The organism is Lactobacillus colini, from assembly GCF_017874575.1.
Classification (GTDB): domain Bacteria; phylum Bacillota; class Bacilli; order Lactobacillales; family Lactobacillaceae; genus Lactobacillus; species Lactobacillus colini.
Map to the genome: position 1 here is coordinate 288,357 of NZ_JAGGLU010000001.1, position 105,063 is coordinate 393,419.

The window sequence follows — 105,063 nt, forward strand, 5'->3', positions numbered from 1 at the left end:
ATAGGTGAAGACCCATTAAACAACGAGAAAATATGGGACAAAATATATGTGCCTAAATTTATCGGTCGTAAGGGTGATAGTTTAAAGAACGTTTCTGCAATTGATATTGCTCTCTGGGATATTAAATCTAAGGTTACCGAATTGCCACTTTACAAATTATTAGGTGGCTATCGTGAGAAAATTCCATTTTATACTGCAGGCGGCTATTATGCAGAAGGAAAAGGATTAAAAGAACTCCAAGAAGAAATGGAAGAATATGTAGAATGGGGAGCTAAGGCGGTAAAAATGAAGGTTGGTGCCCTATCATTACAAGACGATGCACAGAGGGTCAAAGCAGTTAGGGAAGCTATTGGAGATGATGTTAAGCTTATGATTGATGCCAACTCAAGTTATCGTTTCTATGAGGCTATTGAATTTAGTAAGCTAGTTGAAGAATATCATCCATATTGGTTTGAGGAGCCTGTTTCTGCAGATGATTATGATGGTTATAGAAAAGTTGCTGAAAAAAGTTTAATTCCACTTGCAAGTGGTGAAAACGAAATGACTAGATTCGGCTTTAGAGATTTAATTAATAGTCAATCAGTAAGTATTTTGAATCCAGATGCAACCTGTTTAGGTGGTATTACAGAATTCGTTAAAGTTGCTGCTATAGCTGATGCAAATGGCTTGGATATGAGCCCTCATGGTCAACAACAAGTTCATGTACATTTGGATTGCGCTTTACCAAATGTAACTTTAGCAGAATTTTATCCGCCTCAATATGATTCTAAAATTTATGAAGCTTTTAAGAACCCTATAAAAATGAATTCTGATGGAACTATTTCACCAAGTGATGAACCTGGTGTAGGCCTAGATATTAACCGTAATGTTTTAGATAAATTTAGGATCAAGTAGCTAGAAAGTAGTACAAGAATATGTCAACTCTAACCATATCTTTAGTTATTTTGTTTCTTATCATTGGTGGAGTAATTTGGAACAAGGTTCCAGTACAATTTATTTTAATTTTCACTCCTGTTATCGGTGCATACATACTGATACCCAATATTGAAAAAATAAGTTCACTAAGTTTAAATTTTATGAATAAAACTATGTCGTCAGTTGGTTTTATGATGATCTTTGGCTTAGTTTATTTCACAATGTTATCAGCAACAGGAATGTTTGAAACAATTGTTAATCAGGTAATGAAACTTTTTAAAGGCAGGATTAATAATTTAATTATTATGATTTTAACAGTAATAATTGCAATAATAGCAATGTTAACTGCTACACCAACTGCCGCATATTTGATTATTTTTCCAATCATGGTATCTCTTTATGATCAAACTGGATTCGATAAACGAGTAGCAATGATAGTTGCTCAAACAGCAATTGCACCAATGTGCTTTTTGCCATGGGGGCAGGGGTTAGTTACTTCCTCAATTTTTGCTGGTGTTAGTCCACTTGCTTTGAGTAAAGCAGTCATTCCAATTTCATTTTGCTTTATTCCGGTTATAATTGGACAAATACTCTTTTTCTCTCATTATCTTAAGAAAAACAAGTCTAGTGATGATAGTAGTAAAGAAACAAGGAAAATCCAAAATAAGGATACTAGTTTACAAAGGCCTAAATTATTTTGGATTAACTTAATTATCTTTATTTTAGTGATTATTGCTTTAGCAGTATTAAAATTACCATCATACTTAGTATTTGCAGCTGGCGCATTTTTAACAACAATGATTGATTACCCAAGTCAAAGAGATTATCGTAAGCTATGGCTCCAAGCTAGCAAACCAATTTTTAACTTGATTTTTATGTTAATTAGTATTTCTGTTTTTGTAGGTATTTTTAATGGGACAGGGATGACTAAAGCAATTTCTGTAGAATTATTAAATATTTTCCCACATTCATTATTGAGATATAGTTATTTAATAATTTTATCTTTAGCAGTCATTATAGTTAGATTTTTGCCATATCAACTATTTAATTCATTGTATCCAATTTTTGTTTCGGTCGGTAAAAGTTTTGGATTATCTAGCTTAGACGTAATTGCACCATTTGTAGATAATTTAGCTTTAGCAACTGGATCTTCACCATTAACTCCAGCAACTATTGTAGGAACTAGTTTACTAGGTATTGATTTAGATAATTATGTAAAATTAGCAGTTCCTGTGCAGACAGTTTCTAATATTGCAGTAATTATAATCGGGTTAATTTTAGGAGTTATTAAATAAGTTTTAGCATTTATTGCAATTTGAAAGGAAAAATACTATGAAAAAGTTAACTCCAATTAAAATTCCTCAAAGCCGTAAGGATTATTTAAACAAAGTAGGTTGCTTTAAAGAGAAAATAGAGGACGTAGATGTTTATAAAATTGTTCCCCAAGATATAAATAATAAACATAATTTGATATTTACTATTCATGGTGGAGGATTTTGTAAAGGACATACTGAAAAAGATTTATATTTTGCGTCAATGATTGCCACAGAAACTAAAAGCCAAGTATGGGATGTTGATTATAAATTAGCACCTAAATATCCATTTCCTACTGCATTTAATCAAGTTTATGACTTAATCAAATATGCTTATCAAAACTTCGACAAATTAAACATTGATCCTAATCGAATAATATTATGTGGTAATAGTGCAGGTGGAAATCTTGCAGCAGCTGTAGTACTTAAGGCAAATAAGACCAAGGATTTCAAAATTAAATTATTGAATACAAATTATCCGCCACTTGATTTAGCAACTGATCCTGCTGATAAAGTGGAAGCCAATAAAACATACATTCCATTTTCCAAATCAAGAGAATATAATAATTGGTATGCCAATGCAGATGAAAGTAAATCGCCATATGTATCATTGGTAAGAGCTACAGAGGATATGCTTTATGGCTTCCCACAATTATTAATGATTACTGGTGGACAAGACGCTTTACATAATGAGGGTGAAGAATTCGCAATTAAATGTATGCAAGCAGGTGTACTTGTCACAATCAAAAAGTTTGAAGAAAGTGAACATAGTTTTATGGTTAATTGCCTTGGAAATGAGTGGAAAGCTGCATGTAAATTAGTAATTAATACCATAAACAATTTGGATTAATGGATTTAAAGCACTTAGATTATCTTTTAACAATTGTAAAGTATAAGAATATTACTCAAGCTGCAGATGAGCTGTATATTACGCCATCAGCTTTAAGTAAATATTTGACTAATTTGGAAAATGAAATAAAACTCCCAATTTTTTATAGAAATGGTCATACTCTTGAGCTTACCAAGTATGGCAAAGTATTAGTTCGAAATTTAAACGAGATAGAACAAATTAATAGCAAAATAGATGCAGAATTAGCAGATATGTCTTCTCAATTTAGTTCTAGATTTAGAATTGGGTTTCAAACCAGTATTGATAATTTTATAATTAGACCTATCTTCAATAAGATGTTAAATAAGTTTCCAGCAATTAAATATTCCTTAGTTCGTGAACATCAAGAAAATCTAGTAGATAAAATTAAAAATTATGAGCTAGATGCCGCAATTGTTACTTTAGATGAAGATTTGCCTAATTTAGCTGTTGATGAGTTAGTTGAAAGTGAATTTGTTTTAGTAACTAATAAGGCGATTAAATTACCATTTTGGCAAGAAAATAGAAAATATCCATTAGTCAAATTTAGTGATATTAAAAATTATCCTTTAGTTAGTGTAGTACCTGGACGTAGATTTGGAGATTATGTGTTGAAATATTTTTCTGATAATTCTGCTAAATTGGATCCTAAAATACAAGTTTCAACAACTGATATTGCTTTAGACTTAGTTTCAAAAGATAACTATTGCACTTTTGCTTCTGAACTTTTTGTAAAGAAGTCACATTATGATAATTTAGAATGCTTTTCTTTTGGTAAATATCCAGTAATTAACAAATTTTGTCTAATTACTAGAAAACACAAATATTCAATGATTTCAAAAGAAGAAGATTATTTTAGAAAGCTATGCCATGATGAATTTATTTTATTGTAGCTATGATTTATTTATTCTCATGCTTTATTAATTAGCAATCTATTTAAGAAGAATTCTTTTTCGTATTTGTATTAAAAAGTTTATAATAACCCAACGTAAAAAAGCCTATAAATGTTGAAATAATCAGCATTTATAGGCTTTTTACTATAATATCAATAGCGCAGATCAGAAATTTCACAACCTAATTCAAAACAAAGAAGTAACCAAATAGGAAACTTTTTGTTTAAGCGCTGGCTGGTTATACATAGCCCTGCATCAGGATAGTAGCGCTGAACTAATTTACCAACCTGACTATCGAAATAATTAATTCCTTTGATGCCCATCACTATAGAAAGCATCGTTTAGTAGTCTTTGAAAGTCTTTACTACACTGATTATTTGTTAACTGACCACAGAGATATTAACGATGTTGACCAATCACTTGATGTGACCGATGTTCAATTACACACTACCTTAAGTGATAATAGTCAAAAGGTGGTATCACCTAAGAAACTAAACACTGTGGAAGACGTAGTGCGCTATGTAGACTTAATCCCAGGTCAAACTTACTCAGTCATAGGTAAGTTAATGGATCAAGTAACCGGTCAACCAATAATGAAGAATGGCGTGCCAGTAATGTCAACAGCGACCTTTAAACCTAATAAGCCAAATGGTACAATAACCTTAACATTTGTTTTTGACGGGACTAAAACTATACAGGTCATAACATTACTGCCTTTGAAAGTTTGTATGCGAATGGTAGAATCTTAGTAGAACATACCGACCTAAATGATGCATCACAAACAGTATCAATCGACAATAAGCATGATAACTTTATTCCATTACCACCAAACCATGAATTTATCCCAACACCAGGTGGAGGAAGCAGTGTTATCGTGAATAATAACAACTCCTCAAATAACGGGAATAGTAGTAACTCATCCAATAATAGCTCTAATAATTCTGGGAATAATAGTTCATCCAATAATGGGGTAAACAACTCTGGTAATAACGGGTCAAATAACTCAGGGAATAATGGAGCTAATAATTCATCCAATAACGGTATGAATAACTCAAGTAATCATGGTTCAAGCAATGGTTCCAATAATTCTGGAAGCAATGCAGGTAACAATGGTTCAAGTGCCAAGAATAACTCTGTTAACAATGTTGTAAAGTCTGGCAATAATAAGCAAGTAGCTCAAAGAGTAGGGCAAAATCTTGTTAAGCCAGCAAAACCAGGTGCTAGTGAAAGGCATTCAATCTTGCCAACAGCCACTATGGTAGCAGTACCAGCACAGGCTACAAGTCAAGGAAATAGCCAAGTCTTACCAGCAGAAAGTAAGGCAAGTGAAGAAGCAAAATTACCGCAAACAGGCTCTAAGGCAGATACACCGCTTCAAATGTTAGGAGCAGGTGTATTAGTAGTAACAGTAGGCAGTTTTGTTTACACCACCAGAAGAAAACAAACTACTGGACTAGATTAAGAAACTTAAAGGTATATAAAGAAAAGTATTAGCTTGACACTGATACGACCCTAGTCAAGTAGATAATAAAAATATGAAAAGACTATGTGTCTTGGAAAAAATAAATACACATAAATGCAAAAAAAGCCGTTGGAACCATAGGGTTTCAACGGCTTTTTCTAGGTGTGTGTCAGGCATGACACTTTATCTAGTCTGGTGAAAGAAGTGGTTAGCAAGTTCTCCGATCCTACGTACAGAAACCTAGTTAGATCAAATGATAGGTAAGATTGCTAGGCAAAGAAGAGTGTAAGTGTACTCTTACTTTCAGTGGAACTTTAATTAAATGTATACACACTTATCCATGTCATGGATAAGTGGATAAGGACTTAAGCTATTTTTTAGTAAAATTTTTAAGCTAATATTTTTAGTTTCCAACTCCAACAATGGCAACACCATTCTTATAATATCCATTGTTATGAGTCATTGCTAAACTTACAGTTAAAGTCTTTAAATCAGTAGATTTTAAAGTATCTCTATGTCCCCAGTTAGCTGATGCATCATTATAGACAAAGGTGTTGAAAGCATCTTTTGCCATTTTATCTGGAGTAGACAAATCAACAAGATATGAAATTTCGTAATATTTTATACTAGCACCTTGGTGATAATCAGGCTGCTGAGTTGCGTCCCAGGCTGTAGCATCATGTTTGGCTCTCTGTAAAGCATAGCTATCTAAAGAGCTATCAATAGTTACAGGTGCAAGACCTTGTGATGCTCTCCAATTATTAACAAGTTTTACGAATTCTTCTTCAGTTTGTTTAATAATAGCAGGAGTTAATTGAACATTAGTAGAGGACTTTGATGTATTACTTTGTGTGTTATTAGTTACTTGAACTGCTGTAGTGGAACTATTATTAAAACCTGTATCTGCTTTTTCGGTGTTACTTTCTGAAGTAGAAGATATGCTTCCTTTAGGTGTGTCGGTATCTGTTGAAATAATCCATTTATTATTACCAATTCGATACCACATAACATTATTAGAATCGTATTTTTCTTCAAATACTTTTCGCTTACCGAAAAGAGCTTCATGAGTTCCTTCTCCATTAGGTGATGTATGTACCATTCCTGCGCCAGTAACATTTACTGTGAATAAAGACTTTGTGCTTGATGAATTAGATGAGGAGTTATTAGAAGAGTAAGTAAAGTTAGCTAATTTCACATATTGATTACGTCCAATTCTGTACATCTTGCTGTTTTTGATAGTAGCTACTTTCCCGTAGGTTGCGTGAGAGGTGCCAGCATAGAGCTTGGTGCCTTTTTTAAGTGTGTTGGGCATGATATTTATCTAGTCTGATGAAAATCCAGATTACGGGTATTTGTCGCCAAGTGTAGTGAGCCACAAGCTGGTAGCGGTGACGCTATGAGTGAAGGAAGTGGCTAGCAAGTTTTCCAAACTTACGTACAGAAATCTGGTCAGGCCAAATGGTGGATAAGACTGCCTCACAAGTCGAAGTCCAAACGACAAACGTAAAACCAAGACGGTAAACTAGGAAGTTGTGGAGAATTAGAGATAAATGTCTTACCCCGAGAGATCTCATGGACAGGCGAAGCCGAGCAAGCTTTAAAAACAGCGATCGTAAGCCTGGTCGAAAAAGGTTAATCATGAGAAGTCAGCTAAGGTCATAGTAGCGATGAAGGCTCTGTAATGGAGCTGGATGCGAAGGACCTAATGTTTGTAGAAGCATATCCCACTATAAGCAATGTTCAGACAGTCCGAAAGAGAGGATAACCGAAAAGCTAAGAGATCGTAACTCTTAACTGGCTAAAGTATCGGGGACAGTTTTGAATAAATTTACAAGTAGAAATGGAGATATCACGAGTATGGAATTAATAGAAGAGATTTTGAGTCAAAATAATCTCAAAGAAGCTATTAGAAGAGTAAAGATAAACAAAGGTGCCCCCGGAGTCGATCACAGAAGTATTGAGGAACTTGATAGCTATTTTAAAGAGCATCAAGCAGAAATCAAACAGGCAATTATGCAAATGAAGTATCGACCACAAGCGGTTCGCCGAGTTTATATCCCTAAAGCCAACGGCAAGAAAAGACCGTTGGGAATTCCAACGGTAGTTGATCGAGTAATCCAACAAGCAGTAGCACAAGTACTGATAAAGATCTATGATCCTACATTTAGTAATCACAGCTATGGCTTTAGACCTGGTCGCAGCGCACATGATGGAATTAAGCAGGTCTTAGAATATTTGAACTCAAGCTATCAATGGGTAATAGATCTAGATATTGAGAAATATTTTGACACAGTAAATCACGATAAATTGATTTCAATAGTAAGAGAGCAGGTAAATGATAAAACCACCCTCCACTTAATTCGATCTTTCTTAAAGGCAGGAATTATGGAAGATGGTTTAATCAAACCTAGTCAGATTGGAGTACCCCAAGGCGGACCACTCTCTCCAATTCTATCAAATATCTATCTAGATAAATTTGATAAGGAATTGGAAGCGAGAGAATTACACTTTGTTCGTTATGCCGATGACTGTAACATCTTCGTCAGAAGTGAAATGGCGGCTAACCGAGTAATGAAATCAGTGTCATCATGGCTAGAAAGAAAGTTATTCCTAAAAGTCAACGCCACCAAAACTAAAGTAGTCAGACCAAGTAAGAGTAACTTCTTGGGCTTTACCTTCTGGAAGACTGGGGAAAAGTGGCAGTGCAAGCCAAGCGATGATCGCAAGATAAAATTGCAGGCTAAAATAAAACTGCTTCTGGAAAGAAGAAAAGCAGCAGCACAACCACTATCCTTGGTATTCACTAAGGTAAATCAAGTGGTCAGTGGATGGATCAATTACTTCAGAATTGGCAGTATGAACACCTTTCTAAAAGAACTTGGACAATGGCTTCGCCATAAAATTAGGGTAGTCATTATCAAGCAGTGGAAGATTCCTAAACGAATCTACATTAACTTGATGCGAATTAATAAAGCTTTTAAGTGTAATTTTAGTGAAGAAGATATTCATAAAACCGCTAATACACGGCTAGGCTGGTATAGAAGAGCAACTGGCAATGTAATTAATTACCTGTTAAGTCCCAAAGTATTGGAGATAAAGAAAGCGGATCGCCCAGGCTTGGTCGATCCGCTAGAATACTATAAAACTCGTAAAATAATACAAATGTAGCGCCGTATACGGAACCGTACGTACGGTGCAATGAGAGGGGCAAGAATTAATCTTCCTCTACTCTATTGTGTTTGCCTTTATTATTGTAAATGTAAGCATTGTGGTAAATAGTACGAGAAGTACCGTCAATATTAACAGCTCTAACATACTTGTTATTGCCAATTTGATAGTAAGTCTTACCTTTGATAGTTACCTTGTTACCGTAAACGTTAACTGACTTGTAAGTAGAGATCTTCTTACCAGTAGAACTACCGTTTTGATTATAAACAATAGATTTAGACATAATAGTTCTTCTAGTAGCAGCATCCACTTTAGTAGAATTGTTAATAGCTAAACTGCCAATAGAACCAAGACCTAATACTAATGCGGTACCTAGAGTAAAGACATTTTTCTTTCTTAACATAATTGTTTTCCTCCGTAAGATATTTAATTATCATTGATTATACTTTAAATATATCAAGTCTAAAAATGATATTACAATATATAAATTCTGCTCCGTTACCCTATTTTAAATATAATAAAACGAAGAATATTATTTCTAATAATTTATACTTTTTAAATGTTTAATAACAAAATTTTTCTATATTGCATTCAATTTTTAGTATATAAGTTATTTAATATATCAAGATAAGTTACTATGAAAACGAATTCTTTTTTTGTGTTAAATAACATTTTTTGTTTCAATATTTTAATATTTTGGTAAAATAAATGTGAAACTATTATCAGGAGGAACAGGTAATAATGAAGATAAAATCTAAATTTACCGCAGCACTTGTTGCCACCTTGTTAGGTGCAAGCTTTTTAACTGCGAATGTTAAAGCTGCAGATGTTAATGAAAGTAGTCAAGATCAGGCTACTCAAACTCAAGTAGTCGATACTTCAAAAGCAGTTAATTATTTTAAAACTAATCCAAAGATTATTAAATTAAAGAAGGCAACTACGCTTTATAAAGATACTGCCTTAACTAACCCTGACCATAAGGCAAAAGCAGGTTACCACTATTTAATTTCATCATTAATTACCAACGATGATGGTAGTAAGGTATTAAAGACTTCATCAGGTCTTTACATATCTGCAGATACTGCATTATCTAGTAAAGTTAAAGGATATCAGAATCCTTCCAAGTATCACCAAGTTCATTACACCCAAATTAAGCCTTATGGCAAGGTAGGTTATAACCTATATCGTGGTTATGAAGGGATTAAAACTTGGAAAGTTATGCATAAGATGGGTACTTGGGCAGGTACTAATTACTACAACCAAGCAACTTACAATGCAGTTAAGAACTTCCAACGTCGTCACGGTTTAAAAGCAACTGGTAATGTCAATTTAAAAACTTGGCAAAAGATGGGCTTTTCTAAGAAAGAGTGGTATGGCATTGATAGCTATGTAGCCCCACTTGCTGCTAAAGCATGGCAAGGTAGATCTGCTCATATTGAAGCTATGATTAAGCAAGCATACAAATATATGGGTAAGCCATGGCTTGCGGGTTGTTCTTCCAGCCCTGCCTATGGTGTCGATTGTTCAGGATTAGTAATGCAAGCATTATATGCTGGTGGTATTAGTCCAGAACCAGTTAGCTCAATTGGGCATGCTCATCCAGGTAACGAATGGAACTCACGTAACTTATGGGCAGATAAAAAGTTGAAGCGGGTTGCTTACTCACAACGTAAACGTGGTGACTTAGTATTTTACTATCAACCAGGTACTCACACTATTTGGCATGTTGCAATTTACTTAGGTAATAATCGCGTAATTGAAAGTTGGCCACCTTATGTAAGTGTTCAACCAATTGTTAATAGTCAACGCAATGTAATTGCAGGGATTAAGCGTCCATTTATCTAAAAGTAAAAGTGTATTGAAAGTATTTGGCTTTTGATACACTTTTTTTATGGGGAATTAAGAATGAAATTAAAATATAAATTTTTAGTGGCTACAGTTTTATGTTTAGGATTAGGCATTAACAATGCTAATTCCACTTTGGCAGCAGTTGAGGACGGTAATCAACAAGATTCTACTCAAACACATGAACAAACACAAACTACAAGCCCAAATGAAGAAAATGTCCAATCGAATCAGTCATCTCAACCACAATGGCAGACTATTAATGGTAAAACTTATTACATAAAAAATGATAAAAAGTTAAAAGGCTACCGTCAAATTCAAGGCAATTGGTATGTCTTCAACAAAAATGGTGAAATGTTAACTGGTATAAGAAAAATTCCACATACCAAGAGCCTAGGATATTTCGATCAGCAAGGGCACCGTATTTTCAATAATATCAATGTAGGTAAGGCTAAATATTGGATTGATTCTAAAGGGAATATTATTGGTGTAAAACATAATGCTAAAGTAGTATCACAGCGCCCTGAAATGCCAACTGGTTGTGAAATTACTGCGGTAACAATGATGCTTAATTACGCTGGTGTTAATGTTTCAAAGTTTAAGGCTGCTAAGGTGATGCATTATAGCTTAAATCCTAATAAGGGATTCGTTGGTTCTCCCTACAAGAAGTGGCCTTTAGGATATTGGGTAGCTCCAGATGGCATTAAGTCAGTTGTTAAGCACTATCTTGGTATAGCTAAGGTGATGACTAATGCAAGTATGTCTGCAATTAAGCAAAAACTAATTCGTTCACATTTAGTAGTTGCTTGGGTAGGAGACTTTGATGGCTTTTCTAATCATGCAATTACTCTAACAGGTTATCACGGCAATACCTTGTACTATAATGATCCATGGACTGGCACTAAGCGCTCAATTAGTGAAAAGAAATTCATGTATCATTGGAGAAAAGATGCTAAGAGAGCTTTGAGCTATTGATAAATTCAACATTAACCCTTGCATAAATTAATAATAAGTGTAAAATAATTCCTAATGAAAAATAATTGAATGACAGAGAGCATTCGTTTTTTGGAGGAATTTAATATGGATAACACATTTATGCACAGCCATAGTCTAAGCAAAAATCAGAAGTGGGTCATTGCGTCTACTTCTTCAGGGTTTGCTCTAGAGAATATGGATGTGCTTTTTTTGTCATTTGCTATGAGTTCGATGATTTCAGACTTGCATCTAAGTGGTGGTGCAGCTGGCTTGATTGGCTCAGTGACTAACTTAGGAATGTTATTTGGAGGGGTCATCTTCGGCTTTTTGGGTGATAAAATTGGTCGAGTGAAAACTTTCAGTCACACAATCATCATTTTTGCTTTAGCAACAGCAATGATGTCTTGGGCAAATAATATCAGCTTAATTTACGTCTTAAGATTCTTAGCTGGAATTGGTGCAGGTGGTGAATACGGCGTAGGCATTGCACTAATTGCAGAAAATTTCAATCGTCATCAAATCGGAAAGATGACATCAATTGCAGCCATCGGTGGGCAAATTGGCGCAATTATAGCGGCTTTAGTTGCAGCATGGATCATCCCTATGGCTGGATGGCATACGTTATTTTTAGTTGGAATTATCCCAGTTATCTTAATTATTTTCATTAGACGACACGTTCAAGAGAGTGAGCAATTTTTACAAGTTAAGTCTCATGAACACGAATCTTTGCTAAAAGAAGTATTCATCCAAATGGTGGCTACCCCGCGTTTAGCTTGGCAGACTTTCGGCCTAATGGCAATGATGACAGTTCAAATTGCCGGCTACTTTGGCTTAATGAATTGGCTCCCAACAATTGTTCAAAAGCAATTAAACTTAAATGTTTCGGGTTCTAGTCTTTGGATGATTGCAACTATTTTAGGTATGAGTGTTGGGATGATGACTTTCGGTAGTATCTTTGACAAATTTGGTCCACGTCGAGCTTTCACAATCTTTTTAATTGGTTCTGCTGCGATGGTCTATACTTTAAGTTTAGCTAATAATATAGCTAGCTTGCTTATAATCGGCGCAATTGTAGGCTTCTTTTCAAATGGAATGTTTGGTGGCTACGGTGCTGTAATTAGTCGACTATATCCAACAAAAATTAGATCAACTGCCAACAATATTATTGTAAACGTCGGACGTGCAATTGGTGGCTTTTCATCAGTAGTAATTGGAATTTTAATGGATCACTATAACTTATCGGTGGTAATGGGATTCCTATCCGTCCTTTATATTATTAGCTTCCTAGTTATGATAAGTCTGCCTGGTATTAGTGAGTTATCAAAGAAGTAAGCATAATGGATTTGCCTGGCGATCCATGGACTAGAAGATAATGCAAGAATATCAGCCAGACCTACTCATAGCTTTTCCTGAATTTAAGCGGAGTAATATCTTCAAATCGCTTAAATGTAGTAGAAAAAATCGCCTGACTATGAAAGCCGCAATCAGCTGCGATTTGTGCTAGAGATTTAGAAGTGAAGATTAATTCATGTTTAGATAAGTTGATCTTTTCTTGGTTAATGGCATGAATTATCGTTTGACCAGTTTCTTTTGAAAAAAGATGTTGCAGGTAAGAGAGACTACAATTAACTTCTTGAGCTACTTCGTCAATTTTTTCAATTTGCATAAAATTCTCGTGAATATATTCTTGAGCATGATAAACTATTGATGTTAAATTCTTACGTTTCACGCGTTGGACACGAATAATAAAGATCTCTCCAATTGCTCGTGTATATTCATAATAGTTTGAGATAACGGTGTCTTTTTCAATTTGTTGAATGATTTTATCACTTAGATTATAGGCTTGAGCAATCGCTAGTCCGCCTTTGATAGCAGCGCGTGTATATAGAGTTGTAGCTGCGATTGCCATATCTTTTTCGTTACGTAGTTTTTGGCTAGTAAAGCTGCCGAAGTTTCCTACTTGGGTAAAGTTCCTAAATCGCTTGTTAAACAATTCTAAATTACCTGCTGTGACTGAGTTGAGCATCTCCTTTTCGGCAAGATATCCTTTATAGGTAGGTGTGTGTTCACTAATAGTAGAAATATTTTCTCCGATTTTAATAGTTTTAGACTTGCTATGAATAATTGGCCACTTTTGATAAATCATAAAATATAAGCTTTTTAATAAGCATAGAAACTGCTGAAATCCAAGTAACGGCGCCAGGCGGTCATAATTTCCATTGCCATTAATAGTAAAGTTAGTGTTTAAAGCAATGATTTCAAAGTTTTGATAAGAAAAATAACCGATACTACTCTGGTCGTCTAATAACTTAATAGATAATTCTAAATGATTCTTCGATTTAATTTGAGGGATCATTTTTTTGTTTAGGTGGGGTGCTAGTGGATTAGAAAAGTTTTTTATTAATAAGTCTTTAGAATTCAGTAGATATAGATTAAGACTAGTTCCCTGATGGTAAGTTGTTAAGATATCTTCAATCTTCATAATAAAGCGCTTTCTTTTTACATAAAATGAAAAAATAAACATAAATCATAAAAAAGCAAATCTTGATTAATTTATACTATACACTGTAAGCGATAACATTAAAAGATTGGAGAGAAATTTCCATGCAAATCGAACAAATTGAAATAAATCACATGGAAAATCCATTAGGATTTGATTTAAATAATCATTTACATATTGTGGGTTTTATAAGTGATATTGTTAATAACATTGTAATTGAAAGAAAACTAGAAATAATAGCTAATCAGAAAATAGTCTATGAAACTAAGTGGGAAAATGCCAAAAATCTAATTTTTGACTTTCCATTACAGCTTAAACCTAGAACTCGATATACAGTTTCTTTATCAATAAGAAATGAAAAAGATATCACTACCAAGACTACTTGGTTTGAAACAGGATATCTAAATGAACCCCTTCATGGAAAATGGATAGGAAATCAAGAAGAAAATGTCCATTCAATTATTTTAAGTAAAAACTTTCAAAGTAAAAGTGTAAAGAATGCCCGCTTATACGTAACTGGGCTTGGATTGTTTGAAGCTTATATTGATGGTCAAAAAATTGGCGACGAATTTTTAGCTCCAGGTTTTACTAATTATAACTATCGTATTCAAAGAGAAACTTACGATATTACTAATTATCTAAAAGAATGTAATGAACATACCCTTTCAATTATGCTCGGCGATGGTTGGTACCGTGGAAAATTAGGGCTGAAGACGCATGGTGGTCAGCCTAATAACTATGGTAATAATTTAATGGCAATTGCTGATTTAGTAATTGATGACCAAATTATTTCTACCGATGAAAGTTGGAAAATGACAACTTCTCCAGTTACTCATTCAGGTATTTATTACGGTGAAGACTTAGATGACAATTATCAGCTTTATTCCCTAGGTTCGCCTCAAGTATTCAAGGTTCCAACAGACCATGTGGTTGATCGACAAAGCTTACCAATCACCAAGCATGAAGAATTTAAAGTTAAAGAGATTATACATACACCACACGGTTCTACAGTTTTAGATTTTGGTCAAAATTTGTCGGGTTGGTTAGAATTTAGAAATGTGCTTCCAAGTGGGGACAAGATAAATATTGAATTTGGCGAAATTATGCAAAACGGTGAGTTTTATCGTGAAAACTTACGTTCAGCCAGAGCTCAGCTAACTTATGTGAGTGATGGTAAAGAAAAATGGATAAGACCGCACTTTACTTACTTTGGATTTAGATATGTAAAGTTGAATGACTTTCCTAGTGAAATAAAGACCGAAGATTTTAAGGCAGTAGCTCTTTATTCAGATATGAGAGATACAGGTTATATTGAAACTGATGATAAAGCAATAAATCGTCTATTTAAGAATGTCAAATGGAGCCAAAAGTCTAACTTTATTGATATTCCAACTGATTGCCCGCAACGTGATGAAAGATTAGGTTGGAGCGGGGATGCAGCAATATTTGCTCAAACAGCCAGCTACAACATGGAAACATATGCTTTTTTTAAGAAATTTGCTTATGATATTGCAGTTGAACAAAGCAAGAATGAAGGCAAAGTTCCTCTATATGTTCCAGCAGTTGATACTGAAGATGGCGGTAAAGCTGTTTGGAGCGATGCTGCAACGATTATTCCATGGGTTTCCTATCAAAGAAGTCAAGATCCGGCAATTCTTGAACAAAATATAGGTGCAATGATGTCATGGGTTGATTGGGTTCACGAACGCGCAGTAGCCAATGGGAATGAATATCTTTGGTTAAATGATGATCAGCTAGGAGATTGGCTAGCCCTAGATACCGAAGATATTATGAAATTAAAGGGTAAAACACCAGATGATTTAATTGCTAGCGCATATTACTATTATTCAGCCCAGATTGTATCTAATGCTGCTAAAGTTTTAAATATGAAACACGAGAGTCAATATTATGGCCAGCTAGCTAAGTTGATCAAACAAGCCTTTATCAAGCATTTCTTTACTACGGATGGCTTAGGTATTGCAGATACTCAAACGGGGCTTTCGATTTGCTTGGAATTTAAACTATATCCCGAAAATGCTAAAGATAAACTAATTAATAAGTTAGTAGAAAAGATTGAAAGTAATCAAAACCATTTAGATACTGGTTTTGTGGGGACACCATTATTATTGCCAGCCTTATCTGAAAGCGGTCAATCTTCTTTAGCGCTGAGATTGTTCTTAACACATACTTATCCAAGTTGGCTGTTTGAAGTTGACCATGGGGCAACTACTATTTGGGAACGTTGGAACTCAGTTGATGAAAATGGCATTATTGCTAACAATGGTATGAATTCTCTTAACCATTATTCCAGTGGTGCTGTAATGACTTGGGCTCATCAATATTTAGTAGGGCTAAGGCAATGTGGTAACAATGTAATCTTCAAGCCATTGTTAACATCTAAGTTGAAGCAGGTACGTGGTCAAATTCAACTACCAACAGGATTAGTCAAAGTAAAGTGGCAAATTCTTAATACTAAGAAAGTTAAATTTGATTTAGAAATTCCATTTGGAAATACATTAAAACTTGATCTACCTCAAGGTAAAGTGTTAATAAACGATACTGAAATTAGGGAAAATGTACTAGTTAGCGGTAACTATAAATTGGAGTTCATACCGGCTGACCCAATTGTTGAATGCTTTGATGTACATACCCCAATAGAAGAATTCAGTGAAAAATTAGAATTAACTAATCAATTAAAGAATCTAGTACCATTTTGGGAGTTTCTTGAAATTGGTGAAAATATGAAGAACTTTTCTAAGAATTCATTGTACCAATTAGGTCGTGAAATGAGAGGAATTGGTTTCAAACCACTTAATAATCAGGACATAGAGAAGATAAATAACTTATTTAAAGAGTATTCTCTGCAGGAGGAAGAATAAAATGCATCAATCTAACGCTAATAGTATCTGTATGATAGTTCTGCAATCTTAAATCAACTTTGTCAAAATGCGGGAGTAGATGTGAAATGGAAAGTATGGCAAGGATTATTCCATGTCTTTATATTATTTGACATGCCAGAGGCAGATTTAGCAATTAAAGAAATAGGCGATTTTTTTAAAGGATAGAAAGACCCTTTAGTAATAAAGACAATCTGATTATCGAAATAACTTAATAATGTGTGAAGACTTAATTTCTTATAGAATTAGGTCTTTTTTTAGATTTAGTAAAAACCTAGCTTTCTGCTACATGTGATGAAATAGTATAATTATGATCGTATAAGCTAAGCAAAAATAGCTGCTATTGCAGAAAAATAATAAGAAGCTATTTTATAGTCCTAAATTATTTAAAATATTTAAAATAACTAGATATTTTTTATAATATTTAAAATGAGCTATTAATTAATTACACTAAAGATGATACAATATCACTGTAAGCGTTTTATATATAGAAAGAGGTCATTATTATGGCAGAAGAATATCGTATTGAAGAAGACACATTAGGACCAGTTAAGATTCCTAAGGAAGCACTATGGGGTCCACAAACAGAAAGAAGTCGCAATAACTTCCCAACTGGTCAGTTAATGCCACTTGCAATTGTTCGTGCCTTCTTGCATCTTAAGAGAGCTGCTGCAGAATCTAATGTTGAAGTTGGTGATGAACCTAAGGACAAGGGTGAAGCAATTGAAGACGCAATTGATCAATTGCTTAAGTTAAATGATGAAGAACTAAGAAAAGACTTCCCACTTCATGTTTTGCAGACCGGATCAGGCACTCAAAGTAATATGAATGTTAACGAAGTTGTTGCTAACTTGGCTAATAAGCTCCACCCTGGCTTGAACATCTTACCTAACGATGATGTAAACCGTGGTCAATCTTCTAATGATACTTTTCCAACAGCTATGAATATTACTGCTGTTGAAGCACTTGATAAGCTTGAACCAGCAGTACAACATTTAATTGATGAATTGAAGGTTAAGCAAGATAAGTATTGGAAGACTGTTAAAGTTGGCCGTACTCACTTACAAGATGCTGTACCAGTAACCTTCGGTGAAGAAGTATCAGGCTACATTTCATCTCTTAAACATGATCTTGAATACATTCGTGAATTGAAGCCAACTCTCTATGACTTAGCTATTGGTGGTACTGCTACTGGTACTGGGTTGAATGCTGCTCCTGGTATGAAGGAAAAGATCGGCGAAAAGCTAAGTAAAGTATACGGTCACGAATTCAGAGTTGATAACAATAAATTCTGGGGTATGGCACATCACTCAGGTCTTGATGTTGTTCACGGCGCACTTAAGACTTTAGCAGCTGACTTATTCAAAATCGCTCAAGATATCCGCTATTTAGCTTCAGGTCCTCGTGCAGGTTATGGTGAATTAAATATCCCTGCAAACGAGCCTGGTTCATCAATTATGCCCGGTAAGGTTAACCCAACTCAAGCTGAAGCTTTAACTATGGCAGCAGCTCGTGTATTTGGTAACGACACTACTATCACTTTTGCGGCATCACAAGGTCAATTTGAATTTAACGTTTACAAGACTATTCTTATTGCTACCTTCCTTGATACTTGTGAAATCCTAACTGGTACTATTACTGGATTTGCTGATAGAATGATTCATGGTTTAACTGTCAATGAAAAGAGAATGGATGACTTACTCGAAGACAGCTTAATGACTGTTACTGCTCTTTCTCCACATATTGGTTACCACGATGCAGCTAAGATTGCTCAAGCAGCTGACAAGGCTGGATCAACCTTGAAAGAAGCTGCTCTTAAGAGCGGTAAGGTTACTGAAGCTCAATATGATGAGTGGATGGACTTATTGCAAATGACTAATATTGATAACAACAAACCTGAAGAATAAGGGGAACTTTTAATAAATGGCAAAATTCGTTTTTAAAACTAAAGATGCTTCAGAATTAGCTGACAAGTATGATGCAATCATTATCGGTTCAGGTGGTACTGGAATGAGTGCAGCAATTCAAGCTCATGAGCTAGGATTAAATGTGGCTGTTCTTGAAAAAAACGAAGGCTTAGGTGGTAACACTAATAAGGCTTCATCAGGAATGAATGCATCAGAATCTAATGTCCAATATGCTCACGGCATTATTGATCACAATGATGACTTTTACAAAGAAACAATGAAGGGTGGGGGACTAATGAATGACCCTGCCATGCTTAGGTTCTTTGTAGATCATTCAGCTAGTGCCATTAGCTGGCTTAAAGATCATGATATTGTTGTCAGTGATTTAACAATTACTGGTGGGATGAGCCGCAAGAGATGTCACCGACCTGCAAGCTTAGCCCCAATTGGCGCCTTCCTTGAAACCAGCTTGCTTAAAGTTGCTCAAGAAGAAGAGATCCCTGTCTTTAATAATGTAAAAGTTGTTAAGTTACTTGAAGATCACAAGCAAGTTGTAGGTGTTGAAGCCGAAACCAAACTAGGTGATAAAAAAATCGCAGCCAATGCAGTCTTATTAGCTACCGGTGGTTATGGAGCTGCCCAAGATATTATTGGCAAGTATCGACCTGATCTTAAGGATTATAAGACTACTAACCAAGCTGGTGCTACTGGAGATGGATTGAAGCTAGCTGAAAGTGTCAATGGACAACTTGTACAGATGAACTTGATTCAAGTACACCCAACTGCTCAAACTGATAATCCTCGTGTCTACTTAATCGGTGAAGCAGTTCGTGGTGAAGGTGCAATCTTAGTTAATAGAGCAGGTAAGAGATTCGTAAATGAATTAAATACTAGAAAGATTGTTTCTGATGCTATCACTAACTTGAATGAAGATGGCGCATACTTAATCTTAGATCAAAATATTCGCGATCATGTTAAGGCTGTTGACTTCTATGAATCAGTAGGATTGGTTGAACATGGTGACTCTTTAGAAGAATTGGCTAAGACTATTAATGTTGATCCAGCAGGTCTTAAGGAAACTGTTACTGTTTGGAATAAGGCTGTTGCTAATCAAGATGATAGTGAATTTGCTAGAACTACTGGTATGGAACGTGGTATTGAAAAAGGACCATTCTTTGCTATTCATATCCATCCAGCTATTCACTACACAATGGGCGGTATTCACATTAATTCTAATACTGAAGTTCTTGATACTAACGGTAATGTAATTGCCGGCTTGTATGCTGCAGGTGAAGTATCAGGTGGACTACACGGAAATAATAGAATTGGTGGTAACTCAATTGCTGAAACTGTTATCTTCGGTCGTCAAGCTGGTATCAAGATGACGGAATTTATTAGAAATAAATAATTTAATTAATACTAAGAGCTTTGCTTTCAATGGTTTAGCCATTGAGCAAGGCTTTTTGTTTTAGATAAAAAATAAACATCAAAAAAGCCGAACTTCTTAAATAGAGTTCGACTTCAATTGCTTTTCGCGAAAATCATATAAATATAATATCCTTCATATATAACCTTATACTTAAATCTAGAGCTTATAATCAATTAGCTGCAACATTCAAAAGCAACATATGTTCAACTTGAAATTTGATATTGAACTTGTAAAGGTGAAATTTAGATCTGACGTAATTGATGATTTAGAATGTAAAATTGGTATTTTAACCAGCTTAAAGTATAATCTAAAATTTCAATCCTTCGAAAATGAATAGACAAGCATCCCATCATTGCTAGAACAAGTCAACTAATATAATTAAGTCCTAATATTAGATTTATCAGGTGAGTTTAAATTGTAAATATACTATTGTGTGGGTACTTTCGAAAAATAATGAATTACATCTTAAGTATCCGAGCTCAAATAATATAGATAACTAACTGTTCATGGTTTAGCTGGATGTTCGCTTAAGACATACCGTCATTTGCAAAAGTCACCATACTGAAAGAATCTGGAATATTTCTCTTCATCAAAATTAGAAATACCTCCAAGAAGATAACTTTGTTTTTTACCTTTTGTAAGCTTACAACTATATTATAAAGCGCTTACACTATTTTGGCTAGTATTTTTTTCAAAAAATTATTAATTTTTATCAGTATGAATGGGAATCTTACTTTCGATGCTATAATCTTGACAGCGCTTTCACAATTATTTTAAACTAAAGATGGTTAGTTAATAGTTGAAAAAAGTGAGGTAGTACGATGACATATCATAAGATTAATCAAGATGACATTAAAGAATTAAGTTCATATATTCCTGATTCAGAAAGATTTATTACTGAGCCAACCGAACACTGGGATCATGACCAATTTAAAGTAGTTCGTGCTATGCCGGATTTAGTAATTCAGCCTACTAGCAATGAAGAAATTCAAAAGGTTGTTAAATATGCTAGTGACCACCATATTCCACTAGTTCCCCGTGGTAATTCTACAGGATTGATGGGGGCTAACTTAACGGTTGAAGGTGGCATTTCACTTGATATGGTTAAGATGAATAAGGTCTTAGATTATGATCCAGATAGTTTGACTATGACGGTTCAAGCTGGTATTCGTTTAAAGGATATTGAAGAATATCTTGCAGATAAGCCATTTACTTATATGCCAGCTCCAGCCATGCACTGGGCTACAATCGGAGGAAACGTTGATACTAACGCTGGTGGTTTAAAGGCTATCAAGTATGGTGTAACTAGAGAACACATTAGAGAAATTAAGGTAGTCTTGACCGACGGAAAATTATATAAATTTGGTTCTAAAGCAGTTAAATCAGCTTCAGGTTACTCACTAAAGGACTTAATTATTGGCTCTGAAGGTACTTTAGGTGTAGTTAGTGAAGTTACAGTTAGATTGTATCCAAAACCTAAGAAATCAATTAATGCAATTATTCCATTCCCAACATTGGATGATGCTATTAAGTCTGTACCAAAGATCCTAGCTTCAGGTGTTGTTCCAACTACTGTAGAATTTATGGGACGTCCAGTAATTCAATTATGGGAAAAGTACTACAACGATAAGTTCCCAATTGAAGAAGGAAATGGGTTTATTATTGTTGGTTTAGACGCATTTACTGATGAAGAAGTACATGCACAACTAGACCAAACCTTAAAGGCAGCTGCTGATCTTAAGGCAATGAAGGCACTTGTCTTAGATGCTGACTCACCAGAGGCTAAGAAGATTTGGGAATGTCGTGAGGCATTATTGCTTGCTATTCAAAAGTCTACCCCTAAGATGGATGAAGTAGATATTTGTGTGCCAATTAATCACATTCCAGATGTCCTTCACCGCATTAGTGAACTTGAAGAAGAAGCAGGCATGCGAATTCCAAACTTCGGTCATGCTGGTGACGGTAACTTACATATCTACCTTTGCTCTGATGATATGAGTGATGAAGAATTTGACAAAAAATCTAACTTTGTAATTACAGAATTATATAAGACTGCTAAATCAGTTGATGGTAATATGTCTGGTGAACACGGTATTGGTTACGCAAGAAAAGACTGGTTTGAAGACTTCTATGGTGAAGATTACACTAACTTATTAAGAAAGGTGAAAGCAATCTTTGATCCAAATAGTATTATTAATCCAGGCAAAGTATTTCCTTTAGATAAGTAATTGTACTGTTAGACATAAAATTTAATAGTTTTAGAAAACGAATTAACTATATTTAAGTTAATTCGTTTTCTTTTGGCATTATTTAACGTATCTCACTTGGCATACAATGGAATTTTTCTTTGAATTTCTTATAGAAGAAGGTTTTATTAGAAATGCCAATTTTTTCAATTATTTCTGAAATAGAGTAGTTAGTAGAATTTAACAAATTATATGCTTCTAAAAGTCGTTCCTCAGTAAGAACATCTGAAAAAGACTTTCCAACTACCTTTTTGAATAAACTTCCTAGGTAAGCACGGCTGTAATTATTTTTTTGTGCAAATTCGGATAAGGAGACCTGGGCACTATTAGTCGTAATCTGCTTTAATAATGCAAGCACTACATCAGGAGTATTCTCTTTCAAATTGCGGGTGGAGTGAAAATCTGTATTTCTAGAAAACAAAATTAAAAGCGAGTTTAAATAACTATCAATTAATTTATCTGAAAAATCACTATGTGAGTAATATTCTTCAATAAGAAGATCAGCTACTTTTCTTATTGCGTTTTCAGTATGCTTTTTGCGATAAATCATAAAGTTTTCAGAATTATTTGTCATGATAAAGCCGGATAAAACGTTTTGATTTTGTCCCATAGCTTTTAAATTTTCTAAAGAGAAGAATATATCATTTCTAAAAATAATATTTATTAAAATATCATCTTTTCCTAGAGCAGAGATTGAATGGGTCGTGCCAACGCCTAAGAGTAAGATATCGCCAGTCTTTAATTGGATTGGCTGACCATTGACTATCTCTTGAGCCGATCCTGATAACATATAATTCATTTCTAAAAAAGTATGGGTATGTTTAGGATAAGCAAAAAAGCGGTTGTGCTTACCAACGTAAATGCTATTCCCCTTAAAGAAATCACTTGTAAAGATGGGGACTGACATTTCAGTCTGAATTAATGACTTTTCTTGGTAGTCATTAATAAAAGAGTGCTGTGTGATTTGCTTTTGCTCTATTTCATTTATTTCTTTTAATTGTTGTAATAATTCTTTTTTCATGATAGCTATCTTTTACCTAAAGATCATATTTGGCAGAATTCAATTATCTATCAATATGATACATTACTCATCCTTAAATGTCATTGTAAGCGTTATCAAATAAATGTATAAATAATGTGTAAGGTTTGAAAGCGTGGTGAATATAATTGACAAACACATACGTAGCTGTTGATATTGGGGCTTCTAGCGGGCGTTTAATGTTATCACAATTAAAAGATGGCAAAATGAGCTTGAAAGAAATGCACCGATTTACAAATGGCTTTTCATTTAAGCAAGGGCATGATCGATGGGATATAGACCATATCATTAAAGAAATTTTGCTAGGTCTAGAGAAAATAAAACAAGCAGGATATCCAGACATTTCACTAGGTATTGATACCTGGGCTGTTGATTATGTACTAGTAGGCAAAGACGGTAAAAAGCTTGAAGATCCTATTAGCTATCGTGATGCAAGAACTAATACAGCAATTAAGGACTTAACTGCAAGAGTATCTAAAGAGAAGATCTATCAAAAGACTGGCATTCAATTTTTAGATTTCAATACCCTGTATCAGTTGTTTAAAGAAGATAAAGATTTACTTGCTAAGACTGATAAGATCATGATGATACCTGATTATATTGGTTATGTTTTGACAGGTAAGGCAGTTTCAGAGGTAACAAATGCGTCAACTACGCAAATGTTAAGTTTAAGAGAAGGTTTGTTTGACAAAAATTTACTTAAAGAAGTAAATGTGAAACCTGAGCAATTTCCTAAATTAGTTGATGCAGGCACTCCATTAGGTAAGCTAGATAAAAGTAAATTTTCCAAATATGATTTGCCAGATACTGACCTCATTACAGTTGCCAGTCATGATACGGCATCTGCAGTTGTGGGATCTCCTGGTATGGGACATCATTGGGCATATTTAAGTTCAGGAACTTGGTCATTAATTGGAACAGAACTTAATGTTCCAGAGAATGGATCTAAGGCCTTTGCGGAGAACTATACCAATGAATGGGGTGCTTATGGGACTTATCGCTTCTTAAAGAACATCATGGGACTATGGATGATTCAATGTGTAAGGCGTGAATTTAATAATAAGTATTCATTCAGTGAATTAGCCGAAAAAGCAAGTACAGTAAAGCCATTTCAACAATTTATTGATGTTAATGACAAGCGATTTGAAAACCCTAAGAGTATGATTAGCGAGATTAAGAATTATTGTCGCGAGACAGGGCAGCAAATCCCTGAATCGCCGGGCGAAATTTGTATGGCGATCTATTCTAATTTAGCCTTATTTTATGCTCAACAGATTCAAAAGTTGAATGACATTTTAGGCTATAAAATTGATACCTTAAATATAGTGGGTGGTGGCTCTAATGTAGCACTACTAAATCAGTTAACTGCAACTATTTCAGGTATTGATGTATATGCAGGACCTGATGAAGCAACCGCAATTGGGAATTTAACAGTTCAAATGATTACTAAGGGAGATATTCTAAATGTCTACTTAGCAAGACGGATTATTAGTGATTCCTTTGATATTAAAAAGTATCTTCCACAAGAAGAAAAGTATCATCGAATTTTTGAAGAATACAAAGAATTTATGCAAAAGATACATCAAAAGAGCAATTAGTTAAATTACTACAAGATGTAAATAATGATTTTATAGGAGAAAAAACAATGGTTAATGCAAAAGCAGTAGAAGCAGCATATCAAGTAGCTAAAGAACGTTATGCAGAAGTTGGCGTTGATACTGAAGCAGTATTAGATAAATTACAAACTATCCGTGTATCTTTGCCTTGCTGGCAAGGGGATGATATTCATGGATTCTTAACTCCAGATGCCAAATTAACCGGAGGTATTGGCGTATCTGGTGACTTTCCAGGAGGTGCAAGAAATCCTGAGGAACTAACCAGCGATTTGGATGAAGCGTTTAAACTAATTCCAGGTAAGCAAAGATTACAATTGCATCAAATATATGCCGTAACTAACGGCAAAAAGAAAGACCTTTCTGAAGTAGGTCCTGAAGACTTTAAATATTGGGTAGACTGGGCCAAAGAGAATGGTGTGTTACTTGATTTTAACCCAACTTTCTTTTCTAGTCCTAAAGTAAAAGAAAATATGACTTTATCTAGTCCTGAAAAGAGCGTTCGCGATTACTGGATCCAAGTCGGTAGAAATGGACGCAAAATTTCTAATTACTTTGGTGAAACTCAAGGTGTGCAATCAATTGATAACTTCTGGATTATGGATGGTATGAAAGATGAACCAATTAGTCGTCTGGATCCACGTGAAAGATTGATCGAATCTTTAGATGAAATCAATAAAGAAAAATTTGATGAAAAGAACACTATCGAAAGTTACGAAGGTAAGTTATTTGGTACTGGTGTTGAAAGCTATACCGTTGGTTCTCACCTCTTTTATAATAACTATGCTTTAACCCGTAACAAGTTATGGTGTATGGATATTGGTCACTTCCACGAAGCAGTTGATCCTTCTGACTACTTATCATCTTTTTTGGCATTTGGTAGAGGGATGTTCTTACACGTAACTAGACCAGTTCATTGGGATAGCGATCATGTGCCAGCTATGAATGACATGCTTATTAGAGTTATGAGAGCCTTAATTAGAGATAACTTGCTTAACAAGACAACGATTGGTCTGGACTTCTTTGATGGATCTATTAATCGTGTGGCTGCTTGGGTAATTGGTACTCGCTCAGCTCAAAAAGGCTTACTTCTTGGTATGCTTGCACCTATAGATGAATTGAAAGAAGCTGAAAGAAACTATGACTTCACCCTTAGATTAGCTGAAACAGAGGAACTAAAATCATTCCCATTTGGTGCCGTTTGGGATGAGTTCTGCTTACGTAACAACGTGCCAGTAGGTATGGACTGGTTCAAAGAACTTAAGAATTACGAAGCTAACGTACAACTAAAGAGAAATTAAATTCAGGAGGCTAGAAACTAAAATGACCAAATTTAAGGATTCAATTTTTGTTAGAGATATGAAAAACATCACCCGTCAAAGCTATGACAATGGTTGGGATGAACGTAATGGCGGTAATATGAGCATTCGCATTACTCCTGAAGAAATGAAAGAATATGATGATGCTAAAGAAGTTAAAAGAACATTTGACCTTGGCTTTGATGCAAGTGCCTTGGCAGGGCAATACTTTTTGGTTACAGGCACGGGGAGATATTTTAGAAACGTATTTCAAAGCACTGAAGAAGATTTGGGATTAGTCAGAATCAGTAATGATGGTGAAAAAGGAGAAATCGTTTGGGGTTATGTTGATGGTGCTAAGCCAACTAGTGAATTTCCAACCCACCTTATGGCACACATTGCTAGATTAAAGTTAGACTCAAAGCAGCGTGTAGTAATGCACTGTCACCTTACTAATTTAATTGCAATGTCATTTACTCAGCCACTTGATGAAAAATACTTCTCAAAGACTATCTGGAAGATGCAAGCAGAGAGCATGCCTGTTTGTCCTGAAGGATTAGGTATTATTCCTTATGAAACCCCTGGTACAACAATCATTGGCGAACATACAGCAAAGAAAATTGCTAATAGATATAGGGTAGTTATGTGGCCTCACCACGGTATCTTTGCCGTAGGAGATAGCCCAGACGAATGCTTCGGTTTAATCGAAACCATTGAAAAGGCTGCTACTATCTTCACTGCTATTCAAGCCCAGGGTGGTAATAGATTAGATGAGATTACTGATAAGCAATTAAAAGAAATCGCCGAATACTTCAACGTAACCCCTAGAGAAGGATTCTTAGATGATTAGCTGCTAATAAAAATAAATCCTATGTACTATGTAAAGAAGAGCGGAATGGTAATTTCGTTCTTCTTTTTTGAAAGGATGAAAAGTAAATGTTAACTGTTGGACTTTTTATATTTTTAATAATTGCAGGAATTGTCTCAGGTATAGTATCGGCAGTTGCAAGTATGGCATCATTAGTATCATATCCTGCTTTGCTTATTGCCGGATGTAATCCAATTATGGCTAATATTACTAGTACGGCAACCTTGATTTCTACAGGTCCAGGGGTACTTTTAGCCTCATATAAAAAAATGCAAGGGCACTGGCTAGAATTTGGTAAATATTGTTTGTTTTTATTATCAGGTGTAATTCTAGGTAGTATATTGCTACTGTCATTTCCTGGTAAAGTATTTGAAAAAGTTGTCCCATTCTTTATCCTAGCTTCAGCTATCGCACTAACTGCAAGTAATAAAAATTCTCCTGGCAAAATTAAGAAAAAAAGAACAAAGTTAGGAATCATTGGATCATATATTGGATTAATTATTGGTGGCATGTATACTGGATACTTTGGTGCCGCAGCCGGTGTTATCCACTTAATATTTATTAATTATTTATCTGATGATGAATTTTTTACAATTAATGCGATGAAAGATATTGTAGGTGCATTAGGAAATTTCGTTGCTTTAATTATTTTTATCTTTGGCGCATCTGTTGATTGGATGAAGGCCATTCCAATGGCTATTGGCTTATTTATTGGTGGATATTTAGGGCAATATAGCATTCGCTTCTTGTCATTTAAGATTGTCGCCTGGATAACTATGGTATTTTCTGTAATTTTAGCAGGATGGTTGTTCTATGCTAGTTGGAAAGTATAGGGGATGATTTAAATGAATAAGGAAATCCTAGATCTTTTAAGACAAAATAGTCGTCAACAAAATTGGGAAGAAATAAATAAAAAACTAAATCCTATAACGGTAGGTCATGTTAATGGGGAAATGATATATCAATTTTTCGAAACTTTATATGATCAATCATTTAAAGAAAATAAGCAAATGATTTCAATAACTACTCAATCAATTAATAGCTATATACCATATCATATTCACAATTATGTAGTGATTACAGTAGTTCTTGCGGGACAGTGTATATTCCATACACCTAATGAAACTTTAAAAGTAAATCAAGATGATGTTTTGATTATTGGTAGTCATACTATTTATAAAATTGATGAAATTCCTGAAGATACGATATTAATTAATATTTCTCTAAAGAGGGCTGCTTTTTCTTTGTATGATTTTGATTTTTTAACTCACAATCAAGAACCACAGTCTGTTCCATCATTAATATTTTCTACTCTGTCAAATGAAAACATTCATGGTGCCTTCAATCTATTTAGAACGCATCATGATACTCAAGTAATAACAATTATTAATGACATAATTAAGGAATATTTTGATCATAAATCCTATAGTAATCAGCTTATTCATTTAAAGCTGCTAGAATTACTAGTTCGTCTGATTAGGATTACATCAGAAACTAGAGATTTGCAAATACAGAGAAATAATCAAAAAGTTGGAGAAATAGATACTCTATCTTTAGCTCTTTACATTGAAAAAAATTATAAAGACATTTCACTGGCAAAGATGGCAAAACATTTTGGTTTTAATCCAGATTATTTATCAGCACTTTTAAAGAAGAAAACGGGATATTCTTTTGTTAAGTTAGTTCAATTACAGAGAGTTAATATAGCGGCAGAATATTTATCTTTTACTAATATGTCAATTGAGACTATAGCAAATGAGGTGGGTTACAAAGGTACACCATATTTTTATCGCTTTTTTAAAAAGTATATGGGTATTTCACCACAGCAATATAGAAATTATATCGGAAAAGGGGATAACTAGTCTCTGATTTGCTAATTGTGAATCCGCTCCCAACAAAATAACATTTAAGTATCAAATTAAATATATAAGAGATACTTTAAAGGAGCGTACAAACTATGAATAGAAAAAAGTTACCTTTAGCGATAGGTATTTTGAGTATGAATTTACTGACAATGTCATCGTCAGTTATTGGTTCTGCAATCGCAGCAATTGCCAAGTCATTTTCAGGTGAACCTGTTTCTAAAGTGCAAATGCTCAGTACAATTCCACAATTAGGTCAAATAATAGCGACGCTAATTTTCAGCTATTTAACTTATAAAATGACTAGAAAAAATATTGGTATCTTAGCTATATTGTTTGTCACAATTAGTGGTTTAATTCCAATTTTCTATAATAATAATTTAAATACAATTTTAGCTTGTATGATCGCTATGGGATTTGGCATTGGATTGATAACTAATGTGGGACCTGTCTTAGTTCAAGAACATTTTGAAGGTGAGGAAAGAGCTTCTGTTATGGGATGGCAAGTTGGATTTAATAATATTGGAATGATGACTTTAACTGCCTTAGGTGGAGTGCTTGGTGCAACTAATTGGCGCAATCTATTCTGGATATACGTTATAGGTGTATTAATTTTATTAATTACTTATTTTTTAGTACCTAAAGATAAAAAAATTAAAGCACAAAAAAGCAATGATAAAATTAGTTTGGGAGTAGCGTTTAAGCATGTTAATAATTTAGTTTATGTTTACTTACTTATTACCTTATTTACTTCAATTGTAATGACCATGTTTATGGCAAATCAATCTATTGTTTTAGCAAGCAAGGGTTTAGGTACTAGCTACACTGGTTTGATTACAGCAATTGGTAATGTGGGTGGCATTCTAACAGCTGTATTTTTAAGCAAAATTCGTAAGTTTACTAAGAATTATACTATTGCATACGGTTTTATTGCCTTTGCATTATCATTTATATGTGTTGTATTTTTTAATAATATGGGGATGCATGTTTTAGGCAATGCCTTCTCGGGCATGGGAATTGTAATGATCAATGCTACAATTCCATTTCAATTATCGAATTTGTCTAGTCAGGAAGAGTTTCCAGTTGTCATTTCAATGAATTCTTTAATTAGTTCTATTGCTGGTACCTTAGCTCCAATTTTACTAGCTATCTTACATATTCAAGTTGGCAATGGACAATTTATTTCAGGAATTATTTTATCTCTATGTGTTGCAATATTAATTTTTGTGACTAGATTAGGTAATGTTGTAAGTAAAGCAAAGGAAAAATAAAAATGAGTATTAAAAGAAATTGGCAAGCTAAGTGGATCACGGCTAAGACAGCAAAAGTAAATGATGAACCTGAATTTTCTTTAGCAGAAATGTTTAGCGGGGCTACAATTCAACAAGAAGCTCCAGATAAAAGATTGAAGCCACCTGTTGTTTTTAAAAAGATTATTAAGTTAACTAAGAAAGTAAAGCATGCAGCTTTAAATATTACTGCTCATGGTATCTACATAGGCTATATCAATGGGCAGTTAATCAGTGATGCAATTTTTGCACCTGATTATACTTCATATAAATCATTTCTACAGTATCAAAATTATGATGTAACTAAATTTCTCAAACTTGGAGATAATATACTTTACTTTATTGTTGCGGATGGCTGGTATGCTGGAAGAATAAGTGTTCAGGGAGGAAGTAATCAATTCGGTAATCAGTTGGCACTTCTGGCTGAATTAGACATTAAGTATATTGATGGAACTTCGAAGATTATCGGCACTAACAGCGACTTTAGTGTTGGTAGCGATAAGCACCGCTACGCTGATATTGACATTGGTGAGAGACAAGACTTACGGTATCCAGATTTAATCAATAATGATCAATTATTCAATGATAATGCAATTAAAATTGATGAAAGCTACGATAACTTAGTCTTACAAGAAGGTCCCCAAGTCAAGCACCAAGAAATGCTAAATCCAGTTAAGATTTGGCAAGAAAGCAATAGCTTAATCATTGACTTTGGTCAAGTTATTGCTGGTCGAATTAGATTAAAGGCATCTTTTCCAAAAAATAAATTAATAAAAATAGAACATGCGGAAGTTCTTGATGAAAATGGAAAATTCTTTAAGAACATTGTAGGGAGAAATAAGAACCAGGAAGATTACGTTATTGGTAACGGTGAAGTTGCAACGTTTGAACCAGATTTTACTTTTCATGGTTTTAGATATGCTAAAATTACTGGTTTAAAAGAAGATAATATTAAAAGTATTATAGCTTTTGCGATTTATAGCGATTTTAAGAGAACGGGATGGATTTCTACTTCGAATCCAAAGGTAAATAGTTTACTGCAGAATATCTTATGGAGTCAACGGGGCAATATGTTGTCAATTCCAACTGATTGCCCGCAAAGAGAGCGTGTTGGCTGGACTGGCGATATGCAAGTGTTTGCCGGTGCCTCAACGTTCTATTACGACACTTATGAATTTATCCGTAGGTGGCTTAAGAATGTGCGCGCAGACCAACGAGAGAATGGTGAGATTTTAGACTATTCTCCAGCACCGAAAGATTTCTTTAAGAGCGTTGAATTCACTGGTAGTTTATCTTCAGCAGGCTGGGGTGACGCAATAATACTAATTCCTTATATTCTATATCAAAAATATGGTAAGAAAGAAATTTTGCAGGAAAATTTCACTGCAATGGAGCGTTGGCATAACTTTGCGGTAAAAAGTGCTGCAAGTAACAAAAAAGATAATACTAAATATTTATGGGATACTAAGTTTCATTATGGTGATTGGATGTTTCCAAGTTTAATGATGAAGAATCCAGACCCAATGAAAACAGCTAAATTGACTAAGAATATTGTTGCTACAAGCTTTCTAGCTCATACTTCAGAATTGCTAGGAGAAATTGCTGAAATTTTAGGTGCAGATGGTCAAAAATATTTTGATTATGCAAAAAAGGTTAAGGAAGCATTTAATGAATACTATGTTAAAGATGGACAATTGACTAGTGATTTTCAGGGATGCTATGTTATTGCAATTGCCTTTAAGATGGTTAGTGGCCAAGTAAAAAAGAGGTTATTTAATAGATTAGTTGAATTAATTCATCAAAATGATGATAGACTTGATACCGGATTTTTAGCAACTCCGTATCTATTAGATGTATTAACTGAAAATGGACAAGAAAATTTAGCTAAAAAAATATTTTTAAATGAAGATTGTCCATCATGGCTGTATGAAGTTGTTCATGGTGCAACGACAATTTGGGAATCATGGGCATGCATCCAGCCTGATGGTAAAGTAGGTACCTTTTCATTTAATCATTATGCAATGGGCGTAGTAATCAATTGGATTATCGAAAAAGTTATTGGATTAGGTAACCTTAAACCTGGCTTTAAACAAATTGAAATTAATCCAAAAATTAAGGTTTTACCTGATTTTAAGTTCGAATATCAGACAGTTTCTGGCAATATAATGATTAACTTAAAAGACAATATCTATACCTGCCAAATTCCTCAAGGTATAAAAGCAGAACTTGTTGTTAGCGATACTGAACAATTTGCACGATCCTATCCTAATGTTAAAAAAATAAGTAAAAATAAATTCTTAGTAGGTAGCGGGAAATATAGTTTCATCTAGCTGGTTCATATGTGGTGAATATAGAACTTAATGATTTCTTTTTTGCTTTCTAAATTCGTTGGGGGTCACATTAGCAGTACGTTTGAATAATCTAAATAATGAAGGAACACTACTATAACCTACAATATATGCAATGATTTATGAATTTCTTTCAACAGCTGAGAAGCTACGGCAAACTTACGCATGTCAACTAATTCTTGGAATGTTTTTCCTGTATCAACTTTTAATTTATTCCCTAAATAATTTGAGTTATATTTAAACTTTTTAGCTAACTGAGGTAGTGTAATAGATTTATAATTTTGGTTGATGTAGTTAAGTAACTGCACAGTGTCCTGATTTTTATAAGTATTGAAATTGATTAACTCAGATTGGACACACTTGACTAACTCAGGAACTAATAGTGAATATAGTGCGTGCATTGCATTATTTTTGTCTAAGTCATTGCCTAAGCCTTTATATATCAGACTTTCAATCAAGTATTGAGCATACTCGTTGTTATCTAGGTTAAAAATAATATAATTATCGTGAATACTGTCAATTTTTGATGCATTAAAGAGAAACTGTGTCACTATATTAGGTGAGGAAGATATAGTATCAAGTATTGAATTTATAGAGTTGCCGTCTTTTAAAAGAATATTTACTAAAATATCGTCTTTATTCATATAATCAATTGAATGGGATATATTTTTATCAAGCATGAGGAGCGAGTGCTCATGAAGAAGAACAGTTTCATCATTTATATATTGAGTGCAATTGCCTGAGTAAATATAATTCATTTCAACAAAATTATGTTTATGAGTCGGCATTACAGAAAAGCGATGGTGCTTTGAAACTAAGATATCTTGATTATGATCAAAAAAACTTCGTGGCATATGTATAATGGCGTTGGGGTCTCTCTCCAATTCTTGATTAAATTCTTCAGTATACTTATCATCAAGGTCGTTAATATTTCGACCTACTATAAGCTGTTCTTTTTCAGTGTTATCGACTTGAAATAAAATATTATCTAAAAATTTCATTAGTGTATATGCCTGTAAACTTGCAATAAAAACTACCTCATTTTTATATTTTAAGGCTTAATATAAGCGCTTACAACTAATGATAGCCACTTTATACAAGCTAATAAAAAATTAAATAATATATAGAATAACGTATTTAACTCAATTCATATTTTTATATGGATTGAGTTTTTTATTTTGTGTAAATTTTTCTGTAAAAACGCAATGAATAATGCTAATCATAAGAAATTGTTTATATTTTGATAGCGCTTACAATTAATATTGATAGAAATAATAAAGAGAGGGAATAAAATGGATTTTCAAGAAAATAGAAATATAAAATTTATTCATAATCAATATTTATTGGAAAAAGCAGAAAAGCTAAAGCCTCAATTAATTAAACATAGCATTTCACCAACTAGACTTGTTGATATTGTTCCCGATAACACCAATGTTTATAATTTCAGCGCAAAAGAGAGCCATCAATCACTAGATAGCTTATCTAACTATAGCTTTGGCAAGGGTGAAAGGATAGTTTTTGACTTTGGTGATCATTATGTTGGACATTTTAAAATTAATATTAGTTCACTTGGCTCGCCAATGGACGCCCCATTATTTTTACATTTAAAGTTTGCTGAATTACCAGTTGAGTTGGCTGAAGACAGCGATGGGTACCAAGGAATGATAAGTAAATCGTGGCTGCAAGATGAATATATTCACCTTGATACTTTACCTCAAACACTTGCCTTACCTCGCCGCTACTCATGTCGCTATGTAGCGATAGATGTAATTGATACTTCACCTAAATGGAAGGCTGTGTTCTCTAAGCCGGTGTTTACTGCAGAAAGTTCAGTTGAGCTAAATCAAGTAACACCTGTAAATACAAAGAATAAAAAGCTTAATAAAATTGATAGTATTGGTCTCAAAACCTTACAGGATTGTATGCAGCAGGTTTTTGAAGATGGACCTAAAAGAGATCGTAGATTATGGCTTGGTGATTTGCATTTACAGGCACTTGCCAATTATGCCACGTTTAACAATAAAGAATTAGTAGAAAGATGTTTATATTTATTTGGTGCTTTACCTGCAGAAGATGGCAGAATCACTACTAATATTTTTACTTTTACTAAGCCAATTCCTGATGATACTTTCTTCTTTGATTATGGCTTATTCTTTATTTCAACTTTGTATGATTTCTATAAACAATTTCAAGATAAGCAAGTTTTAGATGACTTATATTTAGTTGCTAAGCAAGAACTTGATTCAGTTTTAACAACGTTGAATAAGGATTATATCATCGAACCTGATAAAAACTGGTTCATATTTGTAGACTGGAACATGAACTTTGATCGTAATACCTGCGGGCAAGCCATCTTAATTTATGCCTTAAGACAATTTATTAAATTGGTAGAAATTGAAAATGATCAAGAAAATATAACAAAATATAAAGCTATTTTAACTAAGATGATTAAATCGTCTAAAGAAAAATTATTTGATAAAAAGATAGGCTTATTCATTAGCGGAAATGATAGAGAGATAAACTTAGCAAGTCAAGTATGGATGGTTCTTGCCCATGTTTTAACTAACAAGGAAAACTATAATTTAATGACCAAAGTTATAAAGCTGTTCTTTCCAATTCATGATATAGCAACCCCTTATATGTATCACTATATTGTTGAATCATTATTTGAAAGCAATCATAGCAATGATGCAATTAAGCTGATCGAAGAATATTGGGGCAAGATGGTCGATTATGGTGCTGACACTTTTTGGGAAGCATTTGATCCTAATAAGCCAGATGATTCCCCTTACGGCAGCTTAGCAATTAATAGCTTTTGTCATGCGTGGAGCTGTACCCCCGTATATCTAATTAGGAAATACATTACTCACACTATTAATTAGAAAGAAGATATTCGTCATGAGCAGTAATAAAAAGTTAAGTACATGGAAAAAAGTATTACTAATAATAGCCTTAATGGCACTAAACATCGTTGAACAAGCAGCCAGTGCAATTTCTGCCACAATACCTGCAATGGCTAAAACTTTTACAGGAGTATCAATGACTAATGTTGAAATGATCACTACTGCAGTAAATATTACAGTAACAATATTCGTTTTAACATCTGGCTTTATTAGTAACAAAATTGGTCAAAAACAAACAGCTGTATTAGGTTTAGCTATCGCGGCTATAACCTCAATAATTCCAGCATTTACTAATAGTTTTGTAGTTGTTTTAATGTCAAGAATTATTCTAGGAATTGGGATTGGCTTAGCTAATCCATTAGCGATTAGTTTAATAGGTGAATTCTTTACTGGTGATATATTGGCTTCATTAATGGGATGGCGCTCAGCAATCGCTGGAATAGGGGTCTCAATCATGACTTTCTTTGCGGGTCAATTGTTAAATATTAGTTGGCACGCTGCATATTATGTATATCTTTTATTTATTCCAGTATTGATCCTGTTTACATTCTTTGTACCGCAACCAGAGAAAGAGGGATTACAAGCACAAAAATCGCAAAATAATGATAAAAATAAAGAAAAATCCGAAATTATACCTCATGCACGTATTAAAGTAGCTGGTTTGGCGCTAGTTTTATTAGCTTACTTTTCACTGGTTATGATCACTATGATTAAGATGGCCTTGCTTTATATTGAACAAGGCATTGGTTCTGCTACGGCTGCAAGTAATGTATTAAGCCTAGTAGGTTTTGCCCAATTACTTGGTGGCGCTCTTTTTGGGCTTGCATATAGATATCTAAAAAGTGCGATTCTTCCAATTGCTGTTATAGTTGGCGGAATAACTATGATAGGAATTGCCTATACTAATAATGCTAATATTGTCATGCTATTAAGTTTAGTTTCTGGTTTTATTGGAGGAATGGGAATACCATATATTTTCACCAGAGTAAGCGCATATTCAACTACGTCAACTGCACCACTTAACAACGGTATCGTCTTGGTTGGTTCTAATTTAGGCTCATTTATTGCACCCTATGTAGCAGCTATATTTGGCAAGACTGCTCAAGCTGCTTTCTTAGGTGGGGGAATTGCTATGACAGGACTAGGAATTGTAATTATTATGGCATTCGTTATTTTGAATAAGTCTAAATATTAAATTAAACAAGCTATCAATTTGTTACTTAAAATATTTCACAATGATATTGCAACCGATTTCATTAGTGATAAACTTAACAATGTAAGCAAAAGCTATTAATGAAATCGAGGCAAAATTATGAAAATCAAAGCTGCTGTAGTTGAAAAAGTGGGAGATCCATTTGTAATTAAAGACGATATTGACTTACATGAAGTTGGTCCTACAGACGTGCAAGTTCATATGGTTGCTAGTGGTATCTGCCACTCAGATGAAGCAATTAGAAAAGGTGACGCTTCTCTAGGTTATCCTGTAATCTTAGGACACGAAGGTGCTGGTATCGTTGAAAAAGTGGGTTCAGAAGTTCAAAATCTTAAACCCGGTGACCATGTTGTAATGGCATTCTATGCAGATGGTCTTTGCGATAAGTGTTTATCAGGCATTCCTACTCAATGCCGCCACTATGCTGATTACAACTTATCAGGTGTAAGATTTGACGGTGAAGATCAATTCCAGGAAAACGGCAAACACATTTCTGATATGTTTAACCAATCTTCATTTACGACAACTACTGTAACTAATCAAAGAAACTGTGTTAAAGTTGATGACGATGTCGACTTACGTAAGGTTGGTCCTCTAGGATGTGGTTATATTACTGGTTCTGGAACCGTCTTTAACACCTTAAAGCCACGCCCAGGTCAAACTATTGCTGTTTTTGGTACTGGTGCAGTTGGTCTTGCAGCAATGATGGCTGGGAAAATCTCTGGCTGTACTAAGGTAATTGCTGTTGATATCGTACCTTCACGTTTGGAACTAGCTAAAGAACTTGGTGCTACCGATGCAATTAATTCTAAGCAAGAAGATCCAGTTGCTAAGATCAAGGAACTAACTGGAGGCTATGGTGTTGATTATGCTGTAGATACTACTGGTGTATCTGCAGTAATGAAGAGTGGAATTGACGCTTTGGCTCAAGGTGGTACCTTAGCAGCAATTGCCGTAACCCCTAATAATTTAGAATTTTCAACTTGGAATGACCTATGTACTAATGACCGCAAGGTAATTGGCGTTAACATGGGTGATGCTATTCCTCAAATTGATATCCCAAGATTGATTGCTTTCAATAAGTTAGGTATGTTTGATTTTGAAAAGACTGAGAAGTTCTATGACTTTGAAGATATCAATCAAGCAGATGCAGATTCAGTATCAGGTAAGACTATTAAGCCAGTTTTGATTATTGATAAGGATTATGAACCTAGTAAATAAAGCTAACTTTACATAAATTAAAATATATAAACAAAAAGAACATCCCTTCTCAGGAAGATTCCTAGAGTAGGGATGTTCTTTTGTGTCCAGCTTTAACTACTTTATTTACTAATTCACCGGCTATTTCAGTTACTGTTACTGGCTTATATTTTTTAGAGAAGATACCAATAATATCTAAAATGGCAGCCATCCTCCCCTTATGGCCCTCGCCGAATACTACAGTGGGCGTGACAACAGCAAGCGGAATGTCGCTAGTATTTAACATTTTTATTATTTTTTGTTTAATTTTAACTAATTGTTTATTCCCAATGCTTGCACTAATAAAACCCATTGCCTTAACATGATGCTTTTCAGCAATTTTCATCATCGTTTGAGCAGGAAGTTCATTCAATTGCTTAAACTTATCAGGATTTTTTTCAGAACCACCAATTAAGTCAACGATATAGGTGATTTGAGAAGGTAATTTTTCATCAGTTTGTTCAAAATTAGCTGCGTCAGCACGAATATTGTGAATGTTTTCTCCAGAGATTTCACTTTTTCCCAGACGAGAGACAATATAAAATTGAGCAGTAGGATCTTTCTGACGCCAGTATTTAACAACATTAGTTCCAATATATCCGCTGCCACCCAATAAAACAATATTTGTCATAAAATCACCCTTAATACTTATAATGTCAACGAAAAAAATTTTAATCTTTATAAGAATAGAAATCAATTAAGTTAGTCATTATTTAATAATGCTTAAAATTTAAATGTTAAATTATTCACTTTTAAATAACATCATTAAGTGCATGATTAATTGAATATAAAACTATATTTTTTAAATAATATATAAGCTCAGAATATTAATATTTTAGCATTTATAATCCATATTAAACTTAATATCATTTTTATGATAGCGGTTGCATAAAATAATATTAAGTTTTATAATAGCTTTACAAATTTAATCATTTTTTTTGATTTATCAGGAGGAAACAATGAAAAAAATTACAATTACCAGCTTAACAGCCGTAGCTTTAACTACTGTCGCTTTAACAAGTGCCAACTCAGCTAATAATACAGTTAAAGCGGACGTAGTAGATAATAATACTAGTGCAGCAGCTAAATCAGTTACACAAACTGCTCAAGAAGCAGTTGATTCAGCTAAACAAGATGTGGCTAATGCTCAAGCAAATGTTGACGCAGCCCAAGTAGCATTAGACAATGCCCAAGCTGACGCTCAAGCACCGCAAGCTGCCTATAATAAACAAGAAGAAAAAGTAGAAAAAGACAAAGATGATGTTGCTTCTAAACAGTCAGCTGTTAAAGCAGCAGAAGATAAGGTTAAAGCTGCTCAACAAGTAGCAAACGAAGCAGAAGATCCTGCTAATATTAACAAGGCTAAACAAGCTGTTGAAGATAAAAAAGCTGACATTACTAATAAGCAGTCAGCTGTATCTCAAGCTCAAAAACAGCTCTCCTCTAAGCAACAAGCTGTTGATCAAGCTATGGCCAATGTTAAGTCAGCTCAAGATAATTTAGCAACTAAACAAGCAGCTAAATCTGCAGCTGATATTAAAGTTAAGAATGCTCAAGATGCCCTAAATGGTACTGGTATTAATGAAGCTAAACAAGCTATCAATACTTATCAGAATAATATTAATAACCTTAACAATGCTATTAAACAAAATGAGGATACTTTAGCACATAATAATGATGTACTAAAAGATAATCAAAATAAGGTAACTGACGTTAAAGAAAAAATTAATGCCGCTAATAAAGACCTGGCTAGTGCTAAAGAGAATGTTTCTTCACAACAAAAACAAGTTAATACTGCTAAAGAAGAATTGACAAAATTAATTCAAGAAATTGAAGCTAATAAGACTACTGGGATTGCTGGTTTATTTAAATCTTTATCTCAAGATACTAGCTTAAGTGAAGCACAAAGAGCAAATGCTAAAGAAGCTTACGATATAGTAATGGGTACATACAATCGACCTGATTGGTATGGACAAGTTGTAAATATTGGTGCTAAAGATGATGCCACTAATATAGATCTCGTTAAAGATACTTTAAAGTTTTATAGTCAAGTAAATGCAGCTCGTACAAGCCATGGTCGCGAGCCGTTGAACGTTTCCTTCATCGATGTTGCTACTGCGGTTTTAAATGCTGATTATCAAAAAATAGGTAATATATCTCACTCGAAATGGAGTATGAGCGACGCTGAAAATATAGCCGGCGATCCAGATTACCCTGTAGACCAATGGATGAGTGAAGAAGCAACATGGAAGCAATATGTAGCTGAACATCCTGATTGGAGTTATGGTTTAGATGACACCTATAGATTTTACAAGGAACACTCGAATGAATACTATTCAGTTGGGCATTTCTTAAATATTCAAGATCCAAAATTAGCTTCATTTGGGTTAGGTAGGTATGATGGAGATACTGTATATGATGCAACAAGCTCATATAGAGTTTCAGAATCAAGTACAGTACCCGTTTCACAATATGTTGAATTAATTAATAACTATATTACAAATCTTGATCAACTAGATAAAGTAAATGCAGCTAAGCAGAGAGTAGCTAATGCTGAAAAAGCTTTGACAAATGCAAAGAATGGCCAGTCTCAAGTTGAAAATAATATTGCTATCTTACAAGCTAACTTAGCAGACCTTCAAAAAGGCGTAGAAGCTAGCCAACAAGCAATTGCAGCGACTCAAGATGCTATTAATAAGCAAAAAGAGGACTTATCTACCCAGCAAAAGAACCTAAATAATGCTCAAGAACGCTTAGCAAATCTCACCGCATCTAACGAGCAAAAAGCCGCTATCTTAAGTGATGCTTTAGCTAGTCAAAAGCAAGCTCAAAGTGAAGTTGAAGGAGCTCAAAAGCAATTAGATCAAGCTCAGGAAACACTTAAATCAGCACAAAGTTCTCAAACTAGTTTGGCTCAAGATATTGCTAATAAACAAGCTGCAGTTAAGCAAGCTCAAGGTGAACTGACAAATATTGTTGCTAAGAGGGATGCTCTTTTAAATGCAGCACAGAACTTGTCCAATGCTAAAAATACCCTAGCTAGCGCTCAAGCTAACTTAGATCAAGCTCAAACAACATTAAAGTCTGACCAAGATATACTTGATAAACTTGCTCCAGCTAAAGAAAAAGCTGATAATAGCGTCGCTCAAGCACAAGCCAATTATGATGCAGCAGTAGCTAGCCTATCATCTGCTCAAGCTGCATTAACTAATGCTGAGAAAGAATTAGCTGCATCCCAGGCAGAACTAGTTATTCCAGATAAGCAATCTACATCTAAGGAATTTAAGCTAACCCATAATGCTTATATTTATGACAAAGACGGTAATGCAATTAAGTCTAATGGTAAGAATATCACTCTAAAGAAGGGTGAAACTATTTCCGCTCAAAATAACGCCCAATTTGTAACTATTAATGGTAAAAAGTTCTACCAAATAGGAGAAAACCAATTCGTTAAAGTCGGAAATGTTAAAAAACAAACTGCTAAGTCTATTAAACTGACTCATAATGCTCTAGTTTATGAGAAGACTGGCAAACTAGTTAGAAATGGCTTATTACCTAAATCAATTAAGCGTGGAAATACAATTAAAGTTTTAAATAAAGGTAAGATATATACTATCAAAGGCAAGACTTATTACAAGATCGGCACTAATGAATATGTCCGTGTTGCAAACACTCACCTTAAGACTAAAGCAGTTAAAGTTACTGCTTTAATTAAAGGAAAAGCTGGTCAAAAATTTGCTACTAATAATAGAAGTGGCAAAAGAAACGGTCACTATGTAGTTGCGGGCAAGAAGTATCATTTTAATGAAAAACTTGTAATTAATGGTAAACTTTACTACAAGATTACTTGGACAAATAATTGGGTTTCTGCAAGTAAGATTAATTTTTAAACAACTAGTAGAAGAGAATGGCATAAGTCATTCTCTTTTATTTTGGGTAAAAATCCACAATACTTTTAATTTCTAAGCTATAATTAATTTATAGTATATTTTTTATTTTTATTTTTAGAAAAGAGAAGTTTTATGGTTAATAATAAAAAATTGAAAAATCTATTGCATCAGCGTAATAAAGATAATTTAAAAAAATCACGAAGTGTTGAGAAAGTGGAGTTTAATGATGATGATATTGCAATTCCGTTTGCGACAGCTGAGGAAGTTAAGTCTAAAGGTATACGTCATGAATTAAATAGAGTAAGAAGATTTACTGCAAAGAATTTTTTGAATAAATATCGTTACAGCGCTACTGACCATCGACTAATTAAGCCATATTATTATTTAAGACAATGGTTTAACTGGACTGGTGTTGTAGCAGATATTTCAATGCCTACTGGTAGTGATTCGACTAGAATAGACGGTAAAGTCTTAATAGATAAGTTTTGTTTTGAAAATGAAGTAACTGGTGAAAAAGAAATGCTGGATCACCATATTTGGTTAAACGTCAATAATATTCGTTACTTGATGAATGGACCTAAGTTAACTTTAGGGATAGGGGATGTTATCCAAGCCACTAGTCGCGTCATGCAATATTCTGGTAAAGGCGGTTCAGTTGAGAAGTTTGGTTTAGGTTCAACAGTTATTCGTGCTGGTGGTATCTTAGTCTCTTATACTAAGAATATTAATTCCCCTAAATCACAAGTGATTACCAGTAACTACGATCATGGTGATGATTGGGTGCTAAAGCTAGACAATAGCGGTATACCCGATATTACCTTACAAAATTACCGAGAAAATAAAGATATCCGTATCTTTGCCAATAGAGAACATGGTCACGTCCTAGCAACTTATCAGCCAAGCCGCTATGTACATTATTTTGAACGTTTGCAAGATAGTAGTTCTAATACTCCAATTAAGGAAATAGATGAGCCAGTCTTGTATACTGCAACTATTAACGACTTTAGGGTCTATGAGCAAGATGGTGAACTTGTTCCTAAGATTGTCTTGGAGTCAGTTACTAATCCGATCGGGCGGATTGTCTGCGCTCGTAAGACACTTGACTTTAATGAAGCATTAATTAGTCTAGGCACTTTGAGAAAGGGCGACAAGATATCATTTAAGCTCAAGGGTGATATTAATAGTTTAAGAACTAATGAACTAACTAAGTTTAAGCTTTTAACCCCTCATCAGACTTACGATCTACCAAAAGAAACCCAATTACTAAATGGTTGGATTATGAATTCATTCTTCTATACTCCAGCTAAAGACTATGATTTAATTGGTAAATATTTACATTGGCAACAAGTCATTTCTCGTGAAGATGTTGATGTAACTGAAGATAACTTCGATGAATACTACGGATTAACTGCTAAGGAAATTTCTAAGAAGCTCGATTTAGATATAGAGGTAGTTAAGAATTATCTACAAGTTAGCCTTCCTAATAATAGTGATATTCTGTATTCGTTTATTGATAACAATGATGAGCAACATCGTTATTATCGTCCAGAGGTGTTAGATCAAGTGGAGAAGCATTTTAAACACACTAGCCAAAAAGCCCAGAGTGCCCTTGAACGTGCTCAAGCTGCTAAGCATGCATATTCTCGTCAAGTTAAGGAAAAAGTGATTGCTATTCCTAGGGCTCAGGATACTAAGCCTGTTAGTGATAGAGAATTTGAACGTAACTTGCTTGCTAAAATGGAAGAACAGTCAGCTAAGTCTGAGGATAAAACTGACAAGGTTGCCCCTGTTCCTACTTCAGAGACTAAAGCGGAACATGAACATCAAGAAACACCAATTAAGAAAGAAATTACAAGTAGTCTCGCTCCAACTGAATCTCCTAAATCAGTCAGTGAGCCGGTTAAGCTAGAAGAAGATCAAGAAGCTACTCTAGATGAAACTAAATCACAAGTTGAAGTTAAGACTGTCGAACCTATTCAAATTAAGACTAATGATAAGTTTATGGTTAAGTTTGTTTGTGAAACTGGGACTTATACTAGTGATCAATTTAGTAACTTCCAAGCTGTAGCTAAGTATCTTCAGCAATTAACAGAAGCTAATAAACTAAATAAATTCTTACTCGTTAAAAATGAATCAGGACAAGATAGTATGATTTCTGTTAAGCAAATTTTGGAAGTAAAAATATAATTTAGAGATGAATATATAGTAGGTTAGTAACAGTGCTAATCTACTTTTTTATTTATAAGCGTTTCTTAAAGTACTAAAAAAGATTATACTTAGTAATTGAAAGCGATTACTGAAAAGAAATGGTGAATATAATAAATGAAAACTAGTTTTATAAAATACGGACAAAAAGATGGTAAAGATTTATGCGAGATTACCTTGAAAAATAATAAAGGGATGGAGGTAAAAGTTCTAAACTATGGTGCTACATTAGAAAAAGTTATTTTTAAGGGTGAAAACATGATTCTGTCATTGCCACACCCTAGTGATTATTCTAAGGAGCGTAATTTCCTAGGTGGGACTGTTGGCAGAATTTGTGGGCGAATTAAATCTGGTCAGTGGAAGCATGGTGATGCTACTGTACAATTACCTAAAAATGACGGCGAAAACCATATTCACGGTGGCATTGGAACTGATATGCGTGTTTGGGACTTTAGATTAGATAAAAGAAAAGATACTGCTAAAGTAGTGCTGACTCTACTTGATCCAGATGGTAATAATGGCTTTCCAGGAAATATGAAATTAACTGCTAGTTATGAATTAGATAATGACAATAGTCTCCTTTATAAATTAGAAGCAGTTAGTGATCAGATGACTATTTTTAATCCTGCAAATCATACCTACTTTACCCTAGGAGAAAAGAGTGCTAGAGATGTTTGGATGAATATTAGTGCAGACTATTTCTTACCAGTAAGTAGAGATGGATTACCAATTGCAGGAATGGAAAGTTTAAAAGGAACTGCTTTTGATTTTACGCAAGGTAAAAGGATATCAGAGGCCTTAGATTCTAATGATGATCAGATAAAGCTTCGCAACGGTCTTGATCATCCTTTTATTCTAGGATGTAATCGTCCAGCAGCTACTTTAACCACTAGAAAATATCAAATGACTATGTCTACTAACGCTCCTGCAATCGTGGTTTATACTGGCAATCACTTTAATAATACAGGGGTAGCAAGTAATATCGGTCAGTACGATGGGGTGACATTAGAAGCACAATGTCCACCAACAAGTGGTAGTGACTTAAGCGAAATTACCTTATTGCCTAATGAAAAATTTAACCGTTGGGCTTGGTGGTATTTTGAATAATCAATAAAAGCATTTGTGTGGCAAGGATGCTTTTTGGATATTTAAAAATAGATTCTAAGGAGATTAATAATGTTACCTAAACAAGAAAACTATGATGTTGTTATTATTGGATCCGGCTTATCAGGACAAGCCGCAGCTGCTGAAGCTATTGACCATAATTTAAAAACTTTAGTAATTGAACAAGGACGCACTACTGGAGGTAGTGGCAATTATGTTGAGGGTGTATTTGCAGTCGAAAGTAAAATGCAAAAAGAACAAGGAATTACTTTGACTAAAAAGCAAATTCTGCATGATGAGCTAGAATTTTCACATTATGAGGCAGATACTAGGATCTGGAAGGATTATATTGATCAATCTGCTGAAAATATTGATTGGTTAAAAGAACATGATGTTAAATTTACAAAAGTTGCCACCTTAGGATCTGGACTTGATACCTGGCACATGTTTGATGGATTAGGCAATAAAGCTATTCATGAAGGGATGCAACCATATTCAGAAAGCAGAGGGGCAGAATTCGTTACTTCTGTTCAAGCTATTAAGCTATCACTTGATGAAGATAAGGAGATTAATGCTTTAGTAGTTAAAGACTATGAATCTGGTGATGAGAAGGCGATTTATACTAAGAATGTTATTTTAGCTAGTGGGGGTTATTTGAATAATAAATCAATGCTAGTTCACAGCTCTAATAACAATGCTGAACGCATTATCCCTATGAATTCAGGCAAGAGTAATGGCAGTGGCCTAAAATTAGCATGGGATATTGGTGCTAAAAAGTTTGGGATGGGGATGGCTATGATGTTTGGTGGTCAGATTAAAGAGGATACTGTCCCGTCATATAAATTTTGGAAGACAGATATTGGGATCGCTACCTGTGAAATGGCACCGCTTTGGGTTAATGAAGTTGGTGATCGTTTTGTTGATGAAAGTGTATTTAGAATTTGGTCTTACGCAGGTAATGCCTTAATTAAACAAGAAAGAACCTACGCTATTTTGGATCAAGCTACAATTGATCATTTTGCAGAAAAAGAATTACCTAGAAGCTTAAAGCCACTATCTGATCGAACCAAATTAACTAATTTGAAAGAAATGATCAAGAACGCTGAAGATAAAAAATTGGGATTCCTAACTGAAGCTGATACAATTCAAGAACTAGCTAAAAAGCTAAACTTGCCTAATTTAGTAGATACTATTAATAACTACAATAAGCTAGTTGATAATAAAGAAGATATTGAATTTGGTAAAGATAGTAAATACCTCTTTTCGTTAAAGCAAGGCCCATATTATGCCTTTGAGTTAGGGATAGGTGCTTATTGTACAATGGGTGGCTTACGAATTAATCGTAAGAACGAGGTTTTAGACAATAATGGCAGAAAGATTGGCGGACTATATGCAGTAGGGAGTGATGCTTCAGCTGTTTTAGTTGGTGACACTTATGGTGTAAATGTTCCTGGTTCTGAAGCTGGGTATTGCATTTATTCAGGTAGAGTTGCCGCTCAAGAGATTGCTAAAAAGTAAACAAGATTTTTGAATTTACCTAACTTTTGTCCTAATCTAAAAATTAAAAGCAATATTAGTTGAAAAGCAAGGTCGATTATTTATGGTAAAGTATTATCGCGCAAACTAGTGATATAAAGAATGTTAAGGAGCTTTATCATAGATAGACCTACTCATAGACCGACTTTAAAAAGTTCGGTCTTTTTTATTGACATAATATACAGCCACCTGTATATTATATATAACAGGTACCTGTTATATATTGATAGAATTTAAAGTAATGAAATAGGAGTACTTAAAATGGTTAGCAACGAAAGAAAAGAAGTATTCGACAATTTCTTAATGCTTGGCGGGCTATTTCATAAATATCATTTACAACTAATCAAAGAAAAAGGTCCTGGGAGCTCAATGCAGGGACAAGGTAGAATTCTGGCACTTTTAAAAATCAAATCAGAATTACCCACTAGTGACATCGCCTACATTTTAGGAATTCGTCAACAATCACTTAATGAACAAATCAAACGCTTAGAAGCCCAAGAATTGGTTGAACGTCATCCATCTGAGAAAGATAAGCGCGTGATGCTCGTCTCACTTACTGAAAAGGGCAAGAATGTGAGAGATGATAAGGGAGCATTCGATGATATCTTGACAGAGTTTTCTGACCAAGAACTTGAGCAATTTAATGGCTATCTTTCCAAGCTCATTGATGCGTTAGTACAAAAGGTTCACGATGAAGGATGTCCATCTGAAGATGCACGTCTTGCTAGAATGCGTGAAAGCTTAAGTGAAGATGAATTTAAACAGTTAATGATGATGCGACGTCGTTTCTATGGCCCTGAACCTATGGGATTAGGTCGTAGACCAATGGGAAATCGCCCACATCGCAGACCTTTTAAGAAAGAAAAGTAAATATTATTTTGGAGAAGAATTTTATGACTAAACAAATTACATTTATCGTTGGCTCTTTGCGTAAAGACTCATTTAACAAGACATTGGCAAATTATATTATTGAGAAATTATCTAAAATAGACTTTAAAATTGAATTCGCTTCAATTGGAGATATTCCCTTGATGAATCAAGATATTGAATTTCCAGCCCCAGTTGCTGTATCAACTTTACGAACACAAGTAGAAAATTCTGATGCTCTTTGGATTGTTTCACCAGAATATAACGGAACTATTCCAGGTGTGCTCAAGAATGCCTTAGATTGGTTATCTCGTCCAGTTCAACAAGGAACATTTGGTGCACCAGAGTTTTTAATTAACAAACCAGTGGCAATTTCTGGGGCAGGTGGTAAAGATGCAGCTGCAGGCTTTATCCATGACTTAGTAAAATTGATGAAATTTATGGGTCTTGCTCCATTTGAAGAAACTGTTGGTTTACAAATTCCAACAGAAGCATTTATGACTAATAAATTTGAATTATCTGATGAACAAAAAGCGAAAATTGATAAGCAAATTCAAGATTTTATTGACTCATTAGATGAAAAGAATTAATCTATACCAATTATAAGAGAGATGCAACACAAAATCTTTCAATTCACTATCATTCAATGATAAAATGAAACAGTTAAGAAAGAAGGAGGAGTTATTATGGCATTTCCACAATTAGATTTAGCAAACGTAACTGGTCCTAAGGCTACTATCAAGACCAATCATGGTAACATTAAGATTCAACTATTTGAAAAGCAAGCACCAATGACAGTTGAAAACTTTGTACGTTTAGCTAAAAAGGACTACTACAACGACACTACTTTCCACCGTGTAATTAGTGACTTCATGATTCAAGGTGGAGACCCTAAGGGTGATGGTACTGGTGGTCAAAGTATCTGGGGGCACCCATTTGAAGATGAATTTTCACCTGAATTGTTCAATATTCGAGGTGCTGTTTCTATGGCTAATTCAGGTCCAAGTACTAACGGTAGTCAATTTTTCATCGTTCAAAACAAGAACATGCCTAAGCGCTTCATCAAGCAATTAGAAGATGCAGGTTACCCTAAAGAAATTATCAAAGCCTACAAGCAAGGTGGTACTCCATGGCTTGATGGTCGTCATACTGTCTTTGGTCAAGTAATTGACGGCATGGATAGCGTTGATGAAATTGCCAAAGTCGAAAAAGATGCCAACGATAAGCCTAAAAATGATGTAATTATTACTGCAATAGATGTTGAAGATTAATTATTCATGATGTGAGCTCCAAAAGTTAGATGCTTTTGGAGCTTTTATTATACCAGCAGGATAAGAAGGGAGACCTAATAGAGTATCTTTGTTTTGCTCAAGCGATGAGTGCAACGGTTGAATTTTTTGATTTCAATATTTATATTGCTTAATTCATCTAATTCTAGATTTAAATTAGCCAGCATATTTAAATTATTGATCATAGCAATAATATTTTTTTGATATGTCGCTAAGTTGCTATTCTGCTTTATTTTTACAAACTGGATATCAAAATTTTGAGTATTTTTTAAAATCTCTTGATGGTTTAGTATATTCTAATTCTAAATTATGTAAATATAATTTACTTAACTTCAAACGGCCTGGAGTCTGTAAGTAAGTAACTTCATCTAACTTTAAATGAATAATTAGATCAACGTCGGGATTAAGAGATATTAAACGAGTAAGAATATCTTGAATTGAAGTCCAATGCAAAGTGTACATCAGGAGAAACTGCATCATATGCTTGGAAATAATGTGCCTTTCGCTCAAAGACTAAATATGGTTCAGCAACTTGAAGTGCAAGGTTATTAGTTTTATCACAGACGTTAAAGCTTTTGATATCTTTTTTAGAGCCATTAGAATAAAGTTTATTACGATAATTTTTGCTGAACTTTTTGATGTCTATAGAGTTTAGTACACAAAACGACGTATTTTTTCTTTTTAGTTTTAAATTTTTCAAAGCGATTGTTGAACAAAAGTATAACTCCTTAATATAAAATATGTGTAGAGTAGGTATTTAAAATCATTTTATATAACTTCTTATAATCTATATTATGTAAAGTAAATAATAAAATTTAAAAAGAGGTTTAATTTATGGAAATTATTAATCTTGATCATATGGTTCTAACTGTAAAAAATTTATCTGTATCTAAAAAATTTTATCATGAAGTTATCGGCTTGCCAATTGTTGATGAGCAAAAAAATAATTTTGTATCATTGCGCTGTGGCAATTCACTAATTCGATTAAGACAATTATCTAATGCTGTTGGTGCTATTGTTGCTGATAAGCTTCAGATCGGTGTATTTGATTTTTGTTTAGAAACATCTGCGTCAGTTAATGAGATTTTGGATAATTTTAAGAGATTTAATATATCAATTGCTCAAGGTCCAGTTACTAAGAATGGCGCTAAAGGCTCAATGACATCAATATATGTGCGGGATCCGGATGGTAATTTAGTTGAAATAAGTACTTATTAATCTGCTTTATATATAAGATATTGCATTTAAAAATCAAAAAATGCTAAGCATCAAAGGTTTAGAAGTTATTTATTAATGTTTTTCATTAAAACTAATATTTTAAGAAGCGATATTATATAAATGTTGATATATAGCCTCTCTTGGTGCTGCTCTGGGTTTGAAGCTTTATTACTAATTACAACTAAATCTACCATTTTTTAGAATTTTTGTTTCTTGTTTAACATTTATTTGCAATAATTTTTGTTTAGTTTAAATAACATAAATAAGCCACTCCAGAGGAAAATCCTACAGAGTGGCTTATTGCAACTTATATTTTATTTTCTAACAAAAACACATTTTTTTGAGAAGTCTTGTACTCCAAAGCTTCCTTTTTTACTTAAATTTACCTAAACTTTTACCATACTTATCTTTACCCACTATATAGCCATACTTACCGCCTGAGCGCGGCTGTCTTAGCCATAATCTTAACGGTCCTTGCAAAGTAGCATCATACTTGATGACATCGCCTTTTTTAAGCTTAGCGATTGGATCAGCATTGATATGTGGACTTTTATGGATTTCGAGGGCCTGTCCAAGTGTGAAAGTACCGGATTTCTTGACCCAAGTCGATTTCTTCTTAATAGCTTGCTTTTTATCACCTTGTGCAAGCTTCTTCCAGCCCTCACGAGTGGTGTTGACCACGCTTTTATCCATCTTAAAGCCGCTAAACTGCCAGATAGTATAAGTAGACCATGGAGCAACTGAAAAACTTGCATTTGGCAGGCTCCAGCTATTCCAAGTATCAGTAAGGTACCACGCTACCCATAAACCACAATCCTTAGCGCAGTTTGCTACCTGATTGATTGCTGACTGTTGCACATAGATAAGTGGCCACACGCCTGAAAGTTCGTGATAGCGATCTACAAATTTTCTCACATATGAGCAATCTTTACCGAAGCTAACATTTTGATTTTCTTCCCAGTCAACAGCAGGTACAGCTTCACCAACGTAATTTTTTGTGTTTTTGTAAAAGTATTCGGCTTCCTTTTTAGCATTGCTACCGCTGCAATAGTGATAAAAGCCCAGTAATTTACCGGCCTTCTTTGCTGCTTGATAATCTCTATCACAGTAAGGATTTACATAAGAAGTCCCTTGTGTAGCCTTAACCATAGTGACATCAACACCAGCTTGAGTTGCATAGTTTCTAGGTGAGTCACTATAAACATCTACCATTTTTAACATTTAATCACACTCCTATAATATTTGTTCGGTTCTGATAGTTTGGCAACTTTAACTACAATTTTTAGTTCGTCTTTTTAACTTCAATTGGAGTAGCCGTCTTAGTAGTCACAATGGGTGTGGTTTCTACTTTCTTGCCGTCGATAGTGTCAACAATTCCTTGGGTTTGCTTCATGATTGCAACGCTCTTTTCAATCTCGCCTTGCACATAATCTTGAGTTGGGTGTGGTAAGTGTGCCAAGTCTAAAAGCTCAAGCAAGCCGTTAAAGGCATACATAAACTTGTCATCACCACTGCCACCACGCTTTTCAGCTTGATAGACGATAGGAAGTGCCGCTTGTGCGACAATCTTCTCTGCCTTGGCTACAAGGTCGCCCTTGCTTGCCTTTTCGTCGATTGCATTCTTGCGCTTGAGATAGTCCCAACCTACTAAAACCGCTGCAACTGAAGCAATTGCTAAAACTACATCTACACAATTTTTGATACTCATTATTCTTTTTTCCTTTCATCATAAAAGGCGCCCTTCATGGACGCCTTAAGCTTGATAATTTCAATTTCTTTCTGATTAAGTCGGTCTTTTAACCGCTCAATCTCTTTTTCCTTTTCTTCATACTTTACTTGATACACCTGCGGAATTCTTAACAGCAGTGTAAAAGCCGGAAGATACGAACATCACATAGCCACCAGGAATTTCATTATCAGTCATATAAGCTTCAGCAGTATCATATGCTTCTAATGCATTTTGAGCATCAATAGTATCCGTAATGAAGTTATTATTAACGTTTTCCTTAGCAGTATCATACATAGCCTGAGCTGCGACTTTATCCCTATGAGGAATAGTAATTAAGCGTTGGTGTTCTTGAGTAATATTTGCTACTTGAAGTGCACCATTTTCACTCATATCCAATTCATCAACATCATAAACCAAACCAGTCTTCATGATTAAGGCGTACAGTTTCCTTATAGCTTTACGTTCATTATCTTCATTACGCTTGTATTGAACAGGGTCCATAAAGCCACTCATCTTATTGATACGAACTTCACGTACACCTACGAAATCAGCTGCAGTAACACTCTTTGCACCACCAGTTAATGGTTGCCAAATTTGAGAGTCAGCAGCAAATTCTTTGTCAAGCTTTGCTAAATCTTTGCTATCTAAAACAACAGTCATCTAAATTCTCCTATTCTTTAATACCTGTCATACGGGCTGCAATCTTATCTACTAATGATGGTTGCTTGGTATTAGTTGCATTACTTGGGTTACCACTAGCAGTAAATGAAACTTGAGGCTTCTTTTCTTGACTAGTGAATAAATAATCATCAGACTTCTTAAGCCCTTCTAATTGCTTATCTAAGCCTGATAACTTACCATCTTCAAAATTAATAGTTTCTTGATCAAGTAAAGCTTCAATCGCTTTAGCATTCTTACCACCAGCGTCACGAATAGCATTGCTGATAGCAAAACCTTTCTTAAGTGCGGCTTCATGAGCTTGATTATTCTTGGTCATTTCTTCCATTTTCTTTTGATATTCAGCAACTTGTTTTTGTAAATCATCATTACCTTCGACTTGTTTCTTTAAGGCTTTAAGTTGCTCATTACTTTGGTCAACTTGACCATTAAGACCCGCGATTGTATCATCCTTAGTCTTAATTTGGTCTTTGAAATCTTGTATATCTTTATCATAAGCTTTCATGACCTTAGCAATTGCATCATCTTTAAGCCTCAATTCTTTGAGAAAATCTTTATTCATAAATCTATCTCCTTAATTTTGGGCACAAAAAAAGAACAGTTTTACGACATATTCAGGTCGATTACTAATCTAAGATTTCAATACTTTTAATTTTGTCTATTGAGATACCATTACCAGCATACCTATCATAACCATCAGGATCTTTATCATGATCTGTCATATAAACGATTTCATCCTTGCCCGACTCAGTATCGTCCCAGTGACTAGCAGTATCTAAAATAAAATATTTATCACTATGACCATCTTTAAAATTGATAATCACATTTTTCATAAATGTTTTCTCAGTTAAGTCAGCCAGAAAATAATCATCAGAATTTTTAGGTATTTTTATTACTTGAGTCATTTTTTACTTTCTCCTTTGGTAAAGCTGGAACAGCATGATAGTCATTCTTAGATTGCATTATTTTCATACGTGTCGTTTTTAAAGTTGTACCACGTTTATTCTTATAAACACCAATATTTTTCTTAGCATCAATAAATTGAAAAGGTTGAAATACCTTGCCAATCTTTGCTTTTTGCTTAACTATATTATCCAACTCTTGAGGAGAAATTGTAAAGTAACTAGGTTTACTCGAACGAGTCTTAACAGCTTGTTCATATTCTTTAGTTCCTTGAATATGTCTAGCTTGTTTATCGGCATTTTGAGTTAATCTAACTTTAGCGGCTTTACTATTAAGCTCTCTATAATTAGGATAAATCTTTTCCCTAGCATATTGACGATGTAGAAAGCTATGCTCCTTAGTAATTTCACGTAACTTCTTTTGATACGCACTAATTTTAAATTGAGCAGCTTGAACCTTTTTATTATCACCAATTCTTAATTGTAAGAACTTTTCATTTTTCCAATTTCTTACCTGACGTTCATAGTATCGCTGCTTCTGTTGAATTTTGACATTCTTAACGGCTTGTTCTGAATCATATTGTTTTTGGAAATTATGACTTACACCTTTTATGTAAGGATAAAGCATATGTTGGCAATTAATCCCAAAACATCCAGCTGGAGTTCCATAACCATGGTCATAAATACTAGGATATCCTTCTACATACCTGCTATCACTCTTAGGAACAATGCACACAACTTTGCCTTGAATAGGAGCACAGGCTGGTCTTGCGGCAGCATGACTTGTCATAGTAGCAAGTACACTATCAAACTCTTTCATCGATTGCATTCTTGCGTCATTGAAAACACGTGAGGTGGTGGATTTAATCACTGTCCTAGTGTAACCTTCCATAGACCAACAATGACCACCTTTATCAATAAAAGTTGTATCCATTCCAGCATCATACCACTTGTAGATATTATCTTTGAGAGTCTGGTCAGGCTTCTGCCTGATAAATGTAGGAACTGATTGATAATAGACTTCAACATCCTTCATATTGGCAAATTCTTCAAACTAGACTGCGATAATATTATCAACCTTGTTTGATTTTGGCTTTTCTGGCTTATCAGCACCGTAAAAATAAAACGTTGAACCTGTTGTCTTATGAACAATAATCATTGGACTCACACGGCTTCGAAATTCCGACTCAACATGAAGGATATTCATAGCTCATAATATTTGATTGAATACTGAGGCGTAAGTTAACTGAATTCTCTCTAATGCAAATAATATTAACTTTTTTACCAGTAGCAATATAATTCATCATCATTGTTACAAGTTTAAGACTGATAGTTGCTGACTTGAAAGAACCACGCTCACCATTGTAACAATATAAGGCTTGTCAGTTGTCCACAAATCATAAAGATGTGGATTAATTTCATCACTAATCTTTACTACTTGTGTCATTGTCTTTCAGCTTCCTTATATCATCAATCACAACAGTGCGATTATCTGGTGCATTGGCATCTTCAACTGCCTTAAGTTGGTACTCAGTAATTTTAGCTTAAGCAATTGCTTTTCTTTGCTTAGCCTTATCCAATTCAGGATTACCATTATCGCTAAATAAGCCAGCTCGCTTGAAAATGATTTGAGCAGCCTGCAAACGCACTTTGTCTGATTTACCATATTTAAGAATTTCAATTAATGTTTTTACTGCTAAAGGCAATGCTGAATCAAATTGATAAACTGCATATTCATGTTGAGCCTTTATAAATTTAGGATTATTTTTCCATTTATAAAAAGTGGTTTCTCCAATGTGAAGCATTTTAGCTATTTCACTATTAGTTTTTTCGTCTTCAAATAGCAATTTAATGGCTTTTCTTTGCTTATTTTAATTTAAAGAAGTTACTCATATTTTCACTTTTCTTCACACAGTTTCACCACCACCTTAAAAATTATTTACTTTTTACACGTATTAAATTATGTACTGTTATATATTTGTAAAGCGTATTACAACACGTATTAATAGAAAGGAGCTTCAATGGAATCAAGAAAAATTATTAAGAGACTCAAACATGAAGGTTGGTTCTTAGCCCGCGTTATAGGTGACGATTACCACTTTAAATACGGTCCCATATCCTAATAAGAACATACCTAAAGGAACTCTTAATAGTATCTACAAGCAAGCGGGTTGGAAGTAACCCGTTTGTTTTGGTATCTTGAATTCGTTGAAGATACGTTTTATAGGAGGAAAAACATGCTACTATATTTTGCTAAGTTCCACAAAAATGTTGATAATCAATATGAAGTATCGTTTCCAGATTTAGAGCCATATGCTGCAACCTTTGGATATACTCTCGAAGAAGCAATTCAAAGCGCTCATGACTCATTGGCTGGATATTTACTTACCCAAGAGGATTTTAACGAAGAAGTTCTTGCACCAACTGAAGATCCTGATAAATTTAAAATCACTGCACCAGATTTTTTAGTTCCAGTCCAAGTTGATTTAAAGCTTGAACGTGAAAAGGAGCAAAACAAACTTGTAAAAAAACTTTAACTATTCCAGCTTTTGTAAATACATTAGCAAAAGAAGCTGATATCAACTTTTCAGCTACTCTGACTGATGCACTAAAAACTAAATTAAATTTAAGATAACTGAAACTTGAAAGCTAAAGATTACGCTCTTTCCGCGTGGTTTTTGGCTTTTTTTTTACAAAAAGGTATTGAAACACGTACTTAATACGTGCATTATAATAAAGGAAGGAGGTAAAAGATGGTACAAAGAAGGAAAGCCATTAAAATTCTAAAAAGAATAATTGGTGGCTTGACCGTCATGGAGCCAACCATGATGTTTATACCAATGGTAAGCATTCCGAACCAATTCCCCGACATGTGAGATCAATGACATTACCTGGGACCATATTGTTAAAAGGAATCACTTAAAGGAATAAGGGACTTAGCCCTTATTTTGTGTACCATCTTTAGTTAAACACATGAAAAAAGATAAAATTGCAATATTTCCAATTATAATAACTGAAACCAGCGACTCAAAAGTTAAATATACCGTTCATGTTCCTGATTTAGATAGAGATACACAAGGTAACACAATAGCAGAAGCAATTGAAATGGGTAAAGATTTAATAGGTACTATGTCACTAGTTGAAAAATTACCTGTCAATAATACTAAAATACCAAAAGTTGGAGCTAATTCTATAGCTACACTAGTTGATGTCAACATCTCAAAGTATCAAAGAATGAATGATGATAAGACAGTTAAAAAGACCCTCACTATTCCTAATTACTTGAATGAAGAAGCCAAAGAAGCAGGTCTTAACTTTTCAGCTATCTTAACAGATGCTTTAAAGCAAAAACTCGGAATTGAATGATATTAAAATACAATAATATTGTGTTACAATCCTACATTTATAGATACTTAAATAAGTCATCTATGTATGTAGGATTTTTCTAACTTACTAATAGCAGAGCTGACTGCCGTTTCAGATACATAATTTCTTTTAGCTGCCGAAATAAAACCGTGCGTTTCAACAACGTCAATAAAATATTTTAGTGGCATTAAATTATATTTCATTTTATTCTCCTTAAATAAAATCCCATACAAAAACGGCAAATTTAAATAACCGTCATCAATATTGGTGACGGATTTTTTTAATATATTAATGCGAATGTCTGTTTACCTTTAAAGATAGCATACAGATATAACAGAATTTTAAAGGCTATAATATCATAATCGTCTTTAGCCATTTAAAACCTCAATTGATTTAATTTCGGGTTCAGATATATTTAAAAGACCAAAATCTGGTACATCAACATTCAAATACCATAGGCCATCTTCAGAATTTTCAGGATCTTCATAACCATCGGCAACACCAATAAAGATATGCCCTACATCATCTATTAATTTTATCTTCTTATCCATTAATTTTAGAAAATCAAATTTCATTTATTCTTACTCCTTACCGGAACTATATGAGTTCTTTTAGCGGAATGATGAGAATTGTAATTTTGTTGGTTTTGCCTGTTAGACGACTTATCGTCTTACAAATACAAATGACTACTAGTTTACAATTTCCCATCTACCACCTTTTGACGAGCCATCAAGAGATGCTGGATTAGTTTTAGAATACAAATAATCCTCACCACTATCATCAATGACTCTATACATTCCCTCTTCTTCGCCTATAATCTCATATATTTTTCCATTAGTTAGACTGTCAACTCCAAACGACTCACCTATATATTTTAATCTCATAAATTACAGCCTCCTTTTACTTTTTTACATTAATGTTTAAATAATTTCGTTCATTGCCTTATCTGTGTATCAAAAAGAACTAAAAATTTTTGATTAAAATGAAATTTCCTTTATTATCAAAAACATAATCATGTGCATGCTCTCCGTGCTTACCATAATTATGATGCTTTAAATTTCCGTGATTTGTAGTATGAATATCTAGTTTCATTATATCATGTTTATCATAAAACCTTCTTTTATCAATAAACTCCATTTTTATTTTTATGATCCAAAATAGACAAAGGTTCACCAGTTTTGGGCATACTATGATCTGAAGAAATCTTGTAACATTCTTACATTAAAGCATTAATCTTTTCTTCTGGTGTTTTGCCCTCAGCATTTTCATAAATCCTTAGTAATTTATCAGGATCATAGCTTGCCACATCATCTTTATCACTGAATCTAATTTTGAATTGCAAAATATTATTATTTCTTTTGCTATAATTGAGTAATAATACGAGGAGGCTTTATTCTTGGAAAATACCAAATATATTGAACTAATTCAATCAGAGTTAGAGAAAATGCCATCATATGTGCAAGAATACAACTTAGTTACACACCATTCTTTGGCTACTTCATACCAATATTTAACGGAATTACGGCGCTTTTTTAATTGGTTACGTCAAGAGGGCATTTCACATGCAAAATTAAACAGTGGTGTGCAAGTTACTACTTTAGAAAACTTACAACGAACAGATATAATGCTGTATATTGACCATCTAAGACACACAAAAAATCAACAAGGTCATCTTAATTCACCTACAACAATTAATCGCTCTATCAATGCTTTAAGGTCATTATATAAGTTTCTAACAGTTACCGCTGACCATAATAATGGCGAACCATATTTTTATCGCAATGTAATGCTCAAGGTAAAATCTCTTAATGATACTCAGACTTTGAACTATAGGGCTCATATCCTAGAATCGCATATGTACACGGGCAATTTAAAGTTTGAATTCATGGACTTCTTAGATCATGAATATGAAAAGACCTGTAATAATCGCGCTAAAACTTCTTTTTTTAAAAATCAGGCACGTGATATGGCTATCGTGGCCTTAATATTAGGAACTGGAATTCGCGTTTCAGAGTGTGCTGGAGTAAATATATCAGATATCAATCTCAAGGAAGCAATGCTTGACGTCACCCGTAAAGGTGGGCAGCGTGATAGTGTCCCAATCGCAGAGTGGACATTACCATATATCAAAAAATATTCTGACAACCGAACTAAGCTTTATTCACCGTTGACTAAAGAAAATGCTTTCTTTTTAACTAGCTGGCATAGCCAAACCAGGAGAATGACAGCAAGTGCTATTGAAAAGATGGTAGTTAAATACTCAACAGCATTTGGCCATCCCCTTACTCCTCATAAATTGCGCCATACAGTAGCATCCGAATTATATCAAGTAACTAAAGATCAAGTATTAGTTGCTCAGCAATTAGGACAAAAGGGAACTTCAGCGACCGATCTCTATACCCATGTTGACCAAACTAAACAAAGGGAAGCTCTTAATAAAATTACTCAAAACAAAACACGCACTAACTAATATCATTAAACATGATATTGTTATGTGCGCGTTTTGTGCTTATTAAGCTTAATGTTCCTTTTTCTTAGTATATTTAAACATTAAGACAAAGATTATTATTGCTAGAATTGTTAAAAAAATATACGAATATTGAGTTCCTTGAGCAGTTGATAAGGCAGATTTAGAATGAGTGGCTGCCTGACTAAAGGCAACAATCGCTGAAGTTAGTGATGTCCCCACAGCTCCTGCAAACTGTTGTGCGGTGTTTAAAATTGCATTTCCTTGTGGAACTTCAAATTTATTAAGTGGCTCTAAGGTATCAGTCATAATAATACCTAATGTAGTTCCCATACCACCCATGTAAAGAATATAAACAAACAAGATTATTAAGTTACTCATATGCAAACTAATTAAGCTAAAAATTAGCATTGAAGCAACCATAAAAGTTAAACCGATTAAGATAGGTCTTCTTGCGCCCATTTCATCATAGACTTTACCACCAATTGGTCCCATAACAGCACCTGCAAATCCAGCGGGTAAAACAATTAGCCCAGCTATTAGTGCAGTATTGCCGTTAACTAACTGAATAAAGTTAGGCAATAAGAAGGCATTTCCTAATGAGATTACCTGAATCATAAAAAATGATAAAGTGTGTGCACTAAAACTAGCGCTTTTAAACAAAGACAGATTTAAAATAGGATTCTCTAATCCATGACTGCGCCATATTAACATCCCTAATCCCAATAAGCCTGCTATAATAGCTCCCAAAACTTGAATTGAGATAAAATTATATGAACTTAGATTGCTAAATCCATAAATCATACCAATAAAGAAAATAGCTACAAAAATTATACTCAAAGCATCAAATTTAGCCTTATGTAGCTTAGATTTTTGTTCAATGCCCCATATTCCTAACAATAAAGATATGAATACAATTGGAATCAAAATAAGGAAGATCCATCTCCAGCCTAAGCTAGTCACGATTATTCCTCCAAATACTGGTCCAACTGCTGGTGCGATACCAGTTATCATATTGCCAACACCCATCATTGTACCAACGCGGCTTTGGGGAACTTGCTCCATAATAATATTAAACATTAGAGGCAATGAAATACCGGTTCCAATTCCTTCGATTACCCTACCTAGTAAAAGTAAGCCAAAGCTTGGAGCTAATGCATCTATTAGAACACCTATTAAAAACAAAATGTTGGCTACAATGAATAAATTTTTAGTCTTAAAGCTTGCTTTCAAGTTAGCAGATAGAGGTACGATAATCGAAATGGCTAGTAAATAAATCGAGGTCATCCAAGATACCACGTTAGTGGAAATATTAAATTGCTTCATCAATGTTGGAAATGAAATGTTCATTGACGTTTCAATAATTACCCCACAAAATGATAAAATTCCTGTCGCAAAAATTGCGGCAAAAACTTTAATTGGAATTTTTTCTTTATGCATTTTTTCCCTCTTTTCTAATAAATTCTAAAACTTTTTCAACGGCAGCAATTTCTTCCGATGAAAATTGTTTCCGCAAGCTTTGATCATCGCTTTTAACATATGCTTTAATTTGTGATACTAACTTTGCGGCTTTTGGAGTTAGCTGTACTAACTTCTTTCGCTTATCACTTGGATCATCAATTCTTTCAACCAATTGACGCTTCTCCATTCCTTGAACTAACACAGTTGTCGTTGATCGCCGAATATCTAATTCCTTTTCGATCATATGTTGACTGGCAGTATTTTGATCTTGATCTGATAAATAATCAATGACACTCATTTGAGTGCCGGTTATGCCAAGTTTTTTAGCAAAGCGACTCCGTTCATTATTTGCTGCTACATTAGCTTGCTTAATTAACATTTTAATTGGCTTTATTTTAATATTTTTCAAAAAAATCATCCCCTTAATATTTGTTAGTATGCTAACAAATATATTTTAGCTTTATTATAATTTATGTCAATAAAAAAAGAACTCCTCAATTGAGAAGTTCTTAGTACAATTTAATAACTTTAACGATGATGATATTTTTTAGCAAATGGGCGTTTAGGCTTAGTAGTAATATTCAAAGCCATAGCAGCTAAGATTATTAAAGCTGAACCAATCCAATCAATTGGCAACATAACCAGTCCAAAACAGATTACCGATCCAATTGTTGCAGCTAGTGGTTCAAAGGCATCGAGCAAGCTTACAGTTGAAGCATGTATAAAGCGTAGTGAATTAGTTATCAATTGAAATGGGATGACTGTCCCGATAATAATTACGCTAGCAATATAAAGCCAAATAAGTGGGTTGTTAGGAATTGTTGGCATTTGGGGATGTATGATAATTAAGCAAATTCCTGCAAATAGCAAACCCCACCCAGTTACTACCAAACTTGAAATTTGCCGAATTTTTAGCACACGAATTGGAAGTAATGTATTTGTAGCAACACCAATTGCGGAAAGAAAGCCCCAAAATAAGACATCAACAGTTAATGATAAATGGGTAAAATTGCCATGGGTTGCAAGCAATACTACGCCTGCAAAAGCGCTGATTGAAGCAATGATATCTAGAGGTCGAATCACTTGTTTATGACGTAGAGCAAGATAAGCCATAACAAAAAATGGCCCAACAAATTGTAAAATAGTTGCGATTGAAGCATTGGCTTTTTGAACAACAATGAAGTAGAACAACTGAAAAGGTATTAACCCAAAAACACCATAGATTAGTATTTCTAAGAAGTCCTGTTTATTCTTAATTATCTGAAGAGGATGCTGCTTAAACATCCCTGCGCCAGCAATTAAGATCAAGCCCGATATAATCATTCTTATCTGTGTTAACCACATTGGTGTAATATGTGGATCAATATTGAAGAGCGCTTTGGCAAATAATCCAGATATTCCCCACATTACACATGCACTTGATGCTAAAAAAGCCCATAGTCGCCGCTGTTTTTTCGTTACCATGAGTAAAAAATCTCCTATAGTTTTGATAACTAATCATAACATAGAATTTATTTTAGTTGTGAAACTATGTTTAATTATTTACTTCGAATAGTATATATCCAGCTCTATCATACCGATCACGTGTTTCAGAAAATTCAAAAGGCGTACCATCTTTCAAAAATGCTACTTGATGTACTGACAGAATCGCATCCCCTGCCTTACAGCCTAAATAGTCACAATCATAAGCATCGACCTTGTCAGCAACTATAATTCTATTAGCTCTACCAATATCTAAATGCAATTCATCTCTAATATAGTTATAAACAGAACCATGCAAAATTTCTAAGGTAATCCCCGGTATGACTTTTACTGGCATAATCGTATATTCTAACTTAGCCGGCTGTCCATTGACCAGCCTTTGTCTGATAATATCGTAGACTTGATCGTCTGACTTTAATTTTAACTTTTCTGCTTCTTCAGATTCAGCTGTCCTAACAAAAAATGAAATTACATGACTAGTTATATTACCCTTCCCAGTCATAGAATTAACAAACCCATCATGTTTATTAGCAGCTGTTTCAACCATATGTGGAAATTGAATGTCCCGCTTTTTCACATAAATGCCACTACCTTGAACAACGTAGATCATGTTCTTAACAGATAGAACCTTTAATGCACGTGAGATGACTACTCTGCTTGTTTGATATTTTTTAGCTAGATCTGTTTCTCTGGGTAATTTATCCGTGTATTTCTTGCTTATGATGTCTCTCTCAATATCTGCTGCAATATCTAAATACTTGCTCATATCTTTATCACCCTACAAATTGGTAAACTAATATCTTTACCACCAATTTTACTATGTAAGCGCTATCTAATACAATATAGGAGAAACAAAAATATATATTTTTTAAGAATAGAGGGATATATATGGATAAAAATTTCTTTTGGGGTAATTCGATATCTAGTATGCAAACAGAAGGTGGCTGGAACGAAGACGGTAAAAGCAAATCTGTTTATGATGTCCGTCCTGCAACTGATACAGTAAGCGATTGGCATTTTGCTAACGATAACTACCATAACTTTGAGCAAGATCTTGACTTGATGCAGGATTTAGGCATGAATATGTACCGCTTCTCTGTTTCTTGGTCTCGTGTAATCAAAGATGGTAATGGAGATGTGAATCAAGCAGGATTAGATTTTTATGACCGCTTAATAAATGGTTGCCTAAAGCGTGGGATTCAACCGATGATTTGTTTATATCATTTTGATATGCCACTTTACTTAGCTAAAAAATATAATGGCTTTCTTAGCAAAGAAGTATGCAATGCATTTATTAGATTCGGCAAGATCGTCGTAGATCATTTTTCAGATAGAGTGAAATACTGGATTACATTTAATGAGCAAAATCTCTACTCTATGCCGGACACTTTTAGAATTGCTGGAGCAGAAAAAGCAGCTCATACTATATCAAATATTTATCAAATTGCTCACAATGTAATGTATTGTCATGCAGCTATTGCTAACTACATTCATAAAAATACCGATTGCAAAATCGGAGGTATGTTAGCTTATTCTGAAGTTTATCCGGCTTCGCCAAATCCAGATGATGTTTTATTAACACATCGCTACGAAGAATTTATTAACAATAATCTATTAAATGTCTTCTCCTATGGAAAGTATTCAACTGAAGTGCTTCATTATGCAAGAAGGCACCATATTCAAGTTGAGATGCTAAAAAATGAAATGAATGAACTCAATCAATGCAGGAGCGACTTCTTAGCTTTCTCTTATTATCAATCTAGAACATTAGATTCAACTAAGATACCTATTGATACTGCTCCCAATTATTATATGCAATATGGCGATAAGGCTAATCCATATCTTAGAGAAAATGAATGGCACTGGTCTATTGATCCACAAGGCTTAAGGGATGTCTTAAATAAAATTTATCTAAGATACCATATTCCTGTATTTCCAATTGAAAATGGGATTGGATTACGCGAGAGCTGGGATGGTGAACATGAGATTCAAGATAATGAACGAATAAAATATATGAGGAATCATATTTTAGCAACCAAGCAAGCTATTGAAGAAGACGGGATTGAAGTCTTAGGCTATCTCGGCTGGGGATTAATTGATATCTTAAGTTCATCAGGTGATATGGAAAAACGCTATGGTGTTGTATACGTCAATAGAACTAATCACGATTTAAAAGATATGAAGCGTGTACCTAAAAAGAGTTACAACTGGTTAAAACAAGTTATTCATTCAAACGGGACAAAATTATAGGAAGAAGTGAATAGTTATGGCTGCTTCAACAACTCAAAATTCAGGCTTTAGAAAGTTTACTGATAAATTTACAGAAATATCAGTAAAAATCGGTAATGAAGTTCACTTGCGTTCCTTGAGGGATGCATTTGCGACTATAATGCCAATGTATATCTTAGCTGGATTTGGAACTTTAATTAATAGTTTGATACTTCCCTATATATTTAAAGGCGATACTCTAGCTAAATGGCAAGTATTTGGTACAGCTGTTACTAATGGCACTTTAAATATCTCAAGTATCCTGATTTGTTCTATGATTGCCTACTTTTTAGCTAAAAATAAAAATTTTGAGAATGCAATTGGCTGTATCCCTGTATCGCTTGCATCCCTATTCGCATTAATGGCAATTAATTCAAAAACTATTCCAGTAGGCGGGAAGGCTGCCGTTACTATTACGAATGCAGTCTTGTACGATAGCATAGGTACTAAATCAATGTTTGGCGGAATTATTGTTGGCCTGATTGCTACAGAATTATTTATTAAATTTTCTAAGGTTAAGGCATTTAAGATCAACTTAGGCTCTATGGTTCCACCAGCAGTAGGTAAGAGCTTTACAGTTTTAATTCCAAGTTTACTTATTGTCACTATTTTTGCCATTATTGCTGCAATTTTTGCCGCATTCAATACTGACTTAATATCTTTAATTTCCATGATTATTCAAGAGCCTCTTCGTAAGTTGAATACTTCGCTTGCTGGCTTCTTACTTATTTATTCAACTGGTAATTTTCTCTTTACTTTAGGCATTCACCAGACTGTTATTAATGGTACTCTACTTGATCCAGTTAATTTAATTAACATGAATGAAAACATGGCCGCTGTAGCTCATGGTAAAATGCCAACACATATTATTAACTCTGATTTTGTTACTGTTTATACTCAAATGGGTGGTACTGGTTTAACTATTTCACTAATCTTAGCGGTACTTATTGCTTCTCACTACTCTCCGTTTAGAAAAGTTGTTAACTTGGCTTTAGTACCCGGTATTTTTGAAATTAATGAACCTATTATCTTTGGCTTTCCAATTGTATTCAATATTCCAATGATGATTCCATTCGTTCTTAGCCCAGTTATTGGTGGCTTAATTGGCTACTTTGCTACAGCTACGGGCTTTGTAAAGCCATTGAGTGTTTATCTTCCATGGACTACACCTCCATTTATTTCAGGATTCTTGGCAAGTGGTGGTGATTGGAAGGTAGTATTCGTCCAAATTATTATCATAATTATAACAACCCTCTTCTATATTCCATTTATTAAAATAGCTGAAAAAGTTGCTAAAAAGTCTGCTGAATTAAGCATATAAAATTATTAAAGCCCCTTTCTTGTTAAATCATTGAAAGAGGCTTTTTGATGTATTTATATTTAGTGTCTAATAATCTTAGAGATTTGAATTAAGATAGTTGGAACTAGTGCTAATCCGGCAATTATCAATAATTCTTGCATGCTTAATGTTTCTACAGCGAACAAGCTGTGCAATCCTGGAACAAGCAAGATAAGTGCTAACAAGATAGTACCTACTGCAAAGGCAGCTAGACTGTACCAGTTATTCTTAAAGCCAATCTTGAAGATACTATGTTGTGAACGGCAGTTGAAGCCATGCAATAACCTAGCGAAGGTTAAGGTTGAGAATGCCATGGTAGTAGCTGTAGCAGGACTATCTTTTAGACCCAGTAAGAAGGCGCTAATAACAGCAATAGCAATCAATAAGCCTTGAATAGCTATTTGACTAACAAATGATTTATTTAAGATACCTTCCTTAGGATCACGGGGCTTGCGTTTTAGAATATCTGGGTCACCAGGTTCCATCCCAATCGCTAAAGCTGGAAGTGAATCAGTTACTAGGTTAATGAATAATAGTTGAACAGCAACAAATGGTACTGGTAAGCCTACAAGTGAAGCAAACAACACCGTAATAATAGCTGAAAGGTTACCTGATAATAAATAACCAATTGCATTCTTGATATTCTCGTAAACTGTACGGCCATTGGCAACAGCTTTAATAATTGTTGCGAAGTTATCGTCGGCTAAGATCATGCTGGCAGCATCCTTAGATACTTCAGTACCAGTAATTCCCATGGCAACACCAACGTCAGCCTTCTTTAAGGCAGGGGCATCATTAACACCATCACCTGTCATTGATACGATTCTACCTTTTCTTTGCCATGCATTAACAATTCTGATCTTGTTTTCAGGTGATACACGAGCATATACCGAAACTTTTTCAATCTTTTGATCAAGTTCATCATCATTTAAAGTATCTAATTCAAGGCCAGTTAGCGCCATGTCACCGTCGGTAAAGATACCAATTTTTTTGGCGATTGCTACAGCAGTAACTTTGTGGTCACCAGTAATCATTACGGTCTTGATACCAGCTTCCTTAGCTCTAGTAACAGCAGCTACACTTTCTTGACGAGGTGGATCCATTTCAGACACCAAGCCAATAAATGTTAAGTCATTTTCTGAATTAATTGAAAGTTCTTCATTACTTTCTTTATAAGCAAATGCTAGAACACGTAGACCAGCTTCTGAGAAGCGGTTATTCTGCTCCAAGATCTTCTTGCGATCTTCATCAGTCATTGGTCGAATTGTATCATTATCAAGACGGATATTGATACAACGCTTAAGTAAGACGTCGATTGCGCCTTTAACGAAGATAGTCGGTACTGTGTGAATCAAGTGCTTGGTGCTCATTAACTTACGATCTGAGTCAAATGGTACCTCTTCTAACCTGCCCGCATGCTCACGCAGTTCCTGTTCTGACAAGCCTAAAACACCGTTCCCCAAGTCAATGCCTGGTACTTGGCGGTACATTTCAAGCAAGGCTGATTCAGTTGGATCACCTATTGCCTTACCATCTGATAAACTAGAATCATTATTTAAAACTACATCGTATAGCAAGTAGCGATGTAATTGGTTACTTAGGTTTAATTCTTGCGGCTTCAAGACCTTTTCGCCAATGTAAATATCTTCTACAGTCATCTTGTTCTGGGTTAAGGTACCAGTTTTATCTGAAGCGATTACAGATACTGAGCCTAATGATTCAACGGCGGCCAAGTTCTTAATAATGGCGTTCTCTTTAGCCATCTTTTGTGTTCCCATTGCCTGTACAATAGTTACAATAGAACTCAATGCTTCTGGAATTGCGGCTACAGCTAATGCTACTGCAAACAACAGTGAATCTAATATTTGCTGACCGCGCCACATTTGAATACCGAAGATTAGGGCACATAAGACCAAGATAGCAGTTGCTAATCTTGATGAGAACTGATCAAGTGATACTTGCAGTGGTGTACGGCGTTCTTTGGTTTCGTTCATTAGGGATGCTATCTTACCAATCTCTGTCTGCATCCCAGTAGCAGTGACTACAACTGTTGCACGACCATAAGTTACTAGCGAACTTGAGTAGACCATGTTCATCCGATCAGCTAGTGGTACTTCCTTGTCGAATTGAGTATCAAGCTTATCAACATTAGTAGATTCACCAGTTAATGAGCTTTCGTTTACTTGTAAAGAAGCATTTTCTAAAATGCGACCATCAGCTGTAACCATGTCACCCGCTTCTAATAAAAGAATATCGCCAGGTACTAAGTTCTTAGCTTCAATTTCAGATTTTTGACCATTACGAATAACCTTAGCAGTAGGTGCAGATAATGATTTTAAAGATTCAAGTGACTTCTCTGCTTTAACGTGTTGAACTGTACCTAAGATTGCATTCAAAATTAAAACCACAATGATTACCAGTGTGCTTTCTAAGCTACCAGTAAAAGCAGAAATAATAGCTGCAATTATCAAAATGATAACCATCAAGTCTTTAAATTGTTCTAAAAAGACTTGAAGGACACCTTTTTTCTTTCCTTCTACTAAAGCATTGGGACCAACTTTAGCTAGCTTTTCTTGAATTACTTGACTATCAAGCCCCTTTTCAAAGTTAGTACCTAACTCTTTAGCTATCTTACTTTTCGTCTGTCGATAAAATTCCATTTAAAGCCTCCTTATATGAATAATTAGGCAAAAAAATAGAGACTACTGGCTAAACATCGTTTAGTCAATAGTCTCATCATTTAAACTTATAGCGGAAATTAGATTTCGTTTTGACGCCATAAGTACAATTTATGCCGATTACTCCCTATTTATTTTATTATTTAACCATACAATCTGGGATTTGACAAGTTTTCTGCTTCATATACCTGTAATGTTCATCTTTATTCAACATAATTAATATGCGGCTTAATTTTCATAGACCACGTATCAAGACTTCGCACTGTCTTTTAATCTCTGAATTCGCTTGTCTAGCGGTGGATGGTCAGAAAATAATCTATCGTACCACTTGGAAATTGAACCAGAATTAAAATACAAGCTGTTGAGTAGTAGACTGGCTTCAGAAGTTTTTGAATTTGGCATTTTTTCTAACTTTTCAAGCTTTTCTAGACCAGAAATTAGTCCTGATGGCTCGCGGGTTAAGTCAGCTGAACCAGCGTCTGCTAAGTATTCTCTTTGACGAGAAATCAATAGAGAAAGTAATTTAGCAATTGGAATAGCAAAGACGCTAACAATTAAACCAAACATTAATATCATCAAGCCACAAAGCTTAAAGATAAATGCTACCCAGCCGCGCGCTTCTGAATTAAATATTGTCCAGCCAATGATTAATGTTCCTAGGCCTGTCCAGAGGATTAGATTAACCAGAATGCTAGATAAGACCGTAATCCGGATGTCGTAGTTCCTGATGTGCGACAGCTCGTGACCAATTACCCCTTGAACCTCACGCTTATCCATTATGTCCAATAGTCCTTGATACAGCACTAAGCTAGCATGATCAGGACTAAATCCAGTTGCAAAAGCATTCACATCTTTGGTTGGAGAAATATAAATCTTGGGCATTGGTATCCCTCCAGCTAGACACAATTCTTCAACCATTTCATAGATTTGGGGATTATTCTCTTTAGTTACTTCTTTAGCATCGGTGACTTTCAGCAACTGACTAGTCGTGCGAAAATACGTCCAAGTCACATAAATTATGCTAAAGACTAAAAAAGTAATTGCTAGCTTAGAAGAAAAATAGCCAATTAACAAACTTACAGCAATTAATAAAAGCAAGAAGATACTTAGAATAATCCAGGTATTGCGCTTGTTCTTTTCGATTTGCTTGTAAAGCATTTAGCATTCACTTCCTATCCTAATCAATAATCTCAATTGACTTAATATCTGGTTCAGAAATATCCAGTAAGCCAAAATTTAGTACTTCTACATCTAGCCAGTACAGCCCATCAGGCGAATCAGATGGAGTGTCATAGTCAATTACTTGACCAACAAATTTTTGATTGTCAATATCAACTATCCTAACCTTCTGACGAAGATATTTATCAAAATCTATGTAGACCTTCTTTTCTGGTTTATAGATTAATGGCTGAATATGTTGATTCCACCATTTTTCAAATCTAGGATTATTGTGGTTAACTTTATCAAATGGAGCCTTCCTGATTAACTTGTCATCAACATTGAATAACTTAAGCTGGCCTTTAACCTTAATTGGCTCAATTAAGTAGCTGCCGCCCTTTTCAAATGGTGCAATATGCCAGTAGTAGCAATCGTCCTCGTCAACCCAATGTGTTAAAAATTTTTCTTTAAGTTGCTGATTTGCTGCTATGTATTCAGTGTCTGTTCCATTAGAGATGACAAACATCTGAATATTTGAAAATATATCATTAAACATCCCCTCATCAATATATTTTTGAATTTGATTGAAGGCTTCTTTAGTACTATGATTTTTATTCTTTAATTCAATGTGAATTAACGGCAGACCGTTGATTAGCAAGGTTACATCATAGCGTCTATTTTGATTCATATTATCACGCTTATGTAGACTAATTTGGTGAACTACTTCATAAACAGAGCTACCACCAGCGATATCATTATTATCAATAACTAAAAGATCTGCAGTTCCTAAGCTTGTATCATCTCTTTGCAAAGCTATTCTAACTTGCCCATTAGCCCCAGCAAGCCATTCTGCACTTTTATAGAACGATGGCTTAACAATTTTGGATCTGATAATTCTTTTTTCATTCTCAGTTAATGGGTTATCTGCCAATAAATTTAAGTTATTATGTATTAAAATTTTGAAAAAATTATCCCATAGTTGTTCTTCATTTTTTAAATCTTCGCGCAAAGTCCATTGGGATTCCCCATGTATTAATTGATGAATTAGATTGTTTTCAATTGTTGCTTCAGATTCCATACTTAATTCCTCATTTTTAAATATCTCTATACACTTAATATTAACCGAATTAAGCCAATATAAAAAGTAGCATTCTCATTGAAAAATGCTACTATATTGTTACTTACATTCACTATAACGTAACAAGTGAATATTATTGTCTGTAATTAATTTTTTAGCTTTAGAACTCATCGCCATTTTCACCTCTTAAGTACGATGGGTAGTTAAGCTTGATGTATTTAGGATATATTGATCTAAATATCCCGGATGGCAGACCGTCATTGGTATTTCCTTATCTTCAGAATGCTGAATTAATTTGACCAGTTAGGGATCATAATTAACCTCTCTTGAATAACCTAAATCATCTGCACGTACTAAAATTCTTTTCATATTAGTGTCCTTTACTATTCGTAGTTACTAATTATTTTCTTTAGATCTAATACTCCATCTTGTACCTTTAGAGTAACTGTTAATACTTTTGTGGGGGATGCATGGAGTATTTCTTTTTGACCAGAACCATTAAGTGTTAAGGTTTTATAATCATAATCTGATAAGCTAATTATTAATTCAGCATCTTGGGCATTTTCGTAGACTATACTAATTACTGTTGACTTATCTATATCCCTAAAAGTATACGAAGCAGACTCATCTTTTGATAAGCGAAGTAGGGAATGCTCTAAATTGCCGTACTTTTCACTTTTATTTGAGTCACTTTCTTGATAGTCTGCTTCATATACTAAGTGCATATGGTCTTCTCTCCTAAAGCCATCACTACTTGCATAAGACCAATTACCAGAATGGTTATGTTGGGGATCATAACCAATTGCTAGAAGTTCAACGCCGGGGGATTGCATAATAGATTTTATTCTTTTGGGATTGAACTCACTATTTTCAAATTTTATATTTGCAAGTAATTCATTTAATATACTTTGACTCTCTTCATATGTAGGTTTGGGGGAACCTTTATAGAAGTAGTTAGTTAATAGCTTGAACTTCGGAGGATTGGTATATCTACATAACCATGCTGCACTATTTTCTGATTTATAAGTCCAAATACAAAAACCAATATGATATTCTAGAGCATATTCATAAGTCATACTCATCCAATGATAACCTGCCATAGAATCGTCATGTGTACTGCCTCCGGTTTCACCAATCCAGACAGGAACATTTAATTCTTTACTTTTGGATAGCATTGGACCGAATACTTGCATATCTGGCAATCTTTCATATAAATGAGTAGTTATTACCCAATTATGAAAATTAGGATCATAGTCATGATCGAAAACTTCCAGCCTAGTGGCAAATCTATGACCCTGCAAGAATAAAATGTGTCTTTGATCAATAGCTCTAATTCTTTTAACAGCCGTATCATAAAATTGCTTTAACTTAGGAATTAAGTAGTCCCACTTTGGCATACATAAGGGCTCATTCAATATTTCATATCCAGCAATACTTGGTTCATCTTTATATCTTGCAGCTATTTTTTCCCATAGTTGTAGGCATCTTTCTTCATAATCTGCTTGTAAAAACATATATGGTACATTGGCCAAGCCATCATCACAAGATACACCACTCTGTCCTCCCGGTGCACCATGCATATCAATGATGACATACAGAGTATTTTCTTTACACCAGGATATAATTTCATCTAATAGTTTAAAATTATCTTCAATATAATGATAGCCAGCCTCTTCTTTTAGAAATAATCTTGCTGATAGTGGTATACGAATTGAATTAAAGCCTAGCTTTTTGATTTTTTGAATATCAGTTTTGGTTATATAATTACGCAGCCATTGCTTTTGAAAATACTCTGCATAATCTGCACCAGCTAATTCTTCAATAGCCGCATCGAATGTTCTACCTCGATCCATAGGTTGAGCTCTAGTAAAGGTGCCTATATCAGTACCAAATTTTGAACTTCCAAGTAGATAACCTTCAAGGCTAAATAGATTTGCTAAGGCTATTCCACGTAGAATTACTTCTTGATCAGTTTCATCTACAATAATAGTGTTATTGACTTTTAACCAACCTTTAAAATTTTGTAATTTCATTATTTTAACCTATTATGCTTTCTTATCTACTTTATTTTCTTGTTTTAGATAAGTTATATCTGCAGACTTAATAAATGGTAAAAAGATAAGTACATCAATAATAAATACTACAACTTCAAGAATTGCAATTGTAAAGCTACCGTTCAGTACACCAGTAAATACCATCGGAACATTAAATACTGTTACACCTACATAATGGCTGACTAATCCAATACTTACAGCTGCATAGCCGACAATAAAGTTAACACATGGAGCAATAATCCAAGGAATAGCAAATAATGGATTTAATACAATTGGAATTCCAAATAATAATGGCTCAGCAATTCCAAAAAATGCTGGCAATACTGCTACTTTACCAACGGTCTTTAACCTACCTGATTTAGCAAATAATAAAATTGCCATAGCAATTGCGGGATAAAATGTTGCGATTGTCATTGAATAACTAAATGACATCCCGTTAATATTAGGTAAAACTCTGTGTGCGGCATACGCAGCTTGGTTAACTGAATCTAATTGAAACATTAAAGGTGCAGTCATTGATTGAAGATATCCAGGGTGAACACCCAGAACCCATGAAACTTGGACCAATAGAGTTATAAAGACGTTTGCAAATACATTGGTACCAACGATGTTAGATAGTGGTGCTTGCAATAAATGGTATATACAATCAAATATGTTACCAAATGGAGTTAAGTTGAATAATAATCTAACTATAAATACAGCTATAATGACGATAAAACCCGGAATCAGAGATGTAAATGAATTTGAAACATAATCTGGAGTTCCTTTTGGCATTTTAATGGTCCAATGTTTATCAATAATTAACTTATATAATTTGACGACTAAAATACTGACAAACATTCCCACAATCATACCGTTAGTACCTAGGTAGTTGTACGATAAGTAATTGCCTATCTTGGTGGTTGTTGTAATAGGTAACAATATTAGGTACGAGGCTAGAGCTAACACTGGAACTGCATTATTTTTTATATTTAGTTCATCAGCATAAGTTTTAGCAATACCATAGGTGAACCACAATCCTAACATATTTGTAGTAGCACTTACTATTGCATTTAGAGCAACTATTAAGCCACTGCTTTTTAAAAATGCTTGATATGTAGGAATAGACAGACCACTAAATAGCGATGCAAATGCCCCAATTATCAAGATTGGAAACATTGACATAATACCGGCAGAAATGGAATGAATATAAATATTTTTATTTATATTCTGGCCTATTATATTTACTTTCTCTGTAAATTTCATTTTTCTTACCCTCCATAATTATATATGTAATCGCTTTTTGATATTATAATAGTTGATATAAGCCTAGATAAAAATGTAATTTCTTTGGATATAATCGACTTATTTTTAGGTGATAAAATGAAAAATGAATTATGCAAAAAGTTAACTTATTCAACATTGCTTAAGGCAGCATATGCAGTAAGTGATAAAGAAAACAAATTAGTTCCTTTCAAGGAAATAATAAAATACCTTCAAAGACCTAACAGAGTTTTAAGTGATATTTCACTAACTAGTGATGAATTTATAGATTCCATTCTTAATACGGAAATAAATCCTAGTGTAGTTAGTGATTCACTAGTTAGTAAAGATCAAGAAGATAGTACTTTAATTCCCGAAGATAAAGATATTTTTGCCTTTCTTCATCTAAATCGTTTAAAGAATAATCTATACGATCATAATTGCATCGAAATATTATATGTGTATAGTGGATCAATTGAATTTATTTTTGGCAAGGAGCATACCCATTTAAAGAGTGGAAGTGTATGTTTCATATCGCCTAAATCAATGCATAACATAGTTGTTAATGATGACTCATTCGCTTTAAGCATTTTAATTAGAAATAAAACCCTATCTGACGTACTACCTTCTAAACTTAATTCATATAATCTAATAGCCGAGTTCATAAATCATATCCTCCTATCTGAAAAAGCGATAACCAACTATCTTCTTTTTCAAATTTCTGATAATGATGCACTGAAAAGCTCTATTAAGCAATTAGTGCAAGAAAGTTTTATACCAACTGATACGTACTCAGATTCATTAATGATCTCTTGGCTGAGAATATTTCTTTTTAATTTATTACGTGCAAAAGGAATATCTTCAGTTCATGATTCATTGCATAAGACAGCTAATTTAACCCCTATCATTAACTATATCGGTGAAAATTATAATTGGATAACTCTAGCCAACTTAGCCAAAACATTTAACTATAACGAAAGCTATTTAAGTTCCTTGATACATAAGGCTTTCGGCAAAAGTTTTTCTACAATGTTGAATAATATTAGGCTGTCACATGCAGTTGATTATTTACTTAGTACTGATTTAACTCTTTCAAATATTGCCGAAAAAATTGGTTACCAAAGTGTGGACTACTTTATTAGAAATTTTAAGAAGCATTATAAAATGACGCCTGGAGCTTATCGTAGCTTGCACAATAGTTAAAGTGGCTTAAAAAGTATCTGAAAAAAATGTAAAATCACAAAAATCGTTGATAATCTTGGTTTGATATATCAACGATTTTATTTTTGTTATTGTTCAAATTTATCCAAAACTGGACTTTTTAGACACTTCATCTCTATTTAAATTAACTATAACACAATAAGAAAGTGAACTAATAAATAATTCTACTAATGTAAGGCTATAAGGCCGCTACTTTAATTTCTTTATTTTTTATCTGCATTCCACATTTTTTTGACAGCTGGAATCTTACCTAAATCAGTCATGTCTTCCTTATCTAAAATAACAAGATTGTTCGGGCCTTCGGCGAGTTTATTAAAGCTATCTAAGCTTTGATTTCTGAAATAGCCATCCCCTGCCTTATTTAGACTCTCTTGAAGCTTGTTAATTCTATAAGCTTCGGCATCAGCTTGCGTTTTAACAGCTTCAGCATTGGCTTTTGCAGTAGCAACTAGAGCATCATTTTTAGCCTTAGTGGTTAATTCAATATGGCGTGCTTCACCTTCAGCCTTAGCAATTGCAGCGGTCTTTTCACGGTCAGCGGTTAACTGCTTATCCATTGCCTTTTGTATTTCAGGGCTTGGCAATAATTCATCGACATTAACGCGAATGACAGTAATACCGTAAATATCTGTTAAATCACCAATTGCCTTGAACAGTTCATTATTTATCTTACTAGTTGAACCCAGTGCTTCGTTTAATTCCATACGGCCAATAATATCTCTCATGTGACCACGAATTAACTGTACCATACTCTCAACTGAGTTAGTGTTGTTATAGAAGTAACGGTAAGCATCTGTTACTTGATAATTTAACGTTAAACTAGTTGTGATTTCGGCATTGTCTTTAGTAATAATGCTATATTTAGAAATCTTATAAGGCTGTAAGGCAAGACTCACTTTTCTAATATTTTGAAATACGGGAATAATAAATGTTAAACCTGCATTAACAGATTTAGAATACTTTCCTAAAGTTTCTACTAATCCTACATAATTTTGTGGAACCACTTTAAAGCTGAAACTAAGCAAGACAATGACTAAGATAATCATAATAACCATAAATATCATTATTTTTCCCTCCATAGATTAAACTAATTAGATTAAGTGTAGCACAATTTAAAAAATGTTCTAAAATAATTCATCCCGCTCACCATCTAAAAGATGCTCACTGATATTCTTATCAAAATATACCGGGAGATCATGATCAAAATTATACGCTAAAGGCGAATATAATAATTCTTCCTTTGTCAGCCACGTTAACTCACCCTCACTGCTTGCTTGCAGCTTACCTGTATATTCGGTTGCAATGTAGAAAAACACTAAATAGCGGTGTTGGTTATTATCATAAAATTGCTTAACACCTACTAATCTAGGATTTTTAATTGTGAGGCCGGTTTCTTCTTTAATTTCACGGACAACAGAATCATGAAAAGATTCATGTGCTTCAACGTGACCACCAGGAAACGTAATCCCTGGCCAGACTGGATCATTACGATTTAAAACTAAGATCTTATCTTTATTTTTAATCATACACATATTTGTTAATGTAACTGGTTCTGTTCTATTCATTGATATTCTTACTTTCTTTAATTGTATGTTGAGAGGACGATTCTAGTGCTGAGTTTGTTCAAAAAGATGATTAGCTGATAATTAGCTGCTGCAGAATTGCAATTTGAAATATGGATTTTTCCTTTTTAGTTAAATGCTGAAGTTCCTCAAAGCATTATTAATTTCTTCTTGTTCAATTCCAATATATCGCTTAGTAACTGCTGGGGAACTGTGGTTTAGGATTTTTTGTAGCATGGCAATATCATGAGTTTGCTTATAGAATTGATAGCCAAAAGTCCTTCTCATAGTATGCGTAGTTATATCATCCCTACCTAACATATGTCCTGCTTGTTGAAGGAAGCGATAAACTTGCGTAGTACTAACGTGATAACCATGCTTACTACTAGGAAATAGATAATCATTCGATTTAAGATGCATAAATTTAATGTAAGCATTCAACTCTTTAGCTAAGGCATCATTAATAAAGGCTCGACTTATTTTACCTGTTTTAGTTTCTCTAATGGCTAAATTTTCTTTACCTTTAATATCTTTAACTTTTAATTTAACAATATCGGATGCTCGAAGTCCTGTCGCACAGCCAAAGTTAAAGAGCATCAAATTTCGGTGTGATATTCTGCCTGTAGTCATCAAGTCACTACCTTGTAATTTTAGAACATCTCGTATATCTTTAATTTCTTTCTTAGTCCTTAATGGGCTTGATTGGTAAATCTTTTTCTTCTTATGTTGTTCATGCTCTCCAACGTGTACCATATAATTCCTTCTTCATAAAAAGTCTATTTTATCCAAAAAATAGTATATCACAACAGTTGATATTAAAGGATCTAAATGTATGAAAATGCCTATTTTCTTACATTTGAATGTATAATTATGAGATATTAATAATTAGCAAACAAGAAGCAAAGCTTTAATAACTTTAGACCTTTAAAGATGAACTCGGCCTTAGAATCGCCCTCTCAGCACATTGATTAAAATTAACCCACTATACAAAAATCGTACCTTGATTGAAAGTCAAAGTACGATTAGTAATTCAATATTTTTATTTAGTTAGCAGATACTGTAACCCACCAGCTAGTAATCCGCCTAGAATAGGTCCAAATAAAGGCACCCATGAGTATGACCAATTTGAACGTGACTTATTAGGAACTGGGCAAATTGTATAGGCAAATCTTGGTGCTAAATCGCGGGCTGGATTCAGTGCAAATCCGGTTGTTCCACCCAATGATTGGCCAACTACCATAATTAATAAACCAACTATAAATGGTTTTAATCCTTTGTCAAAGTCACCTAAGTTAAGTAAAGCAAAAATAAATATAAATGTAGCAATTAACTCACTCAGAAAATTAAATAATTTATTAGGTATTGCTGGTCCCGTTGCAAAAATTCCAACCGTGTTTCCCTCATCTGGCTTAGTAGCCTTAAAATGAGGATAATACTGAATAATGACTAGTAAGGCGCCAACGAATGCACCTAAGAATTGTCCTAGAATATAGGGCATAACTTGACTCCAAGGAAAATAACCAAATGTAGCAAAAGCTAGAGTAACTGCCGGATTTAAATGACCTTCCGCCTTGAAATTAGCTGCCACGTAAATTCCGAAGGTAACAGCCATACCCCATGCTAATGTTACATATAGCCAGCTTTGTTTTTTAGCTAGACTCTTATTTAAACTGATCGCCGCTCCTGTTCCTGTCCCCAAGGTAATTAATACCGCTGTACCTAAAAATTCACCAATAAAACCATCCATAATAAGCTCCTCGTTGATTATATTTTTATGTAAACGCTTTTACAGTAATTTTAACAAAAAATATTATTTGTAGCACTTCTAAGATCTTCCTTATATTAAATATCCTAAAACTTTCACTCTCAAAAAGTAAGTAAGGAGTATATAATCATTTATATTAAAAATATTTATTGAAAGGACAACTTATTATGAAGATAACTATTATTGGAACTGGTAACATGGGAAAAGCTATCGTTTAAAATTTAGAAATATCTAATACTGTCACTTATGTTGATTCTACAAGTTCGGTTGAAAAATTAGGTGATATTGTAATCCTAGCAGTTCCTTACGGAGCTATAAATTCAATAATTGATCAATTAGCGGGTTGAAGCACTTGGGCTTTTGCAGATGAAATTAGCTGCAAGTGGCAAAATTGATTGGAATGGCGGCTTTGGCATTATTAAATAAATATAGATAAAATTATTTAAGATTAAGCCTGGAAATTTTCGCGAAAATTTCAGGCTTTTTTGCTGTATAAATATCTTAAAAAATTAGTTTAGCTTTTATTCCGCATCTTTATTAATGCAATATAAAGTTGGAATAATTCTTCTGTTTTCCATGGATCAAGACCCGTAATTTTTTTAATTCTTTCCAAACGATAAGCTAAAGTATTCCTGTGGATGTATAGTTGGTCAGCAGCCTTACTGAGTATTTGGCTATTTCTAACATATAGAAGTAGGCTGTATAGATAATCTTCTCCCTGTTCGAAATGCCTGATATTTATTAATTTATCAATTATATTATCAACATCAAGATCACAGCCAGCAATATGATCAATAAAAGAAACCTCCTCGTATTTTTGACAATAAATATTTAACTTAGTTGACCAATTTACTGTTTCTCTTGCTTGTCTAAAAGCTTCAGCTACGTTACTCGTTTTTTGGCTAACACCGATGTAAATATTTCTTTTTTTAGCTAATGCTAAGTATTGATTAATAATATCAATATTTTCAGTAATAATAATTTGGGTATCATCTGCTCGATTTAATAAAAAATCTGAAAAACCCAATTTTACTTTATTTGCTAATTCGTTAGAAGCCTTGAAATCAATAACATATCTTTCTTTTGTTAAGTCAATGTGTAATTGTTGAGCTTCAAGTTCAAGATTGAGTTTAGTTGGTAAATCGTCAGTTCGTTGAATCCAGCGGAATAAAAATCTATTTAACTTTGATTTTGCAACGTCCTTTTTCTCTTGCTCGGCAGCTTGCTTAACTAATAATTCAGTTGCCACTTTGAGTAAAGATGCTAGCGGCACAACCTTATCGGGAGATCCAGTAATGCCTATAACACCAATAATTCTATGCTGGTACTCAATTGGCATATTGACCCCAGGATGACCTAATTCGCCGTGATAAATTTTCATTGGTAAAGTTTTACCCAATTTAATTACTTGTTTAGCACCTAAGTGCAGTTGCCCAATTCTACTTTTGTCTCCGCTTGCAATAATTATTCCATTCTCATTCATCATGTTAATATTATATGGAATTTGTTTCATCATATTATCTACAACATCTTGGGCTAGTTGGGTTTTTAATTTCATACAATTCTCTTTCTAACTACTTATGCATAAAAAATACTGTGCAATTGCATAATGATAAACAAATGCGTATCAATTAATATTATAAACTGTAAGCGCTTATGTAAAAAGTAAATGAAACGGAGAATCTTAATGGGAAGTCTAACAATATCGTGGATTGCAGCACTGTTTGGGCTGTTAGCTGCAATTTGTTTAATTATTAAAAAAGTAAATCCTGTATATTCTTTATTTATTGGAGCAATTGTAGGTTGTCTATTCGGTGGTGCGTCAATTGCACAAACAACACAGGTTATCATTAATGGAACTCAGAGTATTATGGGTACAGCAGTCAGAGTTTTGACAGCTGGCATTCTAGCGGGTGTAATGATGGAATCAGGGGCAGCAGATGTAATTGCTCATAAAATTGTTTCAAAACTTGGTGATAAAATGTCATTGCTTGCCTTGGCATTGTCAACAATGATTTTAACTGCTGTAGGTGTTTTTATCCCAGTAGCTGTTTTAATTGTGGCACCAATTGCACTTTCAGTTGGCAAGCGAATGCATATTAGTAAGTTAGCATTGCTTGTTGCTTTATCAGGTGGCGGCAAGGCAGGTAATATTGCTTCGCCTAATCCTAATACTATTGCAGCAGCAAATGGTTTTAAAGTTCCACTGAGCAATGTCATGCTTGCAGGATATATTCCCGCAATTTTTGGCTTAATTGTAGCAGTTTTAGTTGCTTCACTAATTAAGAAAAAAGGAAGCGCTGTTACAGCGTCAGATATTGAGCCTCCCAAAGAGATTACAGATATTTCCCTGCTTCAAGCGCTATGTGCACCTATTTTAGCAATTATTTTATTGATGATTGGACCAATTGGTCAGGCTCTTCATATTAATTTTTTGGCTAACATTTCAATAGATGCTTTTTATGTTTTGCCGATAGCTTCAATTATTGGAGCTATTGCTATGGGAAAATGGAAACAGATTCCTAAGTTTATGACTAATGGCTTGAGTCGTGTAACTGATACAGTTTTAATTTTAATCGGTGCTGGAGCTATTGCGGGATTGATTTCTACATCTGATTTATCAATACAAGTTGTACACTTGATTTCAGATATGAAAATTTCTGGGACTCTTCTTGCCCCACTATCAGGTATATTAATGGGTTTGGCTACCGGTTCAACATCAACGGCTGTTATTGTAACTACTGGTTCCTTTGGAAATGCAATCTTACAAACTGGCACTACTGCCTTAGCTGCAGCAGTAATGGTACAGGCTGGAGCAACTGTCATCGACCAAGTACCACAAGGAAATTATTTTCATATCACTGCACACAGTATGCATATGTCCTTCAAAGAAAGAGCACAAGCAATGCCTTTTGAAATATGTGTTGGTTTAACTACTACGCTTGTTGCGACAATTTTATATGGATATATTTTATAATACAAGGAGTATAGAATATGACTAAATTCGTTCTAGCACCAGATTCATTTAAAGAAAGCATGACTGCTAAAGAAGTATGCCAAGCAATGACTAATGGTATTCGTAAAGCTGATCCTACAGCTGAAATTGTAAGTGTACCTATGGCTGATGGTGGCGAAGGTACAACTGATTCTCTAGTTAATGCAACGGATGGACAATTACTTAATGCAACAGTTACTGGTCCTTTAGGCAATAAAATTCAGGCAGAATATGGAATTTTAGGTGACGGCAAGACTGCAGTCATTGAAATGGCTAAAGCTAGTGGACTAGAAATAGTTCCTAAAAATCAACGTAATCCCATGATTACAACTACATATGGCACAGGAGAATTAATTAAAGCAGCACTAAGCAAGGGAGTAAAAAGAATTATCGTTGGTCTTGGCGGCTCTAGCACCAATGATGGTGGTGCTGGTATGGCTCAAGCTTTGGGAGTTCATTTACTTGATAAACAAGGTCAAAAATTACCGTTTGGCGGAGAGGCTTTGGGTAATTTGGATAGAATAGATATCTCAGAAATTGCTCCTCAACTTGGTAATATTACTATTATCTTAGCAAGTGATGTTGTTAATCCCTTAACTGGTAAAAATGGTGCTTCTGTAGTTTTTGGTCCTCAAAAAGGCGCGACTCCAACTATGGTGCAAGAGTTAGATAGCAATCTCCATCACTATGCACAAGTAATTAAGGAACAATTACATAAAGATATTGACCAACTGCCAGGCTCAGGTGCTGCCGGAGGTTTAGGTGCTGGCTTTATGGCTTTTACTAATTATGAAATGCATAAAGGAATTGATATAGCAATTAAGGTAACAGATCTTGAAGCTAAGATAAAGTCAGCCGACTATGTATTTACTGGTGAAGGCGGAACAGACTTTCAGACTAAGTTTGGCAAGACACCTTTCGGCGTTGCTCAATTATGTAAGAAATACCATAAGCCTGTCATTTCCCTGGCAGGATATTTAGGTAAAGGAATCGATACTCTATATGATTCAGGTTTTACAGCATTCTTTAGTATTTTACCAGGCGCTAGTGATTTACCAACAGCATTAAAAAATGGTCCTCAAAATGTAGCCACCACAGTTGAAAATATTGTCCGCTTAATCGAAAGATAATTACGTAATTTAAATTATGTAAAATTAATTTATTGAAGTATAATAAATCTACCAACTATAGTAATATTTTTGGTAAATTGCAAAATAAAACACTAGTCTACTAGCAAGTAAATAAATGCTAGCAAACTAGTGCTTTTTTTAGTTGCCAATTGTTAAGTCCATAATCGCTTGTAAAATGTAAATTCTATTTTCAACACCATTAAACACAATTGATCTATCACTTTCAAAGACCTCATCCGTTACTTCCATTTCGCTAAGACCAAAGTTTCGATAGATTTTTTGGGCTACTTCAGTATCTAAATTATGAAATGCTGGTAAACAGTGCGTAAAGACTGTATTAGGATTACCTGTCTTATTGAGAAGATCCATTGTAACTTGATAGGGATGCAATAATTTAATTCTACTAGACCAAATATCTTCGGATTCACCCATTGATAACCAAACATCCGTTGTAACCACATCAGCTCCCTGAATGCCTTGCTCAATATTATCTGTTATAACAATATTGGCTCCTGATTGGGCAGCTAATTGATGTGCTTGATTTAAGATTTTAGTGTGAGGTGTTAACTCTTTTGGAGAAATCAAGGTATAATCCATTCCTACCTTAGCTGCTGCAAGCATTAACGAATTAGCAATATTGTCTTGTCCATTTCCAACAAAAGCAAATTTAATTTCCTTATAAGGCTTAGACAAAACTTCTTGGGCAGTCATGAAGTCAACTAAAGCCTGTGAAGGATGCTCATCATCTGTTAAAGCATTCCAGACAGGTATGCCAGAATATTGAGCAAGTTTTTGAACTGTATCTTGACCAAATCCACGAAACGCTATCCCATCAAACATCTTGCCTAATACTCGCGCTGCATCCTTAATTGACTCGCTTTGAAAATGTTTATCCTCAGGTGGAAAGTATACGGTATCAGCACCTTCATTATGAGCAGCTATCTCAATAGCAGATCTTGTACGAGTAGAGCCTTTTTCAAAAATTAGGGCAATATTTTTATGCTTTAAGTGATTTTGATAAATATTATTTTTCTTCTCCTGCTTCAATTTACAAGCTAACTTGATCACTTGAGCTATTTCATCTTTACTTAAATCGGTAATCGATAATATTTTTTAACATCTTGTCTTCTTCCTTAAATGCATTTTATTTTGATAAGAAAAGAGCCAATTGTTAGATTGACTCTAAATTGTGAAACTATCGTTCTAATATCTTTAGCAAATCCTCACGGTCTAGGCTACTTGAACCAACATTCTCACCATTAAGAACTGCCTCAGCTAGTCTTGACTTATTTCTTTGCAATTCAATAATTTTTTCTTCAATAGTATTCTTAGCTACAATCTTATAGACTTGGACATCATGCTTCTGACCAATTCTGTGAGCACGGTCAGTTGCTTGGTTCTCTGCAGCAGAATTCCACCATGGATCGACATGAATTACAATGTCAGCGCTTGTTAGATTAATTCCAGTTCCGCCAGCCTTCAATGATATTAAGAATACAGCTGGTTTAGACAAGTTATTGAATTCCTTAATTAATTCTTGCCGTTTCTGCTTAGGAGTTGATCCCGTAATTACGAAGGTAGTGATACCTAACTTTGTTAGCTTATCTTGAATTATGTCAAGCATTGACCTAAATTGTGAGAACATCAATATTTTGTGATTGTCATTTAATGACTCTTCCACCAACTTCAAGATAGCCGTAACCTTAGCGGACTTGTCGTGATAATCTTCATATAATAAGGATGGATCACAACATAATTCCCGCAGTCTGGTAATTGCAGCTAAAACTTGGAAACGAGATTTCTTAAATTCTTGATCATCTTGGTTATTTAACTCATTGAGCAACTTTTGTGCTTGAGCTTGGTAGAGCTGCTCTTGTTTGCCTGTCATCCTAACATAAATGACATCTTCATTTTTATCAGGCAAGTCATTTAAGACATCTTTCTTTAGACGTCGTAAGATAAATGGAGCAATAATTTGACTAAGCTCTTTTTCGACAACTTGGTTGCCTTCTTTGACAATTGGTCTTTCATAATTATTTTTAAAGTATTCATATTTACCTAAAAATCCAGGCATCAAATAATCGAAAATGCTCCATAATTCACTTAGATTATTTTCAATTGGAGTACCCGTTAGGGCTATGCGATAGTTGGAATTGATGACCTTAGCTGCCTTAGAAACTGCAGTTTTAGCATTTTTAATATTTTGAGCTTCATCAATGACCTCTAAATCAAACTTTATACCTTGATATTCTTTAATATCCCGCTTCAGTGAATCATAAGAGGTAATGAATACATCTACGCCTTCAATATTTGATAGCCTATCTATTCTTTCTTGCTTAGTTCCATCTATAACTAGAGCCTTCAAGCTGGGTGCGAATTTTTTAATTTCGCTTTCCCAGTTGTAGACAACAGATGCTGGAACTGCAATTAAACTTGGTAAGTTATTGACCTCTTTGCGTTGCAATAAGACAGTGATTATCTGCAAGGTCTTACCTAATCCCATTTCATCAGCTAAGAGAGCTCCTAAATTGTAATGAAGCAAGGTAGTGATCCATTCAAAGCCTTGTTTTTGATATGGACGTAATATATTTGCTAAGCTAGCTGGCACCTGAGCGGTCTGTTGAGTACCAGTTTCAATGTCTTTGATTAACTTATCAAAGATATCGTTACTAGTATAAGCAAGGTCGTCGCGATTTTGAAGTTGCTTTTCTAAATACAGTGCTCGATAAGCCGGTAGTGTCATCTTACCTTTAACGAATTGATCTAAGCTAATTCCCAGTTTTTTCATCACTGCTGCTAGACTCTTGACTGAAGAAGAGTCGGTCTTACGTACTTCGCCATTTCTAAGTAAGAAGTAGCGACGCTTCTCTTGGTAAGCACTTAAGATAGCTTGTATATCTTCAGGTGATAAACTATCACCATTTACTGATAAGTCTAGCGTGCTATCGCCTAGCTTGATCCCTAAGCTAATGTTTACCTTAGCCTTAATATTACTCAAAAGTCGCTTGAAGCTAGCCGTTACTTCAACTGTCCCTGCTTCTTTCAGCCGTTTTAGTCCATAATCAAGTAAATAATCAACAGCTGCCCCATCTTCAAGAGGCATGTTATAGATATTATCTTGCTTATTGCTAAAGCCTATATTAGTTAACAGGTCAACTCCTGCTTGCTCTTGGTCGAAGTCGCGAATTGCATTCTCGTTAGACTTCTTCATCAAGTGGTACTCATTTTCGCCATATTGAACAATAGCTTTCAAAACGATATTGGCATCGACTAAGTCTAATCTGAAAATAAGCTTAGCCTCTGGTGGAAGAACTTTCTCTAAATCTTCCTGACCTTGGATATTTAAATGGTCATTTTCTGCTAATTTTGGAAGTATTTTACGACCGAATAATTGAATGGTATCAGGTCCAAATACCAAATTATCTCCTTGAAAGATACCTGCTTGCTCTAATTCATCTAAGTTAATGCCATTAAACCTAGTCCATTTACCTGATTTATAACTATAATAGTGGTTCTTTCCACGAATATAGTCCATTCTGCCATAATCAATAACATATCCAATCTTGACCATTGCAGACTTACTACTGGAATTAGTAGTAATTTTTATTGGCAAAGAAGAATCTTCAGATTGATATTCTACCTTACTTCCATGACTATCATATAAAAACGCACCACTCCTTAAGAGCTGATCAATTTTATCTGCAATTATAGGAGAAATAGGTATCTCTTTAACTGTGAGATAACGATAAGTATCACCGGCATCTTCAAGGGTATCATTTGTATCAATTAAATCTTCAACAAACTGATACCACTTCTTGCTATTTTCATCCATCTGATTGATTGAAATAGCCCTATCAAAAAACTTTCCCAATCTTAGCATATCGCCCCGATGCATATGGTCGACAATTGTATTTAGATTTTGAACTTTGTACATATGATCGGGTGTACCCATTCTGAAATATAGATAAAGATCACCGTAACTCGATTCTATTTGTCCTCTGAAGACTATTGGCTCACTAGCTTGACTATATTGATTTTTAAATGAGTTAATCATTATCTGAGCCGATTTATTAGTTGCTTGTAGAGGATCTTCTTTAATAAAGAACTCGACGAATCTTCTTAAGGCAACAATTGCAACAGCATTTTTGTTTTTTAGGGGAACTGCACTCTTAATTACAAATTTATAAATAACATCGCCATCAAAACGTAACTCAATGTCATATTTAATGTTACCATGAGCTAGCGTTAGCTTGAATAAGTATTCATTATCTACAATATCGAACTTATAGCTTTTTACATATACAGTTCGACCAAATTCTCCAGCTTCTTGATAATCATCTATGGGAAAGCTCATATTTCTAACAATGTGTAAAGGATTACCATTGAGTTTAATATTATTTATCTTATCTTGATAACGATAATTTAATTGATCGGCAATGCTAATTTTATCACTGGCATTTTCCTTTTCTCTTTTAAAGTCAATACCGTATAAGACAGCTGCCATATGCTTGCAAAGGTGCCCCGTCTCAGCCCATGGACATGAGCAATATAATCCTGAAACATCCCCGCTATGATTATATTGTCCTTGTACTGTATAATCTGCGTCCCATCTAGAACCTTCTACCTTGGCCGTAAATATTTCCTTATTTTCATCTCTAAAATCTAAGTCATTTATTTTATCATCAATGAAGTATTGTTGACCGTTGCGTAGGGAGCTTTTATCGAAAAGTTTTTCCCATTTTTTCATAAAATCACCGTTAAAAATTTAATTAATTATTCTAATAAGTTATTTTAACATGTTGAACTATGTTGTGGGGATGCTTACCTATTAAAAAATCAGTTCTAAACAAGAACTGACTAAAATTATAATTAATTTTTACCAAAAACCAATTATCTTGGTCCAGATTAGGCCACCGCCTAACCAAACAATATTAAATAATATCCCAATGATAGCACTTAACTTCCAGAAATCTTTGTTAGAAATGTATCCTGTGGTTGAGAGCATAGCAGCTGGGCCTGCAGAATATGTAGATGTTGAAAGGTAAACTGTGCCACACATAGCTAACATTAAAGCAGCTATAGTAGGAGGTACTCCAGCACCTAAAGCAATTGATAGAAATCCCGCATATAATGCTGAAATCTGTGTTGAAACACTTGGAAATAGATAGTGTAAATAAAAGTAAGCTAACCATAAAATAATTAATACTACTACCCAATTCATACCATGTAACATGCCACCTAAAGTCTTAGAGAACCATGGGAAAAATCCGAGTTTCATCATTTTTTGGGACATCAGCATAATGATTGATAGCCATGTTAAGATATTCCAAGCAAAGCTCTCTTTTAAAATATCTTTAGTATTAACAACACCAGTAATAAGCATAATTGCAACAGCAATAAAGCTTGTTTCTGTAGCATCAATTCCAACATGTGATCCTAACAACCATAAAAGAATTGCTAAAATAAATATTACTGACATGATTCTCTCTGCTGGGCTCATTTTCCCAACTTCATTTAATTTTTTATCTGCCCAAGCTCTAGCATTTGGAGTTTCTTTTATTTCAGGCGGATATATTTTATACAAAACAAATGGAACTAAAATTAGCGAAATAATACCTGGTACAATTGCGGCTAAGAACCATTGCATCCATGAAATTGTTATACCTTGTGTTTTTGCAAGTCCTAAAGCTACCATATTGCCAGCTAATCCTGTTAAAAACATACCGCTGGTTACATTATTTATTTCATATTCGTTAAAAACTAAGAATGATCCTAATTTTCTCTGGGTTCCTTTTTCTGGATCTGAACCCATTTCACGTGATAATCCATCAATCAAAGGATACATGATACCATTAACACGCGCATTATTAGATGGAATCCCAATTGCCAATACGGTTTCTACAACGGATAGAGCATATGCTAAACCTAAGGTACTCTTTCCAAATAACTTTACAAAAATATATGCGATTCTTTTACCAAGGCCAGACTTAATAAATCCAGCTGCTAAGAACATACACATTGCAACCATCCAGGCTGTGGAGTTACCAAATCCTACTGCCACTTCTTTCATATTGAAAATTCGAGTTAAGGTCGCAATAACTACTGCAATTAATGTTGTTGCCATCATTGGCAATGGCTTAGTAATACATGCTGCAATTGTTGCAATAAATATTGCAAATAAGTGCCAAGCTGGAACACTAATATCTGTAGGCTTCATTGGTGTTAAGCACCATAGTCCTATTCCTAGTATTAGTGGAATTATCCATTTTTTCCACTGAAACTTTTCTAACATAATTATCTCCTCATATATAAAAATTATTTATTAGCTTTATCAATCGCTTTCTTAACAGCGTCTTTAACAGCTCTAGTTGTTGTAGAAGCACCTGATACGGCATCAACATCAACAGAATTAGCTGCAACTATTTCTTCAGGTAATTTCTGTATTGCAACAGCTCCTATCCCTTCAGTTTCATGATTTTCAACAACTTCAACATTCTTAATAGTCTTATCCTCATAGGTAACTCTAACAACAATTCTTCCACCAATACCTGCTTCAGTGGCACCAAGGTATTGGTTATCTGCCAATGGAATTTTAGTTAGGTTTTCACCTGCCACAATATCATTTATTGCAGGAATAGGATTGGATAATTTAGGGAGGCTGTTTTTCAGCTCTTGAGATACGTTTTCACCTGCAATTTTTCCAAAAATTAAACACTCAGCTAAATTACCACCACCCTGGTAACGATTTACACACATTCCTCCAAGTTCACCAGCACAATATAAGTGATCTATTGGTTTATCATCATTATTTAAAACCTGTGCTTTTTCATTATGTTTAGTACCGCCTTGAGTATTTAAAATAGCCGGAGCCAATTTAATTGCAAATAGCTTTTTACCAGTAAAAGGCTCCATACTGCTTGGATCACGATTAAACTCAATATCACTACCATCTTCAGCGAACTTATTAAAAAGCTTGATTGACTGACTTAGATTGCTTTGAGGCAAGGAAGTTAATTTGGCGAGTTCAGTAAGTGAGTTGGCTGAAACAATCTTTTCCAAAATAGAACTATATCGGGCATTAGCTGAATTCTTTTCATCAACAAACTTTTGGTATTGTTTTTCATCAAAAATGAGCCAAGCATTGTCATAAGCTCTAGGTAGGTTGTACTCACCATGATCATAAATATGACCGTGTCTAAATTTAGCATCTTCACGCATAAATCTAGTACCATCGTTTGATACTGCAAAAATAGAGCCCGATTTCACATTTTTCCAACCACCAATTTGACGACCACGCTTGCCATCTTCTTCAGCAATTACATAACTAGGAACAATTCCTAAAGATTCATAATTTGCCATATGCCATAGTTGAGCACCAATATCACTGGCCATCTTAATGCCATCACCACGATTATATAAACTGCCTAACGGTGTCAATTTAGTAACATGAAGATAATCTTGTTGCATTTGGGCATTATTTTCAAAGCCACCAGTAGCGAGTACGATGCCTTGCGTTGCGTAAATATAATAATCATGGTGATTTCTTTGAACAACTGCACCGATAACTTGATTATTTTGTGTTAATAACTTCGTAGCTCTTGAATTAAGCCAAATATCAATCTTATCTTTACGATCAACTACTTTTTGGCGTAATAATTTCCATAATTCAGCATCAAAATCTCGATTATGAACTAATGCAAAGTCAAAAGTTTCCGATCCTTCAAATTCTGGATATTCACATAGATGATCTTTATGATCAAGTTGATCATCTTTTTGCCAATCTCTTGACCAGATATATGGCTCAACTCCTAGATATTTCTTCATATATGCCGGCATGTTTACAAATCCATCGAGATAAGCATTCATTGTCTTTTTAGAATAATTATATGGCTTTGCCAACTGATCATAGTACTTACCAATTTTTTTGCGATTATGTGCCATAGCAATATGCTGAGCAGAATATCTTGTATTACCACCTTCATGACCATAAGGAGCAGCGTCTACTAGTAATACTTTAGAACCATGATCTGCTGCAAATCTTGCCGCAGTTGCCCCAGCTCCACCGAATCCAAGAACTAATACATCATAAGCTGCATTCCATTTCATATTTTTAGTTACTTCCATTTTTCTTCTCCTGATTTATTAATAAATTTTACTTTTCAAAAGTATAAATATCATTTTAGAGTAATGAAATCAAGCATATTTTTGAAAGCGATTTTATAAATAAATCATAATTTGCTATAATATCAATAGTTAAAGATATTATCTGAGTTTTTGTGATTTTTATTTTTTAGAAACATAAAGTTATAATAATAATTTTTTATTTATTAATAAATTTTATTTATTAAAAGGGGAAATATATATGGAATTTAGAGATGTTAACTATTTTCATAAATTAGTCGAGCTAAAAAGCTTTAAAGAAACAGCCAATTATTTCAAAGTATCGCAACCTGCAATTAGTGCTATGGTTAAAAGATTAGAAAAAGAAATCGGCTGCCCATTGGTATTTCAGCAGAGTAGTCGTTCCAAATTAACTATTACACCTGCTGGATTGGTCGTATATAAACAAGCTAAAAAATTATTGTCTATTGAAAATGTAATCAAGTTAGAAGCCAAGCGTGCTAGCGAAAGCAAGTTTAAATTAGGCTATTCAGAACTAGCTGGTAAAACTTGGCTTTCTAGTATTATTACCCAATTAAATAGAGGACACTTATTAGCCTCAGTTGAAACCTTTGAAGAAAATTCGCACTTTTTGGAACAGCATTTACGTGATGGTAAATATGACGCAATTTTATTTACTAGATTAGAAAATGAAATGCTAAAGGGAATTAATTTAACTAATTTGACTAAATTTCACTATAATCTGATTGTTCCAGCTAATAGTTCATTAGCACAAAAAGACGAAATTGATCTTTTTGAAATTAGAGATATTCCATTAATCTTGCGTCATAAGCGATTTTTATCAAGAACCGCTCTTGAACAAATTTTCGCTAAAAGTGGTTTCAAACCAAAAAGAAAATTAATTGTCGATAGTATTGATGCAACTATTCAACTTATTAGCAAAGGTATGGGTGTAGGATACCTAATGAATATATCAGTTAAGAACCATCCAGAAGTAAAGGCAATTCCCTTAATTCCTAGTCAACAAATCGATTGTTACTCCTGCCTAGCTGTTCGTGAAGAATTCTCTCCTAACCAAGTTCAAAAAGAATGTCTAAATATTATTAAAAATCTTAACCTTTAGCATTATTTATTGTTTTTAGCATTTTTTAGTACCTCTGACACTGCTAACTTGAAGGCTTTACTTGTTGCAGAAGCACCAGAAATCGCATCAACGTCGGTAGTATTTTTTGCTAGCATTGTATTAATTAATTGGGGAATTGCTTTCCCACCTAAATCACCTGTTTCTCTTTCTTGTAAGGCTTCAATATTAATCATGTTATCATCACTATCTACTGTAACTCTGACAACAATCGGCGTATCACTAGAAACTTTCATATGCTTGACTATTAAAAAATCCCACTTTGATGGATAAGTTCAACGAACTATTCCAACTTAGTGGGATTAAATAGATTAATATTTTATTTTTATATATCCTAGTTTACACTTACGTACTTGTAACTCCATTGTGTTCCAGCAGTATTATGAATAATACCGTGTACATTAGTCTTTTGCAAATAAGCGGTTGTTTGTTGATAAATTGGTGTAATTGCCTGTTCAGAGTTAACTATTCTGGCAGCTTGGACAAGATCATTCCACCGTTTATTAGGATTATTAGCATCCTCATTGCTGGCTTTTGCAACTAAATTATCATACTTCTTATTTGACCATTTTCCGTAGTTATAAGATGTATCAGTTTGCGGAATTTGCATAAAAGTCATTGGATCGTTAAAATCCCCGCCCCAATGCGAAAGATAAATATCAAACTCACCATTTTGAGCTTTACTTGTAGTTAGCTTAGCTGGGACATTAGTAACATTAATTTTAATTCCTGGTAATAACTGCGTCCATTGTGATTGCAAATATTGAGTCATTTGGTCGCTATCTGATTCTTCATTAGAAGACAATAAATTTAATGTTAGCTTTTCTTGACCAATTTCCTTTAAACCTTTTTGCCAATATTTTTTTGCTAAAGTCTTGTTATATTGGACCGTATCATTAACTTTTTGTTCTTTAGCAAAATCGACACCCGTAGCTGGATTTTTAGCTAAATCATTTGCGACAAATCCTGTTGGTAAAGTTGAGCCATTCCCTAGAACTTTTTTAGTTACAGTATTTCGGTCAATTGCAAGTGATAGTGCTAATCTAATATTACGATTATTTAATGCCTTGCGATTAATAGTATTCTGATCTTTGAAATTATATTGCAAGAACCTAACTAGAGAATAAGGGTAAGAAACAAAATCTTTATTTGTCTTTAAGTTCTTAACTTGCTCACTTGATAATGGTGTTAAATCAAGCTTACCTTGCTGATATAATTGATAGCCTGTATTGGTCGACTTAACTACTTGATAGTTAACTTTCTTTAGTTTAACCTTGCCCTTATCCCAATAATTATTGTTTTTGACAAAAGACCAGGTATCGCCAGTCCCGTTCCAGCCCTTGACCTTAAACGGTCCTGAATAAACTTGATATTCTGACTTAGTTGCATATTTTTTACCGTATTTTTTGACAATTTTTTCATTTTGAGGTCCAAAAAGTGGATAAGCCATCAATACCTTGAAGTATGCAATTGGTTTATCAAGTTTAATGACTACAGTCTTTTTATCAGTGGCAGAAATACCTAAGCTATCTGGGTTCTTTTTTCCTTTAGCTACAGCGTTCGCGTTTTTAACTCCACTAAATAAATATGAATACGGTGAAGCTGTCTTAGGATTTAAACTGCGCTTCCAAGAATAAACAAAGTCTTTAGCAGTAATTTGATCTCCATTAGACCACTTAGCATCTCTTAATTTAAAAGTCCAAGTTTTTCCATCTTTTGAAACTTTGCCACTTTTAGCCAAACCGCTAGTAGGTTGCCCATCTTTACCCAAACGATAAAAACTTTCAAAAACATTTCCAGTTTGACCATATCCTGTTGACTTACTAATATCAATTGTATCAAGCGGCGCCGTAGCACTTAAATTAAGCTCTGCTTCATTAGAGGACTTACTAGTTGAATTATTATTGCTGCAAGCGGCTAATACCAGTGCAGATGAAACGGCAATTATACTTACAGCTAAAGCTTTTAACTTCATAAATTTCTCCTTTTCCATTTTTATGCAAAAAAACAAGCTGCACTCCAACATAGGAATGCAGCTTGCACCGATATCAAATTGATACTAGCTAAAGATGATCCTTACACGTTGGACATGCCAAATAAGTTGCAAAAACAGCAACAACAAGTGATTTGGCTAAACATTGCGTTGTCCAACATGAATTTCATCTCCTTTTGCTAACTTTTTATAAGTTAACTATAACTATACCGTTTATATTTGTCAACAAGTTTTTATTATTTTTTGTAAGCACTTTAATTTGTTTTGACCATAAACATGATTCTTTACTAATATTGAGAAGCGCTACTAGTAGTATCACTAGCATTATGACTTACTTCTTCAGCTGACCTAGTCATATCACTGCCTTCTGCAATTGACTTGGCAGCTTGGCGTCCTTGGTGTAGTCCTGTTCCTAAAGCTAATCCTGAAGCAAAGTATACCTTACCAATAGTGCCGCCAGCATTCATCCCAGCTGCATAAAGATCTGGAATAATTTTTCCTAAGTTATCTAAAACATGTTGATCGACATCAACTTTTAAGCCGCCAATTGTACCGTAATTACCATCAACCATTTGATAAGCATAATACGGCGCAGACAACTTCTTAAGGGCTAACCGACGACCAAATTCACAATCTTCACCCTTATCAACTACTTTATTCCAAACAGTAATTGTATGCTTTAAGTTAACAGCTGAAACGCCTATCTTTTCAGCTAATTCTTTTACTGTATCAGCTTTTTTAATAAAGCCTTGTTTAATATAAGATTGCAAAGCCGACTTATCTTTCCAAGTACCTGGAATACCTAGAATATTTTCATTAAAGATAGCCCAATTATCCTTCTTAGTGGCCTCCTGCTGCAAAAAATTCTGCCTAGTGATATAGCCATATGTCATTTCCTCATTAACATACCGATTACCGAATCCATTGACAAAAATAGCTGGAACTGTTGGATGAGAGTTTCTTGCTTCGGGGATATGACTATTGGAATCAACTACACCACCAAAGCCAGTAATAGCTGCTCCTAGATTCATTCCTAGCATAATCCCATCGCCAGTATTGACACGACTTGTGTTAACTTTATGATTCATTAAATCACGATAGTTTTCTGGAGATAAGGCTTTGGATAAGCTGATATTATGATCAATTCCACTTGTAGCGAGTAAGACACCCTTTTTAGCTTTATAATACTCAGTAGTTTTTGAATTTTTAATGACTACACCAGTGACACGGTTATCTACAGTAGATTTATTGATTAGACCTATTACTGGGCTATCATATGAAATAGTGACGCCCTTATCTAGAGCAGTCTTAAGCAATAGATTAGTTAAGACGATTCCTCCGCCACCGACGCCACCATGTTCATAGATGTGAATTCGATCTGCTTGTAAACTCCTATCTTCATAAGGCAATCCCTTATGTCCAAAGACGCTAGTCCATTTAATACCTAAATCGGATAACCATTCAATAATTTTGGGTGCATCTTGGGCGTATGATTTAACTAAATTTATATCAACATCACTACCACCTGCTAACAATAGTTCCTCAATGTGAGTTTCAACATTATCGTCTTTAAACTTAGAAAATTTTCTCTGTGGTTCAGTGCCAGCAGCTTGCACCTCACCTTCTGAATACTTACTAGTACCTCCTGCCATTCCAGCCTTTTCAAAAATATGGACACGCAAGCCATGTTCAGCACCAACAATTGCTGCTGCTAACCCCGAAACACCAGAGCCTGCAATAATCATGTCGTACTGATCAGTATAAGTTACTTGACTCTCATAATAATGCTTACTAGAAACTGGCGCATACTTAGGAATTCTCGGTTGTTCAAACTTGTCTGCTTTATAATCGTCAGCGCGAGCTTGATCAATTTCACCGTTAGCTAATTTAAGAGCTTTCTTAACTGCTAATCTAACAGCATTCGAAGAATATGATGCGCTAGTAATTGCATCAATATCTACAGAATTATATTCCACAATCTTTTTAGCCATTATTTTAGCAGCTGTTTCTCCAACGGTAAAAGGTGTTAGCCCCTTAAGTTTAACATCTTCGATATTATTATCATTAACCTTAACATGTGCAGTTATTGGTCCATGGAAGCCTTGAATAGTTGCACTATAAGTACCATTTTGCATATAGTCCACTCCTAATATCTATTTACTTTAATACTAAAATGATATCGATTACATTGCAATTAGGTACTTTTTAGTTCCTATAAATTTTGATAGCCAGTAGGTTCCGTATATTCAACTTTGGTAGGTATGCCTTCGTTCGATAATTCTTTGGCCCGTTTTTCGCCCCATAATGACATTTCAATTAATACTTTTCTAAGTGATCTGCCGGTTTCAGTTAGAGCATAGGTCACCACTCTAGGGAAATTATGATTATCTTCTTTTTCTACAATTTCTTCTTCAATTAAGGAGTTAAGCTGCTGAGTTAAGACCTTTTGTGAAATTCCTGGTATTAGATGCATTAATTCATCATGTCGCATCTGCTTAGTACCCAAATGGCAAATGATTGATGGTTTCCACTTTCCGTTTAAAATTTCTAAAGTAATATCTATACCTAAATGATAAACTTGCTTTTTCATATTTTTTGCCTCAATTTAGTCTTAGTTTGTACTTTATTATTAGCATAGCTTATAATAATTGACTATTAAAATCCACAAATACAATTGCTTTGTGAAAAATTAGATTTTTGCATTATTTTAATTAGTCAAAATTAAAATATAAAGATAGACTTACATTACTATCTGTAGCCATTAGAAAATACTTTTTATTTTTTTGTTGACATTTTTTAGAAATGGTTTAATATAATTAATAACAATTTAATAATATATCGCAATGAGGAAGAAGAGTACATTAAAAGTTAGCTTTCAGAGAATTCTCTATTTGGTGCGAAGAGATAAGCTACTTTTAATCGAAGATCACTTTCGAGTCTAAAACTTAAAAATGCAAATATAAAGTAAGTTTTAGTGGCTGCACCCATTATAGTGCCAACGTATCGCTTTTTTAGCCGTACGTATAGAGGTGTCTTTTTAGGCATGAATATAGGGTGGTACCACGCTCAGCGTCCCTTAGTCTAACTTTAGACTAAGGGACTTTTTTCTTATTGAGATTATTTTTTCGGAGGGATAAAAAATGGATAATTTTAGAAGTCCAAAACTAAGTTTAAAAAAATATTTAATTGTTGCTTCACTGCTATTCGGATTATTTTTTGGTGCTGGGAACTTAATTTTTCCATTACATTTAGGACAATTAGCAGGTAAGAATTGGCTCCCTGCTGCGGTTGGCTTCTTGATTACCGGTGTTTTATTACCACTTTTGTCAGTACTAGCTGTTGCTATTACAAGAGCTAACGGTGTTTTTGATATTGGTAAGCCTCTTGGGACTGGATTTGCCCTTGTATTCATGGTCTTGATCCATGCTACAATTGGACCGCTCTTTGGAACTCCGCGTACTGCAACTGTATCTTTTACTGTTGGTGTAGAGCCATTCATTAGCAAAAATAACCAAGCTATTGCATTGTTTATCTTTTCAGCATTATTTTTTGCTGCAGCATTTTACTTTTCTTATCAAGAAAGTAACATTTTGACCAATATCGGTAAGATCTTAAATCCAGTATTTTTGGCATTATTATTCTTAGTATTCGTAGTTGCCTTTGCTAAGCCTTTAGGTAACCCTGCAACTGCACCTGTTACCAAGGCATACTTGAGTGGTGCCTTAACTAATGGATTCTTAGAAGGTTATAACACTATGGATGCTCTAGCTGGTCTAGCCTTTGGTGTTACAGTTGTAACCGGTGTTAAAATGATGGGTCAAAAGTCTGAAAAAGCTATCTCAGCAGTCGTTGCTAAGTCAGGTATCATCGCAATGGGGGCTGTAGCCTTTATCTACCTTTTACTTATCTTACTCGGTGCAATGTCATTAGGTAAATTTAGCGTTTCTAGAGACGGTGGGGTTGCCTTTAATCAATTAGTAAATGCCTATGCTGGTGCATTTGGTCAGATTATCTTAGCCTTTTTATTAACTATCACATGCTTAACAACAGCAGTTGGACTAGTTGCTGCCTTTGCACAAGACTTTCATAAACACTTTCCTAAAGTTAGCTACCACACTTGGCTAGCACTCAGCTGTTTGGCTTCATTTTTAGCTGCTAACTTCGGTTTAGACACTATTATTTCTTGGTCAACTCCGATGCTTATGTTCTTATACCCACTTTCAATGGTTTTAATTCTATTATCAGTTGCTTCTCCACTATTTAAGCGTGATGGTGTTGTGTACTTCTTTGTAGTTCTGTTTACTGTTGTACCAGCCTTACTTGATATGGTAGTAGCATTTCCACCAGTTGTAAGTAAGAGTCAATTTGGCTTAGCTGTAGCTAATATTAGAAACACCCTACCACTTGCAAGTATGAGTCTTTCTTGGTTAATCCCTGCATTGGTCGGCTTAGTAATCGGATTAGTCTTCCATGCCTTTAGAAGAAAGAAACTATCTAGTCTAGAATTTGATTAAATAATCTAAAAAACTCGATAACTAATTCAAAATTAACAAGAATTAAGTTATCGAGTTTTTTATTAAGCTAAGCTTTGTGTTACAAATGATCTGTTTTCAAGCGAAGTAAGTAGCGCATCAGCTGTATCTAGTGCTGTCAAAAGTGGTACGTTTTGCTGAATGGCAAGTTGTCTAATAATGAATCCGTCTGAATTCTTTTCCAGATCATGTCCCATTGTATTAATCACAAGATCAATTGTGTCATTTTTCAATTTATTTAAAATATTATTAGTACTGCCTTCATCTTCATGTACTTTAGTAACTAATTCTGCATGTAAGTTATTTTTTCTCAAAAATTCTGTCGTTCCTTTAGTAGCAAAGATTCGATAACCAATCTGAATAAATCGTTTAGCAATTGGTAAAATCTTTTCTTTATCGCGATCATCAATTGTAAGCAAGACATTACCATTTTCTGGTAATTGCATCTTAGCACCAGCAAAAGCTTTATATAAGGCTTTCGCAAAAGTTCGATCGCTTCCCATCACTTCTCCTGTTGATTTCATTTCAGGCCCCAGATATGAGTCAACATCGGCTAATTTACTAAAGCTAAAGACCGGTGCTTTTACACTAAAGCCATCTCAATACCAATAATCTGGTCCTGAGAAGTAAACCTTAGCACTCAGTTTTCTTAAAAGCTCCATATTGCTTTTAGCAACTCGAGAATTAGTAATGTCACCAATAATAGCAACTTTTAATCCCTTAAAATGACCGAAGTGTTCGTGAATTGTCATCATATCAAGCATACATTGACTAGGATGTTGCCCACTGCCGTCACCTGCATTAATAACTCCAATATTTAAATGCTGATGAGCTTTAAGATTAATCAATTCATCATAATATTTATTCTGGCAATGACGTATAACTTCTAGGTCCACTCCCAAGGAATCCATTACAAGTGAAGTATCATACAGGGTTTCACCTTTATTGACAGATGAGTGCGCTGAATCGAATGGGATCACAGTTAAGCCGAGTTTCCTTTCAGCTATTTCAAAACTAGTATGTGTCCTGCTAGAATCTTAAAAAAACATATTAGTTACATAAACGGGTTGGGTTAATTGAGCAACTGCACCACCGTGTTTAAAATATTCTGCCCTTTTAATTAAGTTTTCTACTTCTTCGATATTTAAATTTTCAACACTTACAAAGTGTGGCAAGCTTACTAACTTTAATTCTTTCATTTTTATATCTTTCTATGACAAAAAAGCCTGAAGCATTTAATTGCTCCAGGCCTAATCTCTGCATGACAAAAATTATGCAACCCTTCTGGCCCTCTCTGGAGTCAATTAAATGGTTGAATATTTGACTTATTATTTATCTTTATTGTGGCAATGATTTTAATTCAACTGAATCCTTGCCATCTTTTTCAACGACATTCACAGCTACTTGTTCCTTAGCTGAAGTAGGAATATTCTTGCCGACATAATCTGCTCGAATTGGCAATTCACGATGACCACGGTCAACTAAGACCGCAACCTTGATTCGACTAGGACGTCCTTGATCCATTAATGCGTCCATTGCCGCACGAATCGTTCGACCCGTATAAATTACATCATCAATCAATACCACCCGTTTGTCATTCACGTTGATGCCAATTTCTTCAGAATTGATTATTGGATCCCGCTTCAAAGAAGAATCATGACGGTCATCACGATATAAAGTAATATCTAGCTGACCAACAGGTACATCAACACCTTCTAAAGTTTGAATGCGATCATGAATTCTTTGAGCTAGGTAAACACCACGTGTCTTAATTCCAACTAGTACTAAATCATCAGTACCCTTATTCTGTTCAATAATCTCATAAGTGATTCTAGTTAAAGCTCGCTTCATTGCAAGTGAATCCCAAATTTCCTTCATCATAATATGAATCTCCTAATCTAGCTATTAAAAAACTCCTAATTTTTTAGAAACTAGGAGTATCAAAGTCAAAACTTATTTAAGTCTGCCTTGCTAGCCTCACAGGACTATAATTAAAGACCTTTATTGATTTTCAGTTTAATTAATTTAAAAAAAATGTCAAGCAATTAGTTATAATTTACTTGGCCAACTAGATCGTTGATATTAGTAACCTCTAATTTTTCAAGTTCCTGGGGTAACTTTTGGATAATGTGCTTGCAAGCAAGTGAATCTTTAAAATGAGCACTACCTATAGCAACTGCGCTAGCCCCTGCTAGCATAAACTCAATTACATCTTCAGCTGAAGTTATTCCGCCCATTCCAATAATTGGTAAGTTAGTCTTTTGTTTTACTTGATTGATCATTCTAATTGCAATTGGCTTTATAGCCTTACCAGATAAGCCACCTACATTATTACCCAAAAATGGCTTTCTAGTTTTTATATCAATTCTCATTCCCAAAACTGTATTAATCATGGAAATGCCATCAGCGCCGCCTTTTTCTGCAGCTTCAGCAATCTGTGTAATATCAGTTACATTGGGAGTTAATTTAACATAAATCGGAATATCAACACTGTCTTTAATGCTGTGTGTCAATTCTTTGACCGCTTGTGGGTGGACACCTAAACTCATCCCGCCATCCTTAATATTAGGACACGAAACATTAATTTCTAATGCGTTAATCAAATTAGAATTTGCTAGTTTTTTTGCTACTGTAACGTAATCATCTTGATTTGATCCACCTACACTAGCAATAATTGGTAAATCGGGATACTTTTCGCGTAATTTAGGTAGTTTTTCATTGACAACTGCATCAACACCAGGATTCGTTAACCCAACAGAATTTAAAATTCCGTTATCTACTGAGGCAATTTGCGGCTGCAAGTTGCCCTTTCTAGCTTCAGGAGTAGTTGTCTTAATGACAATAGCCCCCAAAGTATTTAAGTCAAATTTTTCAGCGGCTGGAACATCTCCAAAGCCGAAGGTACCACTGGCTGGCATAATTGGATTTTTTAAATTCAAACCTGGTAATGTTATACGTGTATCAATCATAGTTACCTCCAAAATGAATGCTCTCTGTCATTCGTTTATTTTTCAAAAAGGAATTTTACACGTATTTTTTATTTTTGCAAGGAATAAAATTTTATTTGTATTTTCTAATTTTTAGTGTTAAACTTCATTTAATTAAACTTTAAACGGTACAGAGAGACCGCAAGTAAATACGTTAACTTATATATTCTGGGGTAAGTCTATACCTAGTGTCTCTCTGCACTGGTATAGACTTTTTTTATGGAGGTAAAATGACCCAACCTGTAATTGTCGCACTGGATTTAGATAATGAAAAAGATTTAGAAACAATTTTAGCCAAATTAGGCAAACCACAAGATGTATTTATCAAAATTGGGATGGAATTATTCTTTAATGCTGGTCCTAATCTTGTTAGTGATTTAGCTAAAAAAGGATATAAAATTTTTTTAGATTTAAAAATGAATGATATTCCGAATACCGTTTATAACGGCGCTAGACAACTAGCTAGATTAGGAATTAAGTTGACTACTGTTCATGCTCTCGGTGGAAGTGAGATGATCAAGGCAGCTAAACAAGGCTTAATTGATGGCTCTCTTGATGCAAGGCAAGTACCTAAGTTATTGGTAGTCACTGAGCTAACCTCAATTTCTCCAAGCATCTTAAAAAATGAACAAAATTGTAATTTATCAATGAAGCAGCAAGTAATCAGTTTAGCTAAACTCGCTAAAAACAGTAATGCAGATGGAGTTATCTGCTCAGCCTTAGAAGTTAGAGATTTAAGACAAGCAATAGGAGATAATTTTTTGTATATTACACCAGGCATTAGGATGGATAGTAATACTGGCGATCAAATGAGGGTTACAACACCAACTCAAGCTAAAGAATGGGGCGCAAGCGCAATCGTAGTCGGACGTCCTATTATACAAGCCGATAATCCAGAAAAAATGTACCAAAAATTTAAGAAAGAGTTCAACTAATGCATCAAGATCAAATTATTAACAAATTAATTAGTGAAAAAATTATTACTATCTCTCCAGACAAGCCATTTACTTATGCTAGTGGTATGCACTCACCTATTTATACTGACTTACGATTAACTGTATCATATCCTGACCTGCGTGATATGATTGCAAGTGATTTAGCTAATGTAATTGCTAAAGAATTTCCTAAAGTAACTATTATTGGTGGGGTTGCTACAGCTGGAATACCACATGCAGCCTTGGTAGCTGATAAGCTGCATCTTCCAATGATTTATGTTCGCCCCAAGCCTAAAGACCACGGCAAGGGTAAACAAATTGAAGGATACTTCACTGATAAGGATAAGATAGTTCTGATTGATGACTTAATTACTACTGGTGGATCAGTACTTAAGGCGTTCATGGCAACTAAAAATGATGGTGGTCATGTAATTGGTATATCATCAATTTTTACGTATAACTTGCCTGATGCCGAAGAAAATTTTTCTAAAGCAAAAATTAAATATGTTCCCCTTCTGTCCTATCCAGAATTAATAAAAAAAGAAAATGAAATTGGCCATTTTTCTGAGAAACAATATAATATACTCAAAAGCTGGCATAAAGACCCATGGAACTGGAAGGCATAATTTAGTTTATATTCTCATACGCAACACAAAAAAACTTGATTCTGATTTAAATATCAAAATCAAGCTTTTTTTGTGTTTACTTTTATATTTATTCTTTAATTCTTATTTTTCTTTTTGAAGCCAAATAGTGCCAAGATACTTGAAACTAAAGTAGTTAAAATACCTGCATTACGAATACTACTATTATTAGATTCACCAGTTTGAGGTAGTTTAGACTCGTGATTCATAGATTTAACAGTGTTACTTGTATTAGCAGTTACAGAGTTATTTACGTAATCATACTCTCTACTGCTTATGCTTCCAATAAGAGTTTCATTGTCTGTTGTGTTTGTGTTGATTGAGTTATTACTACTTAAACTCTCTGAAGTACTGTTACCTGATACAGATTCACTTATGTTTGCGCTAGTTATCGTACTCTCACTTAAACTAGTACTTGTAATTGTTGAGGTACTTGAACTTTCTGAGGTGCTACTGCCTGATGCAGAGTCACTTACACTGGTGCTTGTAGTTGTTGAAGTACTTAAGCTCTCTGAAGTACTGTCACTTGACTCAGAACCACTTGTACTTGTGCTAGTCGATATTCTACCACTTGCACTATTTGAGGTACTTAAGCTTAATGATTCTGACAATCTAGATTCAGACTCACTGATTGATTTAGAAACGGAAACACTCTCACTTACAGATGTAGATGCACTAATTGAATTACTTGCACTTATAGAAATAGATGTACTTTCGCTTGTTGAGGTGCTCAAACTCAATGATTCTGATAGTCTGGAAGCTGATTCACTTGCACTTACAGATGCAGATGCACTGATTGAATTGCTTGCACTTATAGAAGTAGATGTACTTTCACTGGTTGAAGTACTCAAACTTAATGATTCTGATAATCTTGAGGCGGAAGCACTCTCACTTACAGATGTAGATGCACTGATTGAATTGCTTGCACTTATAGAAGTAGATGTACTTTCACTGGTTGAAGTGCTCAAGCTCAATGATTCTGATAGTCTGGAAGCTGATTCACTTGCACTTACACTTACAGATGCAGATGCACTAATTGAATTACTTGCACTTACAGATGCAGATGCACTAATTGAATTACTTGCACTTACAGATGCAGATGCACTAATTGAATTACTTGCACTTACAGATGTAGATGCACTGATTGAATTACTTGCACTTATAGAAGTGGATGTACTTTTACTCGTTGAAGTGCTTAAGCTTAATGATTCTGATAGTCTGGAAGCTGATTCACTTGCACTTACAGATGCAGATGCACTGATTGAATTGCTTGCACTTATAGAAGTAGATATACTTTCGCTTGTTGAAGTGCTCAAACTTAATGATTCTGATAATCTTGAGGCGGAAGCACTCTCACTTACAGATGTAGATGCACTGATTGAATTACTTGCACTTATAGAAGTGGATGTACTTTTACTCGTTGAGGTGCTTAAACTCAATGACTCTGATAATCTTGAGGCGGAAGCACTCTCACTTACAGATGCAGATGTACTGATTGAATTACTTGCACTTATAGAAGTGGATGTACTTTTACTCGTTGAGGTGCTTAAGCTTAATGATTCTGATAATCTTGAAGCTGATTCACTTGCACTTACAGATGCAGATGCACTGATTGAATTGCTTGCACTTATAGAAGTAGATATACTTTCGCTTGTTGAAGTGCTCAAACTTAATGATTCTGATAATCTTGAGGCGGAAGCACTCTCACTTACAGATGTAGATGCACTGATTGAATTACTTGCACTTATAGAAGTGGATGTACTTTTACTCGTTGAGGTGCTTAAACTCAATGACTCTGATAATCTTGAGGCGGAAGCACTCTCACTTACAGATGTAGATGTACTGATTGAATTGCTTGCACTTAAAGAAGTGGATGTACTTTTACTCGTTGAGGTGCTTAAGCTTAATGATTCTGATAGTCCGGATGCTGATTCAC

At 34.3% G+C, this 105,063-nt stretch carries 89 protein-coding genes, 6 pseudogenes and 1 other annotated feature (1 of these 96 cut by a window edge); of the genes and pseudogenes, 47 read left to right on the forward strand and 48 right to left on the reverse strand.

What is annotated here, in order from left to right; translation table 11 throughout:
* The 4 genes in view from J2Z60_RS01415 to J2Z60_RS01430 are tightly spaced (at most 37 nt apart) and all read left to right on the forward strand, a layout consistent with a single transcriptional unit that may run on beyond the window.
* Window positions 1–894: the 3' portion of a mandelate racemase/muconate lactonizing enzyme family protein gene (locus J2Z60_RS01415; protein ID WP_209685651.1), read on the forward strand. Its footprint begins 189 nt before the window's first position; only the last 894 of its 1,083 coding nucleotides appear in the window; its start codon lies beyond the left edge, outside the window; the stop codon is at window positions 892–894.
* A 20-nt stretch (window positions 895–914) separates the two neighbouring features.
* A complete protein-coding gene (locus J2Z60_RS01420) occupies window positions 915–2,210 on the forward strand; it encodes an SLC13 family permease (protein WP_209685653.1) in 1,296 nt (431 codons plus the stop codon).
* Between the two features lie 37 nt (window positions 2,211–2,247).
* On the forward strand, window positions 2,248–3,078 hold the full coding sequence (locus J2Z60_RS01425) for an alpha/beta hydrolase (protein WP_209685655.1): 831 nt from the start codon (window positions 2,248–2,250) through the stop codon (window positions 3,076–3,078).
* Window positions 3,078–3,989, forward strand: a complete 912-nt coding sequence (locus J2Z60_RS01430; RefSeq protein WP_209685657.1) for a LysR family transcriptional regulator — start codon at window positions 3,078–3,080, stop codon at window positions 3,987–3,989. Before J2Z60_RS01425 ends, J2Z60_RS01430 begins: the two co-directional genes overlap by 1 nt.
* 152 nt (window positions 3,990–4,141) lie before the next feature.
* Here the strand turns inward: J2Z60_RS01430 and J2Z60_RS01435 are convergent, their stop codons facing one another.
* Window positions 4,142–4,315, reverse strand: a complete 174-nt coding sequence (locus J2Z60_RS01435) for a hypothetical protein (RefSeq protein WP_209685659.1) — start codon at window positions 4,313–4,315, stop codon at window positions 4,142–4,144.
* Here J2Z60_RS01435 and J2Z60_RS11035 point away from each other — a divergent pair.
* From J2Z60_RS11035 to J2Z60_RS01445, 3 genes and pseudogenes are all read left to right on the forward strand, one after another.
* A pseudogene (locus tag J2Z60_RS11035) lies at window positions 4,292–4,360 on the forward strand (hypothetical protein); the annotation flags it as partial. The gene J2Z60_RS01435 and the pseudogene J2Z60_RS11035 overlap by 24 nt on opposite strands.
* A 6-nt stretch (window positions 4,361–4,366) precedes the next feature.
* The gene (locus tag J2Z60_RS01440) at window positions 4,367–4,738 is read left to right on the forward strand and encodes a VaFE repeat-containing surface-anchored protein (protein ID WP_209685661.1); all 372 of its coding nucleotides are present in this window, start codon (window positions 4,367–4,369) and stop codon (window positions 4,736–4,738) included.
* Window positions 4,714–5,451, forward strand: coding sequence for an LPXTG cell wall anchor domain-containing protein (locus tag J2Z60_RS01445; RefSeq protein WP_209685663.1), 738 nt, complete (start codon window positions 4,714–4,716; stop codon window positions 5,449–5,451). Before J2Z60_RS01440 ends, J2Z60_RS01445 begins: the two co-directional genes overlap by 25 nt.
* Before the next feature lie 403 nt (window positions 5,452–5,854).
* Here J2Z60_RS01445 and J2Z60_RS01450 read toward each other — a convergent pair whose 3' ends face one another.
* Window positions 5,855–6,763, reverse strand: a complete 909-nt coding sequence (locus tag J2Z60_RS01450; RefSeq protein WP_209685665.1) for a CAP domain-containing protein — start codon at window positions 6,761–6,763, stop codon at window positions 5,855–5,857.
* 545 nt (window positions 6,764–7,308) lie between these two features.
* Between J2Z60_RS01450 and ltrA the strand changes: the two genes are divergently transcribed.
* A complete protein-coding gene (gene ltrA, locus J2Z60_RS01455) occupies window positions 7,309–8,619 on the forward strand; it encodes a group II intron reverse transcriptase/maturase (RefSeq protein ID WP_209685667.1) in 1,311 nt (436 codons plus the stop codon).
* 46 nt (window positions 8,620–8,665) lie between these two features.
* Here the strand turns inward: ltrA and J2Z60_RS01460 are convergent, their stop codons facing one another.
* Window positions 8,666–9,022: an SLAP domain-containing protein gene (locus J2Z60_RS01460; protein WP_209685669.1), complete on the reverse strand. Its 357-nt coding sequence runs from the start codon at window positions 9,020–9,022 to the stop codon at window positions 8,666–8,668.
* Between the two features lie 338 nt (window positions 9,023–9,360).
* On the opposite strand from J2Z60_RS01460, the gene J2Z60_RS01465 reads away from it, so the two are divergent.
* The 3 genes from J2Z60_RS01465 to J2Z60_RS01475 all read left to right on the forward strand — a co-directional run bounded on the left by J2Z60_RS01465 (window position 9,361) and on the right by J2Z60_RS01475 (window position 12,771).
* The gene (locus J2Z60_RS01465; protein ID WP_209685671.1) at window positions 9,361–10,464 is read left to right on the forward strand and encodes an NlpC/P60 family protein; all 1,104 of its coding nucleotides are present in this window, start codon (window positions 9,361–9,363) and stop codon (window positions 10,462–10,464) included.
* A gap of 60 nt (window positions 10,465–10,524) precedes the next feature.
* Window positions 10,525–11,439: a C39 family peptidase gene (locus J2Z60_RS01470; protein ID WP_209685673.1), complete on the forward strand. Its 915-nt coding sequence runs from the start codon at window positions 10,525–10,527 to the stop codon at window positions 11,437–11,439.
* 105 nt (window positions 11,440–11,544) lie between these two features.
* On the forward strand, window positions 11,545–12,771 hold the full coding sequence (locus J2Z60_RS01475; protein ID WP_209685675.1) for an MFS transporter: 1,227 nt from the start codon (window positions 11,545–11,547) through the stop codon (window positions 12,769–12,771).
* Between the two features lie 61 nt (window positions 12,772–12,832).
* Here J2Z60_RS01475 and J2Z60_RS01480 read toward each other — a convergent pair whose 3' ends face one another.
* Entirely contained in the window at window positions 12,833–13,921 is a 1,089-nt protein-coding gene (locus J2Z60_RS01480) for a helix-turn-helix domain-containing protein (RefSeq protein ID WP_209685677.1), read from the reverse strand.
* A gap of 122 nt (window positions 13,922–14,043) precedes the next feature.
* Between J2Z60_RS01480 and J2Z60_RS01485 the strand changes: the two genes are divergently transcribed.
* The 4 genes from J2Z60_RS01485 to J2Z60_RS01505 all read left to right on the forward strand — a co-directional run bounded on the left by J2Z60_RS01485 (window position 14,044) and on the right by J2Z60_RS01505 (window position 22,400).
* Entirely contained in the window at window positions 14,044–16,818 is a 2,775-nt protein-coding gene (locus J2Z60_RS01485) for an alpha-L-rhamnosidase (protein WP_209685679.1), read from the forward strand.
* A gap of 524 nt (window positions 16,819–17,342) precedes the next feature.
* Entirely contained in the window at window positions 17,343–18,743 is a 1,401-nt protein-coding gene (locus J2Z60_RS01495; RefSeq protein ID WP_209685682.1) for a class II fumarate hydratase, read from the forward strand.
* A gap of 16 nt (window positions 18,744–18,759) precedes the next feature.
* Window positions 18,760–20,151 (forward strand): flavocytochrome c, encoded by a 1,392-nt coding sequence (locus J2Z60_RS01500; RefSeq protein ID WP_209685683.1) that lies wholly within the window; start codon window positions 18,760–18,762, stop codon window positions 20,149–20,151.
* Between the two features lie 842 nt (window positions 20,152–20,993).
* Complete coding sequence (locus tag J2Z60_RS01505; protein WP_209685685.1) at window positions 20,994–22,400, forward strand: FAD-binding oxidoreductase; 1,407 nt, start codon at window positions 20,994–20,996, stop codon at window positions 22,398–22,400.
* 82 nt (window positions 22,401–22,482) lie between these two features.
* On the opposite strand, the gene J2Z60_RS01510 is transcribed toward J2Z60_RS01505, so the two are convergent.
* The gene (locus J2Z60_RS01510) at window positions 22,483–23,439 is read right to left on the reverse strand and encodes an AraC family transcriptional regulator (RefSeq protein ID WP_209685687.1); all 957 of its coding nucleotides are present in this window, start codon (window positions 23,437–23,439) and stop codon (window positions 22,483–22,485) included.
* Between the two features lie 146 nt (window positions 23,440–23,585).
* Here J2Z60_RS01510 and rhaB point away from each other — a divergent pair, with 146 nt between their 5' ends.
* The 7 genes from rhaB (at window position 23,586) to J2Z60_RS01545 (ending at window position 32,717) form a co-directional block, all read left to right on the forward strand.
* Complete coding sequence (rhaB, locus tag J2Z60_RS01515) at window positions 23,586–25,055, forward strand: rhamnulokinase (RefSeq protein ID WP_209685689.1); 1,470 nt, start codon at window positions 23,586–23,588, stop codon at window positions 25,053–25,055.
* A gap of 47 nt (window positions 25,056–25,102) precedes the next feature.
* Window positions 25,103–26,371 (forward strand): L-rhamnose isomerase, encoded by a 1,269-nt coding sequence (locus J2Z60_RS01520; protein WP_209685691.1) that lies wholly within the window; start codon window positions 25,103–25,105, stop codon window positions 26,369–26,371.
* A gap of 22 nt (window positions 26,372–26,393) precedes the next feature.
* A complete protein-coding gene (gene rhaD, locus J2Z60_RS01525; protein WP_209685693.1) occupies window positions 26,394–27,218 on the forward strand; it encodes a rhamnulose-1-phosphate aldolase in 825 nt (274 codons plus the stop codon).
* Window positions 27,219–27,304: 86 nt separating this feature from the next.
* Window positions 27,305–28,069, forward strand: a complete 765-nt coding sequence (locus J2Z60_RS01530; protein WP_209685695.1) for a sulfite exporter TauE/SafE family protein — start codon at window positions 27,305–27,307, stop codon at window positions 28,067–28,069.
* Window positions 28,070–28,081: 12 nt separating this feature from the next.
* Window positions 28,082–29,098: an AraC family transcriptional regulator gene (locus J2Z60_RS01535; RefSeq protein ID WP_209685697.1), complete on the forward strand. Its 1,017-nt coding sequence runs from the start codon at window positions 28,082–28,084 to the stop codon at window positions 29,096–29,098.
* Between the two features lie 95 nt (window positions 29,099–29,193).
* The gene (locus J2Z60_RS01540; protein WP_209685699.1) at window positions 29,194–30,369 is read left to right on the forward strand and encodes an MFS transporter; all 1,176 of its coding nucleotides are present in this window, start codon (window positions 29,194–29,196) and stop codon (window positions 30,367–30,369) included.
* 2 nt (window positions 30,370–30,371) lie between these two features.
* Window positions 30,372–32,717 carry a family 78 glycoside hydrolase catalytic domain gene (locus J2Z60_RS01545; protein WP_209685702.1) on the forward strand — a complete coding sequence of 782 codons (2,346 nt, stop codon included), beginning with the start codon at window positions 30,372–30,374 and terminating at the stop codon, window positions 32,715–32,717.
* A 119-nt stretch (window positions 32,718–32,836) separates the two neighbouring features.
* Here the strand turns inward: J2Z60_RS01545 and J2Z60_RS01550 are convergent, their stop codons facing one another.
* A complete protein-coding gene (locus J2Z60_RS01550; protein WP_209685704.1) occupies window positions 32,837–33,736 on the reverse strand; it encodes an AraC family ligand binding domain-containing protein in 900 nt (299 codons plus the stop codon).
* A gap of 291 nt (window positions 33,737–34,027) precedes the next feature.
* Here J2Z60_RS01550 and J2Z60_RS01555 point away from each other — a divergent pair, with 291 nt between their 5' ends.
* The 3 genes from J2Z60_RS01555 (at window position 34,028) to J2Z60_RS01565 (ending at window position 38,072) form a co-directional block, all read left to right on the forward strand.
* Window positions 34,028–35,617 carry an alpha-L-rhamnosidase-related protein gene (locus tag J2Z60_RS01555; protein WP_209685706.1) on the forward strand — a complete coding sequence of 530 codons (1,590 nt, stop codon included), beginning with the start codon at window positions 34,028–34,030 and terminating at the stop codon, window positions 35,615–35,617.
* Between the two features lie 16 nt (window positions 35,618–35,633).
* Window positions 35,634–36,833 (forward strand): MFS transporter, encoded by a 1,200-nt coding sequence (locus J2Z60_RS01560; RefSeq protein WP_209685708.1) that lies wholly within the window; start codon window positions 35,634–35,636, stop codon window positions 36,831–36,833.
* A 117-nt stretch (window positions 36,834–36,950) separates the two neighbouring features.
* Window positions 36,951–38,072: an NAD(P)-dependent alcohol dehydrogenase gene (locus tag J2Z60_RS01565; RefSeq protein ID WP_209685710.1), complete on the forward strand. Its 1,122-nt coding sequence runs from the start codon at window positions 36,951–36,953 to the stop codon at window positions 38,070–38,072.
* Window positions 38,073–38,133: 61 nt separating this feature from the next.
* On the opposite strand, the gene J2Z60_RS01570 is transcribed toward J2Z60_RS01565, so the two are convergent.
* Window positions 38,134–38,721 (reverse strand): NAD-dependent epimerase/dehydratase family protein, encoded by a 588-nt coding sequence (locus tag J2Z60_RS01570; RefSeq protein ID WP_209685712.1) that lies wholly within the window; start codon window positions 38,719–38,721, stop codon window positions 38,134–38,136.
* A 328-nt stretch (window positions 38,722–39,049) separates the two neighbouring features.
* Here J2Z60_RS01570 and J2Z60_RS01575 point away from each other — a divergent pair, with 328 nt between their 5' ends.
* From J2Z60_RS01575 to J2Z60_RS01605, 7 genes are all read left to right on the forward strand, one after another.
* Window positions 39,050–41,980: an SLAP domain-containing protein gene (locus J2Z60_RS01575; RefSeq protein ID WP_209685714.1), complete on the forward strand. Its 2,931-nt coding sequence runs from the start codon at window positions 39,050–39,052 to the stop codon at window positions 41,978–41,980.
* Window positions 41,981–42,112: 132 nt separating this feature from the next.
* The gene (locus J2Z60_RS01580) at window positions 42,113–44,167 is read left to right on the forward strand and encodes a caldesmon family protein (protein WP_209685716.1); all 2,055 of its coding nucleotides are present in this window, start codon (window positions 42,113–42,115) and stop codon (window positions 44,165–44,167) included.
* Between the two features lie 135 nt (window positions 44,168–44,302).
* Window positions 44,303–45,292, forward strand: a complete 990-nt coding sequence (locus tag J2Z60_RS01585; protein WP_209685718.1) for an aldose epimerase family protein — start codon at window positions 44,303–44,305, stop codon at window positions 45,290–45,292.
* 69 nt (window positions 45,293–45,361) lie between these two features.
* Window positions 45,362–46,807, forward strand: a complete 1,446-nt coding sequence (gene vprA / locus J2Z60_RS01590; protein WP_209685720.1) for a vinyl phenol reductase — start codon at window positions 45,362–45,364, stop codon at window positions 46,805–46,807.
* Window positions 46,808–47,086: 279 nt separating this feature from the next.
* The gene (locus J2Z60_RS01595; RefSeq protein WP_209685722.1) at window positions 47,087–47,695 is read left to right on the forward strand and encodes a MarR family winged helix-turn-helix transcriptional regulator; all 609 of its coding nucleotides are present in this window, start codon (window positions 47,087–47,089) and stop codon (window positions 47,693–47,695) included.
* A 23-nt stretch (window positions 47,696–47,718) separates the two neighbouring features.
* On the forward strand, window positions 47,719–48,282 hold the full coding sequence (locus J2Z60_RS01600; RefSeq protein WP_209685724.1) for an NADPH-dependent FMN reductase: 564 nt from the start codon (window positions 47,719–47,721) through the stop codon (window positions 48,280–48,282).
* A gap of 96 nt (window positions 48,283–48,378) precedes the next feature.
* The gene (locus J2Z60_RS01605; RefSeq protein ID WP_209685726.1) at window positions 48,379–48,963 is read left to right on the forward strand and encodes a peptidylprolyl isomerase; all 585 of its coding nucleotides are present in this window, start codon (window positions 48,379–48,381) and stop codon (window positions 48,961–48,963) included.
* A gap of 267 nt (window positions 48,964–49,230) precedes the next feature.
* Here the strand turns inward: J2Z60_RS01605 and J2Z60_RS01610 are convergent, their stop codons facing one another.
* Window positions 49,231–49,443, reverse strand: coding sequence for a hypothetical protein (locus J2Z60_RS01610; protein WP_209685728.1), 213 nt, complete (start codon window positions 49,441–49,443; stop codon window positions 49,231–49,233).
* A 372-nt stretch (window positions 49,444–49,815) separates the two neighbouring features.
* On the opposite strand from J2Z60_RS01610, the gene J2Z60_RS01615 reads away from it, so the two are divergent.
* Entirely contained in the window at window positions 49,816–50,199 is a 384-nt protein-coding gene (locus J2Z60_RS01615) for a VOC family protein (protein ID WP_209685730.1), read from the forward strand.
* A 372-nt stretch (window positions 50,200–50,571) separates the two neighbouring features.
* Here the strand turns inward: J2Z60_RS01615 and J2Z60_RS01620 are convergent, their stop codons facing one another.
* From J2Z60_RS01620 to J2Z60_RS01650, 9 genes and pseudogenes are all read right to left on the reverse strand, one after another.
* Window positions 50,572–51,420, reverse strand: a complete 849-nt coding sequence (locus tag J2Z60_RS01620) for a GH25 family lysozyme (protein WP_209685732.1) — start codon at window positions 51,418–51,420, stop codon at window positions 50,572–50,574.
* A gap of 61 nt (window positions 51,421–51,481) precedes the next feature.
* The gene (locus tag J2Z60_RS01625; protein ID WP_209685734.1) at window positions 51,482–51,907 is read right to left on the reverse strand and encodes a phage holin; all 426 of its coding nucleotides are present in this window, start codon (window positions 51,905–51,907) and stop codon (window positions 51,482–51,484) included.
* Between the two features lie 129 nt (window positions 51,908–52,036).
* Window positions 52,037–52,588, reverse strand: a pseudogene (locus J2Z60_RS01630) (capsid protein); the annotation flags it as partial.
* Window positions 52,589–52,598: 10 nt separating this feature from the next.
* Window positions 52,599–53,168 carry a phage scaffolding protein gene (locus J2Z60_RS01635; protein ID WP_209685738.1) on the reverse strand — a complete coding sequence of 190 codons (570 nt, stop codon included), beginning with the start codon at window positions 53,166–53,168 and terminating at the stop codon, window positions 52,599–52,601.
* A gap of 64 nt (window positions 53,169–53,232) precedes the next feature.
* On the reverse strand, window positions 53,233–53,511 hold the full coding sequence (locus tag J2Z60_RS01640; RefSeq protein ID WP_209685741.1) for a hypothetical protein: 279 nt from the start codon (window positions 53,509–53,511) through the stop codon (window positions 53,233–53,235).
* Window positions 53,486–54,544 carry a phage minor capsid protein gene (locus J2Z60_RS11040; protein ID WP_209685743.1) on the reverse strand — a complete coding sequence of 353 codons (1,059 nt, stop codon included), beginning with the start codon at window positions 54,542–54,544 and terminating at the stop codon, window positions 53,486–53,488. Before J2Z60_RS11040 ends, J2Z60_RS01640 begins: the two co-directional genes overlap by 26 nt.
* Before the next feature lie 18 nt (window positions 54,545–54,562).
* On the reverse strand, window positions 54,563–54,715 hold the full coding sequence (locus J2Z60_RS11045) for a hypothetical protein (protein WP_342590238.1): 153 nt from the start codon (window positions 54,713–54,715) through the stop codon (window positions 54,563–54,565).
* Window positions 54,716–54,820: 105 nt separating this feature from the next.
* On the reverse strand, window positions 54,821–54,955 hold the full coding sequence (locus tag J2Z60_RS11050) for a hypothetical protein (protein ID WP_342590239.1): 135 nt from the start codon (window positions 54,953–54,955) through the stop codon (window positions 54,821–54,823).
* 97 nt (window positions 54,956–55,052) lie between these two features.
* Window positions 55,053–55,364, reverse strand: a pseudogene (locus J2Z60_RS01650) (phBC6A51 family helix-turn-helix protein); the annotation flags it as partial.
* A 229-nt stretch (window positions 55,365–55,593) separates the two neighbouring features.
* On the opposite strand from J2Z60_RS01650, the gene J2Z60_RS11070 reads away from it, so the two are divergent.
* The 3 genes from J2Z60_RS11070 (at window position 55,594) to J2Z60_RS01665 (ending at window position 56,874) form a co-directional block, all read left to right on the forward strand.
* Window positions 55,594–55,689 (forward strand): type II toxin-antitoxin system HicA family toxin, encoded by a 96-nt coding sequence (locus J2Z60_RS11070; protein WP_209685746.1) that lies wholly within the window; start codon window positions 55,594–55,596, stop codon window positions 55,687–55,689.
* 56 nt (window positions 55,690–55,745) lie between these two features.
* On the forward strand, window positions 55,746–56,045 hold the full coding sequence (locus J2Z60_RS01660) for a type II toxin-antitoxin system HicB family antitoxin (protein ID WP_209685748.1): 300 nt from the start codon (window positions 55,746–55,748) through the stop codon (window positions 56,043–56,045).
* Between the two features lie 436 nt (window positions 56,046–56,481).
* The gene (locus J2Z60_RS01665) at window positions 56,482–56,874 is read left to right on the forward strand and encodes a type II toxin-antitoxin system HicB family antitoxin (RefSeq protein ID WP_209685750.1); all 393 of its coding nucleotides are present in this window, start codon (window positions 56,482–56,484) and stop codon (window positions 56,872–56,874) included.
* A 56-nt stretch (window positions 56,875–56,930) separates the two neighbouring features.
* On the opposite strand, the gene J2Z60_RS01670 is transcribed toward J2Z60_RS01665, so the two are convergent.
* From J2Z60_RS01670 to J2Z60_RS10990, 4 genes are all read right to left on the reverse strand, one after another.
* A complete protein-coding gene (locus J2Z60_RS01670; protein ID WP_245328668.1) occupies window positions 56,931–57,077 on the reverse strand; it encodes a helix-turn-helix domain-containing protein in 147 nt (48 codons plus the stop codon).
* A gap of 165 nt (window positions 57,078–57,242) precedes the next feature.
* On the reverse strand, window positions 57,243–57,449 hold the full coding sequence (locus tag J2Z60_RS01675) for a hypothetical protein (protein WP_245328669.1): 207 nt from the start codon (window positions 57,447–57,449) through the stop codon (window positions 57,243–57,245).
* Window positions 57,450–57,563: 114 nt separating this feature from the next.
* Window positions 57,564–57,758, reverse strand: a complete 195-nt coding sequence (locus J2Z60_RS01680) for a hypothetical protein (RefSeq protein WP_209685752.1) — start codon at window positions 57,756–57,758, stop codon at window positions 57,564–57,566.
* 332 nt (window positions 57,759–58,090) lie between these two features.
* A complete protein-coding gene (locus J2Z60_RS10990; RefSeq protein WP_281063409.1) occupies window positions 58,091–58,216 on the reverse strand; it encodes a hypothetical protein in 126 nt (41 codons plus the stop codon).
* Between the two features lie 54 nt (window positions 58,217–58,270).
* Here J2Z60_RS10990 and xerS point away from each other — a divergent pair, with 54 nt between their 5' ends.
* On the forward strand, window positions 58,271–59,344 hold the full coding sequence (gene xerS, locus J2Z60_RS01685; RefSeq protein WP_209685754.1) for a tyrosine recombinase XerS: 1,074 nt from the start codon (window positions 58,271–58,273) through the stop codon (window positions 59,342–59,344).
* A gap of 48 nt (window positions 59,345–59,392) precedes the next feature.
* Here the strand turns inward: xerS and J2Z60_RS01690 are convergent, their stop codons facing one another.
* The 4 genes from J2Z60_RS01690 to J2Z60_RS01705 form a co-directional block, all read right to left on the reverse strand.
* Window positions 59,393–60,781 carry an MFS transporter gene (locus tag J2Z60_RS01690; protein WP_209685756.1) on the reverse strand — a complete coding sequence of 463 codons (1,389 nt, stop codon included), beginning with the start codon at window positions 60,779–60,781 and terminating at the stop codon, window positions 59,393–59,395.
* On the reverse strand, window positions 60,774–61,211 hold the full coding sequence (locus J2Z60_RS01695; protein WP_245328670.1) for a MarR family winged helix-turn-helix transcriptional regulator: 438 nt from the start codon (window positions 61,209–61,211) through the stop codon (window positions 60,774–60,776). Before J2Z60_RS01695 ends, J2Z60_RS01690 begins: the two co-directional genes overlap by 8 nt.
* Before the next feature lie 119 nt (window positions 61,212–61,330).
* Window positions 61,331–62,266: a DMT family transporter gene (locus J2Z60_RS01700; RefSeq protein WP_209685758.1), complete on the reverse strand. Its 936-nt coding sequence runs from the start codon at window positions 62,264–62,266 to the stop codon at window positions 61,331–61,333.
* A gap of 70 nt (window positions 62,267–62,336) precedes the next feature.
* Window positions 62,337–63,050 (reverse strand): GntR family transcriptional regulator, encoded by a 714-nt coding sequence (locus tag J2Z60_RS01705; protein WP_209685761.1) that lies wholly within the window; start codon window positions 63,048–63,050, stop codon window positions 62,337–62,339.
* Between the two features lie 122 nt (window positions 63,051–63,172).
* Here J2Z60_RS01705 and J2Z60_RS01710 point away from each other — a divergent pair, with 122 nt between their 5' ends.
* Together J2Z60_RS01710 and J2Z60_RS01715 are read left to right on the forward strand one after the other, a co-directional pair.
* Window positions 63,173–64,534, forward strand: coding sequence for a glycoside hydrolase family 1 protein (locus J2Z60_RS01710; protein WP_209685763.1), 1,362 nt, complete (start codon window positions 63,173–63,175; stop codon window positions 64,532–64,534).
* Window positions 64,535–64,550: 16 nt separating this feature from the next.
* Entirely contained in the window at window positions 64,551–65,873 is a 1,323-nt protein-coding gene (locus J2Z60_RS01715; protein WP_209685765.1) for a PTS sugar transporter subunit IIC, read from the forward strand.
* Between the two features lie 59 nt (window positions 65,874–65,932).
* Here J2Z60_RS01715 and J2Z60_RS01720 read toward each other — a convergent pair whose 3' ends face one another.
* The 5 genes and pseudogenes from J2Z60_RS01720 to J2Z60_RS01740 all read right to left on the reverse strand — a co-directional run bounded on the left by J2Z60_RS01720 (window position 65,933) and on the right by J2Z60_RS01740 (window position 74,104).
* Window positions 65,933–68,551, reverse strand: coding sequence for a cation-translocating P-type ATPase (locus J2Z60_RS01720; protein ID WP_209685767.1), 2,619 nt, complete (start codon window positions 68,549–68,551; stop codon window positions 65,933–65,935).
* A gap of 267 nt (window positions 68,552–68,818) precedes the next feature.
* Window positions 68,819–69,727 (reverse strand): M48 family metallopeptidase, encoded by a 909-nt coding sequence (locus J2Z60_RS01725; protein ID WP_209685769.1) that lies wholly within the window; start codon window positions 69,725–69,727, stop codon window positions 68,819–68,821.
* 430 nt (window positions 69,728–70,157) lie between these two features.
* Window positions 70,158–70,805 (reverse strand): annotated as a pseudogene (locus tag J2Z60_RS11075) (type I restriction endonuclease); the annotation flags it as partial.
* Window positions 70,806–71,188: 383 nt separating this feature from the next.
* On the reverse strand, window positions 71,189–72,838 hold the full coding sequence (locus J2Z60_RS01735; protein ID WP_209685773.1) for a glycoside hydrolase family 5 protein: 1,650 nt from the start codon (window positions 72,836–72,838) through the stop codon (window positions 71,189–71,191).
* Window positions 72,839–72,850: 12 nt separating this feature from the next.
* A complete protein-coding gene (locus J2Z60_RS01740) occupies window positions 72,851–74,104 on the reverse strand; it encodes a PTS sugar transporter subunit IIC (protein WP_209685775.1) in 1,254 nt (417 codons plus the stop codon).
* 117 nt (window positions 74,105–74,221) lie between these two features.
* Here J2Z60_RS01740 and J2Z60_RS01745 point away from each other — a divergent pair, with 117 nt between their 5' ends.
* A complete protein-coding gene (locus J2Z60_RS01745) occupies window positions 74,222–75,304 on the forward strand; it encodes an AraC family transcriptional regulator (RefSeq protein WP_209685777.1) in 1,083 nt (360 codons plus the stop codon).
* Between the two features lie 221 nt (window positions 75,305–75,525).
* Here J2Z60_RS01745 and J2Z60_RS01750 read toward each other — a convergent pair whose 3' ends face one another.
* The 5 genes from J2Z60_RS01750 to J2Z60_RS01770 form a co-directional block, all read right to left on the reverse strand.
* Entirely contained in the window at window positions 75,526–76,386 is an 861-nt protein-coding gene (locus J2Z60_RS01750) for an SPFH domain-containing protein (protein WP_209685779.1), read from the reverse strand.
* A 60-nt stretch (window positions 76,387–76,446) separates the two neighbouring features.
* The gene (locus tag J2Z60_RS01755) at window positions 76,447–76,887 is read right to left on the reverse strand and encodes an 8-oxo-dGTP diphosphatase (RefSeq protein WP_209685781.1); all 441 of its coding nucleotides are present in this window, start codon (window positions 76,885–76,887) and stop codon (window positions 76,447–76,449) included.
* 129 nt (window positions 76,888–77,016) lie between these two features.
* Window positions 77,017–77,637 (reverse strand): tyrosine-type recombinase/integrase, encoded by a 621-nt coding sequence (locus tag J2Z60_RS01760; RefSeq protein WP_209685783.1) that lies wholly within the window; start codon window positions 77,635–77,637, stop codon window positions 77,017–77,019.
* 286 nt (window positions 77,638–77,923) lie between these two features.
* Entirely contained in the window at window positions 77,924–78,631 is a 708-nt protein-coding gene (locus tag J2Z60_RS01765; protein ID WP_209685785.1) for an MIP/aquaporin family protein, read from the reverse strand.
* Window positions 78,632–79,163: 532 nt separating this feature from the next.
* Window positions 79,164–80,207 carry a CdaR family transcriptional regulator gene (locus J2Z60_RS01770; protein WP_209685787.1) on the reverse strand — a complete coding sequence of 348 codons (1,044 nt, stop codon included), beginning with the start codon at window positions 80,205–80,207 and terminating at the stop codon, window positions 79,164–79,166.
* 129 nt (window positions 80,208–80,336) lie between these two features.
* On the opposite strand from J2Z60_RS01770, the gene J2Z60_RS01775 reads away from it, so the two are divergent.
* Both J2Z60_RS01775 and J2Z60_RS01780 read left to right on the forward strand, forming a co-directional pair.
* Window positions 80,337–81,626: a GntP family permease gene (locus tag J2Z60_RS01775; protein WP_209685789.1), complete on the forward strand. Its 1,290-nt coding sequence runs from the start codon at window positions 80,337–80,339 to the stop codon at window positions 81,624–81,626.
* Window positions 81,627–81,643: 17 nt separating this feature from the next.
* On the forward strand, window positions 81,644–82,774 hold the full coding sequence (locus J2Z60_RS01780) for a glycerate kinase family protein (RefSeq protein WP_209685791.1): 1,131 nt from the start codon (window positions 81,644–81,646) through the stop codon (window positions 82,772–82,774).
* Window positions 82,775–82,912: 138 nt separating this feature from the next.
* On the opposite strand, the gene argF is transcribed toward J2Z60_RS01780, so the two are convergent.
* The 4 genes from argF to J2Z60_RS01800 all read right to left on the reverse strand — a co-directional run bounded on the left by argF (window position 82,913) and on the right by J2Z60_RS01800 (window position 90,898).
* Window positions 82,913–83,884, reverse strand: coding sequence for an ornithine carbamoyltransferase (gene argF, locus J2Z60_RS01785; RefSeq protein ID WP_209685851.1), 972 nt, complete (start codon window positions 83,882–83,884; stop codon window positions 82,913–82,915).
* An 85-nt stretch (window positions 83,885–83,969) separates the two neighbouring features.
* Window positions 83,970–87,521 carry an SNF2-related protein gene (locus J2Z60_RS01790; RefSeq protein ID WP_209685793.1) on the reverse strand — a complete coding sequence of 1,184 codons (3,552 nt, stop codon included), beginning with the start codon at window positions 87,519–87,521 and terminating at the stop codon, window positions 83,970–83,972.
* Between the two features lie 129 nt (window positions 87,522–87,650).
* Window positions 87,651–89,066 (reverse strand): DASS family sodium-coupled anion symporter, encoded by a 1,416-nt coding sequence (locus J2Z60_RS01795; protein WP_209685795.1) that lies wholly within the window; start codon window positions 89,064–89,066, stop codon window positions 87,651–87,653.
* Window positions 89,067–89,089: 23 nt separating this feature from the next.
* Window positions 89,090–90,898 carry an FAD-binding protein gene (locus J2Z60_RS01800; RefSeq protein WP_209685797.1) on the reverse strand — a complete coding sequence of 603 codons (1,809 nt, stop codon included), beginning with the start codon at window positions 90,896–90,898 and terminating at the stop codon, window positions 89,090–89,092.
* 238 nt (window positions 90,899–91,136) lie between these two features.
* Between J2Z60_RS01800 and J2Z60_RS01805 the strand changes: the two genes are divergently transcribed.
* The gene (locus tag J2Z60_RS01805; protein ID WP_209685799.1) at window positions 91,137–92,018 is read left to right on the forward strand and encodes a LysR family transcriptional regulator; all 882 of its coding nucleotides are present in this window, start codon (window positions 91,137–91,139) and stop codon (window positions 92,016–92,018) included.
* Between the two features lie 2 nt (window positions 92,019–92,020).
* On the opposite strand, the gene J2Z60_RS01810 is transcribed toward J2Z60_RS01805, so the two are convergent.
* From J2Z60_RS01810 to J2Z60_RS01825, 4 genes are all read right to left on the reverse strand, one after another.
* On the reverse strand, window positions 92,021–92,272 hold the full coding sequence (locus J2Z60_RS01810; RefSeq protein WP_209685801.1) for an FMN-binding protein: 252 nt from the start codon (window positions 92,270–92,272) through the stop codon (window positions 92,021–92,023).
* Window positions 92,273–92,370: 98 nt separating this feature from the next.
* A complete protein-coding gene (locus J2Z60_RS01815) occupies window positions 92,371–94,011 on the reverse strand; it encodes a peptide ABC transporter substrate-binding protein (RefSeq protein ID WP_209685803.1) in 1,641 nt (546 codons plus the stop codon).
* A 305-nt stretch (window positions 94,012–94,316) separates the two neighbouring features.
* Window positions 94,317–96,164 carry an FAD-dependent oxidoreductase gene (locus J2Z60_RS01820; RefSeq protein ID WP_209685805.1) on the reverse strand — a complete coding sequence of 616 codons (1,848 nt, stop codon included), beginning with the start codon at window positions 96,162–96,164 and terminating at the stop codon, window positions 94,317–94,319.
* 77 nt (window positions 96,165–96,241) lie between these two features.
* Complete coding sequence (locus J2Z60_RS01825) at window positions 96,242–96,619, reverse strand: winged helix-turn-helix transcriptional regulator (protein WP_209685807.1); 378 nt, start codon at window positions 96,617–96,619, stop codon at window positions 96,242–96,244.
* A 244-nt stretch (window positions 96,620–96,863) separates the two neighbouring features.
* Window positions 96,864–97,109: a binding site (T-box leader), on the forward strand.
* Between the two features lie 60 nt (window positions 97,110–97,169).
* Between J2Z60_RS01825 and brnQ the strand changes: the two genes are divergently transcribed.
* The gene (brnQ, locus tag J2Z60_RS01830; protein ID WP_209685809.1) at window positions 97,170–98,543 is read left to right on the forward strand and encodes a branched-chain amino acid transport system II carrier protein; all 1,374 of its coding nucleotides are present in this window, start codon (window positions 97,170–97,172) and stop codon (window positions 98,541–98,543) included.
* Between the two features lie 62 nt (window positions 98,544–98,605).
* Here the strand turns inward: brnQ and J2Z60_RS01835 are convergent.
* From J2Z60_RS01835 to J2Z60_RS01850, 4 genes and pseudogenes are all read right to left on the reverse strand, one after another.
* Window positions 98,606–99,160 (reverse strand): annotated as a pseudogene (locus J2Z60_RS01835) (carbamoyl-phosphate synthase large subunit); the annotation flags it as partial.
* 3 nt (window positions 99,161–99,163) lie between these two features.
* Window positions 99,164–99,760, reverse strand: a pseudogene (locus J2Z60_RS01840) (aspartate carbamoyltransferase); the annotation flags it as partial.
* A 139-nt stretch (window positions 99,761–99,899) separates the two neighbouring features.
* Entirely contained in the window at window positions 99,900–100,442 is a 543-nt protein-coding gene (gene pyrR / locus J2Z60_RS01845) for a bifunctional pyr operon transcriptional regulator/uracil phosphoribosyltransferase PyrR (protein ID WP_209685811.1), read from the reverse strand.
* Window positions 100,443–100,606: 164 nt separating this feature from the next.
* The gene (locus J2Z60_RS01850) at window positions 100,607–101,530 is read right to left on the reverse strand and encodes a dihydroorotate dehydrogenase (RefSeq protein WP_209685813.1); all 924 of its coding nucleotides are present in this window, start codon (window positions 101,528–101,530) and stop codon (window positions 100,607–100,609) included.
* Window positions 101,531–101,778: 248 nt separating this feature from the next.
* Here J2Z60_RS01850 and pyrF point away from each other — a divergent pair, with 248 nt between their 5' ends.
* Window positions 101,779–102,483, forward strand: coding sequence for an orotidine-5'-phosphate decarboxylase (pyrF, locus tag J2Z60_RS01855; RefSeq protein ID WP_209685815.1), 705 nt, complete (start codon window positions 101,779–101,781; stop codon window positions 102,481–102,483).
* On the forward strand, window positions 102,483–103,109 hold the full coding sequence (gene pyrE / locus J2Z60_RS01860) for an orotate phosphoribosyltransferase (RefSeq protein ID WP_209685817.1): 627 nt from the start codon (window positions 102,483–102,485) through the stop codon (window positions 103,107–103,109). Before pyrF ends, pyrE begins: the two co-directional genes overlap by 1 nt.
* A 95-nt stretch (window positions 103,110–103,204) precedes the next feature.
* On the opposite strand, the gene J2Z60_RS01865 is transcribed toward pyrE, so the two are convergent.
* Complete coding sequence (locus tag J2Z60_RS01865; RefSeq protein WP_209685819.1) at window positions 103,205–103,336, reverse strand: LPXTG cell wall anchor domain-containing protein; 132 nt, start codon at window positions 103,334–103,336, stop codon at window positions 103,205–103,207.
* A 166-nt stretch (window positions 103,337–103,502) separates the two neighbouring features.
* Here J2Z60_RS01865 and J2Z60_RS10995 point away from each other — a divergent pair.
* Window positions 103,503–105,063: hypothetical protein (locus J2Z60_RS10995; protein WP_281063410.1), on the forward strand; the 1,561-nt coding region annotated here is incomplete at its 3' end.

Excerpts from the sequence above, each read along its gene's own strand:
- J2Z60_RS01420 (WP_209685653.1), top strand. The coding sequence starts at position 915 with ATGTCAACTCTAACCATATCTTTAGTTATTTTGTTTCTTATCATTGGT.
- J2Z60_RS01425 (WP_209685655.1), top strand. The coding sequence starts at position 2,248 with ATGAAAAAGTTAACTCCAATTAAAATTCCTCAAAGCCGTAAGGATTAT.
- J2Z60_RS01430 (WP_209685657.1), top strand. The coding sequence starts at position 3,078 with ATGGATTTAAAGCACTTAGATTATCTTTTAACAATTGTAAAGTATAAG.
- J2Z60_RS01450 (WP_209685665.1), bottom strand. The coding sequence starts at position 6,763 with ATGCCCAACACACTTAAAAAAGGCACCAAGCTCTATGCTGGCACCTCT.
- ltrA (WP_209685667.1), top strand. The coding sequence starts at position 7,309 with ATGGAATTAATAGAAGAGATTTTGAGTCAAAATAATCTCAAAGAAGCT.
- J2Z60_RS01460 (WP_209685669.1), bottom strand. The coding sequence starts at position 9,022 with ATGTTAAGAAAGAAAAATGTCTTTACTCTAGGTACCGCATTAGTATTA.
- J2Z60_RS01465 (WP_209685671.1), top strand. The coding sequence starts at position 9,361 with ATGAAGATAAAATCTAAATTTACCGCAGCACTTGTTGCCACCTTGTTA.
- J2Z60_RS01470 (WP_209685673.1), top strand. The coding sequence starts at position 10,525 with ATGAAATTAAAATATAAATTTTTAGTGGCTACAGTTTTATGTTTAGGA.
- J2Z60_RS01475 (WP_209685675.1), top strand. The coding sequence starts at position 11,545 with ATGGATAACACATTTATGCACAGCCATAGTCTAAGCAAAAATCAGAAG.
- J2Z60_RS01480 (WP_209685677.1), bottom strand. The coding sequence starts at position 13,921 with ATGAAGATTGAAGATATCTTAACAACTTACCATCAGGGAACTAGTCTT.
- J2Z60_RS01485 (WP_209685679.1), top strand. The coding sequence starts at position 14,044 with ATGCAAATCGAACAAATTGAAATAAATCACATGGAAAATCCATTAGGA.
- J2Z60_RS01495 (WP_209685682.1), top strand. The coding sequence starts at position 17,343 with ATGGCAGAAGAATATCGTATTGAAGAAGACACATTAGGACCAGTTAAG.
- J2Z60_RS01500 (WP_209685683.1), top strand. The coding sequence starts at position 18,760 with ATGGCAAAATTCGTTTTTAAAACTAAAGATGCTTCAGAATTAGCTGAC.
- J2Z60_RS01505 (WP_209685685.1), top strand. The coding sequence starts at position 20,994 with ATGACATATCATAAGATTAATCAAGATGACATTAAAGAATTAAGTTCA.
- J2Z60_RS01510 (WP_209685687.1), bottom strand. The coding sequence starts at position 23,439 with ATGAAAAAAGAATTATTACAACAATTAAAAGAAATAAATGAAATAGAG.
- J2Z60_RS01520 (WP_209685691.1), top strand. The coding sequence starts at position 25,103 with ATGGTTAATGCAAAAGCAGTAGAAGCAGCATATCAAGTAGCTAAAGAA.
- rhaD (WP_209685693.1), top strand. The coding sequence starts at position 26,394 with ATGACCAAATTTAAGGATTCAATTTTTGTTAGAGATATGAAAAACATC.
- J2Z60_RS01530 (WP_209685695.1), top strand. The coding sequence starts at position 27,305 with ATGTTAACTGTTGGACTTTTTATATTTTTAATAATTGCAGGAATTGTC.
- J2Z60_RS01535 (WP_209685697.1), top strand. The coding sequence starts at position 28,082 with ATGAATAAGGAAATCCTAGATCTTTTAAGACAAAATAGTCGTCAACAA.
- J2Z60_RS01540 (WP_209685699.1), top strand. The coding sequence starts at position 29,194 with ATGAATAGAAAAAAGTTACCTTTAGCGATAGGTATTTTGAGTATGAAT.
- J2Z60_RS01545 (WP_209685702.1), top strand. The coding sequence starts at position 30,372 with ATGAGTATTAAAAGAAATTGGCAAGCTAAGTGGATCACGGCTAAGACA.
- J2Z60_RS01550 (WP_209685704.1), bottom strand. The coding sequence starts at position 33,736 with ATGAAATTTTTAGATAATATTTTATTTCAAGTCGATAACACTGAAAAA.
- J2Z60_RS01555 (WP_209685706.1), top strand. The coding sequence starts at position 34,028 with ATGGATTTTCAAGAAAATAGAAATATAAAATTTATTCATAATCAATAT.
- J2Z60_RS01560 (WP_209685708.1), top strand. The coding sequence starts at position 35,634 with ATGAGCAGTAATAAAAAGTTAAGTACATGGAAAAAAGTATTACTAATA.
- J2Z60_RS01565 (WP_209685710.1), top strand. The coding sequence starts at position 36,951 with ATGAAAATCAAAGCTGCTGTAGTTGAAAAAGTGGGAGATCCATTTGTA.
- J2Z60_RS01570 (WP_209685712.1), bottom strand. The coding sequence starts at position 38,721 with ATGACAAATATTGTTTTATTGGGTGGCAGCGGATATATTGGAACTAAT.
- J2Z60_RS01575 (WP_209685714.1), top strand. The coding sequence starts at position 39,050 with ATGAAAAAAATTACAATTACCAGCTTAACAGCCGTAGCTTTAACTACT.
- J2Z60_RS01580 (WP_209685716.1), top strand. The coding sequence starts at position 42,113 with ATGGTTAATAATAAAAAATTGAAAAATCTATTGCATCAGCGTAATAAA.
- J2Z60_RS01585 (WP_209685718.1), top strand. The coding sequence starts at position 44,303 with ATGAAAACTAGTTTTATAAAATACGGACAAAAAGATGGTAAAGATTTA.
- vprA (WP_209685720.1), top strand. The coding sequence starts at position 45,362 with ATGTTACCTAAACAAGAAAACTATGATGTTGTTATTATTGGATCCGGC.
- J2Z60_RS01595 (WP_209685722.1), top strand. The coding sequence starts at position 47,087 with ATGGTTAGCAACGAAAGAAAAGAAGTATTCGACAATTTCTTAATGCTT.
- J2Z60_RS01600 (WP_209685724.1), top strand. The coding sequence starts at position 47,719 with ATGACTAAACAAATTACATTTATCGTTGGCTCTTTGCGTAAAGACTCA.
- J2Z60_RS01605 (WP_209685726.1), top strand. The coding sequence starts at position 48,379 with ATGGCATTTCCACAATTAGATTTAGCAAACGTAACTGGTCCTAAGGCT.
- J2Z60_RS01610 (WP_209685728.1), bottom strand. The coding sequence starts at position 49,443 with ATGTACACTTTGCATTGGACTTCAATTCAAGATATTCTTACTCGTTTA.
- J2Z60_RS01615 (WP_209685730.1), top strand. The coding sequence starts at position 49,816 with ATGGAAATTATTAATCTTGATCATATGGTTCTAACTGTAAAAAATTTA.
- J2Z60_RS01620 (WP_209685732.1), bottom strand. The coding sequence starts at position 51,420 with ATGTTAAAAATGGTAGATGTTTATAGTGACTCACCTAGAAACTATGCA.
- J2Z60_RS01625 (WP_209685734.1), bottom strand. The coding sequence starts at position 51,907 with ATGAGTATCAAAAATTGTGTAGATGTAGTTTTAGCAATTGCTTCAGTT.
- J2Z60_RS01635 (WP_209685738.1), bottom strand. The coding sequence starts at position 53,168 with ATGAATAAAGATTTTCTCAAAGAATTGAGGCTTAAAGATGATGCAATT.
- J2Z60_RS01640 (WP_209685741.1), bottom strand. The coding sequence starts at position 53,511 with ATGACTCAAGTAATAAAAATACCTAAAAATTCTGATGATTATTTTCTG.
- J2Z60_RS11040 (WP_209685743.1), bottom strand. The coding sequence starts at position 54,544 with ATGAAGGATGTTGAAGTCTATTATCAATCAGTTCCTACATTTATCAGG.
- J2Z60_RS11045 (WP_342590238.1), bottom strand. The coding sequence starts at position 54,715 with ATGAATATCCTTCATGTTGAGTCGGAATTTCGAAGCCGTGTGAGTCCA.
- J2Z60_RS11050 (WP_342590239.1), bottom strand. The coding sequence starts at position 54,955 with ATGACACAAGTAGTAAAGATTAGTGATGAAATTAATCCACATCTTTAT.
- J2Z60_RS01660 (WP_209685748.1), top strand. The coding sequence starts at position 55,746 with ATGCTACTATATTTTGCTAAGTTCCACAAAAATGTTGATAATCAATAT.
- J2Z60_RS01665 (WP_209685750.1), top strand. The coding sequence starts at position 56,482 with ATGAAAAAAGATAAAATTGCAATATTTCCAATTATAATAACTGAAACC.
- J2Z60_RS01670 (WP_245328668.1), bottom strand. The coding sequence starts at position 57,077 with ATGAAATATAATTTAATGCCACTAAAATATTTTATTGACGTTGTTGAA.
- J2Z60_RS01675 (WP_245328669.1), bottom strand. The coding sequence starts at position 57,449 with ATGAAATTTGATTTTCTAAAATTAATGGATAAGAAGATAAAATTAATA.
- J2Z60_RS01680 (WP_209685752.1), bottom strand. The coding sequence starts at position 57,758 with ATGAGATTAAAATATATAGGTGAGTCGTTTGGAGTTGACAGTCTAACT.
- J2Z60_RS01690 (WP_209685756.1), bottom strand. The coding sequence starts at position 60,781 with ATGCATAAAGAAAAAATTCCAATTAAAGTTTTTGCCGCAATTTTTGCG.
- J2Z60_RS01700 (WP_209685758.1), bottom strand. The coding sequence starts at position 62,266 with ATGGTAACGAAAAAACAGCGGCGACTATGGGCTTTTTTAGCATCAAGT.
- J2Z60_RS01705 (WP_209685761.1), bottom strand. The coding sequence starts at position 63,050 with ATGAGCAAGTATTTAGATATTGCAGCAGATATTGAGAGAGACATCATA.
- J2Z60_RS01710 (WP_209685763.1), top strand. The coding sequence starts at position 63,173 with ATGGATAAAAATTTCTTTTGGGGTAATTCGATATCTAGTATGCAAACA.
- J2Z60_RS01715 (WP_209685765.1), top strand. The coding sequence starts at position 64,551 with ATGGCTGCTTCAACAACTCAAAATTCAGGCTTTAGAAAGTTTACTGAT.
- J2Z60_RS01720 (WP_209685767.1), bottom strand. The coding sequence starts at position 68,551 with ATGGAATTTTATCGACAGACGAAAAGTAAGATAGCTAAAGAGTTAGGT.
- J2Z60_RS01725 (WP_209685769.1), bottom strand. The coding sequence starts at position 69,727 with ATGCTTTACAAGCAAATCGAAAAGAACAAGCGCAATACCTGGATTATT.
- J2Z60_RS01735 (WP_209685773.1), bottom strand. The coding sequence starts at position 72,838 with ATGAAATTACAAAATTTTAAAGGTTGGTTAAAAGTCAATAACACTATT.
- J2Z60_RS01740 (WP_209685775.1), bottom strand. The coding sequence starts at position 74,104 with ATGAAATTTACAGAGAAAGTAAATATAATAGGCCAGAATATAAATAAA.
- J2Z60_RS01745 (WP_209685777.1), top strand. The coding sequence starts at position 74,222 with ATGAAAAATGAATTATGCAAAAAGTTAACTTATTCAACATTGCTTAAG.
- J2Z60_RS01750 (WP_209685779.1), bottom strand. The coding sequence starts at position 76,386 with ATGATATTTATGGTTATTATGATTATCTTAGTCATTGTCTTGCTTAGT.
- J2Z60_RS01755 (WP_209685781.1), bottom strand. The coding sequence starts at position 76,887 with ATGAATAGAACAGAACCAGTTACATTAACAAATATGTGTATGATTAAA.
- J2Z60_RS01760 (WP_209685783.1), bottom strand. The coding sequence starts at position 77,637 with ATGGTACACGTTGGAGAGCATGAACAACATAAGAAGAAAAAGATTTAC.
- J2Z60_RS01765 (WP_209685785.1), bottom strand. The coding sequence starts at position 78,631 with ATGGATGGTTTTATTGGTGAATTTTTAGGTACAGCGGTATTAATTACC.
- J2Z60_RS01770 (WP_209685787.1), bottom strand. The coding sequence starts at position 80,207 with ATGAAATTAAAAACCCAACTAGCCCAAGATGTTGTAGATAATATGATG.
- J2Z60_RS01775 (WP_209685789.1), top strand. The coding sequence starts at position 80,337 with ATGGGAAGTCTAACAATATCGTGGATTGCAGCACTGTTTGGGCTGTTA.
- J2Z60_RS01780 (WP_209685791.1), top strand. The coding sequence starts at position 81,644 with ATGACTAAATTCGTTCTAGCACCAGATTCATTTAAAGAAAGCATGACT.
- J2Z60_RS01790 (WP_209685793.1), bottom strand. The coding sequence starts at position 87,521 with ATGAAAAAATGGGAAAAACTTTTCGATAAAAGCTCCCTACGCAACGGT.
- J2Z60_RS01795 (WP_209685795.1), bottom strand. The coding sequence starts at position 89,066 with ATGTTAGAAAAGTTTCAGTGGAAAAAATGGATAATTCCACTAATACTA.
- J2Z60_RS01800 (WP_209685797.1), bottom strand. The coding sequence starts at position 90,898 with ATGGAAGTAACTAAAAATATGAAATGGAATGCAGCTTATGATGTATTA.
- J2Z60_RS01805 (WP_209685799.1), top strand. The coding sequence starts at position 91,137 with ATGGAATTTAGAGATGTTAACTATTTTCATAAATTAGTCGAGCTAAAA.
- J2Z60_RS01810 (WP_209685801.1), bottom strand. The coding sequence starts at position 92,272 with ATGAAAGTTTCTAGTGATACGCCGATTGTTGTCAGAGTTACAGTAGAT.
- J2Z60_RS01815 (WP_209685803.1), bottom strand. The coding sequence starts at position 94,011 with ATGAAGTTAAAAGCTTTAGCTGTAAGTATAATTGCCGTTTCATCTGCA.
- J2Z60_RS01820 (WP_209685805.1), bottom strand. The coding sequence starts at position 96,164 with ATGCAAAATGGTACTTATAGTGCAACTATTCAAGGCTTCCATGGACCA.
- J2Z60_RS01825 (WP_209685807.1), bottom strand. The coding sequence starts at position 96,619 with ATGAAAAAGCAAGTTTATCATTTAGGTATAGATATTACTTTAGAAATT.
- brnQ (WP_209685809.1), top strand. The coding sequence starts at position 97,170 with ATGGATAATTTTAGAAGTCCAAAACTAAGTTTAAAAAAATATTTAATT.
- pyrR (WP_209685811.1), bottom strand. The coding sequence starts at position 100,442 with ATGATGAAGGAAATTTGGGATTCACTTGCAATGAAGCGAGCTTTAACT.
- J2Z60_RS01850 (WP_209685813.1), bottom strand. The coding sequence starts at position 101,530 with ATGATTGATACACGTATAACATTACCAGGTTTGAATTTAAAAAATCCA.
- pyrF (WP_209685815.1), top strand. The coding sequence starts at position 101,779 with ATGACCCAACCTGTAATTGTCGCACTGGATTTAGATAATGAAAAAGAT.
- pyrE (WP_209685817.1), top strand. The coding sequence starts at position 102,483 with ATGCATCAAGATCAAATTATTAACAAATTAATTAGTGAAAAAATTATT.
- J2Z60_RS01865 (WP_209685819.1), bottom strand. The coding sequence starts at position 103,336 with ATGAATCACGAGTCTAAACTACCTCAAACTGGTGAATCTAATAATAGT.